This is a genomic window from Priestia sp. VA7 (assembly GCF_055710015.1).
In genome coordinates this window covers 346,030-461,372 of the sequence record NZ_JBVQPN010000001.1, presented here as the reverse complement: position 1 = coordinate 461,372, position 115,343 = coordinate 346,030, and the positions used below count along the sequence as shown (strand labels likewise).

Genomic DNA, 115,343 nt, shown 5'->3' with positions numbered 1-115,343 from the left:
TCTCCTGCTCCGCATGCAGCTAAAACGCCTGCTGTTAAAAGACCAATTGCCGTTACCGATAACCACTTCTTCAATTTCATCTTCGTTCCCCCTAGTTTATTCCTTACATTATTTTTTAAAAATTAATAATATTATGAAATAAGTTTTTTGCTATTGCAAGTAAATGTCGAAATTTAAATATATATTCATATAAATGTATTTTAACACAACATTATAAATATGCAATATCTTTTTTAAATATAAGTTTCACTATTTGAAAATACCTTTTCTCAACATTTTCCACTCGTTAGAAAGTCTGCATAAAGATAGGTAAAAAAACGCATAAAAAAAGAAGCCGTTCAAAACGGCTTCTCTCTTACACTTCTTCACAGTGCTGTTCGAATGCTTCTTGCAGCTTCATCACAACTGACATTGGCTCGTGGCCTTCAATTTCGTGACGCTCTACCATTGTGATAATTTTTCCGTCTTTTAATAAGGCGAAAGATGGAGATGAAGGCGGATAACCTTCGAAGTATTCGCGTGCACGTGCAGTTGCTTCTTTATCTTGCCCAGCAAATACTGTAACCAAGTTTGTTGGACGTTTATCATAATGTACAGCGTGCGCTGCAGCAGGTCTTGCAATACCTCCTGCACAACCGCAAACTGAATTCACCATTACAAGCGTTGTACCAGGCTGTTTAAACGTTTCATCTACCGCTTCAGCCGTCGTTAATTCTGTATAACCAGCAGCTGTAATTTCTTTACGGGCTTGACGAACAACGTCGTTCATAAACAAGTTAAAATCGATATTCATTTTCATACCTCCCTTTTGCTATCTATTCTTTATCATAGCAAACGAAAACTAAAAAGGCGATTGCTTTGACTCATTTTTTGTTGGTAATCAAGATTAAACAAGAAAAAAAATGGTGATACTATTTTTACAGCTAGAAAACCATACTCTTAACTCCCTAGTGTAGAAGGATCCGCATAAAATGCAGGATCCTTTTTTACATTTCTTTCATCGCCTGCTGATAGATTTTAATCAAGTGTTCGAGAGCTTCAGCCATTGTGGCATCTCCCGTCATCATTTGTTTTTCAACACCCCCTAGTTTTTGCTTAACTAAAGGATGTTCATAAAATGATTCTTGTAAATATTCATTAACACTTGCTTGTAACCATGCCTTCATTTGCTTTTGCCTTACTGTATAAAACAGATCATTTTTATTCATCCATTCCTTATAGTCACAAATTATCTTCCACAAGTCTTGAAATGATGCTTCTTCATAAGCAGAAGTTGTGATGACCTGTGGGTTCCATCCTCCAGAATGACCGTGAAGGAAGCCGATGATGCTTTCGTATTCTTTTGCAGTCACTTCTGCTTTTAGCCGGTTATCCCCGTCTGCTTTATTTACACAAATTAAATTAACCCATTCAAGCAGCCCTTTTTTAATTCCTTGCAAATCATCTCCTGCTCCGGTTAAAGCAAGCAAAACAAAGAAGTCTACCATCTCTTTTACAATCATTTCACCTTGGCCAACACCCATCGTTTCGACAAATATGATGTTATACCCAGCCGCTTCACAAAGAAAAATGGCTTCTCTCGTTTTAAGATGAACACCTCCAAGCGTTCCTTGAGAAGGTGAAGGACGGACAAAAGCATTCTCTTGTTTGGTAAGAAGCTCCATTCTCGTTTTATCTCCTAAAATACTTCCTCCAGACAAGGTACTGCTTGGATCAACTGCCAAAACTGCAACGGAATGGCCATTTTTGCATAGGTACGACCCAAATTTGTCAATCAGCGTACTTTTTCCCGCTCCGGGTACGCCTGTAAAACCAATGCGCACTGAATGCCCCGTATGAGGATAGATTTCTTTAATCAGCTGTTGTGCTATTACTTTATGCTTCGGCGCTTTACTTTCAATTAAAGTAATAGCTTGAGCTAACGCTGTTCTTTTTCCTTCAAGCAGCCCTTGTTTATAATCTTGTACCGTTTTTAATTTCACCAATTGTCTTCACCAACTATTCTTCTAACCGTTTCTTTATTTCATATAAAACGGAAACGGCCGCTTTTGGGATTACTGTTCCAGGTCCAAAGATTGCAGAAGCGCCGTGTTCTAAAAGAAATGAGTAGTCTTGTTTAGGAATAACGCCTCCGACAATAACAACGATATCGTCGCGCTCTAATTTCTTTAACTCATCAACAAGCTGCGGCAGTAACGTTTTATGCCCGGCTGCCAAAGAGCTTATGCCAATCACATGTACGTCGTTTTCTACAGCTTGCCTTGCTGTTTCTTGAGGCGTTTGAAATAAAGGACCGATATCAACATCAAATCCAAGGTCAGCAAAGGCTGTTGAAATAACTTTCGATCCTCTGTCGTGACCGTCTTGCCCCATTTTTGCGACTAAAATTCTTGGGCGTCTTCCTTCTTCCTCTAAAAATTCAGCCGTGAGCTTTCGAACTTCTTCGATTTGATCTCGATGCACAAACTCCCCACTGTATACCCCGCTGACTGACTTAGAAGTAGCCTGGTGTCTTCCAGCCACTTTCTCAATAGCTTCTGAAATTTCACCTAGTGTAGCTCTAGCTCTCGCAGCTTCAACCGCAAAAGCAAGGAGATTCCCTTCACCTGTTTTGGCACAATTGGTAAGTCGATTAAGCGCTTCGATTACCGCTTGTTCGTCACGTTCACTGCGTATTTTCTTTAACTTTTCCAGCTGCTTCATTCGAACTGCTGTGTTATCAATATCAAGAATATCAAGCGGTTCTTCTTGCTCCGGCTGAAACTGATTCACACCTACAATAATTTCTGCCTGCGAGTCTATTCTTGCTTGTCTGCGCGCAGCGGCTTCTTCTATCTTCATTTTAGGTACGCCTGCTTCTATTGCTTTTGTCATTCCGCCGAGCTTCTCTATTTCCTCAAGGTGCTTCCACGCTTTTATCATTAATTCATTCGTTAATGATTCCACATAATAAGAGCCTCCCCAAGGATCAATAACGGAACAAATCTCCGTTTCATTTTGTAAATAAAGCTGCGTATTTCGGGCAATTCTAGCTGAAAAATCAGTTGGAAGAGCAATCGCTTCATCCAGTGCGTTTGTATGAAGCGACTGCGTATGTCCTGATACTGCAGCCAAAGCTTCGACGCATGTTCTAATAACATTATTAAATGGATCCTGCTCCGTTAAGCTCCAGCCGGACGTTTGAGAATGCGTTCTAAGAGCTAAAGATTTAGGATTATCCGGCTCAAACTGCTTCATTAGTTTTGCCCATAGCAGCCTCCCTGCTCTCATTTTCGCTACTTCCATAAAATAGTTCATTCCAATTGCCCAGAAAAAGGATAGCCTCGGAGCAAATGCGTCAATTGTAATTCCCGCTTTCAAGCCGGTTCGTACATATTCAAGTCCATCTGCAAGCGTATAAGCAAGCTCTAAGTCTGCTGGAGCACCTGCTTCTTGCATATGATAGCCTGATATACTGATACTGTTAAATTTCGGCATGTACTCCGCTGTATATTTAAAAATATCCGCAATGATTCGCATTGACATCTCAGGAGGATAAATATACGTATTGCGCACCATATATTCTTTTAAAATATCATTTTGAATCGTTCCAGCCAGCTTTTCTTTTTTTACGCCTTGTTCTTCAGCTGTTACGATGTAGAAAGCTAAAATAGGAAGCACCGCCCCGTTCATTGTCATCGACACAGACATTTGATCAAGCGGAATCCCTTCAAACAGCTGCTTCATATCTATCATTGAATCAATTGCCACACCTGCTTTCCCTACATCTCCAACAACTCTTGGATGATCAGAGTCGTAGCCGCGGTGGGTAGCAAGATCAAAAGCAACAGACAGCCCTTTTTGTCCAGCAGCTAGGTTTCGGCGGTAAAAGGCATTGCTTTCCTCCGCCGTTGAGTATCCTGCATACTGCCTAATAGTCCAAGGCCGATTCACATACATCGTTGCATACGGTCCTCTCACAAACGGTGGGACACCAGGTGCAAAGTGAATAAAATCGAGGCTATCTCTGTCTTTTTTTGTATATACTGATTTTAATTCAATTTGTTCATTTGTTTGAAAAGCAGTGAATGAACTTTGAGTCACGTCATCTTCCCTTTGCTGCTTTGAAAATGATAATGGAATATTAGAAAAAGAAGGCTTTTTATACATGAACTTCTACCTCCAAAGCACATAATAACTTCTTAACGCATTGAATAACATTCGTCTTAGGATGTATGACGCTCATTACACCTTTTTGCTGCCACTGCGTTTTGCGTGATACATGTTCTTCCCCTACTACGTACACATAAACGGAATCTTCCTCAAAATAAGTCATCGCTTTTGTTAAGAGCTTTTCCACGAGTTCATCACTTCCACAGATCACATATGCTTCGTGCTTTTGTTCATTCATCCAATCTGCTATCTCGACATAGGAATCTATGTTTTTAATTGTTTCACACGCAAAGCCTGCACTTTCAAATAAAGATCGGGCAATCTCAGCTTTTTTACGGCTGTTAGGATCGGTGAGCTCCATAATGCCAATGCTCATTCCCTTTGTATAAACCCGTATTTTTTCAAACTTCTCTGCTGCTCTCCACTTAGTGAGCGGCACAACACTGTCAGGCTGTGTCTGCTTCGCCATTTGTTTTAGCATCCACCCTGCTGTTACCCCTTTAGATGCTAGCTTTGTATAATCCTCTAGGGAAAGATTTGATGAAAATTCCGAAGCGTTCTGATCACTGTATTTATCCATTTTTATTTCTTCTTTTCTAAACGGCGTGCTTTGTATCTCTTGAGATACATCCTGTTGCTTAGGAGCATAGTGTGTGACTCCGATCAAGCGCTCAATTCGGCACTCTATATTCTCTTGTCTTTTTACTTTCATTTGTTCAACTTCATCTTGAATTCGCCCTTGTTTTAAAGCTTCTTCCATTCCGCCGTGGTCTTCAATGTTGCCAAATAACTCCCAAGCTTTTGTCATTAATTCATGTGTGTAGGCTTCAACGTACCAAGAGCCTCCGGCAGGATCCGTTACTTTTGATATATGTGTTTCGTGCTGCAAAATTAAGTGAGTGTTACGGGCAAGGCGATGAGCGAACTGAGAAGATGAAGACGTGACAGAATCATATGGCTCAATATGCAGACTATCCGCTCCTCCTACAATAGAAGCAAATGCTTGAACCGTGTTCCTTAATGCATTTGTATACATGTCTTCTTTAGACTGTGTAAGATGTGACGTTTCTGTATGGATAAACGGCACTGAAACGGCCGTGTCATCAAAAGCACGAACCACATTTGCCCAAAGCATGCGAAAAGCACGAAGTTTTGATATTTCCATAAATAAATGTGAGCTAACTGAAAAAGAAAAGGTCATATGAGGTAAAACTTGATGTAAGGACAAACCGCGTTTTATGCATTCATCAATATACTGCACACCTGTAGCAAGCATGTAAGCTAGTTCTTGAACAGCGTTTGCACCGCTGTTATGGTAAGGAATGCTTGATACAATGATCGTTTTGAGCTCTGGAACATTACTGTGAGCCAAACGCGTTGCGTAAGCTAAATGATCGTATAAATCTCGAGTAGAAAGTGGAACTCTTCCATATTCAGCAAGGGTGCCGAGCGGATCCATTCCAACCGTTCCTTTTAGCTGTCTCATATTAAAGTTATGATCAACACAGTATGCTTTTAGAAACGAAAGAAGCGGAACGGATGTACATCCCGTATTTAAAAATAAAGGCACCGCTTCAAGAGCTACATGCTGAAACAAATGAGCAACATCCTCTAAGGTAGAAATTGTAGTGCCTGAGGCTACTTCAGCTTCAGTTGCTTCATCAGCGTCTTTCCCTTGCCTCATTGCTTCACTGCATGTAAAAGCGGCCGTATTTTGTCCATTTCTCAAACTGTGTAAAAGAAGTTTATTGCTTTCTTTAATAGAAGGTAAGTCGATTTTTTGGGTGATTTCCCATTCCCCTAGTATGTATGATTCTTTACCGGCTCCTCTTAAACAATCTATTCCCGCCGGACTCTGCTGTAAGTAGTCTAAATGTGCCGTATCACTTTCGAAATAAAGCGGTTTCAAAAAGATATTTTCCAACGTTTCTTTTGAAGAGATCGCGGTATTTTTGCTAACTTCCTGTGCCCAATCTTCTTTAGGTGTACGTGTAAATTCATGAAATGATAATGTATTTGTTTTCATTTCCATGCCCCTTTACAGTTAATAGCTGCCTGCTAAACCGAGATGATTACACTTTGAAGTTTGATGATTCTTCTTTTATTTTAATACATCTTTTACAAATTGTTCAATCATTGCTTCAAAATAAAAAGAGGCCGAGACATAATTAACCTACGTTTACCATCACCATAAAAAAATCCGAACGAGTTGGATTCTCTTTCAAGAATCTCAATTCATCGTTCGGATCTTCCTTCAGCTAAAATATTTTTGTGCCAGCCTCTGTTTTAATAGACGGACGTATTCTCTTTAGAAGTAGATTCTAAAATCTCTTTAACTCTTGCCAAGAATCTGCCGCACACCAAGCCGTCTAACACGCGGTGATCAAGTGATAAACATAAGTTAACCATATCTCGAACAGCAATCATGTTATCAATAATAACCGGACGTTTTACAATAGATTCTACTTGTAAAATAGCCGCTTGCGGGTAATTAATAATCCCCATTGATTGAACGGAACCAAATGATCCTGTGTTGTTAACAGTAAACGTTCCGCCCTGCATGTCTTCAGACTTCAATGAACCCGTACGAACTTTTTGCGCGAGCTCTGTAATTTCACGCGCAATACCTTTGATTGTCTTTTCATCGGCTTGTTTAATAACCGGCACAAATAAAGCATCGTCTGTTGCAACAGCAATGGATACATTAATGTCCTTTTTCTGAACAATACGGTCTCCTGCCCACATTGAATTCATTTGAGGGAATTCTTTTAAAGCTTGAGCCACTGCTTTTACGAAGAACGCAAAATACGTTAAGTTAAAACCTTCTTTTTGTTTGAACTCCGTCTTTAATGCATCACGATAAGAAACTAAGTTCGTTACATCAACTTCAACCATTGTCCATGCATGCGGAATTTCGTGCTTGCTGCGAAGCATATTTGCTGCAATAGCTTTACGCACGCCTGTAACAGGGATTTCTTGATCTCCTGCTGCAGACACAACCGGCGCGGGCTGCTGCGTTTTTGGAGCAGCTGCTGCTACAGGTGCTTCTGGCTGAACTGTTGATGCAGGTGTTTCTTTCACTTCAGCAGCTCCGCCTTTTTCAATAACAGCTAAAATATCTTTTCTCGTAATGCGGCCGCCCGCCCCTGTTCCTGTCACGGTATCTAAATTAATATTATGCTCTTGTGATAGACGCATAACAGCTGGAGAGTATCGACTTTTATTGGATTGACTGTCCGCTGTTTTTGACGCTGATTCTTCTACAGTCTTATCAGATGTTTTCTGTTCTTTTTGAGGTACAGTTCCTTCTACTTCAATTAAACAAATCACTTCTCCTACAGGCAAAGTATCATCTTCACCTGCAATTAACTCTTTAATTGTTCCACTAAAAGAAGAAGGCACTTCAGCATTTACTTTATCCGTCATGACTTCAGCTAACGGGTCGTACTTATTTACGTGATCTCCAACAGAAACGAGCCATTTGCTAATTGTACCTTCTGTTACACTTTCACCGAGCTGCGGCATCGTAATTTTTTCAATAGCCAATTGATACAACTCCTTTTAAAATTGAGCTAATTCTCTCATTGCTTTTTCTACTTTATCGGGATTCACCATAAAATATTTTTCCATTGTTGGTGCATACGGCATAGCTGGAACATCAGGGCCAGCAAGGCGCTGAATTGGCGCATCTAAATCGAATAAGCAGTGTTCAGCAATAATAGCTGCTACTTCGCTCATGATGCTGCCTTCTTTGTTGTCTTCCGTTAAAAGCAGTACTTTACCTGTTTTAGATGCTGCTTCAATAATAGCTTCTTTATCAAGCGGATAGACCGTTCTTAAATCTAAGATGTGTGCTGAAATACCGTCTGCTTCCAGTTTTTCAGCAGCTTGAAGAGCAAAGTGTACACAAAGACCATATGTAATAACCGTGATGTCGTCTCCTTCTCTCTTTACATCTGCTTTGCCAATCGGAAGTATATAATCATTTTCAGGGACTTCTCCTTTAATCAAACGGTACGCACGCTTATGCTCAAAGAAAAGAACTGGATCATCATCACGAATAGCTGCTTTTAATAATCCCTTTACGTCATAAGGCGTAGAAGGCATCACAATCTTTAACCCTGGCGTATTGGCAAATAGGGCTTCAACAGATTGAGAATGATAAAGAGCACCGTGAACTCCACCGCCGTAAGGAGCTCGAATTGTAATTGGACAACTCCAATCATTATTAGAACGATAGCGAATTTTCGCTGCTTCTGACACAATTTGATTGACTGCAGGCATAATAAAATCAGCAAATTGCATTTCAGCAATCGGACGCATGCCGTACATTGCCGCTCCGATTCCTACGCCTGCAATAGCAGACTCTGCAAGAGGTGTGTCAATGACTCTTTCTTCCCCGAACTGTTCATATAGTCCGTTGGTCGCTTTAAATACGCCGCCTTTTTTCCCTACGTCTTCTCCTAATACAAACACGCGGGAATCTCTTTCCATTTCTTCACGAATGGCCATTGTTACTGCATCAATATATGAAATAACGGGCATATGTTCTCCTCCTTACTCACCGTACACGTATTTTAAAGCCGATTCCGCTTCTGCATAAGGAGCGTTTTCAGCATAATCTGTTGCATCATTAACGATGTTCATAATATCATCAAGCATTTGTTTTTCTCGTTCATCGGTTAACACGTTAACCTCTTTTAAATAAGTCGCAAAATACGCCAGCGGATCGCTCTTTTTAGCTTCAGACAATTCTTCTGCTCCGCGATATGCACGATCATCGTCATCACTTGAATGGGCAGTCAAACGCTCTGAAACAGTTTCAATAAGAGTAGGCCCTTCTCCTCTGGATGCACGATCTCTTGCTTCTTTTACCACTCGGTATACTTCAAGGACATCGTTTCCATCAATTGTGTAGCCTGGCATACCATACCCAATTGCACGATCAGATACTTTTGCGCATCCTAGCTGCTTTTCAACCGGAACAGAAATCGCATACTTGTTATTTTCACACATAAAGATAACAGGAAGCTTATGAACACCTGCAAAGTTCGCGCCTTCGTGGAAATCTCCTTGGTTAGAAGATCCTTCTCCAAACGTCACAAACGTTACTAAGTCTTTTTTCTCCAATCGTCCTGCTAAAGCGATTCCTACAGCATGAGGCACCTGTGTTGTAACTGGAGAAGATCCTGTTACAATTCGCTTTTCCTTATGGCCAAAGTGACCTGGCATTTGACGACCTCCTGAGTTTGGATCTTCTGCTTTAGCAAACCCAGAAAGCATTAAATCGCGCGCAGTCATTCCAAATGCTAGCACAACACCCAAATCGCGGTAATAAGGTAATATGTAATCATTCTCTCTATTTAAGGCAAAAGCTGCGCCAACTTGAGCGGCTTCCTGACCTTGACATGAAATAACAAAAGGCACCTTCCCTGCACGATTTAATAGCCACATACGCTCATCAATTTTTCGTGCAAGCAGCATAGTGCGGTACATTTCAAGTACTTGTTCATCAGTTAATCCTAATGATTCATGACGGTTTTTTGTCATGTTTAAACCTCCTTTAATCATCAAAAATGAATCGCTTTTCCATCTACAGCTAATGAAGCTTCTCCCATCGCTTCTGAAAGGCTAGGGTGAGGATGAATGGTATGAGCAATTTCCCATGGTGTAGCATCCAATACCTTTGCAAGACCTGCTTCAGAGATCATATCCGTCACGTGAGGTCCAATCATATGCACACCAAGGACATCATTTGTGTCGGCATCAGCAATAATTTTAACAAATCCCTCTGCCTCTCCATATACAAGAGCTTTTCCAACGGCCTTAAACGGAAACTTTCCAACCTTCAGCTGAAACCCTTGCTGTTTTGCTTCTTGTTCTGTTAATCCTACACTTGCTGCCTCCGGGCTGCTGTATACGCATTTAGAGATTGTTGTGTAATCAATCTTCAAAGGCTTTTCACCATGTAAATGCTCCACAGCTACAATTCCTTCGTGAGAAGCTACATGTGCAAGCTGCAGTCCGCCAATCACATCTCCAATTGCGTAGATATGAGATTCTTTCGTTTGATAAAAATCATTTGTGGCAATCACACCGTTTTCTACTACAATATCGGTATTCTCGAGACCAATTCCTTCGACATTCGCTTGACGCCCTACAGATACAAGCAGCTTTTCTGCTTCATATTCTTGCATATCGTCTCCTACTTGAGCTGAAATTTTCACCTGACCATCAATAGACAGTGTATCAGCCATTACTTTAGCAGAAGTAATAATGTTAACTCCTTTTGCTTTTAAAAGCTTCGTCATTTCACGGGAGATATCTTGATCTTCTGTTGGTAAAATTCGATCGCTGTATTCCACAACCGTTACATCAACATCAAAATCTGTGAGCATTGACGCCCATTCAATTCCAATGACGCCGCCTCCCACAATAATAATAGAAGCAGGAAGTGTTTCCATCTTTAATGCTTCATCTGAAGTGATTACTTTCTCTCCGTCAATCGTTAGACCAGGTAATGTTCTAGGACGAGACCCGGTTGCGACAATTACATTCTTTGGAATAAGCATTTCGTTTTCTTCACCGCTTTTTAATTCGACGGAGATAGTTCCTGGCATAGGAGAAAAAATAGAAGGTCCTAAAATACGTCCAATTCCTTCATATACGTCAATTTTACCTTTTTTCATTAGCTGTTTAACACCATTATGTAACTGTGAAACAATTTCTGACTTTCGTTCTTGTACACGTGCATAGTTCAATAGTACATTGGACGTTTCTACGCCAAATTCACTGCTTTTCTTAGCCGTTTGGTAGACTTCTGCACTTCTTAGTAAAGCTTTGCTTGGGATACACCCTGCGTGCAGGCATGTGCCGCCTAACTTATTTTTTTCTACAACCGCTACCGATAGACCTAACTGAGAGGCACGAATAGCTGCTACGTACCCTCCGGTTCCACCGCCGAGAATGACCAAATCATATTCTTTTGCCACACTGCTTCACACCTTTCTGCAAACGCTATTAAGCGCCTTTATATTCCTTCACTTCTTCTTCACCTGTAAGCACTCGGAGAGCCCCTTCAGCTAACGCTTGAAGCTCATTTTCTCCAGGATAAACAATGACATCTGCAATCCACTTTACATGATTAATAATCAGCTCAACAAACGCTTTTGAATAAGCAATGCCTCCTGTTAAAATAATGGCATCTACTTTTCCATGCAATACCGTACTGGCAGCTCCAATTTCCTTCGAAATTTGATAAGCCATTGCTTCATAGATAAGCTTAGCTTTTTCGTTTCCATTTTTCACTAGCGCTTCGACTTTCTGCACGTCAGATGTGCCCAAATAACCGACAAGCCCGCCTTTTCCTACAAGCATTTTCATAATCTCCTCGCGGTAATACTGACCTGAAAAGCAAAGACGAACTAATTCACCAACCGGTACACCACCAGCGCGCTCTGGACTAAAAGGACCGTCACCGTGCAGGCCATTGTTCACATCAATTACTTTTCCGCGTTGATGAACTCCGACTGTAATGCCTCCACCCATATGGGTAACAATAACGTTCATTTGTTCATATGTGCTATTCATTTCTTTAGCCACTTTTCGAGCAACCGATTTTTGATTCAGCGCGTGAAAGATGCTTTTCCTTTCCATAAAAGGAGTTCCTGAGATACGAGCGATGTCACTTAGCTCATCTACCACCACTGGATCAACAATGTATGCTGGAATATTTAATCCAGACGCAATCTCAAATGCTAAAATCCCGCCTAAATTTGAAGCATGATGGCCGGCATAACCGTCTTTTAAATCTTTGAGCATGGCTTGATTTACTTCGTATGTGCCGCCTTCAATCGGGCGTAAAAGCCCTCCTCTTCCACATACTGCACTTAATTTAGATAAATTAATCCCTTCTTCATCAAGTGCCTCTAAAATCGAGTTTTTACGGAACTCATACTGTGCATATATCGTCTCAAACTGATTCATTTGCTGTGAATCGTAGCGGATTGTTCGATCAAAAATTGGTTTATCGTTGTGAAACACGCCAATTTTTGTGGACGTTGAACCCGGATTTATTATCAGCATTCGATATTCGTGCATATCCAACAAATGTCCTCCTACCTTATCATTCTCATAAACGAAGGCTAGGTCGAAAGGATTTCATTTATTCCTTTTGCCTAGCCTTCAGCTCAAACATTAGCGCGTATGACGTCTACTTAAAATATGCTGTCCATTTTGTAAAAATTGACTGCGTGAACGACGCAGCTTTTCAATTCTTTCTTCAGCTAAGCGATCTGCTGCTAGATAGGTTGGAATGCCATCTCGCTTTGAGATTTCAACTACCTTTTCAATATTATCATAAATACCTTCAACTTTTTTCAGCGCACGCTCACGGTTATATCCAACTAGCTCATCAGCTACGTTAATAACGCCTCCTGCATTAATAACATAGTCCGGTGCATATACAATGCCTAATTCATGGATTAAATCACCATGACGCGTTTCTTTCAATTGATTATTAGCTGCCCCTGCAATAACTTTTGCTTTTATTTGAGGGATCGTTTCATCGTTAATCGTTGCTCCGAGTGCACAAGGAGCATAGATATCACATTCTACACCATAAATATCATTCGGGTCTACTGCTTGCGCATCAAATTCTTCTACCGCACGCTGAACAGCTTCTTTATTAATATCCGTTACAATAAGTTTCGCTCCTTCTTCGTGAAGGTGGCGGCATAAATTATATGCTACGTTTCCTACGCCTTGGACAGCTACTACTTTTCCTTCAAGCATATCTGTTCCAAATGCTTCTTTTGCTGCTGCTTTAATTCCTCGGTATACGCCGTAGGCTGTGACTGGTGATGGATTGCCTGATGAACCAAAAGCAGGAGATACACCCGTTACATAATCCGTTTCCTCATATACAATATCCATATCCTCTACCGTTGTGCCCACATCTTCTGCTGTAATATATCGACCATTTAACCCTTGAATAAAGCGACCAAATGCACGGAACATCGCTTCATTTTTGTCTTTGCGAGGATCTCCGATAATAACCGTTTTCCCTCCTCCTAAATTCAAGCCTGCTGCTGCATTTTTATAAGTCATTCCGCGTGATAGACGAAGCGCGTCTTCAATTGCAGCCGCTTCTGATTCATATGTCCACATTCTCGTACCGCCTAGAGCTGGTCCAATTGTTGTATCGTGAATGGCAATAATGGCTTTTAAGCCTGAATCTTTATCTTGGCAAAATAATAACTGCTCGTAATCGTATGTTTCCATATAGTCAAAAATTTTCATTGTTAGTGCCTCCTAAGAATTCTGTTGAGCGACGCTGATAGCAAGCGCCAGTGAGTATAATTTACTTTCTGATGAATCTGCTCTGGATGTTAAGACGACCGGAGCTTTTGCTCCTGCTAGAATAGCTCCAACTTTTGCTTTAGCAAAATAAATGAGGGATTTATATAAGACGTTCCCTGTTTCAATTGCTGGAACGAGTAATATATCTGCTTGACCGGCAACTTCACTTTGAATGCCTTTTTGCTTGGCTGCTTCTATGTTAATGGCATTGTCAAGTGCTAAAGGTCCATCAATAACGCAGCCTTTAATTTGTCCTCTGCGGTTCATCTGTGTAAGAAGTGCAGCCTCTACTGTTGCAGGCATCAAAGGGTTCACAACTTCAACCGCTGCAATAGGAGCTACCTTTGGCATCTCGATCCCAATCGAGTGGGCAACGTTCACCGCATTTTGAATGATTTGAACTTTCTCTTCCAGAGACGGCGTAATATTCATAGCTGCATCTGTTACAAGAATCGGACGATCATAGTGAGGAACGTCAAATACAGCTACATGTGATAAAACATTTCCCGTACGCAAACCATGCTCTTTATTTAACACAGCTTTTAAAATAAGCGATGTGGATAAATTCCCTTTCATTACGATATGAGCTTGACCTTGCTGAACTGAACGCACAGCCAATTGAGCCGCTTCTAAAACGGACTCCGTATGTACGACCATCACAGCCTTATGAGTGAGTAAGGATGGGCGGTACTGCCTGAATAATTCATTAATTGTCGTTTCGTTGCCAAACAAAATAAATTCAGAAACTTCCCTTGACACAGCTTCATACACTGCCTCAATTGTTTCTAAGTCTTCAGCTGCAGCAATGGCAACAGTCAAAGAAGACTGCTTAGCAACCCGAGATAAGATGGTAGCAAGAGTCATGGAATGTTCGACCTCTCCTTTTTCATTCTTTCTTTTGCTCCGTTTTAAAGAGCATACTGCGCGTTTATGCAGTCACCTAAAATACATGCAAGATTTGTGCCATCCACTGCATATATTACATAATATAGCTGCTTATATCCGTTCTTACGCACAAAAAAAATTTTTTATTGATTCTAACGACAAATAGAAAAAAAGAATACCTCTCTATTTATATGCAATAAATTGCACACCATGCATTTTATTGCATGCTGTTATTTGCAAGATTGTATTTTTCCAACTTATAATACAAAGAACGCAGGGAAATATTGAGCTGTTTTGCTGTTTTCGTTCGGTTATACTCGTTTGCAAGCAGCACTTTTTGAATAAGTTCCGCTTCGTAATTTTCCATCATGTGCGCTAAAGTCTTCCCATCGAACATTACCTCTTCATTCACCTGATTTTTTTCTTTTTTGCCCTTGCCTTCAAGTGAAGGGAGATGAACAGAATCAATCATTGTTTCTGTATAGTGCATATAAATAATCGCTCTACCTAATATATTTTCAAGCTCTCTAACGTTTCCTGGCCAGTCGTATGATCTTAATGAATGTAAAGCCCGCTCTGTTACTCCTTCAACATGCCGGCCGTAATCTTGATTAATTTTTGTAATTAAGTGTGTAACAAGCGCACCAATATCCTCTTTTCTCTTCCGAAGAGGAGGTATGTGAATCGGAATTTTGTTTAGCCGATAATACAAGTCCTGTCTGATGCTTCCATCAGCCATTCCTTTTTCTAAATTCACATTCGTAGCTGCAATAACGCGAACATTCACCGGAATAGGAGTCGTTCCTCCAACGCGAATAAGCTCTTTTTCTTGAAGCACCCGAAGCAGCTTAGCCTGCATATGAGCTGAGAGCTCCCCGATTTCATCTAAAAAGATGCTACCGTTATTGGCTTCTTCAAAAACGCCGCGCTTCCCGCCTCTTTTTGCCCCGGAAAAAGCTCCTTCTTCGTACCCAAAAAGTTCGCTTTCAAGCAAGGACTCAGAAAGCGCAGCACAGTTAATCCGGACAAATTTATTAAACTTTCGGCTGCTCGCATTATGAATCGCATGTGCGAACAGCTCTTTACCCGTCCCAGATTCACCTCTAAGCAAAACAGTAGCTGGTGTTTTGGCAGCAAGTCTAGCCTGCTCAATCGCTAACTGAAACTCCTCAGATTGACCAATGATATCAGCAAATGAATATTTCGCTTCAAGCGTTCTGATAATTTGACGCGCTCTTTTGAGTTCATTTGTAAGCTCTTGAATTTCAGACATATCATGAATAACACCAACGCTGCCTTTTAATTTTCCATCAACAATAACGGGGGCAACATTGACAACCACGTCTCTTTTACTCGGACCGAGCCTCATTCTTACACCTCGGACAGGACGCCTTGTTTGCAGTACCTTCATGTGCATACTGTCTCCTTCAGAGATATCGGCAGTCGCGGGCTGACCAATAATATCCGTCTTTTTTAAACCCGTAATTCTTGTATAAGCAGGATTAATTAAAATTCCTCTTCCTTCTTCATCGACAACCGAAATAGCTTCTTCAGAAGATTGAATAATAGCTTGAAGCATAGTTTGTACTTCTTTTAAGTTCGTAACTTCTTCTGCCAATCCGACAACGTCCGTAATATCTTTAAAAATCGAAAAGGCCCCAAACAGCTCTCCATTCTCGTCGAGTATTGGTATTCTAGTCGTAATTACCTTCCGTCCGCTATCTAACACAAATTCACTATTTTGATCAATCGTTTTTGTATGAAGAACATCAACAAGTTTACTATTTGGAATGACTTCATGAAGATGCTTACCAATTACATCTCTGTGTGAAAAGTTCGTCAAACGCTCGGCACTTTGATTAAATAGCGTAATATATCCATTCCTATCAATCACGACCATCGCATCATGAGCTGCGTTAAAAATAAGATCATATTTATACGATTCTTGCTTTAACCTCTGAATTAACTCTTCTTTTTCCTCCATCAGATTTGCCATAATTTCAGCAACCAATCCCGGCACTACCAGTGCATCAGCGGGTTTGCTTCTTTGCAATTGTTGAAAGACGCCTTGTTTACCTGTTGTTTCAACAATGACATCGAGCTGCTTTGTCATATAAGGCTCCCAATTCATTCCTGTTGAAATATCTTGTTCTTGCGCATGCAAAACAGCCGGCGCGTTAGCTCGTACGTCTACTACACCAATCACTTTCATAAATTCTGTTTCCAACAAGATTTTCAGAATAGCTAATCCGCCTTTTCCTCCTCCAACGATCAACACATTTTGCATATTTTTTCACCTTTTCTACTTAATATGTACATATCCCGTGCAAAATATTGCATATACCTATCATATAAAAAAAGAAACGCTCTTGACAATTTATTTAGTTCTTTTATGATTCAAGTATAACGGTTTCACAATGTAAACGCATTCATTTTAAAAAAAGAGAAGCGAAAGGAGCATTTATGGTTCGAATTATCGCACTGCTAATCTTACTTATTCCCGGTATACTCGCTGGCTATGGCATTAAACTTATGAGAGATATGATTTTTGGCATCCTGCAATCCCCGTTCCCTTCTTTATTTTTGCAATTTTCAGTCGGCCTTCTATTATTTTTAATCGGCCTTGGATTTGTTGCTGGCTTTATTCTGCACAGAGACCGCAAGCGAAACAAAGTTCAAAACAGATTTCAAAAAGATAAAAAAACATCGCATTAATGCGATGTTTTTTTACGAAAAGCGTCCTCCAAATTGCTTCACCATTTTTTCTGGATAATCAGTAATAACGGATTCACATCCATATTTTCGAAGCTGCTCAGCTACTTTTACATCATTTACTGTGTAAGGTCGCACTGGAATTTGACAATCTTTTGAAGCCGCTACATTTACTTCATTAACGGTACGCTGATTAGGGTGAAGAGCTTTTGCGCCAAGATGCTGCGCATATACCCAAGGCTCATACATCGGATAAGAATATAAAATAGCTGTTTCAATCGTAGAATCCAGAGAACCAATTCGGGCTAAGCTGTTATGATTAAAAGATGAAATCATCGTTCGATCCTTCATCTTGTATAAATAAATTAAATCCAAGACTTTCATTTCCAAGTATGGATAGTCAAATATATTGTTTTTCAACTCAATATTTACGCTAATTCCTTCACTTGAAGCCCACTCCATTACTTCATTTAACGTGGGGATTTTACATACTCCATACTTTTTTTTGAACTTATAGCTCGCATCTAATTTTTTTAAATCTTGATACGTAAAATCTTTTACATACCCTTTTCCATTCGTCGTTCGATCTACTTTTTCATCATGAATTACAGCAAGTTCTCCATCCTTTGTCATATGCACATCAAGTTCAATTCCGTGTGCTCCAACTCTCGCTGCTTCTTTGAAGGAAATCATCGTATTTTCAGGAAACGTTCCAGCTGCGCCGCGATGACCTATTACAAACATACTTGCTCAACTCCTCTATTATCACTTATTATTAACTTTAGCATTACTTAATAGTGAAAGCACGAATTTACTGTTTATACTTTTTTACTTTCATTACTTTATATGCAAAAGGAGGTTGTTGTGTATGAGACCACTGCAAATTTCACCGGATACAGCCGTAAAATTAGCGGAACAATTAAATATCCCCCTCGAGCAATTAATGCATATGCCTCAGCATATTTTGCTGCAGAAACTTGCTGAATTAAATGCGAGCGAAGATAAAAAAGGATCTGAATAACAGATCCTTTTTTCTTTTGAATTTTCATTTCCAAAAATAGTATTACCTTCTCATTTCATTCCCCATAACATATATTAGAATATTTAATAATATAAATGTATTTTTAAAAATGCTTTTAAATAAGTAATTTAATACTTTTTTGTGTATATTTAATTATTTTTTGATTTTTCCATATAATTTCATTGACGAAATTATTGTTTTTCCACTAAAATAAAAAGACATTATATTTATTCCAGTACTTATATTCTGATTTTTTTATTAATTCAAACAAAAGAATTAAATAGTATGAGAAAAATTTAGGGGGACTTCATTATGCAAGCAGCTGTACAACACGAAAATCAGCAGCCAAATGGGTCTAGGAAAAAACACCCTCCTGGACTGTACTTATTATTCGCTACTGAGGCATGGGAAAGATTTAGTTATTATGGAATGAGAGCCATTCTGGTTCTTTATTTAACTGCTACCGCTGCTCAAGGTGGACTAGGGGTAGATAAAGCAACTGCACTGAGCTTATATGGAACATTCACTAGTGCTGTTTACATTACGCCGATGATTGGCGGATATTTAACAGACCGCTTCCTCGGAAGAAGGCTAGCCATCACTATCGGTGGTGTGATTATGGCACTCGGGAATTTTTCCCTCTTCATTCATCAAAGTGTAGCCGCTTTGTATATCGGACTTGCTTTATTAATTATCGGAAACGGATTTTTCAAACCAAATATCTCCACATTGGTCGGAGATCTCTATGAAGAAAATGATCCTCGCCGTGACGGTGCTTTTACCATTTTTTATATGGGTATTAACTTTGGTGCATTTTTCGCACCGTTAGTTGTTGGATTAATGAGTTACAAATACGGATTTTTAACAGCAGCTATCGGAATGGTTGTTGGACAAATTTTATTTAACCTACTGGCTAACCGCTACTTAGGTGATATCGGGAAAGAGCCTACAGGAAAAGTTCACGCAGCGGCATCTCAAACATCAACTGCTCCGCTGTCAGCACGAGAAAAGAAAAGAACGGTTGCTATCGTTATTCTAGCCTTCGTTGTTATTGCTTTCTGGACAGCTTTTGAACAGGCCGGAAGTTCTTTAACGCTATATGCTCAAGATCAAATTAATCGTCAAATAGGTAGTTTCACGGTTCCAACAGAGTGGTTCCAATCATTGAATCCGCTGTTTATCATGATTTTAGCACCAATTATGTCACTAGTTTGGTACAAGCTCGGAAATTCAAAACGCGGTGATTTCAACACGCCAACAAAAATGGGTATGGGACTTGTGACAGTGGGATTAGGATTCTTAATTTTAATTCCAGCCGTTATGTATACTGGTAATGACCCAGCTTTAAAAGTAAATATCCTGTTCATGATTTTCACTTACTTCCTGCACACGCTAGCTGAGCTTATGATTTCGCCAGTAGGGCTGTCTATGGTAAGTAGACTGGCTCCATTAAAGCTTGCTTCTCTTTTAATGGGCGTATGGATGGCAAGCTCTGCTGTCGCTAATAAGCTAGCGGGTGTTCTTGCATCTTATACCCAGTCTTTAGGTTATTTCGATATCTTCAGCTTAATCGGAGCTGTAACAATTGTACTTGGAATTATTGTTCTGTTCCTTTCAAAACCGATTGCTAAATTAATGGATTAAAAAAAGCAGCCTTTTCTGAAGGCTGCTTTTTTATAATTTACTTATCTATATCCCATTTAAAATATAGAGATGAATTTTTCAATGCATCTTCTAAATCTTCTTTCAAACACAAAATCCTCATAACAATTAAATAAATTATTTCAATAAAATACTCCATTATAGATATGAAGAAAAACAAGATGCACGTTCCATTAACCTCAATATTTTCACCTCTTAAAACAAAATAAAAAGACCAATGAATGAGTAAAATTCATCGGCCCTGCAGTAAAAAGTTTATTGGTTTTCAGTTTACTATCTAGTGTAAATCCCAAAAATTTATCGGCATGTACTCTGTATTACAAAAGGTATCAGCTCACTCAAAACCCCGTAATTCCAGCAGTCCTATCCCTTTCAACTCGCTTTATGTTCAAGGCGTAATTTATCCGCAACCATGGCGATAAATTCACTGTTTGTTGGCTTCGCTTTTGACATGCTGACAGTATATCCGAATAATGAAGAAATGGAATCAATGTTTCCTCGGCTCCATGCTACTTCAATGGCATGACGAATGGCGCGCTCAACGCGGCTTGCCGTTGTATTATATTTTTTTGCAATATCAGGATACAGTACTTTTGTAATCGACCCAAGCAGCTCAATATCCTTATATACCATTGAAATGGCTTCTCTCAAATACAAATAGCCTTTGATATGAGCCGGTACACCAATTTCGTGAATGATGCTCGTAATGCTTGCATCTAAATTTGCTGGTTTGCTGTCGCGATGTGAACGCATGGAAGAAGATGAACGTTGCATAAATGAAGATGTTTGTCCGCTAACTTGACGAATATGATTCACTAAGTTTTCCATATCAAACGGCTTTAGAATAAAATAAGCAGCTCCTAAATCAACCGCTTTTTTCGTTACGTCTTCTTGCCCAAATGCTGTTAGCATAATGACATTTGGATAATTTTCTTTTTTCATTTCTTTTAACTGACCTAAAACTGCTAATCCATCTAGATGCGGCATAATAATGTCTAATACAAGAACATCCGGATCTTTATCTTTTAAAATGGATAAACACTCTTGTCCATTGTAAGCTACTCCGATTACTTCCATGTCTTCTTGCTCTGAAATATAATCTTCAAGCAAACCAATTAGTTCCCGATTATCATCAACCAAGCATACTTTAATTTTTTTCAATGCAGCTTCCTCCTCAGTCCTTTATGTTATACGTCGTTTCCTACGTGTCTCTATTCTTTATTCTAAAGGACAAATTCGACAATGCAACATTATTTCCTTTATTTTTTTAGAAAAAAGTCTTTTAAATGGAATTTATTCGATTTTCTCTTATTTTCTTTGTTTTTCGACGTTTTTCTCTTACATTTACGACAATAATTTTTATCAAAAAAAGCGAACTAATGACAACATTAGCTCGCTTTTTTTCGATTATTTTTATAAATATCGATTCCTGCTTCGTTAAGCATCCATTCAATATGGACACCGTAACCCGAGGTAGGATCATTTACAAAAACATGGGTAACCGCTCCAACGACTTTACCGTTTTGAATAATCGGGCTCCCGCTCATTCCTTGAACAATTCCACCTGTTTTCTTTAGCAATTTAGGATCTGTAATTTTAATAACCATTCCTTTAGTAGCCGGAAACTTTTGAGGTATAGTACTCATAATTTCAATATCAAATTCTTCCACTTGATCATCATCTACTACCGTTAGAATTTTAGCCGGTCCTTCTTTTACTTGATGAGATAGGGCAATTGGCATTGCTTTATCCATTATTCCGTTTTCCATCGTTGAAGACAATTTTCCAAAAATACCAAAAGGACTATTTCGTGTAATATTTCCAATGATTTGTCTATCTTCAGAAAACCTTGCTAGCTTTTCGCCGGGAACGCCGTTAGAACCTTTTTCAATTGATGTAACGGTCGAACGGACAATTTGTCCATCTTCTACTACGATTGGCTTTTTTGTATCCATATCTGAAATAACATGACCTAAAGCGCCGTATTTTTTAGATTTTGGATCATAAAAAGTCATTGTGCCAATTCCTGCAGCTGAATCACGGATATATAAACCGATTCTGTAAGCATAATCTTGCTTATCTTTTAACGGATATAGCTTAGTGTCAAACTGCTTTTTTTCTCTTAAAATATGCAGATTTAATGGTTCACCCGTTTTTCCTGCCTGCTGAATAAACGGTGTAATATCACTCATTTTTTCAATGGTTTTACCATTAATCTTCGTAATCATATCTCCAACTTGAATACCCGCAATTTCGCCAGGAGATCTTTTACCTTTTGCTGTATCTACTTGATGATAGCCTACAACAAGAACACCTTTTGAATTTAATTTCACACCGATTGATTGTCCACCTGGAATGACTTTAAAATCAGATAATACCTGCACGTCTACACGCTTTACAGGAATACCGGCCAAATGAAGCATCAACTCTTCTTTGCCTACTTGTTTGCCTGCTACGGTCAGCTTCGCCTTGTTACTTGTTACATCGTAAACAGGTGATGAAGCTTCTACGCTAAGCGGTAATGTCGTATTAATTTTTTCTTTTTGCTGTTCAAATAAGACGATTTGTTTTGGAATGTGTATATATTGTTGCACAACTGGAATAAATCCTACAAAAATGAACGAAACAAGGAGAATCGCACCAATTATATGTCTGTATCGATTTTGCATGTTTTCACTCTCCTCGCTTCCTCGCCTAAATGGCTACACATTTAATTTAGCCTTCTTAGAGCGCATTTATAACAGAAGTTCAGAGAAAAATGAAAAGAAGTGCAAGGAAACATTTTCAGTTCCTCCATTTTGTATAAAAAAACACCTTTAACACATACTGTTACGTGTTAAAAGGTGTTTTTTTAAATGGTGTGCTTCATCTTATCCGCTAAATCTAAAAGCTCTTTGGCATGTTCCTTCGTTAAGCTTGTAATTTCAGCTCCTGCAATCATTCGACCAATTTCTTTTACTTTTTCATCAACAGTTAACGGAAGAACAGACGTCGTTGTACGATCACCTTTTATCTCTTTAGCAATAAAGAGATGAGTATCTGCCATCGCAGCTACCTGAGGCAGATGAGATATACAGAGAACTTGTGAATCAACAGAAATAGCATGTATTTTTTCACCGATCGATTGAGCTACTCTTCCACTTACGCCTGTATCAACTTCATCAAAGATAATGGACGTCACGCCTTGATGCTTAGAGAAGATGCTTTTTAACGCCAGCATAATTCTTGACAGTTCTCCTCCTGATGCTACTTTTGCAAGAGGCTTTAAAGGTTCACCAGGATTAGTAGAAATATAAAATTCTACGTTGTCAATGCCGTCTTTGGTGAATTTTATTCTTTCTCCATTTACTTCCACGTCATTTTTACCTGCATTTACAACAGAGAATTTAATTTGAAATACGGTCTTAGCCATATACAGTTCTTGAAGCTCATGATGGATACTGTCCGTTAACTCCTGAGCAAGTTTTTTTCGAATAGCTGAAACGTTATTAGCTTCTACTAATAAATCCTGTGCTACACTGTTTAACTCTTCTTTGATCTTGCTCACATGCGTATCTCGATTTTCAATACGATCAATTTCATCTTCAATTTGCGCTGCATATTCTAGAATTTCATCTACACTTTGACCGTATTTACGCTTTAAGTGATTAATTTCATTTAAACGCGCTTCAATAAAGTCTAAGCGTTTGGGATCAAATTCTAATAAATCAAGCTGCTGACGAATTTTATAAGATGCGTCTTCTAGCTGATAGAAGCTCGATGAAATGATCTCAGAAATTTCGGCATAGTTTTTTTCCAGTGACGAAATATCCTCCGTATGATTCATTGCTACACCGACCCAATCTAAACCTTGGTGTTCACCGTGCAGGGCATTGTACGCATCGTTTAGCGACGTATAGATCTTTTCAAAGTTAGAAATCTTCAAACGCTCTTCATTTAGTTCCTCGTCTTCGTTCAGCTGCAAATTTGCCGCTTTGATTTCATCTAATTGAAATTGAATAAGATCGAGGCGATGTGCCATCTGCTGTTCATTTTCAGTTAATTGATCAAGCTGCTTTTTTAGCGATGTATACCTAGAAAATACCTCTCGATACTCCGTCAAAGCCTCTTCTACTTTTTCTCCTCCATATTGATCAAGAAGAGTTAAGTGACGATCTTGATTCATTAAATCTTGGTGCTCGTGCTGTCCATGTATATCAATTAACGTCTGTCCAACTTCACGTAGGATAGCTAACGTTACGAGCTTACCGTTGATGCGGCAAATACTTTTCCCATTTGTAGTGATATCTCGGCGAAGCACAATCATTCCATCTTCCACTTCCAAACCGACTTGTTTGGCTTTTTCGTGACTCGGATGCTGTTCTTCATCAAATAAGAAAAGTCCTTCAATTTCGGCTCTGTCTGTTCCGTGGCGTACAAACTCCGAAGAGCCTCTTCCACCTACTAACAATGAAATGGCATCAATAATAATCGATTTCCCCGCTCCTGTTTCGCCTGTTAAAACCGTTAAGCCTTTTTCAAATGAAACAGAAAGTTCATCAATAATCGCAAAGTTTTTAATGGATAATTCAGCTAACAACCTGCTTCACTCACCTTTATAACATTTCTAAGAATCGGTCTGATATAATTTGCGTATCTTCAGGAGTACGGCAAATAATCAAACATGTATCGTCTCCACAAATTGTTCCTAATATTTCATCCCAATCCAAATGATCAATTAACGCGCCAATCGCATTTGCATTTCCCGGTAATGTTTTCATCACCAACATATGCCCCGCTGAATCAATTTTTACAAATGCGTCCATAAGAGAGCGCTTTAACTTTTGTAAGGGATTAAAACGCTGATCTGCAGGCAAGCTGTATTTGTATCGACCGTCCATCAAAGGCACTTTGACTAAGTGCAGTTCTTTAATATCACGAGAGATTGTTGCCTGTGTTACATTAAAACCTTGGTTTTTTAAAATATCTACCAATTCATCCTGTGTTTCAATATCATTATTCGTGATAATATCACGAATTTTAATATGTCTTTGCCCTTTATTCATGTTGGCACCTCACATTAATATGTAATCTTCTTTTTGTTTTGTTGTTTATAAGTCTTTCACTAATTAAGTATCATAATGTGTTCAACTTGATTATGCACCTTTTGTATAAAGAGTCATAATCAAATCGCCAATGCTAAGTCTTTGCTTAACATTGGCCATTATTACTTTTTCTCTTTTAACGTCTTATGTGCTTCTTCGACTACTTCGCTCACAGTAAGCGGAGCTTGATTTTCACCAAGTTCACGCTCGCCTTTCCAGCGCAAGTGGAGAAGAAATTCGATATTTCCATCTCCTCCCGTTATCGGTGAATACGACATGTTATATACATCGTATCCTTGACGAAGGGAGAAATCCACCATGCCTTGAAGAACTTCTTCATGCACTTTTGAATCACGCACGATTCCTTTTTTCCCAACTTGCTCTCTTCCAGCCTCAAACTGTGGCTTAACGAGCGCAACAACATCGCTGTGTGGAACAAGAAGTGTTTTTAACACAGGAAGAATGAGTCTTAAGGAAATAAATGATACATCAATAGAAGCGAATTCAGGCAAGCCTCTTGATAAATCAGCTGGCGTCACATAACGGAAATTGGTTCGTTCCATTACTTCTACTCGTTCATCTTGACGAAGCTTCCAAGCTAGCTGATTATAGCCTACGTCTAGCGCATAGGACATCTTCGCTCCATTTTGAAGCGCACAATCGGTAAAGCCTCCAGTAGAAGAACCAATATCAATCATGATTTTATCCGCTACATGGACATTAAATTCTTTAATCGCTTTTTCAAGCTTAAAGCCGCCTCTGCTGACGTAAGGCATCACTGCACCTTTAATTGTCAGCGGCGTATCGCGTTCAATTTTCTCTCCCGGCTTATCCAAACGGACTTCATTCGCATAAACGAGTCCTGCCATCACTGTACGCTTTGCTTTTTCTCTTGTTTCAATCAAACCTCGTTCTACTAATAATACATCTACTCGTTCTTTTTTTGTCACTTAACTTCAAGCCTCTTTTGTGTTGGTGTTACGAGTTTTTTAACTCGATTTATAATCTCTTCTTTGGTTAAGCCAATTTCTTCTAAAAGTTTTGTTACGCTGCCGTGCTCGATAAAGCGATCTGGAATCCCCATACGTTCAACGCGCGTATCATAATAGCCGTGCTCTGATGCAAACTCTAACACCGCGCTTCCAAAACCGCCTTGAAGTACCGCTTCTTCTACCGTAATCACAGGCTTACTAGTTTGGAAAATCTCATGAAGCATTTTTTCATCCAACGGTTTAATAAAACGAGCATTTACCACTTTGACGCTGATTCCTTGCTTCTCAAGTTCTGCTGCTGCATCCATCGCCATTGAAATCGTTGTACCAAACGTTAAAATGGTTGTATCTGAACCTTCTTTTAATACGTCCCATGTACCGATCGGAATGTTTTTCAATTCCGAATCTAGTTCAACACCTAATCCGTTTCCTCTAGCATAGCGCATAGCAATCGGACCTTCTTCATAAGTCAAAGCAGTGTGAACCATGTGCTGGCCTTCATTCTCGTCTTTTGGCATCATAATAACAAGGTTAGGCAAATGACGTAAGAATGCAATATCAAACACGCCTTGATGCGTTTCACCATCAGCACCTACTAGCCCAGCGCGATCAATCCCAATAAATACATTTAGCTTCTGACGGCAAATATCATGAACCACTTGATCGTATGCACGCTGTAAAAACGTAGAATAAATAGCTAAAAAGGGCTTCATATTTTGAGTTGCAAGACCCGCTGCCATTGTTGTTGCATGCTGCTCTGCAATCCCAACATCAAACATGCGATGCGGAAACTCTTTTTGAAATGCTTCGAGTTTTGAACCCACAGGCATTGCTGGCGTTACAGCTACAATGCGATCATCTTCCCTAGCCATCTTCAATACCGTATCACTTACTAGTTTACTCCAAGCAATCGGAACATTTTTGTCTTTAATAAAGTCACCGGATTCAATTTTGTAAGGGCCTGTACCATGCCATGCTCCGCTTTTATCGCTTTCCGCCGGCAAGTAGCCTTTCCCTTTTTTCGTAATAACGTGAATCAGCACCGGACCTTTTGTTTTCTTTGCATATTGTAACGTTTCCAATAAATCATCATAGCTATGGCCATCAACTGGGCCTAAATACGTAAAGCCAAGGTCTTCAAAGAACATGCCTGACACGACCATATACTTTAGACCATCTTTTACACGTTCTGCCGTTGCCGCAAGCTTACCGCCTACTGCAGGCACTTTTTTCAGCAAGACTTCAAGCTCATCTTTTACCCAGTTGTATTTGCCTGCCGTGCGCAACCGTCCTAGAATACTGTGTACAGCCCCCACGTTAGGAGCGATAGACATTTCATTGTCATTTAAAATAACGGTCATATCCGTTTGCTCGTGCCCGATGTGGTTAAGCGCTTCAAGAGCCATACCACCTGTTAAAGCTCCGTCACCAATGATGGGAACAATATGAGCTTTTGTTTTTTGCAAATCTCTTGCAGCAGCCATTCCCATTGCGGCTGAAAGAGATGTAGAACTATGTCCCGTTTCCCATACATCATGTTCACTTTCGTCACGCTTTGGAAAACCGCATAATCCTTTATATTGACGGATTGTATCAAACTCTCCCGCTCGTCCTGTTAAAATTTTATGGACATACGACTGATGCCCCACGTCCCATAAAAATTTATCTTTTGGGCTGTCGAACACTTTATGGAGTGCAAGCGTTAACTCAACAACCCCCAAATTCGGCCCTATATGACCACCAGTTGCAGAAAGCTTTGTAATTAAAAAACGACGAATCTCTTCACTTAGTTCTTCTAATTGTGTTACTGACATTTTCTTTAAAAACTCAGGATTTTTTATCGTTGTAAGATCCAAGGTGGATCACTCACTTTCGTACTTGTTATAAAGTTACCTTAATACATTGTCTATTGTTTTATACGTATAGTCAATTTTTAGTATTTCCTTATTACTTACAATACCTTTGATATTCTATCAGTAAACCAGTGATATTCAAAGGAAAACAGTGAAAAAATAGCCGCTAACACAAATGTGATAACGGCCACCAAGATATTGTATATGTCTTTCAAACCTATGCACTACGCTTTTATACAGTAGTAAAATCATTATAGCATAGCCCCTATTGGGACTCAATCTTATTTTACTGTATCACTCAAAAAACCTGACAGAGATCGTCATTAACTATCACGTTTTGCTATATATAAACAAATTTCTTCTAGTAATCCGTGCTTAATTTGAGCTTGACGTAACGAGAGAAGTGCTTGTTCAACATGATACTGTAACTTTTCTTTGGCCGCTTCCATACCTAACACAGAAGGATATGTCGTTTTTTCATTTTCTGTATCACTGCCAATTGGCTTTCCTAATTTTTCTTCAGACCCTTCCACATCCAAGATATCATCTTGAATTTGAAACGCTAACCCTACATGCTTACTGAATTCTTCTAATAATTCTTGCTGTAGAGGCGTAGCTTTTGCAAGAATAGCTCCTGCTTTTACACAAAAACCTAGCAGCTTCCCCGTTTTGTGAAGGTGAATATATTCCAGCTCATCTAGCGTGAGCTGCTTTTTTTCGCCTTCCATATCCGCAACCTGTCCGCTGATCATACCTTCTGTTCCGCTTGCTTTTACCAGTTCTGTAATGAGCTGAAGCTTCATATGTGATGTAATCTCGGGATGTGCCGCTTCAGAAATGAGCTGAAAACTATTTGTTAAAAGAGCATCTCCAGCTAATATAGCCGTTGCTTCGCCGTACACCTTGTGATTCGTTGGTTTACCTCTTCTTAAGTCGTCATCATCCATGCTAGGTAAATCATCGTGAATGAGAGAATATGTATGAATCATTTCCACTGCACATGCTGTTTCTAATCCCATGCTCTCGTCTTTTCCAAACGCATGTAGCGTTGCAAACAACAGCACTGGGCGAAGTCGCTTTCCTCCTGCCGTAAGCGAGTAAAGCATGGATTCCTTTAAGTTAACCGGAGCATGTAATGCTTTTACCACTTCAGGCAAGCGTGTTTCTACTCGATCTTTTGTAAAAGAAATATACTCTTTTAAATTCATTTCATTCACCATCACTCTTCCTCCTGCACCGAGAATGGCTCAAGCGTTCCGTCTTCACGTAAAATAGTTTCCATTTGCTTTTCAATATGCTGAAGACGATCGTGACAGAATTTTGAAAGAGTCATTCCTTCTTGGAATTGTTGAATTGCTTCTTCTAAAGGCACGTCGCCTTCTTCTAGCTTGTTTACGATGGTTTCTAACTGCTCCATCGCCTCTTCAAACGTATACTCTTTATTTGTCGCCATTTTTCATCGCTCCTCTATTTTCGAAACTTCACACTGCAACTGTCCATCGGTCAAACGAACGTTTACCACATCGCCTTTGGATACTTGTTTGGTTGATTTAATTAACTCTTTTTCTTTATCGTATACTAAGCTGTAGCCTCTTTCCATTGTTTTTAATGGACTAAGCGTATGTAATTTTGACGTTGCCGTTGCAAATAAAAGCTGTTTTTGCTTTAGCAGCTGCTGCATCTCTTTTGTCAGCATTTTCGTCAGCTGCTGTTGACGCTCCGCCGCTTTCGTTAACTGATGCTCGGGGTGATTGCGCAACAAAGCGGCTGTTAGCTGCTCGTAGTTCGTCCGTTTATGTTCAATGTACCTTCTACCTTCACGATAAAAACGCTCCATCAACTGATCTAACTGCTGCTCTTTTTGCTCGACCAACTTTTGAGGATAACGAAAAGCATATGATTTCTGGGATCGTTCAAGCCTGCGGCTACTAGACTGAAGCATTTCTTTCATTGAACGAAGAAGACGGATGTTTCGCTGAGTCAATCTTTCTGTAATTTCACTGATATGAGGCACAGCTAATTCCGCAGCACCTGTTGGAGTAGGAGCGCGAAGATCTGCTACAAAATCTGCAATTGTAAAATCGGTTTCATGTCCAACCGCTGAAATAACAGGAATAGTAGAAGTGAAAATTGCACGAGCAACGCTTTCTTCGTTAAAAGCCCAAAGCTCTTCAATTGACCCACCACCGCGGCCAACAATTAATACGTCTGCTTCTTTACGACGGTTTGCTTCTTCAATTGCCTTAATGATAGACGGTGCCGCATTCACTCCTTGAACAAGAGCGGGCATAACAATAATGTTCGCATTATATCTGCGCTTTAATGTCGTAATAATATCACGTACGGCTGCTCCAGTTGGAGATGTAATAACACCTATTGTTGTTGGATACTTGGGCAGTTTTCGTTTCCTAGCAGGATCAAATAAGCCTTCTTTTTCCAGCTTTTTTTTCAGCTGTTCGTAGGCTAAGTATAAATTCCCAACGCCGTCAGGCTGCATTTCTTTTACGTACATTTGATAATTTCCGCTTGGTTCATAAACCGAAATTTCAGCTCGAATGAGTACATTCATTCCTTCTTCAGGCTGAAAATTAAGCAGCCGGTTATGCCCAGCAAACATAACGGCTGCGATACGAGCATTTTGATCTTTCAAGGTGAAATACATATGTCCCCGACTATGACGTTTAAAGTTGGAAATTTCTCCTTTAATCCATACATCTTGCATGTGAGGGTCTACATCAAACTTGCGCTTAATGTATCGTGTAAGAGCCGTAACGGTTAGATAACGCACTTCACTCATCGTTTTGCCTCCTTTGCAGTCACCCTCTCCCCTTTATATAAAGGAGAGAAGCATTTTGGTCACTTGATTTGGCAAGATGAACCTTTATTTAGATAAAGTTGTTAACACTTTAGACAATACGCCATTGATAAACTTGCTTGATTGATCATCGCCGAACGTTTTCGCTAATTCAATCGCTTCATTTAACGTAACGCTCGTAGGAATTTCTTCTTCATACTTCATTTCGTATACGGCAATACGTAGGATAACGCGGTCTACAGTAGCTACACGATCTAACGTCCATTTTTCTAAATGATTGCGTAAAAGTTCATCAATTTCTTGCTGATGTTCAGCCACACCTAGCACGAGACTTTCTAAAAATTGATCAGACTTTTCATTTTGTACAACATTTCCGATTGCCTCCATTGGCTCGGTCTGCCCTAAATCATGCTGAAATAGTGCTTGTAATGCTTTTTGGCGTGCTGTATGTCTTTTCATTATTTTTGCTCCTTTATTTATCTTCTTCAACTAGTATACCTAGATAATAGCATAGTTTATGATACGATACTTCATTGTTCTTAGACGAAGTTTGTAGAACACGAAAAAGACCGTCTTTATGACGAGACAGTCTTTTTCACTTTACCATAGCTTGTGCTGAAAAGGAACAAGTAATCATACGTTATTCCATTTTAGCAACAGCCGTTAGGTAAACGTTTGTTTTATTCAACTTCTTCAATATCAGTTTTTTGCGTATCAAACTGAATCCCTACGATATGAATGTTTACTTCATCGAGATCAATAGCTGTCATATTTTTAAGGGCTTGACGAATGTTATCTTGTACTTGTTGCGCTACGTTTGGAATAGACACTCCAAACTTCATCATACAAAATACGTCTACTTTTATCCCGTTTTCTGTTAAGTCCACTTTTACACCTTTACCGTGGTTTTTCTTTCCTAGTTTCTCCACAACGCCAGCTGCAAAATTTCCTCTCATTGCAGAAACGCCTTCTACTTCAGAAGCAGCAATACCCGCAATGACTTCAATAACCTCAGGAGCAATTTCTACTTTGCCAAGAGAATTTGGGTGTTCTTCCATTTCTAATACATGATTTTCATTCATGTACAGCACCTCCTATAGTTTATATTATACTAAGAATTCATTACGTCATATAGCTCAAGAAACTTCGTGTTGAATTCACCGCTAACAAATTTTTCATGATTTAATAGTTTTTGGTGAAAAGGAATAGTGGTTGCAACGCCGTCGATAACAAATTCATCTAACGCCCGCTTCATTCGTTCAATAGCTTCCTCACGAGTTGGCGCATGAACAATCAATTTAGCCACCATTGAATCATAGTAAGGCGGGATTGCATAGCCCGGGTATGCAGCAGAGTCTACGCGCACTCCGTAGCCACCTGGCGGCAAGTACATTTGAATCGTACCTGGTGATGGCATAAAGTTTTTCTCTGGGTTTTCCGCGTTGATTCGGCACTCAATTGCCCATCCGTTAAATGTCACTTCTTCTTGCGTAAACGGTAAAGTTTCACCATTTGCCACTTTGATTTGTTCTTTAATTAAGTCAACTCCTGTCACCATCTCTGTAACAGGGTGTTCTACTTGGATACGCGTATTCATTTCCATGAAGTAAAATTTGTTTTCACGGTAATCATAAATGAATTCCACTGTTCCGGCTCCTGTGTAATTAACGGCTTGAGCAGCTTTAACAGCAGCGTCGCCCATTAATTCACGCGTTTTTTCGTCTAACGCTGGAGAAGGCGTTTCTTCAATTAACTTTTGAAGACGGCGTTGAATCGAGCAATCACGCTCTCCTAAATGTACAGTATTCCCATGAGAATCAGCCAACACTTGGATCTCAACGTGACGGAAATCCTCAATGAACTTTTCAATGTACACACCAGGGTTACCGAAAGCTGTAGCAGCTTCTTGCTGTGTAATTGTAATACCTTTAATAAGCTCTTGTTCATTTTTCGCAACGCGGATTCCTTTTCCTCCGCCTCCTGCCGTTGCTTTAATAATAACAGGATAGCCAATATCATTAGCGATTGACATACCGTCTTCCACTGACTCTACAATTCCAGTTGAACCAGGAACAATTGGAACACCCGCTTCACGCATCGTTTCTCTCGCTACGTCTTTTGTTCCCATTTTGTTAATGGCTTCAGGACTTGGTCCTACAAATGTAACGTTACACTCTCTGCATAGCTCTGCAAAATCAGCGTTTTCAGCTAAAAAGCCGTATCCAGGGTGAATAGCGTCACAGCCCGTTAGCATCGCAACACTCATAATGTTTGTAAAGTTTAAATAGCTGTCTTTAGATGACGTTGGTCCAATACAATACGCTTCGTCTGCTAATTGTACATGCAAAGAATCGCGATCAGCTTGAGAATGAACAGCTACTGATTCTACACCTAACTCTTTACACGCTCGAATAATTCGAACCGCAATTTCTCCTCGATTCGCAATTAATAGCTTTTTAATCATATTTACCGCTCCTTATTCAGGCTTTACTAAGAAAAGAGGTTGACCGTATTCTACAAGTTGTCCACTTTCAACTAATACGTCAACGATTTCACCTTTAACTTCTGCTTCGATTTCATTAAATAATTTCATTGCTTCTACGATACATACAACCGAATCTTTTTGTACTTTATCTCCAGGAGTCACGTATACATCTGATTCTGGCGATGATGACGCATAGAAAGTCCCTACCATCGGAGATGTAATTTTATGTAAGGTTTCATCAACCGCTGGGGCCGCTTGTTCTTCTTTTGGTTGAGCAGACTGTGCTGCTGGGGCTGGCGCTGGAGCCGCTGCTGCCTGCGGTGCAGGTGCTGCCACTTGTTCAGGTGCCGAAACCACTACTTGCTGCGCTTGTTTGGAAACAATTGCGTCTTTTTTCTTCATCTTGATTTTGGAGCCTTCGTGCTCATAGGTGAACTCCTCGATTGATGATTGATCAACTAGTTTAATGATCTCACGGATCTCTTGAATTTTTAACATATTGAACACTCCTACCTCATGAAAATAGAATTCTCTACAATGTTAATAATACGACAGATGGCTACAGCCATTCAATTCGTTTGGCAAACATTAAAAAGAAGTTCCACTTACTCTATAATAACTTTTTAGCGTTATCGTTTTATAAATGGAAACATAGCTTTACAGATGACAACACTTATGAAAACGTTTGTCACCTAGTACTAATATAAGATTATGAAACCTATTATAACCGAAGTAAAAAAAGAAAGCCATGTTAAAATTTTTACCGTCTCGCTTAGATTTTAGTCATTTCATAAAAAAAGAAGTGTAAACAACCCCAATTTACGGCTGTTTCACACTTCTTTTATTCCCTTTATTTAGTTGGTTGAAACTCTACCGCTACTTCTTTTGGACCCATTTCTTTTTTGACTAGCTGAATGATTTGATTTGCTTTTGTTTTTGAGTGTTTTTCTGTCTTAACCGTAATTTGTACTTGCTTTCCGTCTGCTCTTACTAGCGCGTCACTGTATCCTTTTGCTTTAATTAATGTTTCCAGCGTGGCTTCTTTTTCCCCAAGCTTTGATAATTCATCAATTTTATCCATCGCCTTGCTTACTTCCGCAGGCGTCACATTTTTTGATGCAGCTACTTCTTGATACTCTTCTTTTAATTGACTTCTTTCATCATTTAATTCCAAACGAAGAGCCGTAAATAGCTCGTCGCTATCTGTGCTTGATACAACCGCTGATTCTTTTGCATTTTTAGCCGTTTCCTTCTTTACATTTCCTGCTGAACCTTCAGTTTTTGAATCTTCTTTTGTTCCTGATTTCTCATCTGTCTGTTGTTTTGTATCTTCTGCAGGAGCCTTGTCATCAGCCTGCTTTTCGCTCTGTTTTTCATTGTCTACTAGCGCAACATTACTCTGAGGATTTTCTGGCGTTGTCATATAATACACCGATAACACAACAACTAAACTTAACATTGTTAATAACCAAACCGTTTGCTTTTTTAATAACATATTCATTTCCCCCTCATCCTTTTTTCGCTAATACTGCTACTCTATGACTTGGTATATCGAGCGCTCTTGTCACGGCTTCAATAATAGATTTCTTTACCTCGATATTATCAGCTCCTTTAGCGACAACTAACACGCCTCTTACTTTTGGCTTTTCGGTTTTAACTACAACAGGCTTTTCTTGTTCTCCACTTCTTACAATGACCAGCTGTTCGTCTGTTGAGGAATCTTCAACTTTACGAGTCCCTCCTTCACGGTCTGTTTCGTTGGTCGTTTGCGATTTTGTGACGCTGTTTTTTTCATATATTTTGGATTCTGTTGCATCTAGGTTCACAATTACTTTTACCTTACTTACGCCTCTAACTTGATCCAAAATATCTTTCAATTCTTCCTCATACCGCTCTTCATAGCCTGTCATTGTTGTTGTCTTTTTAGAGCTAAAAGCGGGAACATCCTGTGATACCGGTGGTGCGCTGGTTTCTTTGCTTGCACTCTTTAGTAATCCGCCTGAATTCATAGATGTTGTGAGTGAGTTGCTAAATACCATAAAGATAACGCCTGCAGCTAGTAAAATGCCTATATACATTAACTTTGAAGGTTTCTTCGTAGTTGATGACTGTTTAAGTGAAAAGAACCGCTGAAAAAATGATGGGTCACCTTTTTCTGGCTTTTGACTCATTTCGTGTCTCCCTCCTCCATATTCACAACAACTTGGCCTTGTTTTACATCCCATTTTGCTGCTAAATAGTTGGATAATTTCTTGGATTCTGTTGGTTTGTTTGTTTCGATCGGTGTGGAGGTATCAATAGAAATAACTTTCACAGCTGAAACAACCTCGGAATCATCCGATGCTTTTTTACTTACGGCAACTGAAATGGATTTAATATTATCAGCGGTAGGTTCGTCGTTCGGCTTTTTTGTTTCAATGTGAATTCGATCAATTGCTACACCATACTGATCCATCAACTCCTCTTTTACATCTGCCTCCATTTGGACAGCCATTTGTTCTAAAATATATGCACGTTGTGAAGCTTGTATTTCTTTTTTCTGATTTTCTATTGAATTTTCTACCTGCTGATCGGATCGAATAGATGATAAGCTAAGTGATTTCAGCATTTGATTAACATCCACTTTGAAAATTTGAAAAACGGGTGTAATAATAATCAACATTAAAAGAAGTCCAACCACCAGCTTTGTATATTTTTGAAAACTAGAATTGGGCAATAGTAAATTAATAATGGTAGCTAATAAGATAAAAAGAACGATATTAGTAATCCACGTCGTTAAGGCCTGCAATTTCTTCACCTCACCATCATTGTGACGTTGCTCGCTGTAATGATGACCGTTAAACATAAGAAAAACATAAGCGAGACAACCGCAAGCGCCGCAAAAATATAGATGACGCTTTTACTGATAATGCTCAAGCAGGAAATAACCGGTCCTCCTCCAATGGGTTGAAGAAGAGCTGCTGCTAGCTTATAGATAAAAGCAAGCGTTAACACTTTAATAGCCGGAAACGCGACGATTAACAGTAAGACTGCTACTCCAGCAATCCCTACTGAATTCTTTAATAGAAGCGAGGCACTGATGACTGTATCAGCCGCATCTGTGAACACACGCCCTACAACAGGTATAAAGTTCCCTGTGACAAACTTTGCCGTTCGAATTGTAATACCGTCGGCAACAGCTGAGGTAGCCCCTTGAACGGACAGCACTCCTAAAAAAACAGTTAGGAATATTCCGAGCACGCCAATGCTTATATTTCTCAACAGCTGCGCAAGCTGTGTAACCTTATGTTCATCTGAAATCGTACTCACAATGCTAAGCAGTGCTGAAAGAAAAAGCAGCGGCATCACTACGTATTGAATAAGCAAACCGCTTGTGTTCATTAAAAACAAAATCATCGGATGAAAAAAGGCTGCCGATACAACTCCTCCTGATGATGCCATTAAGGCAAGCAGCAGCGGCACCAGAGCTAAAATGAATTTGGTCATGGTCTCAATCGCTCCCGTTGCATAAGAGATAGCAATTTGAAAACTATTAAGAGCAATGATGATCAAAACCATATATACAAGCGCATACGCTACTTTACTTACGGTTTGCTGATTAAACGCACTTTGGAGCGTTTGTAAAAACACGCTAAAAACCGTTAGCATAATGAGTGTACCGAGGAGCTTTCCATTCGCTAATACTTCATGAAATAAAAACTTTACAAGACCTCCTAGCCATTCTTTAAGAGAGAACTCTTTTTCTCCTTTTAAAAAATCGACTAAACTTCCCTTCTGACTCTCCGGTAAAAAGCCGCCGTATTGGGTAATAATATCGTCCCAAAACTGTTTGACTTCATCGATACCGAGCTTATCAATTTGTTCATTGACAAGTTCTTGCTGCTTCGGGGGTTCGGAAGCTTGTACATTTTCTGGAAAGAAAAAAAAGAGGAACAAAAGAAGAGCGAGTATATTCACTTTAAACGTCCACCGCTTCATTTCGTCACCTCATATTAAGTAAAATTAATTGGGCAGCATTGAAATAATCGTTTCAATAATGACCGTTAAAATAGGAATTGCCATGGAGAGAATCAGCACTTTTCCACCTAATTCAATTTTAGAAGCAATGGCACCTTGCCCTGCATCTTTCGTAATTTGAGCACCAAATTCGGCGATATAGGCGATACCAATAATTTTCAAAATGGTTTCCACATAAATCATGTTAACGTGGGCATTAATCGACAGCCGCTCGACCATCTTAATAATTTCGTAGATTTGATCAATTAAAAACAGAAAGATCACGGATCCCACGAATACAACAAGTAAAAAAGCAATAGGTGATTTATGTTCTTTTAAAATAAGAGCCAAAAACGTAGCTACTAACCCTAAGCCCACAATTTGAAGCATTTCAATGGCAACTCACCCCTCTACCCTTGAAATAAAAAAACCGATTTGATTTTTTGAAATAAGTCCTCTACAATCGAAGCAACCATAAATAAAATATAAATAAAACCGATGAGGGTAACCCAGTTCGCGTAATCTTTTTTTCCCATCTGTTCGAGTACGGTGACTAAAAAAGCTACGACGATACCAATCCCAGCAATCTGAAAAATGGTGTTCATATCAATTCCCACATTCAATCCTCCTCTATCGCTACATCAATAGAATGACCAGTAGCAACCCAGATAGAAAGCCTAAACTTTTAACCATTTTTTCATAGCGATTCTGCTTATCAACTGCATCTTGTTCTTCGCGTTCAAGATGATTCAGCGTCAGTAAGATATGCTTTTGCTGCGAATAACGATCATGCTGACCAAGCGTTTCACCAAATTGTTTTAAGATTTCTAGTTCTCCCGTTTTAAGTGCGGTTTGTTTCCAAAATTGGTCCAACGTCTTTTCCCAAGCTTCCTTGACACTTTCAGTACCTTCTTTTAATTTCATAGAAAACTCATTAAATAAAGAAGCCAAAGGATTAGGAAGCTGTAGAGATAACAAATGAGCAACTTCTTGAAGAGGCCGATTGCTGTACATAATTTCTGCTTCTAACGACCTCAGAGCCGTTTTTAATTGCCTGAGCTGCCTAGGTCTTGCACTAAGCTGCTTTGCAAACTCAAATCCTGTGTAAGTGGAAGCAAATAATATAAAGATGGCACCAAACAGTTTCATACACCATCACCCTTTACTATTTTCAATAAGCGACTTTTCAGCGGACGTTTTCATGGAATTATAGTGCTCATCGTAGATAGCCTCAAGTGTTCCAGGACCTCGGCTGTTCGATAGCACAACATACCTTTTGAATACGTGAAGTTTCATTAAAGCTTGCAAAGTGGGACGCTTCATTAAATCGTCAATGTCATAGCCATGAACAGTCATAATGACACGAACGCCAGCATTAACCGCTTCAAGTACGGCCTTACAATCTTCTTCACTTCCCACTTCATCCACGATCAGCACATCGGGGCTCATGGAGCGAATCATCATCATCATGCCTTCAGCTTTCGGACAGCTGTCTAATAAATCCATTCTAGATCCGAATGTATGCTGAGGAACCCCTTTAACAGCCCCAGCAATTTCTGATCGTTCATCTACAATTCCGACTTTAAACGGAGGAATTTTAGAGCGCTCTATGCCAGTACTTATTACTCTGGCTAAATCGCGAATCATGGTTGTTTTTCCTGTTTGAGGAGGTCCTATAATGACCGTACTTTGCCAATAGCGATTGTATAAAAAAGGAATAAGCTGATTCGAAATACCAATCTTTTGTTTAGCAATCCGGATATTAAAGGATGATACATCTCGAATCACACGAACCTGTCCATTTTCCGTTACAACTTTTCCCGCTAGCCCAACCCGGTGCCCGCCTTCAATGGTGACATATCCTTTTTTCAATTCTTCTTCAATCATATAAATCGAAAACTGGCTTAATTTATTTAAGATAAATAAAGCATCTTCTGCACTTGGAAGATACGATTCGAAATATGGCTGATTGTTGATTGTAAATTCGACAGGTCTTCCTATGCGCACTCGAATTTCTTCTAGTAGATGAGAATGGTTTGTGACATAAAATTCAACAGTCTTTTTTAAATTAGGCGGAAAGATTGCAAGTATTTCGTTTAACATATTCATCCCCTCATATTTGAACTCACTTCAATGTATTATAAGCTTGACCATTTTATGCCTACCTTTTATTTAAAAACACCGATTAAAATGAAGAGCACTCCTACTACAATCATGATTAATTTCCCAAAAGATAATTGATCGGCTACGGACACTAAACCTATGGTAAAAGAACTCACCATTACAATCGGACCAACAAGCGCTAACATTCCATTAATCATTAACGCTTTTTTCACATCATTGTTTGTGACAATTAAAATAGCGGCAATAAACTCAATAAATGAAGAAATAAATCGAAGGCACGCCATCGTTAATACCGTACCGTTTAAATGATCCAACCACTGCTTCATAAGCTCCTCCTATACCTCTGCTTTGTTTAGTACAACCTATGCAAAATAAGGAAGAGTTAGCACAAAAAAACATACAAAAAAGGCAGAGAATGATTCTCTGCCTTTTTTGTATGTTTGCAGCTTGCTTACACGATCCAATTACGCGCGTGATACGTAGCTGCTGTCTGTTGTGTTGATAATTAATACGTCGCCTTCGTTTACGAAGAACGGAACGTTTACTGTTAAGCCAGTTTCCACAGTTGCCGGTTTTGTACCGCCAGAAGCTGTGTCACCTTTAATACCAGGTTCAGTTTCTGTTACTTTAAGCTCAACTGTGTTTGGAAGTTCAACACCTAATGTCTCACCTTGGTACATCATAATTGCTACTTCCATATTTTCTTTTAAGAATTTTAGCTCATATTCAATTGCACTTGCCGGAAGCTCTAATTGCTCATAAGACTGGTTGTCCATGAATACGTGCTGATCGCCGCTTGCATATAGATATTGCATTTTACGGTTATCAATTTGGGCTTTCCCTACTTTTTCACCTGCACGGAACGTTTTTTCTTGCACAGCTCCTGTACGAAGGTTACGTAGTTTTGAGCGAACGAATGCAGCGCCTTTACCAGGCTTTACGTGTTGGAAATCCATTACACGCCAAATACCTCCGTCTACTTCTACTGTCAAACCTGTACGAAAATCATTTACTGAAATCATGAAGAAATCCTCCTACATTTTATAAAATAATGAACTCTTTTGATGAGTGCGATAATGCCTCATTACCTTCTGCTGTGACGATCGTATCATCTTCAATACGCACGCCCCCTAAGTCTGGTATGTAAATACCTGGTTCAACGGTTACAATCATACCTGGCTGCAGTACATCTGTAGATTTCACAGAAAGTGATGGGCCTTCATGTACTTCTAACCCTACGCCGTGACCGGTCGAATGTCCAAAATACTGGCCGTATCCGTGTTCTGTAATATAATCACGTGTTAGCGCATCTGCTTCTTTACCCGTCATACCTGCTTTGATGCCGCTCATTCCGTTAAGCTGCGCTTGCAGTACGACATTATAAATTTCTTTTAGCTTATCACTTACTTCACCGACGGCAAATGTTCGTGTGATATCTGAACAGTAACCATTATAGTATGCGCCAAAATCAAGCGTTACAAGTTCGCCTTTTTCAATGACTTTGTCAGAAGCAACACCATGGGGTAAAGCCCCGCGATGCCCTGAAGCAACAATTGTATCAAAAGATGAAGATGTTGCGCCTTGTTTTCTCATAAAGAACTCCAGTTCATTAGATACTTGAAGCTCTGTTAAACCAGGACGAACAAAGGTTAAAATATGTTCATATGCTGCATCTGCTATTTTTGCAGCTTCCTTTAATATCTTAATCTCTGAGTCACTCTTTATCAAGCGTAAGTTTTCGATTGCGTGCGAGATTGGAACAAGTTCCGCGCCGATATGCTTATCAAATAATTGATGCTGTCCATATGTAACATAATTCTGTTCAAAACCAAGCTTTTTAATTCCAAATTGTTTCACTACATTCGCTACTTCTTCTACAATAGGACCCTTGTGTTGAACGATATCAAAACCTTCTGTTTGACTAGTTGCTTGGTCAACATAACGAAAATCTGTTACAAATGCCGCTTTGTCTTCAGAAATAATAACGACACCAGCAGATCCTGTGAAATTGGTCATATAGCGCCTGTTATATTCACTTGTAATTACAACACCGTCCACATTCAACTTTGAAAACTGTTCGCGTAGTTTTTCGATTTTCATTTTATTTCCCCCTTAATTGTAAAAGTGCCTGCAGGGCAAGCTCATATCCATATAAACCTAACCCGACAATTTGACCATGTGTAACAGGTGCCGTCACCGAATGGTGGCGAAACTCTTCACGCTTATGTACGTTCGAAATATGCACTTCAATAACAGGAACAGATATACTAGCAATCGCATCTCGAATGGCATAACTGTAGTGAGTAAAAGCACCAGGATTGATCATAATCCCATCAAATTTCTCATCCGCTTCATGAATCCAGTCGATAATTACACCTTCGTGATTAGACTGTACGCACTCAACTTCTACCCCATGGTCTCTGCCTGCTCGCTGAAGTTTCTCTTCAAGATTTTGAAGATTATCTGTCCCATATACCGCTGGTTCGCGTACGCCTAAACGATTTAAATTAGGACCGTTTATTACTAAAATCTTATTCATCTTAATTCAACACTCTCCCCTACTACGAACCCTTTATGCAGCTCACTCATGTGAATTTGCACTTTATTTTTCTTTTTAAATCATTATATAGAATATATTAGCATACGTTGGAACATTCACACTACTTATTCGCCGTTTGAAAATCTGTAGATTCATCTTTTGTTTGAAGCTCTGCAGCTTCAAAAGAAATGGAATATCCGATGAATACACCATATAAAATATAAATACAGAGGGATGAAATAATCGTGTTAGCTGGAAGCTCTCCAATTGTTTTTAAGTTAGGAAAGAGCGGATTCAAAACAACGAATACAATTGCCCACCATAATAAGCCGTAAGCAAAACCTATCCAAATTGTTTTAAACTTCTTTAATAGGACGTAGTATAACAACCCGACAACAATAGATAATACCCCTATAAGAAAAATACTGACGATAACACCTATTCCTTTGTCCTTCCAATCACCTAATGCCCAAGGATCTAAAAGCATATTTGGATTGATAACACTAAAGCTGAACAGATAATTTAAATAGCCAATAAAGCTCCAGAAAATCCCTCCAAAAAAGGAAATAAAGATGGCTTTAAATAAAAAAGACATTTCCTGTTTATGCGTAGGGTGGTTATCCTGTTTTTTTTCATGCTGTTCTTTAGGTTCTGACATATTAATCACCTCTTGATGTAGTATGAACTTTTTTCTCATTTCCTACTGACTCATTTCTAAGTTTTTACGTTTATTACTCTTCCTATACGCAAGAAGAGAGCCTGATATCAAAGAGACATTTTAAAACTACTTCGCACAGAGTTTCATAAACAAATTTTATAAGTGAAAGGAAAAAAATTCATAACAAGGGTGTGGAGATGAAAAATATTGGCTAAACTAGATAACATGCATCCGCCTAGAGGTTTATTTGATTTTGCTGTAGAATATAAAATACTAAGAAGTCTAGTCTAGTTAAGTTAGGTTGGTGCCTGAAATGTCTAAATTACAAAAACCTGCGTATGGTGGTCAAGCCGTTATAGAAGGCGTCATGTTCGGCGGCAAACGTATGATGGTGACGGCTATTCGCCGCAAAGATCAATCTATTGATTATTTTCATTCAAAAAGAAAATCAAATTCCGTACTCACTGCTTTTAAAAAAATTCCTTTTTTACGAGGAATTGCTGCTATTGTTGAAGCCAGTGCAAACGGTACGCAGCACTTGAACTTTTCCTCTGAACGCTATGACGTGAATCCAGAAGATGATGCTCAAGTAGCAGAAGAACAACAAAAAGAGAAAAAAGAATCAAAACTATCTTTAATATTTGGCGTTGCAACTATTGGTGTAATATCCTTTCTTTTCGGGAAAGTACTATTTACATTGATTCCTGTGTTTTTAGCACAATTGACACGTCCTGTTTTCACTTCAAGTGTAGCTCAGGTTTTTATTGAAGGAGTATTTAAACTATTATTGCTCCTTGGCTATATTTATGTGATTTCACAAACGCCACTTATTAAACGGGTGTTTCAATATCATGGAGCAGAACACAAGGTCATTAATGCATATGAAAACAATGCTGAACTTACGGTAGAAGCCGTGCAAGCACAATCTCGACTTCATTATCGCTGCGGAAGTAGCTTTATCCTCTTTACCGTAGTTGTAGGAATGTTTGTCTACCTACTCGTTCCAACGGATCCTCTTTGGTTACGAATTGTGGATCGCCTTGCATTAATCCCAGTTGTCCTTGGTTTATCATTTGAAGTGTTACAGTTAACCAATAAAGTTCGTCATGTCCCTCTTCTTCGCTTTTTAGGTTATCCCGGTTTATGGCTTCAGCTTTTAACAACCAAAGAACCAAAAGATGATCAAGTTGAAGTTGCGATTGCTTCATTTAAAGAACTTTTACGCGTTGAAAATGAACGTTCTTCTACCACTGACGAACAAGTTGTCTAATCCACACCGTTTTGCTTTCTTTTTTTACTATTTTAGGAGGTGAACAAAATGAGACGTCCATTCGTGAAACCACTTGTATATGGTCTAATCGGGTTAGGAGTCATTGGCTTTGCATTTACGTTGATTACAGATCCAGCTGTTTTATTACGTCAAGCAGGTTATATTTTTCTGTTTATCATTTTGTTTTACTTAGTTTATCGGTTTATTCTCCGCCCTTCTCAGACAAAAGGTCAAGATAGAGGCTATGTGCGCGCAGTAAAACAATCAAAACTGCGTCAAAAAGAAAAAGAGCGAGGAAGCAACAAAGTTGATATGCATACGTACCGAAGCTCAAACAAGCGCCCGGTATCCAAATCAACGAAACCGCTAAAGAAAAAGAAAAACAACTCACACTTGACCGTCATCGAAGGTAAAAAAGGAAAAAAGAAAAATAGAGCATTCTTTTAAAAAAACAAGGAGAAAAGCCTCCTTGTTTTTTTAATAGCACCATTTTTTCAAAAATGCCCTTGTACGCTTTTTTCCAAACGCAATCAGCTCTTCCTTCCGTTCTTCTGTGAGGGTAAATTCTGTCGCAAAAACTTGATTAACAGGTAAAAAGATAATATTTTTTTCGTGACGTTTTGAAATATGTCTTGCATCGTGCGCATCTTTCATCGTCTCAAAAAGCGCGCTGAATAAACCAACGGCATTTTTAATTTTATTCCGTTCCCTTTCTTCGTCCTTCGGGCTCAGCTTCACACCAATTACCGGTCGCTTCTTAAGACTTTTATCATCATCAAACAGAAAAATTGGAAAGTTGCTTAACACGCCCCCGTCGACTATTAAACTGCTTGGGGTAGATTTTAATTTAACCGGCTCAAAAAAATATGGAATGCTGCAGCTCATTCGAACGGCTCTTGCTACAGAAAAGCGATTCGGGTCGATTTGATATTTAGGCAAATCATCCGGAAGAACAAGCATCGTACTGTTGGTCAAATCTGACGCAATAATACGTAGCGACTGATCAGGCAAATCAGCAAATGTACGAATTCCTCTGCTCCGCAATTTCTCAGCAATCCACTTTTCAAGCCTTTCTCCTTTATACAATCCCATTTTCCAATATAAAAACAACCACTTTGTCAAGCTTGATGGTAAAAAAGACATTCTTTGATCTAAAAAAGACGATAACTCAATTTCATTCATCATTTCAACAATTTCTTCACTTGTATAACCGGCTGCTACAAATGCACAAATAATGGAACCCGCACTCGTTCCGGCTAACCGCCGAAAGATCAAGCCTTTTTCTTCTAGAGCTTGTAACGCGCCAATCAGTGCAAGCCCTTTAATACCGCCACCTGAAAACACTCCGTCGACGTACACAGCCTCTCCTCCAAACTACCCACTCTACATTTGTAGTCGACTCAGCAATAAGTTATGATAAAAAGAAAAAAAGCAGTGACGCTATTGGCCGCTGCTTTTTTCTTATAATTTCTGCTCTTCTTCATTTTGTTTTTGTACATTGCGAAGATCTTGAATACGGTTATGATTTTCTTCAAAGTATTGAACCAAATCTCCAATTCGATCAATGGAATTCCAGCTTAAATGATGTTCAATTCCTTCTACGTCATCATAAATATTTTTCTCATCTACGCCAATGATGCGCAGCAGCTGCTCTAAAAGCTCGTGGCGATAAACAAGACGTTTTCCAATCTTCTGCCCCTTAGCTGTTAAAACAAGGCCTCGATATTTTTCATAAATTAAGTACTCATCTTTGTCTAGCTTTTGAACCATCTTCGTTACAGATGAGGGGTGAACCGCCAATGCATCAGCAATATCAGACACTCGAGCGTATCCTTTATCTTCAATTAGCATATATATTTGTTCAATATAATCTTCCATACTCGGTGTAGGCATGAAATCTCCCCCAATTAATATTATGTATTGCTAATAATAAGTCATAAATGTCTGTTTCTTATAGTGATATCGTGTTCATGTTTGATAATCTATGTGAAAAAAACGTGTAAATAAAGCGATGTCATAAGATAAAACTGGATAAAAGACATTCAATTAAAATCATACTACAATGCTTATTCAAATACAAGAACCGTTCGATCCCGCTTCTTATTTATGCCCCATTTTTATACATAATAAAAGCTGACTCGTTTGAGTCAGCTTTTACTAGTCAATCATGTTCAAAATTAAAGGCCGCATTTCAGCTGTGCACCACAGTTTGTACATGTGTTGCATCCGCCCATTTCTTCTACCGTTCCTTGACGGCAAACCGGACACGTATTACCTACTTCAGAACCGATTGTTACATCAGTTGAACGAATTTCATTAATTGTATCAACTAACACAACGTGCGGTTTCGTTTCTTCTTTTGGCGCTTCAATTTCTTCATCAAACGTATTTTCTTCTGCTTTTAGCGTTAAGACTTGTGCATCACGGCTGCCGTCTACATACACCGTACCGCCTTTTGCTCCGCCTTTATACAGACGCTCGTACACTTTTTGAACTTGCTCTACTGTGTAACCGCGAGGAGCGTTTACTGTTTTACTAATTGAACTGTCAATCCAGCGCTGAATCACACATTGCACATCCGCGTGAGCTTGTGGGGCAAGTTCCATAGCTGAAATGAACCATTCAGGAAGGTTGTTTGGATCTGCTTCTGGATGCTGATCTAAATACTCTTGAACGATATCAGCTTTTACTTCAATAAATTTACCTAAACGGCCGCTTCGGAAGTATGAGAATGAGAAATAAGGTTCAAGACCCGTTGATACTCCAACCATTGTTCCAGTACTGCCTGTTGGCGCTACTGTTAATAAATGAGAGTTTCGGATACCGTTCTCTTTAATGTTTTCACGAATATCTTCAGGCATTTTTTTCATGAAGCCTGTATTTGTGAATGCTTCACGTAAAGAAGCCGTTTCAGCATCTGTTTCGCCCACTAAGAACGGGAAGCTTCCTTTTTCTTTTCCAAGCTCTACAGACGCGCGGTAAGCCGTCGTTGCAATTGTTTCAAACACTTTATCTACTAACTCATTGCCTTTGTCAGAGCCGTACTCTGTTTCACAATAAATAAGAAGATCGTGAAGACCCATTACACCAAGGCCAACGCGGCGTTCGCCCAGCGCTTGCTTTTGGTTTTCTTCTAAGAAATAAGGAGTTGCATCAATAACGTTATCTTGCATTCTAACGCCTGTTTCAACCGTTTGACGTAACTTTTCAAAGTTAACAGTTTTCGTTTCTTTATCTGCCATTTGCGCTAGGTTAACAGCAGCTAAGTTGCAGACAGAGAATGGTGCAAGTGGTTGTTCACCACATGGATTTGTTGCAACAACGTGCTGACCATATGCTTGAGCATTTGTCATATCATTAGCATTGTCAAAGAAGAAAATGCCTGGTTCAGCTGAGTACGTTGCACAAATATTAATTAAGTTCCATAGCTCTTTTGCACGGATAGTACGATACGTACGAACTTTATTTCCTTGTTTTGCCCATTCGCGCACATCGCCTACTTCGTGCCAGTTTTCATTGTAGTTAGCCATTTCTTCTTTTGAATAGCTTTCTACGTCTGGGAAGCGAAGTTCGTATTCTCCGTCGTTTTCAACAGCATCCATAAAATCTTTTGTTAAGCATACAGAAATGTTTGCTCCTGTTAAAAACTCTGAGTTATGAACGCTGTACGTTCCGCCTGTTTGCAGCTTTTCTTCTGCATCTTTGATGATTTTTTCACTGAACCCACCAAGACCAGGAATTTGTTTATAGTTAATGATTCCTTGGTACATCGCTTCTTCAGACTCTGTTAGCGGCGTGAACTTCAATTTATCTTGCGCATGTTTTTTAATCATTTCGTCATTTGTGTTTTCAATTAAGAAACGTAAAATGCGAGGGTTTTGCATTTTAGAAATAATAAATTCTACAATGTCAGGATGCCAGTCGGCAAGCATGATCATTTGGGCCCCCAATTTGTTACTCTTCGTTAAGAAGGGTACGGTCATTTCTGCCGTACTCTTACACTTTCATGTAAGATCAGACTATATCATCAAAGAAGAAAATTCCTTTGTCTCGTGCCCCATAGCGACGTTGCCGTTTGCTATGGTTTACTCCTTCCTTTGCTTCCATCATAACATCTACTTTATTCACTAAAGTTTTATTACATTAGAACTTTTAGGAAGTTTCAATAGTCGTTGAACCTTTATCTTCGTTTCCAAAGACACTTGGCTGCTGATTGCCCAATCTTTCCTCTTTTCTAACCATCACGCTCATCGTTGCCGATCACGTTGTGGTGAAGAAAGCTCTAAGGGTGTTCCAGCAATTCACGAGATTACGTCGCCGGTTTGTTAACGACGTGACCCACCTTGCTCAACAAGATGCGTCAGTTTAGCAATATCATCTAACCATGAAACCGAACCAGATGATTTGCCGTTTACACCGCGAGCCAGCGTGTTGCGGGGGCGAAGAGTTGAACCATTCGTTCCAACACCGCCTCCACGGCTCATGATTTCCATTACTTGTTTGCGGTGTTCTGAAATACCTTCACGTGAATCTTTTACATAAGGCATTACATAACAGTTGAAGTACGTTACGTCCGTATCAGCACCTGCACCGTAAAGAACGCGGCCAGCTGGTACAAAGTTTAGCTGAACAAGCTCTTGATAGAACTTTTCAAACCACTCTTTGCGCTTTTCTTCTGTTTTTTCCACAGAAGCTAAACCTGTTGCATTACGTTTTGCAATTTGCTCGTAGAAGACTTCTAGAGGTTTTTCAATGACATCTAAAGAACGAGTGATTAATCCGTTTTCTGCTTCTTCAGGCGATAAAGCTCCTCTAAACTCATCTTCTACCTTGACAACAGCGTTTTTTTGCTCAAAATTAATGCTTTCCACATAGCCAAGTCCTCGTGCTGGAAATTTTGGATCTTCCTTTACAGTTAGAACAACAAAATCTCCTTCTGATAACGTTAATTTTTCCGTATCTTTAAACGCATAGCGGTCTAACATTACCAATCTTGAAACACCTTTATGAGTCAACTTCATATCCGGTGTAATCGGATGTACTTGCGGAAAGCGTTCAATATCTGAATTGAGCTTTTCAACATTCATATTCACTTTTTGATTTAACAAAACAGTCATTCTCACAACTCCTTACCTATCGAACATCTATAAATTTATTAACTCTATTTCCTTTTAAAGGAAATAGAGTTTTTCAATCAACTATCAATAACTTACCACACGGCTTGGACGAATTCAATATATAGTATTTGGCACTTCTCCAAACATCTACATATAGAAGGGTGTCAAGTGAAATATTTTTTTTTTCGTAAAAAAAGTGTTTGACTTTTCTTCCCTATGTATTCTATTAGCCAAGCATTGTTTCTAAAAATTCCAATAAAAAGTGCAACTTATAAGAAGTTGCACTTTTATCTATTTCCCATGGGCATCCGTTTAGCGCTTAAAGTTCCATTCATCCGATCCGTACTTTGTACGCGCTAGTTCTTCTACATATGCTTCCTCTTCTTCAGACAGTGTATACGGTTCTAAATCGATATCAAGAGCAGAAGCAAACCCTTTATAAAACGCTTCTTTTGCTTCTTCAATAGAGATTTTGCGGCCCGCAATTGCATTAATGGCTACCGCTTTAGAACGAAATGCGCGCTGCATTCTTTCTTTCACGCGATCATTTGGATAATTAAACACGCTGAATAATTTATCTTCATCAATCTCTAATAGAATAGAGCCGTGCTGTAGAATAACTCCTTTTTGTCTAGTTTGGGCACTTCCAGCAATCTTGCGGCCCTCTACAACTAGTTCATACCAAGAAGGAGCATCAAAGCACACGGACGAACGAGGGTTTTTTAAGCTATTTTTTTCTTCTTCTGAACGAGGAATAGCAAAATAAGCCTCGAGCCCTAACGAACGAAATCCTTCCAGTAAACCTTCAGAGATTACGCGATATGCTTCTGTAACTGTCTTGGGCATGTTAGGATACTCTTCAGATACAATTACGCTGTAAGTAAGCTCTTCATCGTGAAGCACGCCCCTGCCGCCCGTTGGACGTCTTACAAAGCCTAGTCCTAATTCTTTTACTTTATCAAAGTTAATTTCTTTTTCAGCTTTTTGAAAATAACCGATTGACAGCGTTGGAGGGTTCCATCCATAAAAACGAATCGTAGGTGGAATTTCTCCTTTACTATGCCATTCTAATAACGCTTCATCTAACGCCATATTGTAATAAGGCGAACGGTTGTTGGAATCAATAAATCTCCACTTTGCTTTCATCTACCTCATCCTCAGCTATATGTAATATAAAAAATAAATCCGTTTTTTAGTCTACCAAAAGATTGAGCTAAGGAAAAGCAAAGAGCAACATAAAACTGTGAATTCAAATGTGGTAGTTTTTTCATTTTCGGGAAGAAATCCGCTAGATTCAAGGCAAAATCGCTTTACTTCTAATTTCATTCACTTATATAATAAGAGTATGGATTTTGTCGAAGAAAGGAAGAATCAGCATGTCAGCAATTACAGCAGTACTCATTTTACTTGGAGTAATCATCATATACTCTGTCGTTATGTTCTTTGTCCAACGTCGCATTATGAAAACGTTAACTGAAGAAGAATTCCGCAGCGGCTACCGCAAGGCACAGCTAGTTGATATTCGTGAACCGAATGAATTCGAAAACGGACATATTTTAGGCGCACGAAATATTCCTCTTTCACAGTTCCGTATGCGCATTAAAGAATTTCGTCCAGATCAGCCTGTCTACATCTATTGTCAAAGCGGAATGCGCACAGGACGCGCAGCACAAATGCTTCGTCGCCACGGTGTTCAAGAAATCTATGATTTAAAAGGCGGCTTCAAAATGTGGAACGGTAAAGTGAAAAAGAAAAAATAATGGTATGTATATAGAAAAACCTCGCCTTTGGGCGAGGTTTTTTGTTAGACGTTTTGAACAGCCTGTTCTTTCTGATAGCGAAGAACTGGCTTTCTCGCTGCCAGCGTTTCATCAAGGCGCTTCACAACCGTTGTATGCGGAGCTTCCTGTACGACTTCAGGCGTTTCTTCTGCTTCTTTTGCAATTTGAATCATCGCATCGATAAACGCATCTAGCGTTTCTTTCGACTCCGTTTCCGTTGGTTCGATCATCATGCACTCTTCTACGATAAGCGGGAAGTAGATAGTCGGCGGATGATAGCCAAAATCAAGCAGTCGTTTCGCAATATCCAAGGTGCGCACGCCAAGCTTTTTCTGACGTTTTCCAGATAAAACAAATTCGTGCTTACAGTGACGGTCAAACGGAAGCTCATAGTGTTCTGCTAAACGACGCATCATATAGTTGGCATTTAGCACAGCGTTTTCCGTCACCGCTTTTAAGCCGTCTGGACCCATTGAACGAATATACGTATAAGCGCGAACGTTAATACCGAAGTTGCCGTAAAACGGCTTTACACGTCCAATTGACTGAGGACGGTTATAGTCAAAGTAATAGCCTTGTTCTGTTTTCACAAGCACTGGTTTAGGCAAATACGGAATTAAATCTGCTTTTACCCCTACCGGACCAGAGCCAGGACCGCCTCCTCCATGAGGGCCTGTAAACGTTTTATGAAGATTTAAATGAACAACGTCAAACCCCATATCTCCAGGACGGGCTTTACTTAATACTGCGTTTAAATTTGCACCATCATAATAAAGCTTTCCACCTGCTGCGTGAACAATTTCAGCCATTTCTAAAATATCTTCTTCAAATAATCCCAGCGTATTTGGGTTTGTTAACATTAAAGCGGCTGTATCTTCTCCTACTACGCGGCGTAAATCCTCTAAGTCCACTAAACCATGTTCGTTTGATTTTACCGTTACCGTTTCAAATCCCGCAACTGTTGCCGAAGCCGGGTTCGTTCCGTGAGCTGAGTCTGGAACAATGACTTTTGTTCGCTGCGTCTCACCATTTGCTTCATGATAGGCACGAATCATCATAAGCCCGGTCCACTCGCCGTGAGCACCTGCTGCTGGCTGAAGTGTTACTTCATCCATTCCTGTAATTTCTGTTAAATGCTCTTGTAAATCATATAAAAGTTCGAGAGCACCTTGAACCGTTTGCTCATCTTGAAGCGGATGAATATGCGCAAACCCAGCAATGCGTGCTGCTTGTTCATTCACTTTTGGATTATATTTCATCGTACATGAACCAAGCGGATAAAACCCTGAGTCTACCCCGTGATTTCGTTTTGAAAGCGCGGTGTAATGACGCATAATATCGAGTTCTGATACTTCAGGAAGCTCAGGAGCTTTGGTACGCACATACGCTTTCCCAAGCAGTTCTTCAGCATTTACTTGCGGCACATCTAACTCTGGCAATGAATAGCCGATTCGCCCTTCTTTACTGCTTTCAAAAATAAGTGATTGATTTTGATTAAGCATGAAGATCCCCCAATTCATTTACAAGTTGGTCAATTTCCTCTTTTGTACGGAGCTCTGTAAAAGCAAGCAGCATGTGATTTTCAAGCGCTTGGTTATCACGGCTAAGATCATAACCGCCAATTATTTTTGATGCTAATAAATGATTGTTTGCTTCTGTTACCGAAACCGGAAGCTTCACGACTAATTCGTTAAAAAACGGTCCTTCAAATGCTACATTTACCCCTTTTACCTTTAACGCTTCATATGCATAATGCGTTTTTGATAAGTTTTGCAGCGCCATTTCTTTTACCCCTTGCTTGCCTAAAGCTGTCATTGCAACTGATGCTGCTAAAGCATTTAACGCTTGATTTGAACAAATGTTAGACGTCGCTTTATCGCGGCGTATATGCTGTTCACGCGCTTGAAGGGTTAAAACAAACCCTCGCTTACCGTTTTCATCGACCGTTTGCCCTACTAATCGTCCTGGGATTTTTCGCATAAGCTTAGACGTAGTTGCAAAGTATCCACAGTGCGGGCCTCCAAATTGACTTGGAATACCAAATGGCTGTGCATCTCCAATGACAATATCAGCTCCGAATTCTCCAGGAGGCGTAAGTAAACCTAATGATAAAGGATTGCTTGAAACCACAAACATGCATTTTTCTTGATGGGTAATTTCTTCAATTTCTTTTAACGGCTCGATTTGTCCGTAGAAATTTGGATATTGGACAATAACAGCTGCCACGTCACTCCCCATCTCTTTTTCTAATGCAATCATATCTGTTACGCCGTCTGCTGAAGGGATTTCTACCACTTCAATGTATTGACCCTTCGCATACGTTTTTAACACATCTTTTGACTCAGGGTGAACAGCCGCAGAGACAAGTACTTTTTTCTTTTTTGTTTGACCCGCACTGAGCATAGCGGCTTCTGCTAAAGCAGTTCCTCCGTCATACATAGAAGAATTAGCCACGTCCATCCCCGTTAACTCACAAATCATTGTTTGAAATTCAAAGATGGCCTGAAGTTCTCCTTGAGAAATTTCCGGTTGATACGGAGTATAGGCCGTATAAAATTCCGAACGAGAAATAACATGATCAACAATAACCGGCATGTAATGATCGTAAACTCCTGCTCCTAAAAAAGAAGCATAGTCTTTTAAATGAGCATTTTTAGCAGCCATACTATTTAATTCTTTTAACAGCTGAGGCTCTGAAGCCGCTTTTTTTATATTGTATTCTCCTTGAAAACGAACGCGCTGCGGAATATCTGAAAATAAATCATCAACAGATGAAACACCAATTGCTGCTAACATTTGCTGCTGATCTTGTTCTGTCATTGGTAAATAGCGATGTAACATGTTAAATTCCTCCCCAAAGCTTACTTTGAACGTTTATAAAAAGGTGTTGAAACCACTTTTGCTTTTAAGCGTTTTTTCCGAACCTGCACTTCCACTTCTTGACCAAGCTCTGTATACTCTGCTGACAATAGTGCTAGACCGATGTTTTTCTTTAATGTCGGTGACTGTGTACCTGTTGTCACAAATCCAATTTGTTCTTCATCTGCAAATACTTCGTAACCGTGTCTTGGTATACCTTTATCAATCATTTCAATTCCTACCAGCTTACGAGGTGCCCCGCTTTCACGCTGTTCTTTTAACACTTCTTTTCCAATAAAGCTGTCTTTGTTCGTTTTTACTGCAAATCCAATTCGAGCTTCAATGGGCGTAATATCTTTTGAAAGCTCTTGACCATATAAAGCCAAAGTGGCTTCAAAACGAAGCGTATCGCGAGCGCCTAATCCGCAAGGCAACACACCTTCATCACTGCCAGCTTCTAAAATAGCCGTCCACAAGTGAGAGGCGTCAGCTGAAGAACAATAAATTTCAAAGCCATCTTCTCCGGTGTACCCAGTACGTGAAACGAGAGCTTTTACATTCGCTACTTCTACATCATCAGCAAATGTAAACGGCTTTAATAAAGATAAATTTTCGTTCGTTAACGTTTGTAAAACTTTTTCTGCTACAGGACCTTGTAAAGCTAGCTGCGCAGTTTCATCAGATTGATTAACGAGCGTTACATCTCCTTGTTTGTGAGATACCAGCCACTCATAGTCTTTTTGAATATTAGCAGCGTTTACGACTAGCAAATACTCTTGATCTGCTTTTTTATAAATCAGCAAATCATCTACCGTGCCTCCGTCTTCATAACACATAGCCGTATACTGCGCTTTTCCATCTACGAGGGCAGAAACGTCATTTGTCATCGTGTGCTGAAGAAAGGCTAAGCTATCAGCTCCTGTTACAAGAATTTCTCCCATATGAGAGACATCAAAAAGGCCTGCCTTTGTACGTACAGCTTCATGCTCTTCTTTAATAGAAGAAAATTGAACGGGAAGAGCCCATCCTCCAAAATCAATTGTTTTGGCACCATATTTTTGATAGGTATCATAAAGCGGCGTTCTGTGTAATTCTGTTGTCATTTTTATGTCCTCCTCTTTTTCACGTGAAACTTTTCATAACGGGGAGTTTTCAAATAGTGTGGGGATCACTATGTATCCAAACAAAAAAGGACAGAAAACCCCCTACTGTATTTAGTAGGAAGTCTCTGTCCTTTTCACCTGAAAGTTTACCTATAAACGAATAGGTTTGCCTCGTGGGTGGTCTATAAACGTATAGACACTCTCCAGAGCTGCGTCAAACAAGAGTCTTTTTGCCTGAGAGATTCACAATTTTATTGCTTGCTCCTTCGGCGCTACATTCAAGTAGTCTCTCCCCGTGTCGTCATTCGCTTCTATAAAATTGGTAAAGTTGGGCATACTACTGAAAGATGTATCTATCTTTATTCACACAATCATTTGTAAAGTGCTAATCTATTTTCTTTTTAAAATTTTCTAAATATATTTTTATCCTACCTGATTCTTATCATTTGTTCAATAAAAATTTTTTACAAAGGAGCATTTTTATCATGAAAGTGAAATTAAACATCGATGAAACATGGGAAGCAGCCTTCTCAACTAAATTGGAGCAAGACGGACCCTGGTCTGCATGGGATTTGTATAAACTTGCCTATGAAATAGAAGACCAAACGCTTATCTCAGAATTTGAAGGACTACAAAGCCCAAAACATCTAGCCGATTTAACGCCGCTTCCTCATCAGCTCGAGGTAGCCAAACAAGTAGTTGAAACAATGAATGGAAAAGCCATTTTAGCAGATGAAGTAGGACTGGGCAAAACGATTGAAGCAGGGTTAATTTTGAAGGAATATATGATTCGCGGACTTGTTAAAAAAGTTCTCATTTTAGTTCCAGCTTCGCTTGTTTCCCAGTGGGCTATGGAATTGAACCAAAAATTTTATATTCCCGCAGTCCCTCAAAGAAAATCATATGTGTGGGATCAGTGTGACATCGTTGTGTCTTCAATTGATACAGCAAAACGTTCTCCTCATCGAGAAATTGTGCTAGAACAAGACTACGACCTCATCATCATTGATGAAGCTCATAAACTTAAAAACAACAAAACAAAAAACTATGAATTTGTGCAAAGTCTAAAAAAGAAATTTTGTCTGTTGCTAACCGCAACACCGATTCAAAATCGAATTGAAGAAATTTTTAACTTAGTCTCTCTTTTAAAGCCTGGTCATCTCGGCAATAAAGACTATTTCGAAGAATTATTTTCCGCTAAAAAACGCTCTTTGCAAAACGATGAACACTTAAAAGAGCTTGTTAACAAAGTTATGATTCGAAATCGCCGCCACGATACGGGTATCGAATGGACGAAGCGAATTGTTCAAACCATTCCTGTTGAATTCTCGCCGAAAGAACGGGAGCTATACGATGCGATTACATCTTTTAAAGGAAACGGACTCCACCCTTCAAGCGCTTTTTCAATTTTAACCCTGCAGCGAGAGGCCTGCAGCAGCCGTGAAGCGGTGTATATGACATTAAAAAACATGCTGGAACGTCAGGAAGATCCAAACAGCGCATTAACGGAACATATGATTACTCCGTTAATGGAACTACTTCAGCAAGTGCCGCAAAATGCAAAAGCAGAAAAAGTTCTGGAGCTCGTTCAAAAAATTGATGACAAAGTCATTATTTTCACTGAGTACAGAGCAACTCAACTGTATTTACAGTGGTATTTAAAACAGCACGGAATTACCTCTGTACCGTTTAGAGGAGGATTTAAGCGAGGTAAAAAAGACTGGATGAAGCAGCTTTTTGAAAGCCACGCGCAAGTATTTATTGCCACTGAAGCGGGCGGAGAAGGAATCAATCTTCAGTTTTGTCATCATATTATTAACTATGATCTGCCGTGGAATCCAATGCGTCTAGAACAGCGAATTGGAAGGGTCCATCGTTTAGGTCAAAAACATGATGTTCACATTTACAATTTAGCCATTCAACATACGGTCGAAGAACATATTTTAAAATTATTATACGAAAAAATAAATCTTTTTGAACGAGTTGTTGGAGAGTTAGATGATATTTTAACAAAGCTTGATTTAAAAAATATCGAAGAGCATATTCAAGATATTTTATTTCATTCACGGAGTGAAGGAGAAATAAAAATCAAAATGGAGAACTTGACGTCTATTATTCAATACGAAGACAGCGAGGAGGATCAGCATGCAGCAAACTGATATTCATCAATTTTTAAAGCGTTACTTTCTAGCTAATAATTGTTCTATTATCACAGAAACGCCATCTTATCTAACGGTTCAATTAACGATCGAACTTGACAAAGAGTTGATGAATCGTCCATTTTATTGGCATTATGTTGAAAAGACAGGCGGAGAAGCAAATCCTGCTTCACTCACTTTCATTACAGACCCAGCGTTTGAAGATGATTCTGTTCAAGGAGAACGAATTCATTTTGGTTCACCTAGGCTGCATCAAATTTTCGCTTCTACTCAAAAGCTAGGCGGATTTATTCATCTGTATGAACAAGTTGCATCAGCACAGCCAACAAATCAGCCTTTACACCCTTGGCTTGCGTTAAATATTAAAGTCTCGTACAAATGCGATCGTAAAAAAGATGAGCTCTTGTCGCTTGGCATTAATTTAATCAATGGACAAATTATTGAATCCTTTCATGAATTAATCATTCATCAAAATTTATCATCTAAAATCTCAGACTATTGCTTTACTCTTTCACCTTTTATTAGGCCGAAAAGTGCGATTGCACGACTCACATCATACGTGACTGACTATGTTAAAGCTCAGCCGACTGAATGGGCAGAAAAAGCGCAGGAAAGATGGTATGAAGACTTAGCGCTTCTTGATCATTTTTACGAAACAGCAGAAGAGCTGCCAGAAATATATGTGACCGAAAAAACAGCGCTTCAAGAGCTGTACGAACCGACTATATTATTTAAGTTTATAAACGGTGGCTTATTTTACATATCGCCCGAAACGATGTCTCGTCAATTTAATAAAACACAAGCCGGTTAAAAAAAGATGAGCATATGCTATGCTCATCTTTCTTTTTTCTTTCGGTACCACAGCATAAACGACAGCGGAATCATTCCAAACCATCTGTTTGCAAAAGGTGCTCGCTCTTCTTTTTTTTGAATCTTTTTCGTTTTCCTCTCTTCTTTTGGCTGATCCATATATTGCACAAATTGCTGAGTCATATATTTTACATAATCATTCGTTTTCATATAATCATCTCCTCAGCACTATTATATCCGTAGAGAAAGAGACTTAATCCGTCCACTTCACAATGTGTTGATCCTTTTTTTGAATATATGCGGTTTCTGTCAATGCTCTTCCTTGCAGTGTTTGACACTTTATTTTTAGGATAATCATCTGTTCATCTTCACTTACTACTTCGTATGAAACCGTACCCGTTTCTAATATGAGGGGTGTAGATGGAGATTTACTATGTTCTTTTATTTCTTTTTTCACATGTACAACCGCGTTTTCTAAAAGATGCTGCAGACGATTTTTCTGCTCTACTTCTTGATAAAATGAACTTTTCGTCACAAAATAAGTGGTTTGCTGAGCTACTAACAGAAGAAAAAGCGCACAAAATGCCAAAACAACCGGGAGAACAAACCCTTGCTCATTATGTTTCATAAGCAAGCATCAAAAACGTCGTAATGGTTTCTTCTCTACCTTTGTTAACACCGTCTGTTAAACGAATCAACAGCCTTTCTTTTTGCTGTTCATACATAATATTCTTAATATGCTGCAGCACAACTTCATGACCGCTTTCATCCACTCGTCTTCTTATCTTGTCTTCATATCGTTCATACGTGATGACCTGATTATTTTCCATTTTTAACGTAAGAGTAGTCGCATGAATTCTCACTTCTTTTGCTTCTCGATATTCCATAGCAAGTTGATTCACAAAAATTTCCCACTCCATTTCATTCATACTAAAGTCTGGATTATATGTTTGCTTAGCTAGCGGAATAATAATGGGGAAAAATGAAACAATGAGCAAAAAAAGAGTAAAACTGACTAACATCTCTACAAGCGTAAAGCCTTTTTCACTTTTCACTTCAACATCACATCACACTTCTTTTTCATTTTATCAGCGGAATCTGTCCATTCTACACAAAGCTTTTGAGCACTTTCTCCGTTCCATTTCAAATAAAATGCAACGTTTTCCTTTACGATTTTTTCTCGCCGTTTATATCCTGTTTCATATTTATATTTCAATAGCTCTTCGTGCAAGATAGCATCGGCTTGATACGAAACATATTGCTTCTTTTCTGCTTCCTTCATCTGAACATACAAAGGAATAATTGTACCGGTTAGGAGTAAAAGCATGCTAAATGACACAAGCATTTCTAACAAGGTGTAGCCCTGCTGGCCCTTACATCTTGTCCACATAAAAACGTCCTCTACCTATTTGAAAAGTAACTTTGTATTTAAATTTTTGGCTGCTGATAAAAATGGTCTTTGCTTGAGAAATATTGCCGTTTTTGTTGTATTGTATCGTGGAATTACCGCTTCCAAACGTGATATGAATGGTGGAGTCATAGGCACGCTTATAAAGAACGGCACGAGAATCAGAAACAATATATTCTGTTCCCTTTGGTGCGAAGTTAATTTTAATTGGAGATTCGCGGTTCATGGCTGTCTGCTGCACATAAAACGTGTCACTTTGCAGCTGTCGCAAGAATAATGTGATTTTGTAATATTCCACAAGCGGCCGAATGGTTACGATAATGGAAAACATCATCACTTGCACAATAAATAAAACCATCAGCATCTCAATGAGGGTAAATCCTTTTTGCTTAAGAAGAACCACTAGCCGTAACCTTTCCGGTACCGTCAATTTGAATAGCTTGACCATTTGGACACACGGTGCCTTCTTTTAAGTAGCCTCCTGCTTCAAGCTCTTCTAGACTTGGTTTTTCGCCGTTTTCAAGTTCATATACTTGTACCTCAGCCTCTACGGTTTTGACAAGAGCTGAGCAGCCTTTGTTGTTAATAACCGTATTATGCTTTAATACATTTGGAATCATAATGAGCAAAAGCACGGTAATAACGAGCATAACAATGAGCATTTCAATAAGGGTAAATCCTTTATTACCTTTTAGAATCATATTCTTTCCCCTTTCTACAAGCTCGACATCACTTCTAACATCGGAAGCATAACGGACATATACATAAGCAGAATGACAATTCCGATGAATAAGAATGTAAGCGGCTGTACATATTTTAAAATACGAAAAATAAACTGTTCCATTCTTTCCATCATAAATAGACTGTAATCATACAGTTCTTGAGAAAGCTCACCGTTCTGCTGACCATGCACAATAACATGAGCCAAGTCTTTTTCATAATGAGATTTACCTGAAACGATATGATCTAATCGCATTCCTGAGGAAAGTTGATCTGTAAAAGCAAAAGCTTCCACTTGAAAAAACGGATGATGCTCTTGCTTTTGAAAAAGAGCAAAGCATTCATAAATAGATAAACCACCATTTAGTAAATTGCTCATATGAACAGAAAAAAAGTACGAGTTAAATAGCCGTGTGAACGTTCGGATAACGGGAACTCTCATAAAAAGCTGCATTTGAACTACTGGAGGCAATTTTTTAATGTACATCACATAAAACAAATACAGGATGATTGGCATACTGATGACTGCAGGCAACACAAAAGGAAAGAAAGACATCGCCTGCATAAATAAGAGGATAAACGAAGACTGCTTGTTTCCAAAGGATAAGTACAGAGCTTCAAACTGTGGAAGTAAAACCGTACTTAAAACAAATAAAATGGAAAGAATAAACAGCAGTAGCAATACGGGATATTGAACAAGCTTTTGAAATTTTTTACGATGCCTTACTTTTTCTTCAATCATTGAGCTACTTTCTTTTAAAGCAAATTGAAGGTTTCCATGCTGCTCCGCAAAATATAAATAGCTTAAAATATCACGGTGAAACTGAAGTTTAACAAAAGCATCGTGCAAAGATTCTCCTCGTTTTAACTGCTCAAGACATTTTTCAATATCCGTTTTTTCTTTATTAGATACTTGAAACGTCAAAAACGAAAGAGCTTGAGAAAGAGTGTAGCCTTTTTCTAAGAGCTTAGAGACCTGCTTAAGAATTTTCGCTTGTTGAGCAAGAGACCACCTTTTTTGTCTATTTGTCTTTACCCCCATCCGTCTAGCGAATGCGGATATAAATAGCCTAGCGCGATTCCTTTTAGAATAACATCTCGGAGCGTCTTATAATCATAATCCGCATTTTCTCCTTTCACTTCTCTCATTACTGCGCTAAGCTCCTTGCCATAAAGCAATTCGTATATGCTGGACTGACGATGTTTTCTCATTTTTTTACAAGCGGGGTGGCATTTTCCGGAACACAGCGGACAGCGAATTTCTACAAGGCGCTGTGCAGCTACTGCTACAAGGGTCTGTTCCATTTCTTGAAAGCTAACGCCAAATTCAAGCAGCCTGTACAAAGATCCTTTTGTATCTTTAGTATGCATCGTTGTCAAAACCAAGTGTCCGGTAAGCGCTGCTCTCACAGCAATTTGGGCAGTCTCACTGTCTCTTATTTCTCCCACCATGATAATGTCTGGGTCATGGCGCAATATAGCTTTTAAACCAGTCGTGTACGTAATCCCTGCCCGTTCATTTACCTGTACTTGAAGGACGGTTTCGCTCGGTTTTTCAATAGGATCTTCTAATGTAATAACATTTCGATTAAAAAGGTGCTTTACTTCGTGTAAAAGAGTATATAGAGTAGTGGTTTTACCTGATCCTGTAGGACCGGTAAAAATAATTAATCCATGAGAGAATTTCAAGAGAGAAATAAGCTTTTTAGTATGTTCAGGAAAAAGAGATAAATGTTTGAGAGATGTAGATTGTTGATGAGGCAAAAGCCGAATAACAAGACTTTCATCATGAGAAGTAGGAAGAGTTGATAAACGCAAATTTACTTGATAGTGATCAATGGAAGTGGTCAATGCACCATTTTGAGGTTTTCTGCGCTCGCCAATATCCATTCCCCCTAAAAATTTAAAATGCGAAATGAGCCGTTCAGACATTTCCTTTGAAATAACCCTCTTTAAAATAAGCTCTTGGTCAATTCGCAGCTGAATCACAGCATCTTTCTTTCGGGGCACAATATGCACATCAGAACTTTGGCACTCATATGCATCTCGTATAACGTAAGTAGCAAACTGTTCAATTTCGGTCAAACGATCATCACTCCTTTATTTGTAATCAAGATGATTGGTAAAACATCTAGAAACAGTAATTTCGACCTTTTTCGAGATTTTCCTCCTTCTTTTTTCATTTTTTATAATTTTTTAGTATACGCTTCTTTTCTTCGCTCAGTCCTTGTACACGATGTACAACTTCTGTACATCTCTAAACGACTACATAAAAAAAGACAACGTGATGTAAAACTCGACGCTGTCGTTTTATTCATTATTTACTGAATTGAGCTTCTTCATCATGTACGCTTACACAACTAGAGAAGCAAGACTTGTTTTTTTCTTGACTAAATTTTTAAGAGCAGATTCGTTATAGCCTACTACAAGCTTTTTACCATCTGTTAAAATTGGTCGGCGAAGCAAACGAGGATGTTCAATTAATAGATTGACCACTTCTGATAGCGTCATGCTATCCACATCAACATTTAACTTTTTATATTCTTGACTTCTTTTAGCAAGAAGTTCATCCATCCCTTCTGTTGTCATAGAAAGAAGTTCAAGCATTTCTTTATGAGTAGGTGTTTCTCTAAATAAATGACGCTCTTTAAAATTTACATCTTCCTTCACTAGCCACTTTTTCGTTTTACGACAAGATGTACAGCTCGGGTACGTATAAAATTTAATTTCTTCCATATGAAACCCTCCCGTTTTTTTAGTTATAGATTGTTTATATACATTGTACACGTTTTGTATAACTTTTGTATATTATTTTGCACATGTTTTGTATAACTTTTTTTCTTCTGTCGTATTTCAAGGAAAAGATAGCGTTTTCAGGAAAGAAAGGATGTATTATAATGGAAAAGTATCGATATAGTTTCATAAGTGCTTTCTAGTGCTTACACAGCGATGACATTCATCATGACACTAACTAAGTTTGATAAAGGAGGAAATGGACGTGGAACGAATGTACCGTGTAATGGGGTTCTGGACAGCAATTTTCACTGTAATGTTTTACCTCGGTCACATGCATAAGACTTCTTTACTCTTTTTAGCTCAAACAGGCTTTTTTGTAATTCTTAGTTATTTAAAGCTGTCTGAAAGAATGTACATTTACGTTTTCGGAGCATATTTGACCGTCTTTTTTGTGGGGTTCACGTACTGGTCAACTTTTATGATGACACCAGGACAGTAAAGAGAAAAGCGATGGGCTTCCATCGCTTTTTGTATTCTTAAAAACCATTTAGGAAAGGATTTTGATCCATTTCGTGTCCCACAGTTGTTTCAGGTCCGTGACCGCTTAGTACAAGCGTATCTTCTGGAAGGGACAGCAATTTCAATTCGATGCTTTCTAACAGCTGAGCTTGATTGCCTCCAGGTAAATCTGTGCGTCCAATGCCGCCTGCAAAAAGCGCGTCACCAGATACTACAAAGTTACCCGGTTTAAAATAATATGAAACGCTGCCCGGAGAATGGCCAGGCGTTTCGTACACCTCAAATTGGAATGAGCCAATTGTTAAATTGCCTTCGATTGAAATAATATCAGTTGCATCTGGAGCCGTAATTTCTCCTAAATCAAAAAATTTCGAACCGTTTAAATCACTATTATGAAGCCATTCTTTTTCATTTTTATGTACATAAAGCGGGATAGAGTAGTGATTCATCACTTCATCTACTCCTCCAATGTGATCAAAATGAGCGTGTGTCAACAAAATAGCCAACGGTTTATACGTTTGTTTTTCTAGAAATTCAACGAGCTGTTTCCCCTGAGCTCCCGGGTCAAAAACTAAACACTCTTTTTTTTCGTTAGCAACGACATAACAATTCGTTTGAATAGGTCCTAGCGGTATACGATGATAGTTCATAATGTATCCTCCTTGTAAAATTTATTTCCGTTATATGCATTATCATACACACATCATCTTATAAATGAAAGTAAGGACCTTTCTAAGCTAATAAGACGAAAGAAAGATTGGTTTTCATCTCGACAAACGGTTAGAAAAGTTTTACAATTGAAGGGATAAGCTAATGATAGCGCTTTAATTTTAAGTTGCCTAAAGGAGGTTTCTTCGAGTGGGTCTTATGATTATTTTTGCACTAACAACATTGCTAGGCGTATTTGCAGCTATTTCATCTTTTAGAAATAAAAACATATTAGGCATTGGTTTTTCGGTACTAACATTCGGTGTGTTCGGATGGTTTACCGTGATGACCATTATACATCACGGTTATCCGGCGGTACATCATTAAAAAAGCCACGCAAAGCATATGCTTTGCGTGGCTTTTCAAATAGATAGATATTCCATTGTTGCAACTAAAATAGCTTTAGTCGGATTATATACGCGCGATATTTGAGATAGAGGCAGCGGATTAATTCCTTTCCCCAGTTCTAAAGTGAACCCTAGCTTTTTCTTTTCTAAAATAAACCAATCCTTAAATCCAGCGTGACTATCAATCGTTTTGACTGCTTTATAACCGCTTACCCTTTCAAAATAATTGGCTATTTCCTCCGCTTCCTTCGGCTCTTCATTCATATACCCCCAGTAAAATTCTTCTCCTTGGGTATGTAAAGCTATCACACAATCAAAATCATGACGCTCAACGAGTTTTACCATTGCCTGCGCTTCAGGTTCAGACAGAGATTCATAGCCTGGAAAGTCCCGATAATGTGGAGCTTTAGGTTCTTTGCGCTTTTTTTCAATTTCCCAATAAGCCGGAAACTGATTGTTTAAGTCTACCCCTCGGATATTTGCTTTCCAGCTTTGAAAATCAGGAAAATCTCTTCCTATTTTAGAAAGAAAAGACGCATAAGGTTCACTTACAGCAGGACCTTTTAAGACCAAATCTACTCCGTCTGGATTAACAATCGGAACCGCAGAAAGCGTAATTTGATTAAAAAGAGCTCTTGCTTCCTGCCCGTTCAACGCCTTGTCGTAATGAAGAGCAGCTAAATAATCTTCAACAAACTGTAGAAGAACATTTGTCGTAATCCATTCATTGGCATGAAAAGACGCATTAATATGAACCTTTCTTTCTCCGTTTCCAATTAAAATATGAGGAATCGGCTTTCCAAGCACGCTGCACCCTATCCATTCAAGAGAACCATAGGGGTAGTACGTCAAAAGTGTTTGGATATCTTGTATTGTTCGCATGTAATCGTAGGGCTTTTGAATATCTACAATTTGCATAATCTTCACTCCTTTACACTATGTATATGTAAAGATTGAAAAGATGCATGATAAAAAAGCGCTTTGACTAAATGTCAAAGCGCTTTTTTATCTCAGTTAGATTCTTGCTTATTATTCAAAATAAGATTTAACTAACCAAGCTCCTCCAATAATTCCCGCATCGTTTCCTAAAGTAGCGATTGCTAGTTCAGCACCTTGCGCTACGCGAGGAAATGCAAAACGTTTGAAATAATCTCTTACCGGTGCAAGTAATACCTCGCCTGCACGAGACACACCGCCGCCTAGAACGATCTTCTCAGGATTTAATGCATTAGCAGAGTTTGCTAGTGCTAGACCTAAATGAAAAGCAACTTTATCTACAACATGCATAGCTAACTCGTCTTTTGAACGAGCTGCATCAAATACATCTTTAGATGTAACTTGTCCATTTTGTTCTAACACTTTGCGAAGCTCACTTGGTTTGTCCGTTTCCGTTAATTCTTCCATTGTTAAACGTACAATTCCAGTTGCTGAAGCAATTGTTTCTAAACAGCCGGTTTTGCCGCAGTTACACGGTGCCCCGCCTTCAGGAATAGAAGTAATGTGCCCGATCTCACCAGCGGCTCCATTTACGCCTTGTACAATTTCACCGTTTGCAATGACGCCACCGCCAACGCCTGTGCCAAGCGTAACGCACAGTAAATCTTTTGCTCCGTCTCCAGCACCCTTCCACATTTCTCCAATCGCTGCAATGTTTGCATCATTGTCTACTACAACAGGAAGAGAAGTTTCTACTTCCAAGATATCTTTGATAGGGAATTTTTCCCAACCTAAATTGACAGCTACTTCAATCGAACCGTTTGCAAAGTTAACAGGCCCTGGTGCACCAATACCAATTCCTACTAACCTTGATTTTACTTCTCCAAGATCGTTTAACTTTTTATCAATTGCTTTTGCAATATCCGTTGGAATTTTACGGCCTTGCTCGCTCACATCCGTATTAATTTCCCACTTGTGAATGATTTCTCCATAATGATTAATAAAGGCCATTTTTATTGTTGTACCGCCTAAATCAACTCCAACTAACCATTTGTCATCCATGTTCATTCATCCTTTTTCTCTTTTTGTTGTTTTAACTCTCGACGAAGCAAAAGAATTGCCATTTGGTAATCACGTACATCAATCAAGTTAGACTGATATAACTCTTTTACTTCCGCTTCCATCAGCTCTAAATCAGCAATACGATCGCCCACGTATATAAAAATGCCGAAGGACTTTAATAATTGTTGTACATCATATAACGTATTCATTCTGTCACCTTTATCCTATTTTTTAGGTGATATGATTCATTTATTTTGAGATAACTCAACAGTCATTCAGTCATAAACAGCGGCCGTATTTAACGCCCACTGCTAGGTCTACATATTAATATTCTAGTAAACGTTCTCACAATAGTAAAGTATAAAATATTAAATTCGTCATTCAACAGTTTTAATTTCCTATCTCTTGCTTCAGCTTTTCGTATTTTTCATTTTGCGGTTCAAGCGCAATTGCTTTATCGATATTTTGTGTGGCCGCTGGAATATCATTCAGTTTCATATTCACCAGAGCTAAATTGTAATACGCCTCATGAAAAGTTGAATCATACTTTACAGCTTGATTCAATTGCTGTTTAGCTTCTTTATAATTTTCAAGATAAAATTCTGCGTTAGCACTGACGAAATAAACGTTACTATTTCCTGTTCCTTTTTCAACAAAAAGCTTAATGGCATCTTTTGCTTCTTCATACTGCTTCTGCTGAAGATACGTGGCCGCTACGCTAAGTGCATAGGGCTCATCTTGATAAACAGAACGCTCATGATATCCATAAAAAAGCAGACTTCCTACTAATAAAAGCGTGCAAATGAAAGCCGGAATCTGAACATACAGCTTTTTTTGTTTCGGTAAACTGACGATGCTCGCAGCTAAAAATCCGCCAACCAAACCGCCAATATGCCCTGCATTATCGACGTTCGGCGCAACAAATCCAAAAATCAAGTTAATCACAATGATGACAATGAAACTCGATCCCATTGTTCGAAAAAAGAAGCGTGGATTTGTTCTTGCTAAAAACAGTAAAGCTCCAAAGCAACCGAAAATGGCCCCTGAGGCTCCTGCGGAAATGGACGTATTCCATATAAAACTTCCTAGAGATCCTGCAAACCCGGCAAATATATAAATAAAGACAAAACGCCCGCTGCCATATATCCTCTCTACAAGCGTTCCTAAATAATACAGGGCTACACTATTCATAAGCAAATGCAGAAGTCCTATATGCAAAATTATAGGTGTAAAAAAACGCCACCATTCGCCTTCCATAATTAAGGGGTTGTATTTAGCTCCGTATTGAATCAGAGTGAGCGTATTTTGTGTACTGCTCTTCCATTCCAGAAATAAAAACATTAAGATTTGCAGCGCTAAAAATATATATGTAAAAATAGGCTTCCCGTATCCAGCTATTTGCTGTTCTTCGCTTTGCTTTTTCTGTACAAAAAGCACAATTTTATGTTTCCACTGCTCTATTCGCTGTGCTTCTTCTTCGGAAGAGAAATTGTCTGCGCTTTCTAATATAAGACCCAGCCGTTCGAATAGAGGTTCATAAGCGCTTGCTTTCTCTGCCGTTAATTGTTCAACGTAACTATTCACCTTAGAGGGACTTGGCGTACTTTCTAAGGACTGCTCTGTATAAAAAGGATCAAAATCAGCAAAGTAAATCGTGTTAAGAGTAAGCGTTGATTTACCTCTTTGCTTTCGCAAATTCTCAGCTCTTTGTAATGCATACAATACATCTTTTTGCTGCTCAACGGCTGATTTAAAATTCCGGCGGACTATGCGGACAATTGACTTATCTTTGCGATGCGAAGATTGAAACCATAGCTCTGAAGCATCAGCTTTCATCGAAATCAACTCATATGAAGAATGGCCAAGCAATTGCTGTGCCAGCTGCAAATAATAAAAATCTTGCCTAGACAAATAGTCACCTCCTCATACTCTCTATATGTAAAGATGGCAGAAAGCCAGGAAAAAAGCAACGATTTTCCCTTTTTCTTTTTCTACAAAAAAACACCTTACAGGTCTGTAAGGTGTTTTTTTATGTATCTTTCGCTCTTAGCGGAAGACCTGCTTCATTAAACGATCCCGAACAAACGGCAAATTAAAAAATGAACGAACAGCTAGACTGCGGATAAATGAATTTCCAAACAGCGAATTTAAAACACGGTATCTCATTTGATAGCCCAGCGTTCCAACAACTAAAAGCGTAAGTACTAATACAATATGTCTCATTTTCAAGCCTCCTTACGTTTACTTTGCTCCTATGATGAACATTTTATGCTCTTATATAGGTAAAAGCAGGATAAGGATTCCGCCTGTAAAAGAAGCAAGCAAAATAGCGGCAAGATTTACAACATCATTGTTAAAGAAAGTTATTCCTTTCTCTTTTATCGTTGGCTTACGGCAATGATCTTTCCGTTCCGTTTCAATACCGCAGCTTTGACAGTGAAAGCGAACTTGCACACTTGCTCCAAGAAGAGTGTCTATAGCGTTTCCAATAAAACCAAAGCACCCGACTAGCAATATACTACTTAGCGATACGGATGGAAAAGCAAAATAACAAGCGGCAGCAATAAGAAAAGCTCCGGCTGCTCCGGCTGCTGTACCTAAAAGTGAAACGGCTCCTGAGGTACCCGCTTCTACTCTCTTTAACGTCCAAAGGTAAAACGGCGGCTTTTTACTAAGAGACCCTATTTCAGATGCCCACGTATCCGCATTAGCAGCTGAGATGCTGATCATAAACATCCACATGTAAACAGGAAAAGCTGTTGCAGCATATAACAAACCGCAAGCAGCAGCTACACCTCCATTAGCAAGGACTTGAATATAATCTCGCCTGTCGTGCTTCTCTAACTTTTCTTCTAATGCACGTTTTTTTTCTTTTTTGTACTTACTACACAACGTAGAAGTGCTAAAAAATAAGAGTAAGAGTAAAAAACCTTGAAGCGAAAAACCGATATAAACGCTCGCTCCTACGATAAAAGACATGCAGGCTCCCGATACTGTCAGTGCTTTTGCTATGTAGCCTGCTCCTGCCATGAGTAATATTACAATTATCATGACAGCATCAAACGGATTCACAGCAAATAAGCTCCTTCTCTGTCAAAATATATTCAACGGGAATATCATGAGATTCATATGGGACCTCTGAAACGACTTGACAATCAAACGCAAGGCTTAGCTTCTGTCCGCTATAATCTGTTAGATAACGATCGTAATAGCCGCCTCCATAGCCGATACGATATCCATTTTTGCTATATACCACGCCAGGCACAAGGAGTAAATCAATTGAAGATTTTGAAACGGGAACAGTTTCTTCAACAATTGGCTCCGCTAACCCGTAGTACACTGTTTCAAGCTGTGAAAAATTCGTAATCTCGTAGAAAACCATTTGAGATGTTGTGGGGTTGCATTTTGGAACAGCTACTTTCTTTCCATCTTTCCAAGCACGTTCAATGATGGCTTTCGTATTAACTTCTTTATTTCTTGAAACCGTAGCTGCAATGACTCTAGCTTCTTTCCATAAACAAGTTTCATACAGTGCATTTGCTATGCTTGTTGAATGTACCTCGTGCTGCTCTTCAGAAATTAAATTAAGAACCCGCTTCATCTCTTTGCGCAGATGAGATTTCATTTTAATCCCCCCTATAAAAAAAACAGCAGGATTGTACTCCTACTGCTTACTTTGTTTCACGATGAAGTGTAACTTTTTTAAGTCTTGGGCTGTATTTTTTTAACTCAAGACGATCTGGGTTATTACGCTTGTTTTTAGTTGTAATGTAATTACGGTCACCAGTTTCAGTGCAAGCTAATGTAACGTTTACGCGCATCTATTTTCCCTCCAAACATTATAAACATAAATCAGACTTTAATATAATATCATTTTTCGAAAGGAAATGCCAGTCTGTTTTTTTGAAGAAAGTCATTTAATTTCATTTCTTCACTTTTTCTTTCCTCTTAGATCCCTGAGCCCCTTCTCTGCTACGCCTTATATATAGATGAAGTTTCTTGAAATAAGCGGAACTCTTTTTATGAGAGGCGTAATTCCTTTCTTTTAAATAAAAGCCATTATTTACACTCTTTGATACTCTTGTATTTTTTCTACAAAATATGCCGACAGCTTCTTGGCAGTCTGAGTGTTCAACGCCTCTGAATAAATATTTAATACAGGCAAGTGACCATCGGGCAAAATAAGCGTCCATTCATGGGGATCATGGTAAATCTTTAAGCCATCAATGACATACACTTGTTTACCAATTGCTTCTTCTAATAGTTTCTTCATCACTTGTTCTTGAATTTCTAGCGGACATGAAATGTACCGCCAGTTCATATAAGCGTGCGGGACATATTGAATCATTTCAGAAATTTTCCGCTGTTGCACCATAATTAATTCGATCAGCTGACATAAAGCGTACATGGCATCCAACTGAAATTGAACGGGCCCCAAAAGACTAAGCAAATCACGTTTTTTTGCTTTTGTCCTCATAAATGATTGATTGAGAGATTGAGCAAATGTTTCTAGTGTGGATGAATAGTGTATAGGAATAGGAACGAATGCTGCTTTTTTTGTCATGTATACGCTATAAATATAGAGCGACATAATTTCTGAGTCATTTACGCTGCAGCCTTTTTCATCATATAGAGCAAATGTTTCTCCATCTTCTTTAATCTGAATACAAAAAGACAGCTTATTTCGTTTAATTATTCGTTTGATTTCTTCTGTTTTCTCCCATTTGTTTAAAAATAAAACATGGACACGAAGACGCTTACATAATAGTTCGACAACTTTCTGTATAAACGGCGAACAAATCACGCCAATCCGCGTACTGTCTTCTAACAAAACATGCTGATTAATTGATTTTACTAAAGCATCACAATATTCTTCCCTGATATTTCTTATGCTTGTTTTTTTAAGTGAAACAGAAGTTGTTGTGTTTGCTTGTTTAGCTTGAAGGTACATCCGCTCAATCTTTTTTTCAATAAGCTGATTAACTAATTGCCCTTTCTTGTCATATATTTCTAAAAAGAGGCCGCTGTTTTTGCTATCCACACCAATATAAATACCAATGCTCGCTTGTGAAGTCATCATGTAATATCGAAATACCGGAAGAGCTTCTTTTTTAATATCATACACAGCTGAATGATTACTCCGTAAAAAAGAAAAGCATTCTTTGCGAAGTTGAATGGCTTCTCCTTCATCATCGCTTGCTAGACAGAACGCCCCTTGGTGTTTGCATACAAGTAATAACGCATTGTACAGTCTTTCTCGATCAACAGATGAATGTACATACAGGCGACCGTTTTTGAAGATAGAAACATCTGGTTTTACAGAAAGTTGAGGTAGTACTTGATTTTCAGCTACTGTATCTTGGACATACGTAGTCATTGCTTGAACATTTACATAGGGACCTATCGTAGCATTGTATAAAAACGATTCTGCCCCCACCGTTACGTTTTGAAGCAAAATTGTTTTATCGATTGCAGCATGTGCTTCTATGATACTATTGGTTCCGATAATCGTGTAAGGACCAATTGAAGCACCTTTTCTAATCACCACATTTTCTCCTACGTAAACCGGATCGTAAATAGTCACCCCTTCTTCTATAAGGGCGTCATCTGAGACAACACTTTCCTGTCTATTGCCAAACCACTTCCTCCACAAATCATAGTGTGCTTGACGATAATGGTGGATTTGCCCAATATCAATCCAATAATCTTCCGTTACAAAACTGCACACAGTATGATTATATTCCAAAAGAAGCGGGATAATGTCAAAGCTAAAATCTGTAGGACCATAAGAATTCACGTAATCAAGAACGGATTTTTTGATCACATACACTCCCGTATTAATCAATCGGCTATTGGCCTGTTCGTAGGTCGGTTTCTCTACAAATTCCGTGACTCGATGCCCTTCATCTATCGTCACCACTCCATAACCCCGCACGTCGTTTACTTCTTTTGTAACAATGGTCATTTCGCTTTTTTGTTCATAATGAAAATGAATAACGTCTTGAAGATTAATTTCTGTTAAGGCATCTCCACTAATAATAATACATTCTTCCTCAATAAAGGCCTCTGCTCGCTTAATTCCGCCCGCTGTTCCAAGAGGCTCTTTTTCGATAAAATAAGTAAGCGTCACTCCCCACTGAGAGCCATCCCCGAAGTATTCAATAATTTGTTCATGCCTATACTGCAGCGTAATCCCAATCTCTGTAATTCCATGTTTCTTAAGCAGTTCAATGCTATATTCCATCACAGGTTTATCGTAAAGCGGCAGCATAGGCTTTGGAATCGTATAGGTCAAGGGCTGCAGTCTTGTTCCTTTACCGCCAGCAAGTATAATGGCTTTCAATTTTTTGCCTCCCTTCTTTTTTTATCCTGGCAAATCTGATGTTGAAACAGCTTACTTGTATCAATAGCGATTTTTTCCCAGCTAAACATAGTTGTTGCTTTTCTATACCCATTTTCGCTGATTTTTGCAGCCGTTTTTTCATTTTTTAACAAAAATTCAATACAGTTGATTAATTCGAGCGTATCTCCTCGGGCAAACGTCAGGCCCGTGTCGAAATGTGAAACAATATCGCTTAGACCTCCTGTATCGGCAACGATAGTTGGCTTCTTGGCTACCATCCCCTCTAAAGCCACAATTCCAAAAGGTTCATATAAACTTGGAAAAACAACCATTTTGCAAGCTTGAAGAAGCTGATTTCGTTCGTTATCGGTAATGTATCCAATAAAATACACGTATTTGTCTAGTTGCTTTTCACTTACCTGTGTTCGAAACTCATGAAGTAAAGGCCCTTTTCCTGCTACAACGAATTGAACATCTATTTGTTTTTTCTTAAATAGTTCCGCTGCTTCAATAAATAGCTGAAATCCTTTTTCATATACAATTCGTCCAATTGAAAAAATAATAGGGGCCTTTCTAAAATTATATTTCTTTTGTAAACTTTCTTTTAACCGCTCATTTACTGCGTCGACTACCAGCTGCTTGTCAATTCCATTTGGAAATATAGCAATTTTATCTTGCTCTACGTGAAATAAAGTGATTAATTCCTTCTTCATATAGTCGCTGCAGACAATGATTGAGCTTGATTGTCGAATCAGCTCCTCTTCTTGCAAGTGAATTTTTTGCTGCATGTCATTATGAATACCATTATTGCGCCCATGTTCTGTCGCATGAATGGTCGTAATTAGCGGTCTATCCGTTTTATCTGCTAAACATTTTGCAGCGGAGGCAACAAGCCAGTCATGAGCATGAATAACGTCAAAAGACAGCTTGTAGCCTAACTGCAGTCCTCTAAGAGCCATAGCCACGTTCAAACTGTTTACCCATGTCAAAAAATCCGGATGATGAGGCTGCAGGCTTTTAACTCGGTAAACGTGAACACCGTATAAACGCTCATATTCCGGCAGCCCCTCTACATACGTTGTTAATACACTAACGTGATGGCCCGCCTTTGCTAACGCTCTGGATAAATCAAATACATGTCGTGCAAGTCCTCCGATAACTAGAGGAGGGAATTCCCATGCAAGCATTAAAATGGAGAGACCGCCTTTATATTGATTTACTGATAAAGCCGCCGGCTCTATCTCTTTTGCAGGGTATAAAAAAGAACTTCCTGAAAGAAAACTGTTTTCGCTATCCATCCTTGGATTCTCTTCGTGACAAAGAAAATCAAATAGTTTTACTTGCCTTTCGTATTCATTTTTGACTTTTTCAAAATTATAAAGCCAATCGCTGCTACTTAAAAGGAGCCACTGTCGGTAGATAGCATTCACCACGCTAGGATGTTTAGAATCGATAACATCTAGCATCGCCTCTGACTTCTGTACGGTTGAAATAAACAATTGATTGTTCTCACTGACAAATTCGGCGCTTTTTGTTGCACCGTAGAGTGCAAGAGTTTCGTTTTGATGAAACTCTATATCCCTCGCGTAATCTAAAGGATATTGAAATATACCGCTTGCTGCTTGCATTCGCTGAAAGCCAAGCGTGTCCTTAGCCTTCAAATCTAAAAAAACGCTCGCTTTATTGATTGTTCCTTCCTCAACTTGTTTTCCTTGCTTAGGATATGGAAACAAGATAATGCCAGCAGGCGACTTTTTTAGTTCATCTGTTGATGACTTCACAAAGGTATAGCACATTTCATGAGATTTTAGGAGCATATCTACTTGATGAGTATACTCTCCTTGCTGTATAAAAAAACCGACGGGCTTTTTTTCAAAAAACTGTTGAAAAACACGTATTGCTTCTGTAGTTTGGAGATTTAATGTTTGTTCGGTTTTAAGGGTGGAAACGAACGCGTTCGTTACGGTAGTAGGAATACACTCCATCATGTCATGCTGAAAAAAATATTTGCAGGCTGAGAACAAGCTCCCGTTCCACTTTTTTAAAAAGGTGAGTGCTCTCTGATGCTGCCGGCTTGAAAACTGGTGTAAATATTGAGCGTAACGAGTATTAAACTCCTCGTCGTTTAATGTGTTCAAAAACACACAAGACATCACAACTGTTGCACCTATCAACTTCTTAGACTCAATTTGATCTAAAAAAGGGATGAACTCATTCGTTACTTGTTCAAACAGCAGATACTCATTCTCTGTTTGAAGTACATGTAGCAACGGACAATGCATATAAGTTAAAAGAATACAGTCATCACTATTCATATTGCTTCTTCACCTGCTCCAAGTCATTTGAATATAAGGAATATGTGCTAAATTCATTTTGAACACCCTGGTGAACTTTTACAGGTTCGTACATCCAGCCTAACGAAGTTACATTCACTTGTTCATATTTTTCTTTCATCAAATAAACTGGATTCGAACGAAGAAGGGAAAAAAAACTTCCTTCTTTATCTTGAATACCAATATCTATTACATACGTGCGCTCACTTTCCAAGCTGTTCATAAACATGAAGTCTTGCTTAGAAGTAAGACCCTTCATATAATAGCGGTTTGATTCATGGCCGTTAAAATGAAGACCTGTTATATCATACGTACACATAGCTAGGTTCAATTCTTCCCACCTTGTCGAAAACATACTTTCTACCATCTCTCGAATATGCTCAGAAAACGACCAGTGAACATAAATACGAGATGAGTCAAGCTGAGTAGCTATACACACATTTAAGTTTTGAATAAGGTTAGCAGCCACTGTTTTATCACTTCGTTTCTTAGAATGTTTTTTCTACATATAAATGCCGTATAAACTTATTAACATCTTACCATTCAGAAAAAGTTGCCACAATAAACGCAATTTGTCGATTTGTGTTAAAAATTCAGGTTAACATAGTAATTATAATTTACTAACAAAAAAACCTCTTCGCTTATTAGAAGAGGTTTTTCTACTATTCGTTTAAGTCGTAGCGTTTGCCCTTTACAAGGTAAAATACGCTTTCTGCTACGTTAGTGGTATGATCAGCCATACGCTCTAAATAGCGGGCTACAAATAAAAGCTGCGTAATTTGGTTCATAGCCTCCTGCTTTTCTTTAGCAAGACTTAAAAGTTCTTTTATTGTTATTCCGTAGAGCTCATCCACTTGATCGTCCATTTCCGCTACTTTTTTAGCCAGCACAAGATCTTCCTCGTGATAAGCTTTTAACGAAAGGCTCAACATTTCAATCGAAATATCGTGCATTTTCTTTACGTGTTCTAACGGCTTAATTAATTCTTCGTTTCCAATTCGTATAGCTGATTTTGCTACGTTAACCGCAAAATCTGCCATACGCTCAACATCCGAAGCAATTTTAATTGCCACAATGATACGTCTTAAATCGATAGCCACCGGCTGCTGCTTTGCGATCAGTAAGATAGCTAGGTCATTAATTTCTTCTTCTAAGTCATCCACGTATGAATCGCCGTCGATAATTTCTAGCGCCAGCTCAACGTTGCTTGTTTGCAACGCTTCAATTGATTTTGATAGCGCCTCATGCGTTAAGCGCCCTATTTCTAATAATTTTTCACGTAATATCTTTAAATCACCATGAAACTTTTCGCGTACAACCACTCATCCCATCTCCTTGTATGTCTTAACCAAAACGACCTGTAATATAATCTTCTGTGCGTTTATCAGATGGCATTGAGAAGATTTTATCTGTTTCTGCGTACTCTACCACTTCTCCATTTAAGAAAAATGCTGTTTTATCTGAAATACGTGCCGCTTGCTGCATATTATGGGTAACAATAATAATGCTGAAGTCTTTCTTTAATTCTTGTACTAACTCTTCTACTTTTAATGTTGAAATTGGATCAAGCGCAGAGGTAGGCTCATCCATTAAAATAACGTCAGGTTCAATTGCCAAGCATCGCGCAATACAGATACGCTGCTGTTGTCCACCTGACAACCCATTTGCATTTTGATTCAAACGATCTTTAACTTCGTCCCAAATAGCTGCTCCTCGTAAACTTTTTTCAACAATTTCATCTAGTTTTTTCTTGTTGCGAACACCATGAATTCTTGGACCGTACGCAATATTATCATAAATAGATTTCGGGAACGGATTTGGCTTTTGGAAAACCATTCCTACTTGCGTGCGCAGCTCTTCCACGTGGTACGATTTATCAAAAATATTTTTCCCTCTATACTCAATCTCACCTGATGTACGGACAATTGGAGTCATTTCTACCATACGATTTAACGTTTTAATATATGTTGATTTTCCGCAGCCTGATGGACCGATGATCGCGGTAACTTCGTTAGCATGAATGTCTAAATCAATATTTTTTAAGGCATGTGTGTTGCCATACCATAAATTTAAACCTTTTGTTTTATATACAATTTCTTTTGTTTGCGGAGTATTTACTTTTTCTTTGTTAGTCAATTCCATTGTTATTGCCATTGGATAATCCTCCTTCATCGTCTTCAACCGTTTTGAGCACAATAAAAGTCTCTCTATGTCTATTTAATGTCTATTGTTTACTATCACTGTAAATAAATACGAGAAGCAGAAACGCTTCCCCTTATTTTGATCATTTCTATTAACCCTTACACTTACAGAATAATAGCCGACTATTAATTGTGTTTTAACTCAATGTAAAGCTTTTGTAAACAAAGGTCTATCTGCGTGTTTTTTAGGTAAAAAACTAGTTCTTACGACCCTTAAATTCAATAAAAAACCATATATGTAAAGATTTCTAACAAAAAGAAGAGGTAGAGACATTACTAAATTAATTCAATCTAAAGATGGATGGATTGGATAAATAATCCAGTATGAATTACTTCCGATACCGCTGTTGATTTTCGTTCCACGGGCGGCCGGTGAGTCTCCTCGTCGCTTCGCTTTTCCTGCAGAAGTCTTCACCTTGCCCTCCAATCAACCGCTAAAAGCACCTACATACACGAAATCTACTTTCATCCTATAAATAAAAGATCCGAACAAAGTTGATTCTTAATCAACTTTGTTCGGATCTTACTTCAACTAATATGCTTTTGTCCCAGCCTCTTTAATTGGCGTCGTTTGCAATGACAGCCTGTTGGTTCTCTTCTTGATCTTTTACTTCTTGTTCACCTTTTTTCTTTAAATCAAAATACGTATCGAGCGCAGAACGAGCAAGCTCTTTTGTAATGGTATTTGGTGCACTTGGCACAAATGCCGATGGTACCACCACAGCTACTGCAATTTCAGGATTATTTGCCGGAGCAAAGGCCACAAAGTTTGAATTATTAACTTTAATAGGGTCCCCTCCCCTAGGGTTTTTCTCATAGGCTTGTGCCGTTCCTGATTTACCAGCAGGATTATAGTTCGCTGTATGGAAAGCTGCATACCCTGTACCGCCTTGTTCTTGCGTAACGCGCTTAAAACCACTTTGAACATCTTTAATGTATTCTTCTTTCATCGTAATACGATTTAACACATCAGGTTCAAATGAATGCTGCGTACCGCCAATTTCATCGGTTTTAATCGTTGGTTTTCGGATTTCTTTTACTAGCTGCGGCTTAATACGATACCCTCCATTAGCTATTGCAGAAGTATATTGAACAAGCTGCAGCGGCGTGTACGTATCATACTGACCAATTCCTAAATCAAGCGCCGTACCTGGAACATCGCTTCCACCTTGGACACCTGTTGATTCGTTATCAAGGTCTATGCCTGTTGATACGCCTAAGCCGAACTGACTGTAGTAAGAACGCAGTTCGCTGAATGTATCAGGTTTAATCGGTAAAGTCATGTTTTTATGATACTGTAACCCAGCCATAGCCATTACCGTTTTAAACATAAATACGTTGGATGAATATTTTAACGCAGATGAATACGTTAAGGGTCCTAACCCTTCGGCCTCAGCTGATTTTTTAACCGGTGTTCCTTTAATTTTTAACGGTTCATCAACGAACACTGTGTTTGGCTTAATAGCTCCTGAATCTAAGCCGGCTAAAACCGTTGCTCCTTTTACAACAGAGCCCATTGTATAAGATGTTGAAATATTTCCTAATGCAAAATCTTCTATTTTAGGCGCTCCAGTCTTCTTATCAATGGTGTATTTTTTACCTGCCATTGTTAAAATTTCTCCTGTGTGAGGATCCATCATAATAACAAAAGCACGGTCTAAAAATTGCGTTCCTTTCATTTGCTTTTTGGCTAAAAGCTGGTCCGTAATTTGCTTTTCTACCGCTTTTTGAAGCTCCATATCAATAGTTAAAACCAAATCACTGCCGCGTTCACCTTTAGACACTTGAATTGTATCAAGGAGATTTCCTTTTTTATCTGTTACATATTGGACTTTTTCTTTTTGACCGCTGAGCTGAGCTTCGTATTGCTTCTCTAAATAGCTCGTCCCAACTTGGTCATTTCGGCTATAGCCTCTTGACAAGTAATACTGTACTTTATCTTTAGGCAGTCCTTCGTTGGCAGATGATACATTTCCAAGCAAAGTACGAAGAGTACTGTTTTCTGGGTATGAGCGATCCCAATACGTTGTTGTATCAACACCTGGAAGTTCATCTAAGTGTTCACTTACAACGGCATACTCTTCATTTGTCACACCGCTCTTAACAATTTGCGGGGTGTTAGAGTAACCTGCCTCCATTTGGCGCTTAATAGCGAGAACTTCTAAATCACTCTTTAGACTTTCTAAATCTTTTCTAGAGATGCGGTCTAACTGACGTTGATACAGTTCGTCATCAGTCATTTCACCATCTTGAACTTTTTTGCGATCAGCTTGCGTAATTTTCTGTTCCGCTTCTTTAGGGTGAATCATAATCCAATAATCCTTCATATCGCGTTCTGTAATTTTTACCACATTTTTAGCATCTTTATTCTTTTTATTTTCCGGAATATCAATCACATTTGTGGTGTAAGGAACATCGATCATAGTGGCTAACTTTTTAGCGATGCGCAGCCTTTCTTCAGCTGTATTTCCTTGAAAACGAGTATATGTAATCGTATTTAAAGAGGTATTATCTACAATTACGCGGTTATAACGATCGTACATTTTCCCTCGAGGAACAGGCGTACTGACCGTAACGTCCTGTGTTTTTTCCACTTCTCGTTCGTAATTCTCACCGTATACAATTTGAACAAGTCCCAACCGCAAAATTAATACGGAAAATAGGGCAAATACGGTCAAGAAAAGTAAGTTCACACGAAAAGGCACGTGACTTTTTCTTCTTTTTTTCTTTTTCATACCAACACCTACACTTTATAAAACATATATACCATAACACCATAAAATCAGCCATTTAGCAAATAAATAGACACCTGGCAGGTGCCTATTTACACAACGTATTTATTCTAAAAGAAAAGCGAAGCATTTTCCATAGTACAAATGAAGGAGCTGACAACACTCTAAGCTGGAGACTCTCCGTCTCCTTCATTTAATACCGGAGGAGTAACAGTCGTTTCTTTTTTGTGCAGAGGCTGTGAGATATGTCTCACACAAAAATAAATGATCGTATGCCCTGCTCCAACAATAGCTAATAAAATGGGAATACTTTTTGCTTCATCAAAAAATAGTACAGCTATTAAAAATAAAGATATAGAAACGACGCGCCCGATATTCAGAAATACTTCTCTGACAACAATGTATTCAATTCTTTTTGAAACAACGTCTTTTGCTCGTCCAATCACATCGTACGTTAGAGAAATGAATGGAACCAATAAAATAGGATAGGCAATGGCAATACAAACAGCATATATAATTAACTTTGGATACGATAAGTTAAAGATAAGCAAAAAGACTGCTCCATAGAGAAGGAGGCCCCCTGTGAAGATAAACCGAAGGCGATTTTTTTGCTTAATAAACCTTGAGGCAACATAGTATCCCACAAATGCAACCGCTGAATTTACCAGTCCATATGTTCCTAAAGCTAATTCACTTCCCGTCGTAATAAATACCATGACGGATACAACAAAAATGAACGTACCTTCACGCAACCCTTGAAAGAAATGAGCCTGCAATATTCGATTCCAGTCTTTATTGACTTTTCGTTCAGCCCATACCTCTTTAAATTTGTATACTCCTTCCGCTGCGCGTCTTGTAATAAAAAAACTAAGCACAACGGCACCTATAAACAATAGCAGCGATACACCAAACACAATTTTATACCCGAGTGATTCATACAAAGCGGAAATAACAAAGCCCGCTCCTAAAGGACCAATCATCCCTGCAAAAGAGTTTAAGATCCCTAAAAATCCGTTAAAAAAGTCTCTTGTATCCGGTTCTGTAATTTCAAAAGTTAGCACATTAAAAGCTAGCCAATAAAAGCCGTATCCTATACCCAGCAGCCCACCAAGCAATACTAAATACTCGGCTGCGTTAGCTCCACTGACTAATACAGCGATATAAAAAACAGCTAAAAAAGATACACCTAACCTTAAAACCACAACCCGGTCAATTCGTTTGGCCCATTTACCTGCTAAAATAAACGTAAGCGGCTGAAGCACCACTACCGCTAAATTATAAATAGCGAGATCCGAAAATTCGCCTGATTGTTTCCACAGATAAATGTTAACAAACGAATTGGAAATTGAAATAGCCAAGGCATAAAGACCGCCTATAATTAAAAGCAAAAGTAAATCTTTACTAACTTCTACATCTCCAACTACTTTTTTTAATAAAGGCATATCAAAAAACTCCTTTTCTCTTCTACACCTAGTGTGTGAAAAAGAAAAGGAGATATGTAAAAGAATTGGAAAACAAAAAAGCCAGTAAAGGTAATAATTACTTTACTGGCTCTTAAATACGTCTTTAGCTTATTTTGCAGCGTCGTAACGCTTAGCAACTTCGTCCCATTTTACAACATTAAAGAATGCTGAAATGTAATCTGGACGGCGGTTTTGGTAATTTAAGTAGTAAGCGTGCTCCCAAACGTCTAGACCAAGAATTGGCGTTTTACCTTCCATTAATGGGCTATCTTGGTTTGGTGTGCTTGTTACTTCTAATTCGCCGTTGTTTACAACTAACCAAGCCCAGCCAGAACCGAAGCGAGTTTTAGCTGCATTTGCAAATTCTTCTTTAAATTGATCAAAGCTGCCGAATTTGCTAGCGATAGCGTCTGCTAATTCACCAGTTGGAGCACCGCCGCCGTTAGGGCAAAGGATTGTCCAAAATAATGAGTGGTTCGCATGACCGCCACCGTTATTGCGTACTGCTGTACGGATATCTTCAGGAACAGCATCTAAGTTTGAAATTAACTCTTCAATACTTTTGCTTTCTAAATCCGCTTTGCCTTCAACAGCAGCGTTTAGATTTGTAACATATGTGTTGTGATGTTTTGTGTGATGAATATTCATTGTTTCTTTGTCGATATGTGGTTCCAGTGCATCGTATGCATAAGGTAGTTCTGGTAATTTGTAAGCCATGAATAATTCCTCCTTCAAAATATGTAAGCATTTTGGCGCGAAAGCACCATATACGTTTAGATTAGCAAATTTACCCTACTGTTTCAAATAAAAAGTTCCTAATCCATGATTTATATTTACCTAATTCCCATTCGCTATTCTTTTAAACATAAAAAAAGCTTCTTTTTCTCAAAAGAAGCTTTGAATAGACAATAGTATGGCGGAGGAAGAGGGATTCGAACCCCCGCGGGCTTTAACACCCCTGTCGGTTTTCAAGACCGATCCCTTCAGCCGGACTTGGGTATTCCTCCAACCTTATAAATGGTGGACCCTGCAGGACTCGAACCTGCGACCGGACGGTTATGAGCCGTCTGCTCTAACCAGCTGAGCTAAGGGTCCACATGGCTCCACAGGTAGGACTCGAACCTACGACCGATCGGTTAACAGCCGATAGCTCTACCACTGAGCTACTGTGGAACAATATGAATTATGTAAGTCACAAACGTAAATTGGAAAATAGCGGCGGAGGGGATCGAACCCCCGACCTCACGGGTATGAACCGTACGCTCTAGCCAGCTGAGCTACACCGCCATGGCTCCACAGGTAGGACTCGAACCTACGACCGATCGGTTAACAGCCGATAGCTCTACCACTGAGCTACTGTGGAACAATATAACATTTACTAGCGACATTAAAAATTTAACATGTTTCTAGTCTAAAGTCAATATATTATTTTAAAACAGCGTATAAAAAATAGGCAATCATCAGCAGTTGAATAAATCCTTTTGAAATAGCGCCACTAAAAAAGCCAATAACCGAACCTACTCCAATTTTTACTGCGTTGCTAATTGTGGTCCGATGAACAATCAGTTCTCCTACAATCGCTCCGATAAACGGCCCTAAAATAATTCCAAATCCCGGAATGACAAACGGACCTACAAGCAGCCCAACTGTACTTCCCCAAACACCTGCTTTAGTGCCTCCGAATTTTTTCACACCAATAATATTAGCTATATAGTCTGCTAAAAAAAGTGCGACAACTAACAATCCTTGTATCACCCAAAATAACCAGCTATAGGAGCTAAAATCATAAAATAAACCGTATATAACAAATCCTAGAGCTACAAATAGCACGCTCGGGATGATGGGATAAACCAACCCAACAAACGATACAACAAAGCTAACGATAATTAATGCCCAACATAAAATAGCCATGCCCGCACCTATCCTTTTTATTATTACTATTTATCATACAATAACCACTCCTATAAAGAAAGACCTTGCACGACGAGTACTTCCTTTATTTTACTTTCGAATACCTCTTCAAATAATAATTTTCGAGTGTACCTCTGCAATATTAACAGCACGGTCCTCAAGGTGCCCGTAATATCAAAAAAAAACAATGACGGCAAAACCTGTACATATACGCATAAAATGTGCTTGTAACATAACGCTCCACCGCATCATCGTAATTGGTAACGGTTTCTAAAATCTATTGTAAACCTTAAATTTTCGCTATAAAATAAGGTATAATAAGAATCTTCAATAAGAGGAGGCTTTACAATGAGCATGCTGAAAAAGATGGCATGGAGTTTTATTTCCTTCAAAAAAATAAGGTCGCTTCGCTTTGAGCATACGAATAAAACAATTGGCTTTGTGCTGTTTCTAACATTTATTTCTTTGCTGCCTACATTTTTCTTTATGACTTTGACGATTGTAAACGGCTATCATATCGCTACTACAGATCTTCCGAAATCTGTTTCTTCTTTTTCTATTTCAAACTCACAGCTTACGTCAAGTCAACCTTTCACAAAAAAAGTAAACGGTACCGCTTTTATCTTAAACCCCTCACAGTCTATTGAACGATTTCATTCCCCTGCTCATGCCATTGGTTTTTTAAAGGATGGAATTTACATCACGACTAATTCACAAACACAAACGTATTCATATGAGTTGCTAAACTGGCATCATAAAGATAAAAATGAACTGTTAAACTTGCTGCACGAACAAAAATTTTCTTTATACATACTTGTCCCTATCGCTATGCTTTTACTGTACGTATTAACATCTGGACTAAACTTCCTTTCTATTACCTGCCTTGCTTATCTTGGAAAGCTGATTGCACTCATTGCTAAAAAGCAGCTTCCTTTCAAGCAGCTATGGGCACTGAGCGCTTATAGTACGGTAGCCTTCACGCTGCTTTATACGCTTTTTGAAGCTTTTTCTTTGTCTCTAGCACTACATAGCTCTCTTTACTGGATAGGAACATTCTTCATTTACTTGTTGCTCGTCACAAGGGTTCCTATAAGAAGAAAGGTAAAACCTAATAAAGATGCTGGGACAAACGTATTTTAGTTGAAGGAGAATCCAAACGAGGAATCTAGATTCTTGATAGAGAATCCACCTCTTTTGGATTTTTTTATTGATATGGTGAACGCAGGTTTCATGTATGCGGCTGCTTCTAGCTGGTGATTGGAGTGATTTAGTTAAGTCTCAGCCTCTTTATTTCGGTACAACTTTTTTTCTTCCCATTGCACAAGGAAGAATTTTCAACTGATACAAAACCCACAAACCTCCTGCTGTGAGCAGAATAAAGCTATAAACAAACATCAGCCTTTCAGCATGCATCCACACTTCAAAAACAACAGGTCCCAACGCTACTCCTAAAAATCTCACCGTTCCATAAATGGATACAATAAACCCTCTTTCTTCGTCTGAAGCCGCTGAAGTAATCATCATATTAATACACGGAAGAACAAATCCTAAGCCGCCAAAGGCGACTGTCAAACAAAACATCAGAACAGGAAGCGTATAAATAATCGTTAATACTCCAAACATCAGGAATAAAAGAGTTATTCCTACTATCATTAATTTTTTCATGAACTCTACATCTGTTTTGATGCGTTGACCGGTCCAATAAGAAACGAGCGTCATCGCACCAAGAGGAAATAAAAAAGCGGTTCCTTTAAAAAAACCGTCTATATGATACGTTTCCTCTATTAGAAAAGATAAATAATATAAAATACCAAATAATAAAAACAACCCCAATCCCCCGACAAAGAATAAAGGAAAAAGCGATTTTCTTTTATTATAGACAATCCCATTGGCTCTCTTTAAATATTCTTGAACAGATACTGAATCCGAACCTGTTTTCCCTTCTCTCACATACAGTACTATACCTACTAAAGCAGCACCTGCAGCTAAAGGATAGACAAAAAACGCGGCATACCATACAGCGAGTGCTACCGATGCTCCAATTATCGGCGCAACCACTTTTCCAACTCCGTTATACACTTCTAAAATCCCGAGGACTTTTGCTCTTTTTTCCCCTGTAAATACATCTCCAGTTAATGCCATTGCCAACGTTGTAGTACCTGCAGCTCCAATCCCTTGAATGACTCTGCCTGCCATCAACACAGCAAAGCTTCCAGAAGAGAATGAAGCACTAATAGCAGCGATGACACTACCTATTATCATCATGACGAGTGAATATATGATTAACTTTTTACGCCCATACCGGTCTGATAAAATCCCTACGGCAGGGATACACAATGCAGCTGGAATCGAAAATGCACTCAGTATCAAACTGGTTTGAACTCCGCTTAAGTGAAGTGACTTTTGAATGCTTGGCAGCAGAGGAATGAGCATGGAATTTCCCAGCACCATGATTAAAGGCAATAAGCCTAATGAAACAATCATTAATTTTTCTTTCAATTTTCGTTCTCCAATCATATTTAAGTAAGACAAGCATAGGCTTTACACATAAGCAAAAGAATGAAGGAGGAGCATAATGAAAAAGCTATGTGCATTAGCCGCTTTCGCTTTTATCGGATATATTTGTCACTACGACATTAAATACGGGACCATTCCCACTGCTACTGAAGCAGTTCAAGTCAGCAAAGCGCAGCCTGCAGAAACAAAAGCCGCCAGCTCTTCTTCCACCTATACAAAAATAAAAATTAAGCCAGGCGATACAGTTTTGTCCATCATTGAGGAGCTTACAAAAAAATCGATACCGGTTTCTATGAACCAAATGATTACAGACTTCAAAAAGTTAAATAACGGTACAGCGCCTGAGGATATTCAAATTGGAAAAACGTATAAGTTCCCTATTTACAAGTAATGACAGCATTCTTCTTGTCAAGATGGGATAGTCATTGTTAAAATAGCTAAGGTAGCACTTTCTACTAGTTATTTTGTTCATAAAGAGTTATTCTATTAATGAATTCAAATTCTTGATTTCATTTTGAAGGAGAGATTATCACGTGAGTGAAATTATACATCGTACAAAAACACGCCCGGTTAAAGTTGGAGATTTAACAATCGGAGGCAGCAACGAGTTAGTTATTCAAAGTATGACAACCACTAAGACACATGATGTTGAAGCAACGGTTGCAGAAATTAAACGTTTAGAAGAAGCAGGATGCCAAGTTGTTCGTGTTGCTTGTCCAGACGAGCGCGCAGCAGATGCAATCCCTGAAATTAAAAAACGCATTAACATTCCATTAGTTGTGGATATTCATTTTGACTACCGCTTAGCATTAAAAGCAATTGAAGGCGGAGCGGATAAAATCCGTATCAACCCTGGTAATATCGGTCGCCGTGAAAAAGTGGAAGCTGTTGTAAATGCTGCAAAAGCTAAAAATATTCCAATTCGCATTGGAGTTAACGCTGGTTCACTTGAAAAACGTATTTTAGATAAATACGGCTATCCGACAGCAGATGGCATGGTAGAAAGTGCACTTCATCACATTAAAATTTTAGAAGACCTTGATTTCCATGACATCATCGTTTCAATGAAAGCATCGGATGTTAACTTGGCAATTGAAGCTTATGAAAAAGCTGCTCAAGCATTTGACTACCCTCTTCACTTAGGAATTACAGAATCGGGTACATTATTTGCGGGAACTGTAAAAAGTGCAGCAGGTCTTGGCGCTATTTTATCTAAAGGAATCGGAAATACATTACGTATTTCTTTAAGTGCGGATCCTGTAGAAGAAGTAAAAGTTGCGCGCGAATTGCTAAAATCATTCGGTTTAGCTTCCAATGCCGCAACGCTTATTTCTTGCCCAACTTGCGGACGTATTGAAATTGATTTAATTAGCATTGCTAATGAAGTTGAAGAGTATATTTCAACTGTAAAAGCACCGATTAAAGTAGCGGTACTTGGCTGCGCTGTAAATGGTCCTGGTGAAGCTCGTGAAGCTGATATCGGGATTGCGGGAGCGCGCGGTGAAGGTCTACTATTCCGCAAAGGCGAAATCGTACGCAAAGTTCCTGAAGAAACAATGGTTGAGGAACTAAAAAAAGAAATTGATAAAATTGCTGCTGAATATCACGCAAAGCAAGAAGCTGAAAAAGCTGCAGCTAAATCATAACTAAAAAAAGCGAGGCGCATATGCGCCTCGCTTTTTTTTTATGAAAAGAACGGTAATATAAACGTACCGACAATAATCGATACAACTCCGATCCCTATTGCCCATGCTCCTAGCGTAAGTGCTCCTTTTCTGCGTGCGATAAACCCTAGAATAATCCCAGCGGCACCAAGAATAATTGGTAAAAAGAATAGTGAAAGAATCGAAAGCACGAATGCGAAACGACCGTATCCCGTTCCTTCTCCTCGCCCAGCGACTTCATGATTGCGATTGCGATCAATATCTATAACTTCACGCTCTGCATGAGGCTCTCCTACTCGGTAAGGAACGCCCACTTCAGCTGCAGTTTCTTCCATGAAATCAGCTTCATATACATCTTTTCTACGCCTTTGTTCTTCATTCTCCATGCTTAATCCCTCGCTTTCGTAAATAAGGAGCATTTATAGTATCTGAATGCGAGAAAAAATTATAAGTGTCAATCTTATACAGCCGCTCACTCTCTTACAAGAAATAGGTATAGACGCAATATCACCAGGCTATGCAGTGATCATTACGCTTTGCCAAAGGCGTATAAAAAGTATTACTGTTTCTCTTTGGGCTTTATGTTACACTAGACAAGAATAGTCAAGCACCTAAGTAGAATAAACGTATTAAAGGAGTGCACGTAGTTGACGAAAAAGTTTGGAATTGACATTGATGGAACTGTTACTTCTCCTGAAACTTTTGTTCCTCATTTAAATAAAGCCTTTAACTTAAATTTAACACTTGAAGACATTACAGAATATGATTTCAGCCCTTTTGTAAATGTATCACCTGCAGAACTCGGGAAATGGTTTAAAGCAAATGAACGCTCTATTTACGAAACCTCTCCACTTGCAGACGATGCAAAAGCTGTTTTGCAAAAATGGCATCAAAAGCACGAATTATTCTTTATTAGTGCAAGGCACGATAAGCTATTGGACGTCACGGAAGAATGGTTTCAAAAAAATGAACTATCGTTTCATCACATTGAGTTAGTCGGTTCTCATTTTAAAGTTGAGACAGCAAAACGATATGATGTTGATATCTTTTTTGAAGACAAACATGATAATGCTTGTGAAATCAGTGAAGAATGCAATATCCCCGTTATCTTATTTGATACTCCTTATAATCGCTTACCTGTTCCAAAAGGAGTGGTTCGCGTATACAATTGGCTAGAAGCAGATCAGTGGGTAGCCAGCTGGTTAAAAGAACAGCAAAAATAAAAAAGAGAGGTGCATAACGCCCTCTCTTTTTTATTGATTACATTCTATACATTGACCGTAAATTTCAAATTTATGGCCTGTAATATTGTACCCTCGCAAATCCTCGTCTACATACTCCATCGGACAAGCTTCAATTTCTTTTGTTTTTCCACAATCTAAACAAATGAAGTGGTGATGATGATAGGCGGTCGCACATTTAAATCGAAAGTGCTTTTCGCTCGAAAGCTCCGTCATTTCAAGTACGCCTAACTCCACAAACAATGATAAATTACGGTAAATTGTATCAAAACTCAGACCGGGATAATCAGGCTTCATATATTCCAATACATCTTTTGCCGTTAAGTACTTATTTGATTTTGAAAACAAGGCAAGCATTTCTTCACGCTTTCCTGTATGTTTATATCCTTGATCTTTTAATAAATGAATGGCTTCAGTTAAATTCATTTTTGTTTCCCCTTCCGTCCTTTATTAATCATAATAGATATGATTAAAATAACAACAGCAATGACAACAATTGTACCGCCTGGTGCTAAATCCAAGTAGTACGCTGAAAATAATCCGCCTAAAACAGATATTTCACCAAAAATCACCGAAAGCAGAATCGTTTGTTTAAAGCCTCTAGCTAAGCGAATGCTTGCTGCTACAGGAAGAGTCATAAGAGATGACACTAATAAGATACCGACGATACGCATCGATACAGCAATGACAAGAGCAACCATCACAATAAATAAAAAGTGCATCCACTTCGATTTAATCCCAGAAGCAGAAGCGTGCTCTTCGTCAAAAGATAAAATAAACAATTCTTTATATAAGAAAAAAACAATAGCTATAACAAATACGGCTATGACAATAACTGTCCAAAGATCCGAACGACTCACCGCACTTACGCTTCCAAACAAATAGTTCATTAAATCATTATTAAAACCGTCCGCTAGCGAGATACAAATTGCACTAATACCAATTCCGCCCGATAAAATAATCGGAATGGCCAGCTCTTGATAATGTTTGTAGACGCTTCGAAGTTTTTCAATAAAAAGAGCGCCTGTAACGGAAGATACCATCCCTAAATAGACGGGGTTCACTCCTTGCATAAACCCTATTTTCTGACTAAGAAGCAAGCTCGCAGAAATCCCCGCTAGCGTCACGTGACTTAACGCGTCTGCAATTAAAGAAAGACGTCTTACTACGATGAACGTGCCCAATAAAGGAGCTAAGACGCCAATAATCATACCGGTTAAAAATGCATTTCGTAAAAACTCAAATTGAAATAAACTGCTTATCATACGTGCTGCCCTCCATGATGATGATCATGGGTTAACACATGAACATTATGACCATAAAACATAGATACGTCATGTTCACAAAGCTGTTCGAATTCTTTGGCATTCCCATGAAAGTGTAGAAATTTATTTAAACAAGCAACGTGGGTTACTTTTTCTGAGACAGTGCCAATATCGTGAGTAACAAGCACAAGCGTAATTCCTTTTTCTTTATTTAACTTTTCAAGAAGCTCATAAAAAGTGTACACATTTTGTGCATCCACTCCGACTGTTGGCTCATCTAAAATTAACAGCTCGGGTTCGCTGACAAGCGCGCGCGCAATAAAAATTCGCTGCTGCTGGCCACCAGATAGTTCTCCTATGTTTCGATTTAAAAATTCGCTCATCCCCACTGCTTCTACCGCTTCTTTCACTTTTTGTTTATGAGAAGCATTCATAAAGCGAAACAAACCTAATTTTGAAGTAAGACCCGTGGAAACCACTTCAAAAACGGTAGCAGGAAAGCCGCTGTTGAAACTATTGGCTTTTTGCGATACATATCCAATTTTACTTCGTTCTTTAAACCTTCTCTGATCTTTTCCAAATAAACGAATTGCACCTTGAGATGGTTTTTGCAAACCAAGCAAACATTTGATTAGCGTTGATTTCCCAGACCCATTTGGCCCAACGAGACCCAAAAAAGCTCCTTTTGGAATTGAAAAACTTATATCTTCTAATACATTCACTCCATCATATTGAAATGATAAATGATCGATTTCAATGATATCAGGTGTATTCATATGCGCCTCACCATTCTTTTTTTATATTTCTCCATACAAAAGAGGGCACGGTTTCTATCGTATACTCCGTTACCCATTTACTTTCTCAGAATCATTACGATTTAGTCATTAATGTAGTATACAGGATTGTCTTTTATTTGTAAACTAAGCCGTTTCACTCCTTCGCTTTCTTGCCTCCGTAAGTTCATCCGGCTCGAAATGTTGTTTTATTACACAATATAGTCACATCTTTCTTTTTTATTCATAAACTGTATATGACGAGGAGGTAATCATATGAAAATTGTACAGCAGATTGTCAATAAGAAAGTAAACAACATTACCCCGAAAGAGCTTTTAAAGTATAGCAAACAATACAACATCCCCATTACAGATCAGCAGGCACACACACTTGTATCCGTCATTAGACAGCAGCCCGTAAATATTTATAACCTTGAAGAGCGCCGAAATTTAATCAAACAAATTGCTCAAGTAACAGATCGTGAAACTGCCAGACGAGTGAACGAATTATTTCAGCAGTTAATGTAAAAGAAGAGGTCATGTCTATAGACATGACCTCTTCTTTTACATATGAAATTACATAAGCTTTTGTTTTAGCTCTGAATCAAAGCTTTGTGCACGAATCATATCAATTTCCAACTGATATGGCGCTTTTTTATTTTTCTTATCTTCTCCTACATAAGGAGTTTCTAGAATTTTAGGAACTTCTTTAAACGCTGGGTGATGAACAATATAATTCAGTGCACCAAATCCGATTTCACCAAATCCAATGTTTTCATGGCGGTCTTTTCGAGCACCGCGTACATTTTTACTATCATTGATGTGAAGCACTTTAATTCGCTGTATTCCTACGGTTTTGTCAAATTCATTTAATACACCATCAAAGTCTTGAACGATATCATAACCAGCGTCATGAACGTGACATGTGTCAAAACAAACAGAGAGCTTTTCATTGTGCGTCACGCCATCAATAATCTGGGCAATTTCTTCAAATCTTCTTCCACACTCTGTTCCTTTTCCAGCCATTGTCTCAAGCGCAATTTGAACTTCTTGATCAGCTGTCAACACTTCGTTTAGACCTTTGATAATTTGTTGAATACCGGCATCTGCTCCAGCGCCGACATGAGCTCCTGGGTGAAGAACAATTTGCTTTGCGCCAAGAGCATGGGTGCGCTGAATTTCAGACGTTAAGAAATCTACTCCAAGCTCAAATGTTTCGGGCTTTGTTGTATTTCCTAGATTAATGATATAGGGAGCATGTACAACAATATCTGTCATTCCATACTCTTTCATATGCAAAAGACCAGCTTCAATATTAAGCTCTTCAATCTTTTTGCGACGAGTATTTTGTGGAGCGCCTGTATAGATCATAAACGTATTTGCTCCGTAAGAAGCTGCCTCTTCACTTGCTCCTAAAAGCATCTTTTTGCCGCTCATTGATACATGAGAACCAATTTTCAACATTCCTTTTTACACCTCTAACCTATTGCGATTAACGATTGTTGCGTCTTTCACTACGCTTTTTCTTTTGCACATACTTTGTAATTTCACGAGCACGTTTTTTCTTGTAGCCAGGCTTTACTTTCTTCGGCTTTTGAATAAAGCGATGTGCCTCTTCTCCCACTTCATCCGCTTTCTTCACACGCTTTTTACGGCGGTTACGGTCATCGATGGAAACCCATTCTTGCTTTTGAAGATCTTTGTTTACAAACTCGATTCCCATTTTCTCTAGCTTATTTACTGCATCTTCATCTTCCACATCGAAGATTGTAGCAGCAATTCCAGAATGACCGGCACGAGCTGTACGTCCTACGCGGTGAATGTAGAAATCTAGATCTGAAGGAAGCTCAAAGTTAATGACGTGTGAAATTCCTTCAATATCAATACCGCGAGCTGCTAAATCTGTCGCTACTACGTATTGAAATTCTAAATTATTAATTTGCTTCATCATTTTCTTACGGTCACGAGGAGATAAGTCTCCGTGAATTCTTCCTACTTTTAATCCTTTAGACAGTAGGTCATCTGCTACTTCGTCCGCCATTTTCTTTGTATTTGTAAAGACGATAGCTAAATAAGGATTATAAGAAATAAGCATATCATGCAGTAGCTTAAACTTGTTACGATGACGCAGTGGAACTAATACATGCTCTAATTTAGCTGCTGCTGCTTGCTTCGGCGAAACATGCGTAAATTTTGGATTTTCCATATATTTTTTTAAGAATGGCTTTAATTTTTCAGGAATAGTTGCTGAAAAAACAAGCATCTGTAATTTTTCAGGCATATTGCTTGCCAAACGGTCCACATCTTCTAAAAATCCCATATCAAGCATTAAATCAGCTTCGTCTACTACTAACGCCTTTGTTGTATACACAACTAACGCTTTTTCATTTACTAAATCAAACAAACGAGCCGGTGTTCCTACAACAACTTGAGGCTGCTTCTTTAATTTATCGATTGTACGCTGCTTATCTGTACCTCCGATAAAACATTTTGCTGAAATTTCTTCTCCTTCAGCACTGTGTTTTGTTAGCTTTAATACTTCTTGATAAATTTGAGAAGCAAGCTCACGAGTTGGAGCGGTGATTACAACTTGTACTTCTTCTTTTTTAGGGTCTACCTTTTCAAGTAAAGGTAATAAATAAGCGTGTGTTTTGCCGGTCCCTGTTTGCGACTGACCAATTACACTTTCCCCTTTTAAAACAGAAGGAATTAAGCGCTCCTGAATCTCTGTAGGCTGATAAAAACCTAATTGTTTAATTGCTTCTATTAAAAATGGTTGAAACTCAAAACGTTCAAAGTTTGTTTTTTCCATAATAGTCTCCTTTTTTACATTCACGTTCATCTTTTAAGGCACAATATATGATTATAATCGATTTTTCCTTCTGTGACTACTTCTCATTCATATTACTAAAACTTATTACCTGTTTCAAAAACATTTTATCGCGAGTTGCATACGATAGTAAAAGAAAATCTACTTTACTAAAGGAGGTGCGTCCTTTGCTACAGCGAAGACCACCATTTCCACCCGGTATGCAAAGAAGAATGATGCCAGGAATGCCACCACAAAACGGCTTTGGGCAACAACCTGGTAACTTTGGCCAATTTAATCCATTACAGCAGTTTCGTAACTTTGCCCAGCAAACAAATGCTCAACAATCATTTTACCCGAATCAGCAAGGCCTGAACCGTGGAGGAGGTAACTTCTTAACTCGCCTATTCCGAAGAGGCGGAAATAGAAACATACCATTTCAACAGGCGGCTGCAGCTGCTCCTCGAGGTTCTTTGTTTTCTGGCCTTTCAGGAGCCCAAGGTGCTGCAGGAGCGACTAACTCTTCTTCCCTGCTTGGAGGTTTGCAAGGATTAGCGAACCCTGCTAACTTGAGCTCCATGATGGGAAATGTTCAGCGAGTACTAAAAGCAGCGGAAACGATGGGACCTATGATTCAACAATACGGACCTCTTGTCAAAAATGCTCCTTCTCTGTGGAAAATCTATCAGGCCTTGCGCTCAAGTGATAACACAGATGAAGTACTCGAAGCAGAAGGAACAGAGGTTTCTGAAACTGATGAAAGTAAAGATAGTAAGGTTTTATCAGCAGGCGCAGAAAGCACGGATTCATCCGATGATGAGCTGGATTTCTTTGAAGAAGAAATTGAACATTCATCCAGAGATCGGGTGTCTAAACCAAAACTTTATATTTGATAAATCTGCTGATTCCTTAAGGAAATACAGTGAGCAAAAAAAGAATATCTTTGTATTCTTCCTTCCTCTTTTATATAATAGAAGCGAGTTGAATTGCTCGTCAGGATTATGATGAGGAGGAAAGTGAAATGAAAGTTATTAAAATTGCACCGCGCGGCTATTGTTATGGTGTAGTAGACGCAATGGTCATTGCACGAAACGCCGCTTTAGATAAATCATTGCCCCGACCAATCTATATCTTAGGGATGATTGTTCATAATAAACACGTTACAGATGCGTTTGAAGAGGACGGCATTATCACACTGGACGGTGCTAATCGCCTGGAAATCTTAGACCAAATAAATGAAGGAACCGTTATTTTTACTGCGCACGGAGTATCTCCAGAAGTAAAAGAACGAGCAAAAGAAAAAGGGTTAACAACAATCGATGCTACATGTCCGGATGTTACAAAAACCCATGACCTTATTCGCCAAAAAGAAAAAGAAGGTTATGACGTTATTTATATCGGAAAACGAAATCATCCTGAGCCAGAAGGTGCACTTGGTATCGCGCCAGATATCGTTCATTTAATTGAAAAAGCAGAAGACGTAGCCCATTTAAATATTCAACGTGAGAAAATCATTGTAACAAACCAGACAACAATGAGTCAGTGGGACGTTGCAGAAGTAATGGAAAAGGTAAAAGAAAAATATCCCCACGCTGAAGTTCACAAGGAAATTTGTTTAGCTACACAAGTTCGCCAAGAAGCTGTAGCCGAGCAAGCAGGTGAAGCAGATGTTACAATTGTTGTAGGAGATCCTAAAAGTAACAATTCAAACCGTTTAGCTCAAGTATCAATGGAGATTGCCGGCACTGAGGCATATCGTATCGGTGACATCTCAGAGCTGCAGGTTGAATGGTTGATGAATGCGAAAACGGTAGCTGTTACGGCAGGCGCATCTACCCCTACTCCAATTACAAAAGAGGTCATCAATTTTCTAGATCAGTTCGATCCAGAAGATGAAACAACGTGGACACGTGAAAAAAGCGTGCCTCTTTCAAAGATTTTACCAAAAGTTCGAACAAAAAAATCGTCTTAATAGACACAAAAGAAGGTGTTGACATTTGTCAACACCTTCTTTCTTTGTTACATAAACGTAAATGGGTTTGTGTCTACTTTTGAATCAAATACTTCACAATCAAAATTTTTCGCATCAAAAAGACTTGTTAATACACGCGTTACACCTTGTCTCATGACTTTTTCAACATGATGACCAGGATCTACAACGTTTAATCCCATTGCCATTGCATCATGAGCAACGTGGAAATACAAATCGCCTGTTACATAGGCATCTGCTCCGCTAAATTTTGCGTTTGTAATATATTTGTTTCCATCTCCGCCAAGAACAGCTACTTTTTTCACCGCGGCATCCATAGACCCTACTACTCTAACACCATCCACGTCCAATGCTTGTTTAACATGAGCGGCAAACTGTTTTAACGTCATCTCTTCTTTTAACTTACCAATTCGTCCAAGTCCAAGCGTCTCGCCCGTTTGTTCCACTGGATAAATGTCATAGGCTACTTCTTCGTAAGGATGAGCACTGAGCATGGCACGAATAATTTTATTTTGCTGACCCGCTTCAAAAATAGTTTCAACTTTTGTTTCATTTACACGTTCTAACTCTCCTTTCAAGCCAATGTATGGATTGGCTTCTGAAGAAGGTTTAAACGTGCCTTCCCCTTCAGTTGAAAACGTACAGTCGCTGTAAAGACCCACATGTCCAGCTCCGGCATCACAAATAGCTGTGCGCACTGCTTCAGTATGATTTGAAGGAACAAATACAGCAAGCTTTTTCAGCTGAATAGACGTTGTTGGAACCAGCACTTTTGTCTCTTGTAGCCCCAATGCTTCGGCCAACAAGTCATTTACTCCGCCTTTAGCTATATCTAAGTTTGTATGAGCAGCATATACAGCAATATCATGTTTGATGCATTTCTCTAAAATACGCCCTTCAGGACGATCTGTAACCACTTGTTTTAGAGGTCTAAAAATAGGAGGATGATGAGCAATAATCAAATCCACTTGTTTTTCAACCGCTTCGTCTACGACCGTTTCAAGAACATCTAATGTTACCATTACTTTTTTTACAGGCTTGTTTAACGTTCCAATCTGTAAACCAATTTTATCTCCTTCAACCGCTAAATGCTTGGGAGAAAATGATTCAAATGCTTCAATTACTTGAAATCCGTTAGGGATTTTACTCATTTTAACGCCTCCTCAATTAATGAGATGTCTTGGGTAAGTTTTTGAAGTTTTGCTTTACTTTCCTCGGACTGAGCCTGCTCCATTTGGCTGACAATTTGTTTAAGATGATTTAGTTCATGCGTCCACTTTGTCATAAAAGCAGAAGAGCGCTTTTCTTTTAAAATAGGGCCCATTAACACACCGGCTTCCACTTCACCGTTATAAGGAGCTAAGGCGTTTCCAGGTTCAGCGACGATGACTTCATACATACGACCGTCTTCTTCGATGATTTTTTCATCAATGATTTCCCAGTTGTGTTCAATCAGCCAGCTGCGAATATGATGTGAACCAATATTCGGCTGAAGTACAAGCCTTTTTACTCCTTCTAACTTTGCTTTTCCTTCTTCTAAAATCATCGTAATAAGCGTTCCGCCCATTCCGCAGATTGTAATACAGTCTACTTCATTCGGTGATATTACTTCTAGGCCGTTTCCTTTTCGAACGTCAATAACGTCCGTTAAGCTTGTTTTTTCCACCTGCTGAATAGCAGATTGAAGAGGCCCTTCTGTAATTTCTCCTGCTACGGCACCGCTAATATATCCATTTAAATAAGCAAAACACGGCAAGTATGCATGATCTGAGCCAATGTCTGCTATCTTTGCTCCCAAAGGAATCGACTTTACTACTTCTTCAAGTCTTGTTGATAAGTTTAATTCATTCATTTTGTCACCTATTCTCTATGTGATTACTGTTCATTATTTTAACATAGATAGCTGCATGATTCCTATTTCTCTTCATGTTTTCCTTCTAGCTGAATGCTTATAAAAAATCACAAAAAAAAAGCCTGCTTTATAAATGAGCGGCTTTCCAGAAAATCATGTTTCTGAACTCTATTTAATTTCTGATACCCATTTAGCCATTTCCTTCGCTTTTTCCGGAGGAACCAGCCCGGCCGGCATGTTTCCTTTACCGTTTACAACAATATCTGCAATTTCGTCTTGAGAAACTTTTTTCCCAATTCCTTTTAAGGAAGGACCTACTCCACCTTGATACTGATCACCGTGACAACCGATACAAGTTTTTTGATAAATTTCTTCTGGTTTAGCTGAAGCCTGCTGTTCCGCGCCACCGCCTTCTTTTTCAGCCGCGATTTCTTTTGCATTATTCAATCCGTTGAACGAAAGCGTTAACATTAAAGCAATCCCAATTACCGCAATTAGTAAAAATGGTATTAGCGGATTTCGCTTCACTCACTATACCCCCTTTATGTATTCCCATCCCTAGAAATAACAAAATAGTATAAGCACTTTTATTTTACTTGAAAATGCTCATAAGTGAAAGGGTTTTATTTACATAATTAACTAATTTCTTATTGCGTATCTTAACAGCCAATTTGTCTTGCAATAACCGAGCGCTGAATTTCTGAAGTTCCTTCTCCAATTTCTAAAAGCTTGGCATCCCGTAAATATCGCTCCACGTGATACTCCTTCATGTAGCCGTATCCTCCATGAATCTGAACAGCTTGGCTGGCTACTTCCATACAAATTTCAGAAGCATACAGTTTACACATAGCAGCTTCTTTCGTAAATGGCTTTCCTTGGTCTTTTAACCACGCTGCTTTATACACCATATTTCTTGCTAACTCAATTTTCATCGCCATATCAGCTAATTTAAACTGAATCGCTTGAAACGATGAAATAGCTTTTCCAAATTGCTTTCTTTCCTGCGCATATGACAGTGCTTTTTCATAAGCCGCTTGAGCGATTCCAACGGCCATTGCGCCAATTCCAATTCTCCCCCCGTCAAGCGTCATTAGAAATTGTTTAAAGCCTTCTCCTCTTACACCGAGTAAATTCTCTTCAGGCACTTCAACATCCTCTAAAACAAGTTCAGTTGTATTTGAAGCATGTAGACCCATTTTCTCGTAATTGTCTATTACAGTAAAGCCTCGAGCTTCTGTAGGCACGATAATAGCTGAAATTTCTTTTTTACCTTCTGTACGATTTGTAACAGCTGTTAAAGCTAAAAACTTTGCATAGCTGGCATTCGTAATATAGCATTTACTTCCATTAATCCTAAATGTTCCATCCTTCAACACTGCTTCTGTCTCCGTTCCACCCGCGTCACTTCCTGCGTTCGGTTCGGTTAAACCAAACGCTCCAAAAGATTCCCCAGAGCATAAAGCAGGTAGGTACTGTTCTTTTTGCTCCTTTGTTCCAAATAAATAAATAGGTGCGCCCCCGAGCGATACATGAGCTGAGTATGTAATTCCTGTAGAGCCACAAGCTTTACTTAATTCCTCTACGACGATAGCAAAACTAACCGTATCTGCTCCTCCGCCTCCATACTCTTCAGGAAAAGGAAGACCCATTACCCCAAGCTCACCTAACTTTTTAAAAACATCAAGCGGAAATTGCTTACTTCGATCGCGCTCTAATGCATTCGGTGCTACTTCCGCCTCTGAAAACTCTCTCAGCGTCCGTTGAATCATCTTTTGTTCATTGGTTAATTCAAAATTCATTTTTATTCCCCCTAAAAAAAATGTATACGCTTACATTATTTAATTATAATTCATTTTTGTAAATTTTCTCAACTTTTAAAACGTTTTAATTTTTTCATGTTATAATAGAGAAGTATCAATCAAAGCAAGAATAAAATGATAGCGATTCCATTTTTCGGATATTTAAAAGGAATTTGAACAGCTTATGCTCTGTAACAAAAGAATATAAAGGAGCATTTGCAAAACGAAGGACAATTCAGTAAAATATATGCAAGAAGAAAAGTTGGTAAAAAAATCAATATACTTCTTCAAAATGCGTTTTTATGAAATTTATTCCACAAAAAAATAGATAGCCCCTTTCCTCTAGGAAAGAAGCTATCTCATAAGCGTTATTTACGCTTTTATCTATTCTAAGAAATCTTTTAAACGTTTGCTTCGGCTAGGGTGACGAAGCTTACGAAGCGCTTTAGCTTCAATTTGACGAATACGCTCACGCGTTACGCCAAATACTTTTCCTACTTCTTCAAGGGTACGCGTACGTCCATCGTCCAGACCAAAGCGGAGTCTAAGAACATTTTCTTCGCGATCTGTTAACGTATCAAGGACGTCTTCTAACTGCTCTTTTAATAATTCATATGCAGCATGTTCAGAAGGTGATGTTGCATCCTGGTCTTCAATGAAGTCACCTAAATGCGAATCATCTTCCTCACCAATTGGTGTTTCAAGGGAAACCGGTTCTTGAGCAATTTTTAAGATTTCACGAACTTTTTCAGGTGTTAAGTCCATATCTTCTGCAATTTCTTCAGGAGATGGTTCGCGACCTAAATCTTGTAGAAGCTGACGTTGAACACGAATTAGCTTGTTAATCGTTTCAACCATATGAACGGGAATACGAATCGTTCTTGCTTGGTCAGCAATTGCACGAGTAATAGCTTGACGAATCCACCATGTCGCATACGTACTGAATTTATAACCTTTGCGATAATCAAATTTTTCTACCGCTTTAATAAGACCCATGTTTCCTTCTTGAATTAAATCAAGAAACAGCATACCGCGCCCGACATAGCGTTTAGCGATACTTACAACAAGACGTAAGTTTGCTTCAGCAAGACGACGTTTCGCTTCTTCATCGCCTTCTTCAATACGTTTTGCTAAATTGATTTCTTCCTCTGCCGACAATAGGTCAACGCGTCCGATTTCTTTTAAGTACATACGAACTGGATCATTAATTTTTACACCAGGAGGTACACTTAAATCATTTAAATCAAACTCTTCTTCTTTTGACAGTTCTTGAATATCGGGATCGGCATCGTCATCATTTGCTTCAGATTCACTCATTACTTCAACACCTTGTTCTCCAAGGTATTCATAATATTCATCCATTTGATCGGATTCAATTTCGAAGTTTGCCATACGCTCTGCAATTTCTTCGTATGTGAGCACACCACGTTTTTTTCCGATTTCGGTCAATTGATCTTTTACTTGTTCAATTGTTAAATCTGAATCAAGTTGTTTTGATTGAGCTGATTTTTCAGCCATCAGATCCCCTCCTTCCAAAATTTTAAGGAAAACCTTCTAAAAGTGGGACTAATACGCAATATCGTTTATTTTAACGTTTTTTTTAACTGTAAAATTTCCATTGCTATTGTCGCAGCTTTTAAATAATCTTTTTGACGCTCTGCTTCTTGCTTTTCTGCTTCTTTTTTTTCTATCGCTACCCTTTGTGGGTAAATCAATATCGTTTGGATATAATCATTTAAAGCTTGCTCCGACAATTCATCATTGATTGACATCATCGCCAATTCTGAAGCTAGACTAGACAACGAAGACTCGGGCAACCGTTCGATAAATCCGCTCGGATTAGGCTCGTGTCCTTCCTCGTAATAAGCATACAAATATAGAACAAGCGCACGATGTTCCTCAACATTGAACTGACCTTGAAGTCGGTCTTGAATTCTAAATGCTACATCCTTATCTTTCAACATATGAGCGATCAAAAAACGTTCTGCATTTTGATAAGCCGGTAATAAGCTTCTCTTTACGACTGGTTGTCTATTTATATTATTTCGATTTGGAGAATCATTATCCTTTTTCTTTTTTTCAGTTCGATACACTTGATACTGCTGTTCTTTAAGCGCATCTAATGAAATGGAAAACTCTTGTGCCAATTGGCGTAAATAATGATCTCGCTCTACAGCTTTCGTAAGGAGGCTTATTTCTTTCAAAACGTCTTCAATGTATTGCATACGTTCAGATTCATTTTGTAGATTTCGTTTTCGGCGGAGATACCTCATTTGAAATGCCATAAAGGTCAAGCTGCTATTAATAACATCATTTTGAAACTTCTCTGCCCCATATTCTTTAATATAATCATCCGGGTCATAACCATCCGGCATCACAGCAATCTTAACGGTACAACCTACATTTGTTAAGATAGCAGTTGCTTTGTGCGCTGCTTCAATTCCGGCAGAATCTGCATCGTAGCAAATGATAACGGACTCTACATTTCGGCGAATAATCTTGGCTTGTTCTACTGTTAAGGCAGTTCCCATTGTTGCAATTGCATTCGGGCACCCAGCTTTAACAGCCGAAATAACATCTGCAAATCCTTCAAATAAAATAACCTGCTGATTTTTGCGTATATGTTTTTTAGCGCGGTGAAAGTTGTAGAGTGTGCGACTTTTGTTAAAAATAGAAGTTTCGGGACTGTTTAAATATTTAGGCTGCCCTTTTATCTCTTTTAGCAGGCGACCTGAAAATGCAATTGTTTTTCCTTGCAAGTCAGCAATAGGAAACATAATTCGATCACGAAAACGATCAAAGTACGTTTCATCTTGGTTGCGTTTAATGATTAAACCTGCATGTTCCATCTCTTGCGGATTAAACCCACGTTTTGTTAAGAACTTACTTACAAATTCCCACGAATCTAAAGCAAAACCTATCTCAAATTTATCGATAATTTCTCGTGAAAACCCTCGATTTATTAAATAATCATAAGCATCTTGGCCTTCTTTTGTATTTACCAATAAATGATGGTAAAATTTCTTTAAAAGCTCGTGTGCTTCAATCATTTTATTGCTAGGCTTTTGATTATCTTCTTCATGAGGATGTATCTCATGTTCGAAAGGAATATCTCCTTTTTCAGCAAGCTGCTGAGCTGCTTCTGTGAAGGATAGTCCTTCTAATTCCATTATGAATGAAAATGAATTCCCCCCTGCACCACATCCAAAGCAATGATAAATTTGTTTATCAGGCGATACTGAAAAAGACGGTGTGCTTTCCCCATGAAACGGACAGAGTCCAAAATAATTGCGCCCTTGTTTTTTTAGTTGTACATAATCGCTTATGACGTCGACAATATCTACTGAATGCCGAATACGGTCGATTACTTCATCAGGAATTCGATTTGCCATAGTAACAGCTCCGTATTTCATATAATATTCTTCACTAAGTGCTAAATTCCTGCAAGTTTCGACAACATTTTTTCAAAAGCTTGAATGAAATGCTGGCGATCTTCTTCACTAAATGCCTTTGGGCCTTTAGTATGACGGCCTGACCGTCGCTCTTTTGCAGAAACATAACGAAAGAAAAGCACCGTATTCATTTCGTCGTCATTATAGTACTTTCCACGAGGAGACAGTGCGTAAACCCCTCGACTTACTAACATGCTTGCTAAGCCAGTATCTTGAGTTACCACAATATCCTGCTTGACTGCGTGATTTAAAATATATAAATCTGCGGCTTCCTTTTCTGCATCCACATAGACCCATTTTCCTGGTGTAGGATTTGTTTGCATGTGAGCATAGGAAGCAACAAACACAAGATCGATGTCATATGTATGTGTAAGTTCAACGATTTCTGCTTTAACAGGGCATGCATCAGCATCGACAAAAACTTTACTTTTTCTTTTGCTATAACTCTGTATTCTACATCCCTCCAGAGATTCCTTCTAACAATTTGTTATTTCCTGTAGATGGCATTTGTCGAATACTTTTTTCGATTTTGACTTGACTTTTATATAAATAGTTTATTCGTTCTTAACAAAGTCTAAACCTAAAACTATTCTTTTTTATCACAATTTTTTATTATAATATAAACAACCTATATTTTCTATACTAAAGTCACTTGTTTTTAAAAGTTCTGTCATATTCATCTTTGGGATATTTTCTTAGGCTTACAGCATACAAACATAAGAAAGCAATCTCCTTTATGTTACGCACAGAGGAGATCTATCGTTTATTTCTTTTTGATGGTATTAAGAATGATACCAGCTGTTTCTTCTACGGCTCTGTTAGATACGTCCACCACTTCACAGCCAATCTTATCTACAATCCCTTGGAAAAATTCAAGTTCTTCTTTAATACGACCAATATTAGCATAAATTGCTTTATCGTTTAGCCCAAGAGACTTTAAACGTTCTTTACGAATATCGTTTAACTTTTCAGGACTAATAGTAAGTCCTATACATTTCTCAGGTGATACGTGAAACAGCTCTTCTGGTGGATCTACCTCAGGTACAATCGGAACATTGGCTACTTTCAAACGCTTGTGTGCTAAAAATTGAGAAAGAGGTGTTTTAGATGTTCTTGATACACCGATTAATACAATATCCGCTCTAAGAATGCCTCTCGGGTCACGACCATCATCATATTTCACTGCAAATTCAATTGCTTCTACTTTCTTAAAATAATCTTCGTCTAATTTTCTAGCCATTCCAGGCTCATAGCGAGGAGAAAGTTGATAAGAAGATTGAATTTTATCAATTAAAGGTCCAATAATATCAAATACCTCTACCCCGTTCTTGGACGCTTCTTGAATTAAAAATTCTCTCATTTCGGGCTTTACTAGCGTAAAGCCAATAATAGCATTGTTCATCTTCGCTACTGAAACCACTTCTGAAAGTGTTGCGATGTCCTCTACGTAAGGCACTCTTTTAATTACAAAGTCCGTCATATTGAACTGACTTGATGCAGCCTTTACAACTAGTTCAGCTGTCTCACCTACAGAATCCGAAATGACATAAAGACATGGGTTGTTCATATTTTGTGCATCCCCTTTTTAATCCTTTTTCACTTATAATACTTCATCATTTGCTAATGCTACTAGTAATTTTGTAATATTTGTTTTGGTAATGCGTCCCACCACTTCAAAATTGCCGTCTCCCTCTTTAATAACGGGCATAGCATCAATCTGTTTTTCAATTAAGATCTTAGCAATATCAATTAACAAATCTTCGCGATAGCAATATGTAATGTTGGGCATTCTCGTCATAATAATATGAACAGGAATAGATGTGAGCTCTTGCTTTCCGATACTCGCGCGCAATAAATCTTTACGCGACAGTACTCCCACTAGCTGGGATTTCTCATCCACTACAAAAAGGGTCCCCACGTCTTCTAGAAACATTGTACAAATAGCATCATATACCGACACATTTTCGTTCACAACCACCGGGATAGACTGATATTCTTGCACCTGTATTTTTTTTATTTTATCTGTAAGAAGCTGTGCTCCTGTTTTACCTGTGTAAAAGTAACCTACGCGCGGTCGCGCTTCTAAATAACCAGCCATTGTTAAAATAGCCAAGTCCGGTCTTAGTGTTGCCCGCGTAAGGCTAAGCTGATCTGCAATATGCTCGCCTGTAATAGGGCCTTCGTCTTTGACAATTTGCAAAATTTGTTCTTGTCGTTTGTTCAGTTCGATTGTACTCACCACCTAATCATTAAATGTGACATACTATTTATAAAACATTATATACTTTTTAAGCAAAAGTAAAAGCTATAACTGATTAATTTTAGCATTTTATCTTTTTAGAATGCCGTTTATTTTACCACGGCTTCTCAAAAAAAGCAGGCATTACGCTTACAATAAGCGAAGCTACCCCTTCGCTCCACAGTAAAAAGGGTGTCCCCTACACACTACGAGGCACCCTAGCGACAGCAATTCCTTGCATATCACTGATTATCTTTTCTATTTCTCATCAGACAGCGATTGTTTTAAAGACTCCATCTGATTCAAAAACCGCTTTGTTTTTAAAAACAATCCTGAATATTCTTCGTAATATTGATCAATTACGAACTTTAATTGTTTTTTTGTTTCGGGCTTAACAGAAATAGAACCTAATCGCTTTAAATCAATGTAATAAAATAGCCTTAATAGTTTAACCGTCATCGAACTAATTTTCAAATGATAAGGATCTTTTTCTAAGCATCGATGACAAATAAACCCGCCTTCTCGAATGGAAAAATGAAATGTTCCTTCACCTCGATGGCAGACTGCACATTCATTTAATGTAGGATGAAGACCTAGAACGTTTAACATTTTCATTTCATAAATAAATGTTAAGATCTCTGCATCATACTCTTCGTTCATATAATGAATGGTTTGGTGCAGCAGTTCAAATAGAAATGGATTTGGTTTATTGTTCTCAGTAGCTTTATCCGTTAATTCAAGAATATAAGAAGCATACGCTGTTGTGAAGATATCTTCGCGTATGCTTCTCATAGATGAGATAACTTCTCCTTGATGGAGAGTGCCCATTCCTGAACCTGCTTGTATAAAAAAGTATCCATACGTAAATAATTGTGTGACGGAAGCTAAGCGACTACTGGGCTTTTTTGCCCCTCTTGCCATGAGACCCACTTTTCCGAGTTCACGTGAATAAATGGTGACAATTTTATTTGATTCACCGTAATCATTCGTTCGAATGACAATTCCTTCACACTTTTTAAACAATCATCATCACCGCCATCTTACAGAAGGCTAAGACAAGGGAGAATTGAGACTTTCGCTGTTGTCCTCATATGTTTCGGGTCTTTCTTTCACTTCATTTTCAAGTTCCTTAAAAATGAGATAAGTATCAATGCTACCTGTTTGTGAAAAAATGTTCCAAGTAAAATTCAACATAGAACTCCCACCTTTCTAACCATAAAGATCAGATACATATTTCAATTCCTTATGTTTAGAATAGCCTTCCGACGTAAAATCATGTAACACAATTTTTTACAAATTACCTTCTTTTATGAAGGGATATAAATCGACGCAAACAAGAACACAAATGATTAATATTCGTCTTCTCTAAATCCAAAGTCACGGAGATGCGACGCTCGGTTTCGCCAATCTTTTTGAACTTTTACCCATAGTTCTAAAAATACTTTTGAACCTAAGAGGGCTTCAATGTCTGCTCTTGCTTTTCTTCCTACCTCTTTTAACATCTTTCCTTGCTTTCCAATTACGATGCCTTTTTGTGAATCTCTTTCAACGATAATTGTAGCGCCCACGTAAACAGCACCATTATCTCGTCTTTGCATAGAATCCATCACAACGGCAATAGAATGAGGTATTTCTTCCCTCGTTGCATGCAGTACTTTTTCACGAATTAATTCCGTAATAATAAAGCGCTCTGGGTGATCAGTTACTTGATCTGCCGGATAATATTGCGGACCTTCCGGCAATCGCTGCTTAATTTGATCAAGCAAACGCCCCACGTTATTTCCTTGTAAAGCTGAAATTGGCACAATTTCAGCAAAAGGATATAAGTCTTTATAATTCGTGATAATTGAAAACAATTCGTCTGGGTGAATTTCATCAATTTTATTAATCACAAGGAAAACAGGCGTTTTTGTGTCCTTTAAACGCTCGATAATAAATTCATCGCCTCGACCTAAGCCTTCTGTTGCGTTAATCATAAATAAAATTAAATCTACTTCTTTAAGCGTATTTTGCGCTACCTTCATCATAAAGTCGCCTAATTTATGCTTTGGTTTATGAATTCCTGGTGTATCAATAAACACAATCTGCGCCTGATCTTCCGTGTACACACCCTGAATTTTATTTCTAGTTGTTTGCGGTTTGTCACTCATAATCGCAATCTTTTGACCAATTACTCGGTTCAAAAAAGTTGATTTCCCTACGTTTGGTCTTCCAATAATTGAAACAAAACCTGACTTAAATTCATTATTACTCATGTAAATCCTCCGATGAAAATGCTCCTGGAAGTAATTCTTCCACAGTTAATTCTTGTATGTCATTTTTTAAATTAGTTAATATAACTTTCATTTCTTTTGGACAAAGCTCAGAGATTACTTGTCTGCATGCTCCACACGGAGAAACAGGACGATCAGTATCAGCTACTACAGCAAGTGCTGCATACTCTTTATCTCCTTCTGAATAGGCTTTAAATAAAGCCGTACGCTCAGCACAATTGCACATGCTATAAGCTGCATTTTCAATATTGCAGCCGCGATAAACCTTTCCATCTTTCGTCAATAAAGCTGCACCAACTTTAAATTTTGAATACGGTACATAAGCCATTTCGCGAGCTTTTTTCGCCTCATCAATCAGTCCGGTCTTATCCATTTATCCGCTCTCCTTTTTGCGCTTCTACATGTCTTTTAACTTGTCCTTTTTTATTATACCACGGGGGTGTAAAGAACCAAAAAGAATCCTTCTTAAAACAAATACTTTAAGAAAATAATTCCTCCTATAAGGACAGCAAAACACGCATAGACCAACACCGCGGCTGCGGCTGCATCTTTTGCGTGTTTTGCTAGTATGTGATATTCAGGAGAAACTAGATCGACAACTTTTTCAACTGCTGTATTCATTAACTCCAAGCTGAACATGCCTGCAATCAGAAGCAGCACAACCGTCCATTCACCAGCTGTAATTGACAGCACGGCGCCTAAGAGAAGGACGATGAAAGAAGCTGCTACGTGAATTTGCATATTTCTCTGTGTTTTACAAACATAGAGAAACCCTTCTATTGCATAACCAAAGCTACTGACAACTTTAGCTATCCCTTTTTTATCGCGAGAGTCCATATTGTTCTAAAATATCTTTTTGACGTGTAAACATCTCTTTTTCATCTTCTGATGTTTCATGGTCATATCCAAGCAAGTGCAAGAAACCGTGAACCGTTAAGAATCCTAGCTCCCTCATAAACGAGTGATTGTATTCTTCTGCTTGCTCATGAGCTTTTGGAATCGAAATGACAATGTCCCCTAGGACTCTTGGCATCTCATCTCCGATAATTTGCATTTCATCTTCGCCCATTTCTTCTAGCGCAAACGATATTACATCCGTTGGCTGATTTTTATGGCGGTATTGATGATTGATTTCTTGAATTCGATCATTATCCACAAATGTAACGGATACTTCTGCATCCTCTTGCAGATTTTCATATATAGCAGCTGCTTCAAGCAGCTGCTCAAGCTCTTTTTGCTGTTCTTCACTTACTTCGTTTGTTTCATCAATAAAATCAATAACTAAACTCATACCTTCACCTTCTCTTTTTTTATCTCTGGATATTCGATTCGGGAATGAAAAATCCCATTTAAAGTTTCACATAGTGCTTGGCGAATTAACTCTAGCTCTTTAAGCGTTACGTTACACTCGCTAAGCTGCTCATCCTGCAAGCGATCTTTAATAATATTTCGCACCAAGTTCTCAATTTTTTCCGGAGTCGGATTGGACATTGACCTTACGGCTGCTTCTACACTATCAGCTATGCAAATAACCGCTGCTTCTTTCGACTGAGGCTTTGGTCCAGGATAGCGATATTCTTTTTCATCAATTTTTTCTTCTGTTTGTTCAAGTGCCTTATGATAAAAAAACTTGAGCAGAGTCGTTCCGTGATGCTGCTCTGCAATATCTACAATCTCTTTTGGAAACTTGTGATTTCGCAAAATGGTAGCTCCATCTGTAGCATGTGCGATTATAATATTTTTACTAGTCTTAGGACTTAGTTTATCATGCGGATTAGTAATATTCATTTGATTTTCAATAAAATACTGCGGTCGCTTCGTTTTACCAATATCGTGGTAATAAGCCCCGACTCTCGCTAATAAACCGTTAGCTCCTATCGTTTCGCACGCCGCTTCAGATAAGTTTGCCACCATTACGCTGTGATGGTATGTTCCGGGTGTTTCGGTTAAGATTTTGCGTAATAGCGGATGATTAGGACTCGATAATTCAATCAGCTTCATTGTAGATAAAATGCCAAATCCACTTTCAAAAAACGGAAGCAAACCTATAGTTAAAACGGAAGCAATAACACCAGATGCAATTGACATCATGCTGTAATAGCCAAGCTCTACAGTGCCGATTTGGCCATTTTTAATGAAAATAATAGCAAAGCTGATAATTACGTTTACCATAGCCACAAATAGACCTGCCTGCAAAATCCGTGAACGTCTGTGCTGCCTGCTTAAAAATAAAACAGCAGCAATATTGCTAATTAAAAAGTAGATCCCAATGTTCATATTAAACGAGGTTGTCAATTCACCATTAAAAATAATGCTTCCACAAATAGCAAATACAACGCTTGATAAAATAGCAATACGTTCATCCATTAAAATTCGAATCAGCAAACCTCCCACCGCAACAGGAGCTAAGAAACCAATTTCTGATAAATCAATTTGCTGAAACAAGCTTAAGATTTTCATGAGGCCAATCGTAATGGTTGCTACCAATACATACAACAGCAAGGGCTGATACGTCTTGGTGTGAAATTCACGCAAATAGTAAATGAGGCCCGCTATCATCATTACAATCAGCAAAGCTAACCCTGCAAAAGGCTGAATAGAGTCTTTATTATTCAACAATCCCGCGAGCTGGAGCTGACGATATATATCAGGATTAATAAGCTGATTTTCTTCTACAATAATCTGGCCTTGTTTGATTCGGACAGGCTCCACTTTTTCCACAGCTGCTTGACGGTTTTCAGCTGTTTTTTGTGGATCATAAATCACATTTGGAATGATAGCGAATTTAGCAATTGCATTCATTGAATCCTTTAGAGAATTGCTGACATTGGTGTAAACAAGCTGACTTTCTACTTGATCTTTTTTCTCTTCTACATCGCTAATCTTCACTTGATCTTTCATCACATGATGAACGGCCGTGACTACAGCATCTTTCGCAATCGATAAATCACTGTTAGAAGACTGAAGCAGCTGCTTAATGGTATCTTTTGGCAAGTTTTTTTGAATGTCTTCAGGAAGCTTGTCCTCTAGCATTTTTTGTTTGGTTTTTAATACGGCATCGATACTGTCATCTTCATGATCTTCTTTTTCATATTCTGTATTAACTTCCATCATCGCATCAAAAATAGATGCAACAAGATCGACTTGGTTCTGTGCGTATTCTGTTTTTTGTGTATACACATCTTCAACGGCTTGTTCTGCCTCTGCCCGTTTTTTCTCTGTGCTTTCTTTATCTTCAATGGTAACGGGTGAGTAAATGGTTTGCGGGGAAATAGATAGTAATCTGAGATCTAATTCCTGCGGCTTTACATTGCTATACATAGACGCAAACATCATTACACCTAACAAGGCATATAACCCAATTTGAATTAACCGTAATCGCTCGATCTGTGCCATTGTTTGCTTGATTATCCGAAACGTTGACACAAACGTACCCCCTTTTACAAAAAATAGACCCTATTAAGAAAGGGTCTTTTGGTCAGCTTGTTCGTACGCTTGAATGATGCGTCCCACAAGTGGATGGCGCACAACATCTGACTGTTCTAGATGAACAAATGAAATACCTTTAACATTGGTCAGGATTTTCGAGACAGCCGCTAGACCAGACTGAGCTCCTTTTGGTAAATCAATTTGTGAAATATCTCCTGTAATCACCATTTTAGACCCAAATCCTAGTCGTGTTAAAAACATCTTCATTTGCGCCATCGTGGTGTTTTGCGCTTCGTCTAAGATAACAAACGCATCATCTAGTGTACGACCTCGCATATAAGCAAGGGGTGCTATTTCAATAACTCCGCGTTCGATTAGGCGTTGCGTATGTTCTGTTCCTAATACATCATGTAATGCATCGTACAGAGGCCGCAAGTACGGATCTACTTTTTCTTTCAAATCTCCTGGCAAGAAGCCAAGACTTTCACCTGCTTCAACAGCAGGACGTGTTAAAATAATACGCTGTACGTGACCATTTTTAAGAGCATTAACGGCCATGACAACGGCTAAATACGTTTTACCGGTACCAGCAGGCCCAATTCCAAATACCAAATCATTTTTCTTAATAGACGAAATGTATTGACTTTGTCCTAATGTCTTAACACGAATAGTCTTACCTTTTACATTTTTACCAATCTCTTCTTCATATACATCTTCAAAAAACTCAAGAGAATTTTTCTTAGCTAATTGAATCGCATACACAACATCTCGTTCAGATATGGAAATATTTTTTCGGATAATGTTCAGTAACTTTTTAAGCATTTCTTCCACTAGCTGAACATTTTCTGTACTTCCGGAGACTACAACAGTCTCACCTCTTGAAATGATAGAGACCTGCATTTCTTCTTCAATTCGCTTTAAATTCGAATCTTGTACGCCAAATAATGAAATGGCTTCGTTTGAATCATCAAGTTGTACGTTAATTGTTACTAGCTGTTCTGACATTCATCAATCTCCTTGAATAATTGGTTGAGTGTTCGCAATATTTTCTATAACTTGGTAATGTATTGATAATCTAACTTTACCATTGTCCTGTTCTTGGTGCAAAACTTTTTCACCTTTTATTTTAGCATCCTCACCTAAAGTTGATAGTAATTTTTTTCGACCAATTTCCAAAGCTTTTTCCACCGCCTCTTGTTTAGAATAGACGCGCTGCGAGTTTTGTTCTTCTCGTACAGCAACTTTCTCATACGACAGAGGTAATTTCCATTTAAAAAAATAGAGTGGATGCTCCACTTTTTCTGTCACCTTTGAGGCGTATTTTTCTTTGTTAAAAGCCCAAAGAGGCATTTTAAAAGCTTGAAAATCTAAATAGTGCTTCGTATATCCATTACCCGTTAATACCTGAAAATCAGTTTTTAAAGGCACTTCCACCTCAGACTTATACCATGTTTCACCGTAGACTTTCCCTTTAGCAGCTACTACCTTTTTATTTTTTTCGTTTCCAATAATACCGGAAACTAGGACCTCGCCTTCATTGACAAAATCATTAACCTTGACTAAAGGTTGTCCTTTTTCGACAAACAAATTCGTAATAATGGCTTTCTTTTTAGCAATCAAATGTTGGTAAGGTGTTTTTTGCTGAGGCTTGGGCTCATTTTTTTCAACCACTTGGAAGTGATAAGAAGTGCCGCGCACTTCTACTCCCACCCAGGTAATATTGTTCATATTATCCGTTAAATAGCGCTGAATTTTTTCAGGACTTTCTAACAGAAATTGAAACTCTCCTCTTTTTACACCTATTTTGGCAAGCTGCTTAGTCATTTGATGTTCTGTTTGTGGTTCTGCACCGCTAATTTCCACTTTCCACACCATGTTGGAAAGCAAACCAAGAATAATAAAAAAAGAAAGAAAACCTAAAGCAAATCCACTATTTTTGATCACTCGTTTTGTTAAAAAAGGAAAACCTCTGCCTCTTATAAAATAAATTTTACAATCTGCGTTGCGAATTAGTATACGAATTTTCTTTACATCTTTCAATAATATCGTTGCTGTTGCTAGTTGACCGTCAACTTTATGGACATTCGAAATCATAATCTGTTGTCTCACACAATTATTTAAAAAACGTTCAATTCCTTTTCCAACAATTCGAATACGTACGGTACCAATAACAAAGTTTGTCCATCCATTCTTCATTTTTTTCCTCCTTGTGTTATTGTTCTAAATAAAGAACTTGATTGATTTTACCTTCTAAAACCAGTTCTTCTGGCAGTATTACTTTAATGACCAGTCCTTCACCTCGAATTAACATTTGTCCCTGTTTTAGTAACACGCGTATTTCAGTATCAGAAAAGGCTAATAAACCTTTATGGTTTTCAATATAAATGTGTATTTGTCCAACTAACGTAATACGGGGAAGATCCATTAATACATCAGCGGGTAGTTCCATTGTTTTTGTCATCCATCTTTTCATTTGGTGTCTCCACTTTTTGCTCATAAAAAGAACCCCCTTTCATCTCATGTTTATGAGAAAGGAGGTTAATGTATCACATCTATTTATCGTTTATATTTACGTTGTTTCGATTTTGGAGGCCCTAGAATTTCGGACCATACCACTCCTTGAACAGCTTCTTTACGAGAAATGGGCTTGAAAACGTTTTTCTCACCCGTGATTTTTGGTTTGTCAACTGTGATTTTCTTTTGAATAGACGGTTCATGATACGAACGATTTTTTAGCTCTTCCAATTTTTCTTGCAAAGGATTTGTTTCTGCTGAAAGAACAGTTTCCGGCTCCCTACGAGCTGTTTTTGGCTCTTCTTTGACAGGTCGATATCTAGGTCTTTCCCGCCTTGAAGGATTGTTTACAGGAGGCATAGGAGCTCTTTTAGAACGCTGCTGTTCTTCCTCTTTTGACTGAGCCATAAAACGCTGCACAACGTTAAAAATAATCCCTCCAACGATGACAAAAATGAAAGCATTATTAATAATTAGTTTAATAAGCGTTTCAACGATATTCATTAGGAGAAAACCTCCTTGTTAAGCTGATTCATTATTTCTCATCGTCTTCTTTAGACATTTTTCCAATTGAATCACGCATATCCGTATCAGCAGTCAAGTTTTGAATATTCATATAATCCATGACGCCAATATTGCCAGAGCGCAGTGCTTCTGCCATCGCTAACGGTACTTCTGCTTCTGCCTCTACTACTTTTGCACGCATTTCCTCTACTTTTGCACGCATTTCTTGTTCTTGAGCAACGGCCATAGCACGACGTTCTTCGGCTTTTGCTTGTGCAATATTTTTATCTGCTTCCGCTTGGTCTGTTTGAAGAACTGCCCCAATATTTTTCCCAATATCGATGTCAGCAATATCAATGGATAAGATTTCAAACGCTGTTCCTGAATCCAGTCCTTTTCCTAACACCGTTTGAGAAATCATATCGGGATTTTCCAATACTTTTTTGTGATCTTTTTGCGAACCGATTGTAGAAACAATCCCCTCGCCAACACGGGCAATAATCGTTTCTTCTCCGGCTCCCCCTACTAGTCGATCAATGTTTGCACGAACGGTAATTCGAGCTTTTGCTTTGACTTCGATTCCATCCATAGCCACCCCTGCAATAAAAGGTGTTTCAATAACTTTTGGATTAACGCTCATTTGTACAGCTTCTAGCACATCACGGCCCGCTAAGTCGATAGCTGCTCCGCGCTCAAATGTTAACTCAATATTTGCTCGGTGCGCTGCAATCAACGCATTTACCACACGGTCAACGTTACCGCCTGCTAAATAGTGGCTTTCTAATTGATTAATGGTAATACCTAAACCTGCTTTACTTGCTTTAATTAACGGGTTCACAACGCGAGATGGTATCACTCGACGAAGTCTCATTCCGACCAGTGTGAAAATACTAATACGAACGCCTGCTGCTAATGCTGAAATCCATAGCATAATCGGTACAAAAGTGAAAAAAACAGCTAAAGCAATAATTGCTAGACCAATAACTACAAAAAACAATACGCTACCTACTTCCATTAATTAAGGTCCTCCTTTTTCAAAGGCTCTGTAAGCTTCCGCACCACAACCCTTGATCCCTCTACTTTTATAATATTTACTAACACATCTTTGTCTAAATATCCGCCTTCAGTGACTACATCCACATACTCTTCATCGATGAGCACGGTACCTGAAGGACGAAGCGGTGTTGTTGTTTTACCTTGTTTTCCTATTAATTCATAACGATTTTGATTCGACACGTAGCCAGATTCAGTATTAAGTGAATCATTAAGCACCATTTTTTTGAAAGGTGTAAGCTTTCTTTTAAAAAATTTCATCATCACAAACGCACCTCCCAGTGCCACCACTATTGCAATTACAAGAGAAATTCCCATTTCGATATTATTATCTGTTGACATAAAAAAACTTAAAATGATAGCTCCAAGCCCTAGCAGTCCTAAAACTCCGCCTGGTACTACAATCTCTAACAGAAGCAGTATAATTCCTGCTATAAATAAAACTAGGGCTTCCATTCCTGCTAATCCTGCTACCATATGACCATAGAAAAATAAAAGAAGTGAAGCTATTCCAATAGAGCCCGCAATACCAAATGAAGGCGTAAACAATTCAATTACAATTCCTAAAGCACCAATGGATAATAAAATGGGAACAACAAGCGGATGGGTAAGAAAACGAGCAATTTGTTCACTTACACTCATTTTTGCATACGTCAGTTTAGCATCTTCATAGCCAAGTACGCTCAGGAGATCATCTAAATTTTTTACAGTTCCTTCTGAATAACCAACTTGCTCGGCTTGCTTCGGAGTGAGCGTCAGCAATTCGTTTCCTTTTAAGTTGAGCTCAGGTATTACCATCTTTGTGTTTGCCATCGCTTCTGCATATTTAGGGTTTCGGTTATTTTGTTCTGCTGCGCTCTTCATAGCCGATAACCAATAAGACTGAGCTTTTTTTCCTGCTGCATTTCCCTGTTGGTCAATCACAGCTGCCGATCCCATTGTAGAACCGGGTGTCATATAAATTTGATCGGCGTTAAGTGCAATATACGCTCCGGCTGATAATGCTTTTTTATCGACAAAAGCAGCGGTAGGAATAGGTGTTGAGGTTAAGCTTTTAGCTACTTCAGAAGCTGCATCTACAGCTCCTCCAGGAGTATCTATGTCTAATATAAT

The 115,343-nt window shown here is 38.7% G+C and carries 120 protein-coding genes, 5 tRNA genes, 2 pseudogenes and 1 riboswitch (2 of these 128 only partly in view); of the genes and pseudogenes, 17 read left to right on the top strand and 110 right to left on the bottom strand.

The genetic code is table 11. The features are described from left to right. The 13 genes from AC0C45_RS02445 to AC0C45_RS02385 all read right to left on the bottom strand — a co-directional run. Nucleotides 1–74, bottom strand: partial view of a transporter substrate-binding domain-containing protein gene (locus AC0C45_RS02445; RefSeq protein ID WP_026106695.1) — the start only. Its footprint begins 730 nt before the window's first position; 74 of the gene's 804 nt are visible here — the first part of the coding sequence; its start codon is at nt 72–74; its stop codon lies off the left edge, out of view. Nucleotides 75–355: 281 nt separating this feature from the next. Further along, nucleotides 356–793 carry a BrxA/BrxB family bacilliredoxin gene (locus AC0C45_RS02440; protein ID WP_013084970.1) on the bottom strand — a complete coding sequence of 146 codons (438 nt, stop codon included), beginning with the start codon at nt 791–793 and terminating at the stop codon, nt 356–358. Nucleotides 794–986: 193 nt separating this feature from the next. Then, entirely contained in the window at nt 987–1,982 is a 996-nt protein-coding gene (gene meaB / locus AC0C45_RS02435) for a methylmalonyl Co-A mutase-associated GTPase MeaB (protein ID WP_257061278.1), read from the bottom strand. Nucleotides 1,983–1,998: 16 nt separating this feature from the next. After that, nucleotides 1,999–4,149: a methylmalonyl-CoA mutase gene (gene scpA / locus AC0C45_RS02430; RefSeq protein ID WP_472927893.1), complete on the bottom strand. Its 2,151-nt coding sequence runs from the start codon at nt 4,147–4,149 to the stop codon at nt 1,999–2,001. Then, nucleotides 4,142–6,178, bottom strand: coding sequence for a methylmalonyl-CoA mutase family protein (locus AC0C45_RS02425; protein ID WP_047932150.1), 2,037 nt, complete (start codon nt 6,176–6,178; stop codon nt 4,142–4,144). The genes scpA and AC0C45_RS02425 overlap by 8 nt, the downstream gene beginning before the upstream one ends. A 260-nt stretch (nt 6,179–6,438) precedes the next feature. After that, nucleotides 6,439–7,698: a dihydrolipoamide acetyltransferase family protein gene (locus tag AC0C45_RS02420; RefSeq protein ID WP_013059120.1), complete on the bottom strand. Its 1,260-nt coding sequence runs from the start codon at nt 7,696–7,698 to the stop codon at nt 6,439–6,441. Between the two features lie 15 nt (nt 7,699–7,713). Then, nucleotides 7,714–8,697, bottom strand: coding sequence for an alpha-ketoacid dehydrogenase subunit beta (locus tag AC0C45_RS02415; RefSeq protein WP_047932151.1), 984 nt, complete (start codon nt 8,695–8,697; stop codon nt 7,714–7,716). Between the two features lie 12 nt (nt 8,698–8,709). Beyond that, nucleotides 8,710–9,702, bottom strand: coding sequence for a thiamine pyrophosphate-dependent dehydrogenase E1 component subunit alpha (locus AC0C45_RS02410; RefSeq protein WP_013084976.1), 993 nt, complete (start codon nt 9,700–9,702; stop codon nt 8,710–8,712). A 20-nt stretch (nt 9,703–9,722) separates the two neighbouring features. Beyond that, nucleotides 9,723–11,144, bottom strand: a complete 1,422-nt coding sequence (gene lpdA / locus AC0C45_RS02405; protein ID WP_034648963.1) for a dihydrolipoyl dehydrogenase — start codon at nt 11,142–11,144, stop codon at nt 9,723–9,725. Between the two features lie 28 nt (nt 11,145–11,172). After that, complete coding sequence (gene buk / locus AC0C45_RS02400) at nt 11,173–12,252, bottom strand: butyrate kinase (protein WP_370511583.1); 1,080 nt, start codon at nt 12,250–12,252, stop codon at nt 11,173–11,175. A 96-nt stretch (nt 12,253–12,348) separates the two neighbouring features. Then, the gene (gene bcd, locus AC0C45_RS02395; RefSeq protein WP_047932152.1) at nt 12,349–13,452 is read right to left on the bottom strand and encodes a branched-chain amino acid dehydrogenase; all 1,104 of its coding nucleotides are present in this window, start codon (nt 13,450–13,452) and stop codon (nt 12,349–12,351) included. A 12-nt stretch (nt 13,453–13,464) separates the two neighbouring features. Then, nucleotides 13,465–14,376: a phosphate butyryltransferase gene (gene yqiS / locus AC0C45_RS02390; protein ID WP_034648961.1), complete on the bottom strand. Its 912-nt coding sequence runs from the start codon at nt 14,374–14,376 to the stop codon at nt 13,465–13,467. Nucleotides 14,377–14,614: 238 nt separating this feature from the next. Next, nucleotides 14,615–16,684 (bottom strand): sigma-54 interaction domain-containing protein, encoded by a 2,070-nt coding sequence (locus AC0C45_RS02385; RefSeq protein WP_034648960.1) that lies wholly within the window; start codon nt 16,682–16,684, stop codon nt 14,615–14,617. Nucleotides 16,685–16,860: 176 nt separating this feature from the next. Here AC0C45_RS02385 and AC0C45_RS02380 point away from each other — a divergent pair, with 176 nt between their 5' ends. Further along, nucleotides 16,861–17,112 carry a DUF2627 domain-containing protein gene (locus AC0C45_RS02380; RefSeq protein WP_013059128.1) on the top strand — a complete coding sequence of 84 codons (252 nt, stop codon included), beginning with the start codon at nt 16,861–16,863 and terminating at the stop codon, nt 17,110–17,112. Nucleotides 17,113–17,124: 12 nt separating this feature from the next. Here the strand turns inward: AC0C45_RS02380 and AC0C45_RS02375 are convergent, their stop codons facing one another. Then, the gene (locus AC0C45_RS02375) at nt 17,125–17,853 is read right to left on the bottom strand and encodes a glycerophosphodiester phosphodiesterase (protein ID WP_028410665.1); all 729 of its coding nucleotides are present in this window, start codon (nt 17,851–17,853) and stop codon (nt 17,125–17,127) included. Between the two features lie 124 nt (nt 17,854–17,977). On the opposite strand from AC0C45_RS02375, the gene AC0C45_RS02370 reads away from it, so the two are divergent. Both AC0C45_RS02370 and AC0C45_RS02365 read left to right on the top strand, forming a co-directional pair. Further along, entirely contained in the window at nt 17,978–18,130 is a 153-nt protein-coding gene (locus tag AC0C45_RS02370) for a YycC family protein (protein WP_013059130.1), read from the top strand. Nucleotides 18,131–18,442: 312 nt separating this feature from the next. Beyond that, nucleotides 18,443–19,774, top strand: a complete 1,332-nt coding sequence (locus AC0C45_RS02365; RefSeq protein WP_237892948.1) for a peptide MFS transporter — start codon at nt 18,443–18,445, stop codon at nt 19,772–19,774. Between the two features lie 390 nt (nt 19,775–20,164). Here the strand turns inward: AC0C45_RS02365 and spo0A are convergent, their stop codons facing one another. The 26 genes from spo0A to AC0C45_RS02235 form a co-directional block, all read right to left on the bottom strand. Further along, nucleotides 20,165–20,953 (bottom strand): sporulation transcription factor Spo0A, encoded by a 789-nt coding sequence (gene spo0A / locus AC0C45_RS02360; protein WP_013084985.1) that lies wholly within the window; start codon nt 20,951–20,953, stop codon nt 20,165–20,167. A gap of 227 nt (nt 20,954–21,180) precedes the next feature. After that, a complete protein-coding gene (spoIVB, locus tag AC0C45_RS02355; RefSeq protein WP_016765539.1) occupies nt 21,181–22,461 on the bottom strand; it encodes a SpoIVB peptidase in 1,281 nt (426 codons plus the stop codon). Between the two features lie 182 nt (nt 22,462–22,643). Continuing rightward, nucleotides 22,644–24,371 carry a DNA repair protein RecN gene (gene recN / locus AC0C45_RS02350; RefSeq protein WP_028410663.1) on the bottom strand — a complete coding sequence of 576 codons (1,728 nt, stop codon included), beginning with the start codon at nt 24,369–24,371 and terminating at the stop codon, nt 22,644–22,646. Between the two features lie 16 nt (nt 24,372–24,387). Then, nucleotides 24,388–24,837 (bottom strand): transcriptional regulator AhrC/ArgR, encoded by a 450-nt coding sequence (gene ahrC, locus AC0C45_RS02345; protein ID WP_013059136.1) that lies wholly within the window; start codon nt 24,835–24,837, stop codon nt 24,388–24,390. Between the two features lie 161 nt (nt 24,838–24,998). Next, a complete protein-coding gene (locus AC0C45_RS02340) occupies nt 24,999–25,826 on the bottom strand; it encodes a TlyA family RNA methyltransferase (protein WP_013084988.1) in 828 nt (275 codons plus the stop codon). Next, nucleotides 25,823–27,724, bottom strand: coding sequence for a 1-deoxy-D-xylulose-5-phosphate synthase (gene dxs, locus AC0C45_RS02335; protein WP_013059138.1), 1,902 nt, complete (start codon nt 27,722–27,724; stop codon nt 25,823–25,825). The genes AC0C45_RS02340 and dxs overlap by 4 nt, the downstream gene beginning before the upstream one ends. Nucleotides 27,725–28,044: 320 nt before the next feature. Further along, entirely contained in the window at nt 28,045–28,941 is an 897-nt protein-coding gene (locus AC0C45_RS02330; RefSeq protein WP_237892950.1) for a polyprenyl synthetase family protein, read from the bottom strand. After that, the gene (locus AC0C45_RS02325) at nt 28,941–29,174 is read right to left on the bottom strand and encodes an exodeoxyribonuclease VII small subunit (RefSeq protein ID WP_013059140.1); all 234 of its coding nucleotides are present in this window, start codon (nt 29,172–29,174) and stop codon (nt 28,941–28,943) included. Before AC0C45_RS02325 ends, AC0C45_RS02330 begins: the two co-directional genes overlap by 1 nt. Before the next feature lie 3 nt (nt 29,175–29,177). Beyond that, a complete protein-coding gene (xseA, locus tag AC0C45_RS02320; RefSeq protein WP_016765542.1) occupies nt 29,178–30,518 on the bottom strand; it encodes an exodeoxyribonuclease VII large subunit in 1,341 nt (446 codons plus the stop codon). An 84-nt stretch (nt 30,519–30,602) separates the two neighbouring features. After that, a complete protein-coding gene (nusB, locus tag AC0C45_RS02315; RefSeq protein WP_237892951.1) occupies nt 30,603–30,995 on the bottom strand; it encodes a transcription antitermination factor NusB in 393 nt (130 codons plus the stop codon). Nucleotides 30,996–31,216: 221 nt separating this feature from the next. Beyond that, a complete protein-coding gene (locus tag AC0C45_RS02310; RefSeq protein ID WP_013059143.1) occupies nt 31,217–31,618 on the bottom strand; it encodes an Asp23/Gls24 family envelope stress response protein in 402 nt (133 codons plus the stop codon). 29 nt (nt 31,619–31,647) lie between these two features. Then, nucleotides 31,648–33,000 (bottom strand): acetyl-CoA carboxylase biotin carboxylase subunit, encoded by a 1,353-nt coding sequence (accC, locus tag AC0C45_RS02305; protein WP_013084993.1) that lies wholly within the window; start codon nt 32,998–33,000, stop codon nt 31,648–31,650. 12 nt (nt 33,001–33,012) lie between these two features. Beyond that, a complete protein-coding gene (gene accB / locus AC0C45_RS02300) occupies nt 33,013–33,519 on the bottom strand; it encodes an acetyl-CoA carboxylase biotin carboxyl carrier protein (RefSeq protein ID WP_047932621.1) in 507 nt (168 codons plus the stop codon). Between the two features lie 352 nt (nt 33,520–33,871). Beyond that, nucleotides 33,872–34,522: a SpoIIIAH-like family protein gene (locus AC0C45_RS02295; RefSeq protein ID WP_272801048.1), complete on the bottom strand. Its 651-nt coding sequence runs from the start codon at nt 34,520–34,522 to the stop codon at nt 33,872–33,874. A 7-nt stretch (nt 34,523–34,529) separates the two neighbouring features. After that, on the bottom strand, nt 34,530–35,192 hold the full coding sequence (spoIIIAG, locus tag AC0C45_RS02290) for a stage III sporulation protein AG (RefSeq protein WP_013084996.1): 663 nt from the start codon (nt 35,190–35,192) through the stop codon (nt 34,530–34,532). Further along, nucleotides 35,189–35,809, bottom strand: coding sequence for a stage III sporulation protein AF (gene spoIIIAF, locus AC0C45_RS02285; RefSeq protein ID WP_013059148.1), 621 nt, complete (start codon nt 35,807–35,809; stop codon nt 35,189–35,191). Before spoIIIAF ends, spoIIIAG begins: the two co-directional genes overlap by 4 nt. A 5-nt stretch (nt 35,810–35,814) precedes the next feature. After that, nucleotides 35,815–36,999 (bottom strand): stage III sporulation protein AE, encoded by a 1,185-nt coding sequence (spoIIIAE, locus tag AC0C45_RS02280; protein ID WP_013059149.1) that lies wholly within the window; start codon nt 36,997–36,999, stop codon nt 35,815–35,817. Nucleotides 37,000–37,023: 24 nt separating this feature from the next. Further along, nucleotides 37,024–37,407 carry a stage III sporulation protein AD gene (gene spoIIIAD / locus AC0C45_RS02275; protein WP_013059150.1) on the bottom strand — a complete coding sequence of 128 codons (384 nt, stop codon included), beginning with the start codon at nt 37,405–37,407 and terminating at the stop codon, nt 37,024–37,026. A 20-nt stretch (nt 37,408–37,427) separates the two neighbouring features. Beyond that, nucleotides 37,428–37,634 (bottom strand): stage III sporulation protein AC, encoded by a 207-nt coding sequence (gene spoIIIAC / locus AC0C45_RS02270; RefSeq protein WP_013059151.1) that lies wholly within the window; start codon nt 37,632–37,634, stop codon nt 37,428–37,430. A gap of 19 nt (nt 37,635–37,653) precedes the next feature. After that, nucleotides 37,654–38,166, bottom strand: coding sequence for a stage III sporulation protein SpoIIIAB (gene spoIIIAB / locus AC0C45_RS02265; protein ID WP_013059152.1), 513 nt, complete (start codon nt 38,164–38,166; stop codon nt 37,654–37,656). Between the two features lie 6 nt (nt 38,167–38,172). Next, complete coding sequence (gene spoIIIAA / locus AC0C45_RS02260) at nt 38,173–39,120, bottom strand: stage III sporulation protein AA (protein WP_034648949.1); 948 nt, start codon at nt 39,118–39,120, stop codon at nt 38,173–38,175. A gap of 65 nt (nt 39,121–39,185) precedes the next feature. Next, nucleotides 39,186–39,467, bottom strand: a complete 282-nt coding sequence (locus tag AC0C45_RS02255; protein WP_013059154.1) for a YqhV family protein — start codon at nt 39,465–39,467, stop codon at nt 39,186–39,188. Between the two features lie 138 nt (nt 39,468–39,605). Then, nucleotides 39,606–40,163, bottom strand: a complete 558-nt coding sequence (gene efp, locus AC0C45_RS02250; protein ID WP_013059155.1) for an elongation factor P — start codon at nt 40,161–40,163, stop codon at nt 39,606–39,608. Nucleotides 40,164–40,182: 19 nt separating this feature from the next. Beyond that, nucleotides 40,183–41,241, bottom strand: coding sequence for a M24 family metallopeptidase (locus tag AC0C45_RS02245; RefSeq protein WP_047932624.1), 1,059 nt, complete (start codon nt 41,239–41,241; stop codon nt 40,183–40,185). Nucleotide 41,242: 1 nt separating this feature from the next. Continuing rightward, the gene (aroQ, locus tag AC0C45_RS02240) at nt 41,243–41,680 is read right to left on the bottom strand and encodes a type II 3-dehydroquinate dehydratase (protein WP_013059157.1); all 438 of its coding nucleotides are present in this window, start codon (nt 41,678–41,680) and stop codon (nt 41,243–41,245) included. A 121-nt stretch (nt 41,681–41,801) separates the two neighbouring features. After that, nucleotides 41,802–42,338 (bottom strand): YqhR family membrane protein, encoded by a 537-nt coding sequence (locus AC0C45_RS02235; protein WP_016765547.1) that lies wholly within the window; start codon nt 42,336–42,338, stop codon nt 41,802–41,804. A 313-nt stretch (nt 42,339–42,651) separates the two neighbouring features. Here AC0C45_RS02235 and AC0C45_RS02230 point away from each other — a divergent pair, with 313 nt between their 5' ends. Together AC0C45_RS02230 and AC0C45_RS02225 are read left to right on the top strand one after the other, a co-directional pair. Continuing rightward, complete coding sequence (locus AC0C45_RS02230) at nt 42,652–43,608, top strand: DUF1385 domain-containing protein (RefSeq protein WP_034648944.1); 957 nt, start codon at nt 42,652–42,654, stop codon at nt 43,606–43,608. Nucleotides 43,609–43,656: 48 nt separating this feature from the next. Next, entirely contained in the window at nt 43,657–44,055 is a 399-nt protein-coding gene (locus AC0C45_RS02225) for an SA1362 family protein (protein WP_013059160.1), read from the top strand. A gap of 30 nt (nt 44,056–44,085) precedes the next feature. Here the strand turns inward: AC0C45_RS02225 and AC0C45_RS02220 are convergent, their stop codons facing one another. The 5 genes and pseudogenes from AC0C45_RS02220 to AC0C45_RS02200 all read right to left on the bottom strand — a co-directional run bounded on the left by AC0C45_RS02220 (nt 44,086) and on the right by AC0C45_RS02200 (nt 49,871). Then, nucleotides 44,086–44,967, bottom strand: coding sequence for a patatin-like phospholipase family protein (locus AC0C45_RS02220; RefSeq protein WP_016765549.1), 882 nt, complete (start codon nt 44,965–44,967; stop codon nt 44,086–44,088). A 102-nt stretch (nt 44,968–45,069) separates the two neighbouring features. Then, nucleotides 45,070–45,501, bottom strand: a complete 432-nt coding sequence (mntR, locus tag AC0C45_RS02215; protein ID WP_034648943.1) for a transcriptional regulator MntR — start codon at nt 45,499–45,501, stop codon at nt 45,070–45,072. Nucleotides 45,502–45,785: 284 nt separating this feature from the next. Further along, nucleotides 45,786–47,564: pseudogene (locus tag AC0C45_RS02210) on the bottom strand (vitamin B12-dependent ribonucleotide reductase); the annotation flags it as partial. A gap of 372 nt (nt 47,565–47,936) precedes the next feature. After that, nucleotides 47,937–48,725: pseudogene (locus tag AC0C45_RS02205) on the bottom strand (ribonucleotide reductase N-terminal alpha domain-containing protein); the annotation flags it as partial. Nucleotides 48,726–49,037: 312 nt separating this feature from the next. Continuing rightward, the gene (locus tag AC0C45_RS02200) at nt 49,038–49,871 is read right to left on the bottom strand and encodes a lipoate--protein ligase family protein (protein ID WP_013085005.1); all 834 of its coding nucleotides are present in this window, start codon (nt 49,869–49,871) and stop codon (nt 49,038–49,040) included. Nucleotides 49,872–50,101: 230 nt separating this feature from the next. Between AC0C45_RS02200 and AC0C45_RS02195 the strand changes: the two genes are divergently transcribed. Then, nucleotides 50,102–50,485: a rhodanese-like domain-containing protein gene (locus AC0C45_RS02195; RefSeq protein WP_013085006.1), complete on the top strand. Its 384-nt coding sequence runs from the start codon at nt 50,102–50,104 to the stop codon at nt 50,483–50,485. Between the two features lie 44 nt (nt 50,486–50,529). On the opposite strand, the gene gcvPB is transcribed toward AC0C45_RS02195, so the two are convergent. Genes gcvPB through gcvT form a run of 3 tightly spaced genes read right to left on the bottom strand, consistent with a single transcriptional unit; the run spans nt 50,530 to nt 54,468 of the window. After that, nucleotides 50,530–52,008 (bottom strand): aminomethyl-transferring glycine dehydrogenase subunit GcvPB, encoded by a 1,479-nt coding sequence (gene gcvPB / locus AC0C45_RS02190; protein ID WP_257061270.1) that lies wholly within the window; start codon nt 52,006–52,008, stop codon nt 50,530–50,532. Beyond that, nucleotides 52,001–53,347, bottom strand: coding sequence for an aminomethyl-transferring glycine dehydrogenase subunit GcvPA (gene gcvPA, locus AC0C45_RS02185; protein WP_047932626.1), 1,347 nt, complete (start codon nt 53,345–53,347; stop codon nt 52,001–52,003). Before gcvPA ends, gcvPB begins: the two co-directional genes overlap by 8 nt. Nucleotides 53,348–53,367: 20 nt before the next feature. Continuing rightward, on the bottom strand, nt 53,368–54,468 hold the full coding sequence (gene gcvT, locus AC0C45_RS02180; protein WP_013085009.1) for a glycine cleavage system aminomethyltransferase GcvT: 1,101 nt from the start codon (nt 54,466–54,468) through the stop codon (nt 53,368–53,370). 212 nt (nt 54,469–54,680) lie between these two features. After that, nucleotides 54,681–54,773: riboswitch (glycine riboswitch) on the bottom strand. A 180-nt stretch (nt 54,774–54,953) separates the two neighbouring features. Between gcvT and AC0C45_RS02175 the strand changes: the two genes are divergently transcribed. Both AC0C45_RS02175 and AC0C45_RS02170 read left to right on the top strand, forming a co-directional pair. Further along, the gene (locus tag AC0C45_RS02175; RefSeq protein WP_013085010.1) at nt 54,954–56,627 is read left to right on the top strand and encodes a DEAD/DEAH box helicase; all 1,674 of its coding nucleotides are present in this window, start codon (nt 54,954–54,956) and stop codon (nt 56,625–56,627) included. After that, nucleotides 56,614–57,438 carry a YqhG family protein gene (locus AC0C45_RS02170; RefSeq protein WP_016765555.1) on the top strand — a complete coding sequence of 275 codons (825 nt, stop codon included), beginning with the start codon at nt 56,614–56,616 and terminating at the stop codon, nt 57,436–57,438. The genes AC0C45_RS02175 and AC0C45_RS02170 overlap by 14 nt, the downstream gene beginning before the upstream one ends. Nucleotides 57,439–57,461: 23 nt before the next feature. Here the strand turns inward: AC0C45_RS02170 and AC0C45_RS02165 are convergent, their stop codons facing one another. The 9 genes from AC0C45_RS02165 to AC0C45_RS02125 all read right to left on the bottom strand — a co-directional run bounded on the left by AC0C45_RS02165 (nt 57,462) and on the right by AC0C45_RS02125 (nt 62,301). After that, entirely contained in the window at nt 57,462–57,647 is a 186-nt protein-coding gene (locus tag AC0C45_RS02165; RefSeq protein WP_013059170.1) for a YqzE family protein, read from the bottom strand. Nucleotides 57,648–57,690: 43 nt separating this feature from the next. Continuing rightward, a complete protein-coding gene (gene comGG / locus AC0C45_RS02160; RefSeq protein ID WP_016765556.1) occupies nt 57,691–58,065 on the bottom strand; it encodes a competence type IV pilus minor pilin ComGG in 375 nt (124 codons plus the stop codon). Beyond that, nucleotides 58,055–58,492, bottom strand: a complete 438-nt coding sequence (gene comGF, locus AC0C45_RS02155; RefSeq protein ID WP_016765557.1) for a competence type IV pilus minor pilin ComGF — start codon at nt 58,490–58,492, stop codon at nt 58,055–58,057. The genes comGG and comGF overlap by 11 nt, the downstream gene beginning before the upstream one ends. Continuing rightward, the gene (locus tag AC0C45_RS02150; protein WP_016765558.1) at nt 58,489–58,827 is read right to left on the bottom strand and encodes a type II secretion system protein; all 339 of its coding nucleotides are present in this window, start codon (nt 58,825–58,827) and stop codon (nt 58,489–58,491) included. Before AC0C45_RS02150 ends, comGF begins: the two co-directional genes overlap by 4 nt. Then, entirely contained in the window at nt 58,811–59,248 is a 438-nt protein-coding gene (gene comGD / locus AC0C45_RS02145) for a competence type IV pilus minor pilin ComGD (RefSeq protein ID WP_016765559.1), read from the bottom strand. The genes AC0C45_RS02150 and comGD overlap by 17 nt, the downstream gene beginning before the upstream one ends. Further along, nucleotides 59,235–59,546: a competence type IV pilus major pilin ComGC gene (gene comGC, locus AC0C45_RS02140; RefSeq protein ID WP_016765560.1), complete on the bottom strand. Its 312-nt coding sequence runs from the start codon at nt 59,544–59,546 to the stop codon at nt 59,235–59,237. Before comGC ends, comGD begins: the two co-directional genes overlap by 14 nt. 14 nt (nt 59,547–59,560) lie before the next feature. Then, nucleotides 59,561–60,607, bottom strand: coding sequence for a competence type IV pilus assembly protein ComGB (comGB, locus tag AC0C45_RS02135; protein ID WP_016765561.1), 1,047 nt, complete (start codon nt 60,605–60,607; stop codon nt 59,561–59,563). Beyond that, nucleotides 60,598–61,650 carry a competence type IV pilus ATPase ComGA gene (gene comGA, locus AC0C45_RS02130; protein ID WP_472927892.1) on the bottom strand — a complete coding sequence of 351 codons (1,053 nt, stop codon included), beginning with the start codon at nt 61,648–61,650 and terminating at the stop codon, nt 60,598–60,600. The genes comGB and comGA overlap by 10 nt, the downstream gene beginning before the upstream one ends. A 267-nt stretch (nt 61,651–61,917) precedes the next feature. Further along, nucleotides 61,918–62,301: a Spx/MgsR family RNA polymerase-binding regulatory protein gene (locus tag AC0C45_RS02125; RefSeq protein WP_013059178.1), complete on the bottom strand. Its 384-nt coding sequence runs from the start codon at nt 62,299–62,301 to the stop codon at nt 61,918–61,920. A gap of 262 nt (nt 62,302–62,563) precedes the next feature. Here AC0C45_RS02125 and AC0C45_RS02120 point away from each other — a divergent pair, with 262 nt between their 5' ends. Next, on the top strand, nt 62,564–62,800 hold the full coding sequence (locus tag AC0C45_RS02120; RefSeq protein WP_013059179.1) for a DUF2626 domain-containing protein: 237 nt from the start codon (nt 62,564–62,566) through the stop codon (nt 62,798–62,800). A gap of 37 nt (nt 62,801–62,837) precedes the next feature. Here the strand turns inward: AC0C45_RS02120 and AC0C45_RS02115 are convergent, their stop codons facing one another. Further along, on the bottom strand, nt 62,838–63,470 hold the full coding sequence (locus AC0C45_RS02115) for an MBL fold metallo-hydrolase (RefSeq protein ID WP_472927891.1): 633 nt from the start codon (nt 63,468–63,470) through the stop codon (nt 62,838–62,840). 208 nt (nt 63,471–63,678) lie between these two features. On the opposite strand from AC0C45_RS02115, the gene AC0C45_RS02110 reads away from it, so the two are divergent. Further along, nucleotides 63,679–63,855, top strand: a complete 177-nt coding sequence (locus AC0C45_RS02110; protein WP_013059181.1) for a DUF2759 domain-containing protein — start codon at nt 63,679–63,681, stop codon at nt 63,853–63,855. A gap of 35 nt (nt 63,856–63,890) precedes the next feature. Here AC0C45_RS02110 and AC0C45_RS02105 read toward each other — a convergent pair whose 3' ends face one another. The 23 genes from AC0C45_RS02105 to AC0C45_RS01995 form a co-directional block, all read right to left on the bottom strand. Then, nucleotides 63,891–64,793 (bottom strand): M14 family metallopeptidase, encoded by a 903-nt coding sequence (locus AC0C45_RS02105; RefSeq protein ID WP_237892956.1) that lies wholly within the window; start codon nt 64,791–64,793, stop codon nt 63,891–63,893. A 111-nt stretch (nt 64,794–64,904) separates the two neighbouring features. Then, nucleotides 64,905–65,873 carry an ROK family glucokinase gene (locus AC0C45_RS02100; protein ID WP_016765565.1) on the bottom strand — a complete coding sequence of 323 codons (969 nt, stop codon included), beginning with the start codon at nt 65,871–65,873 and terminating at the stop codon, nt 64,905–64,907. 2 nt (nt 65,874–65,875) lie between these two features. Next, entirely contained in the window at nt 65,876–66,082 is a 207-nt protein-coding gene (locus tag AC0C45_RS02095) for a YqgQ family protein (RefSeq protein WP_013059184.1), read from the bottom strand. Nucleotides 66,083–66,263: 181 nt separating this feature from the next. Next, nucleotides 66,264–67,784, bottom strand: coding sequence for a rhomboid family protein (locus AC0C45_RS02090; protein ID WP_047932639.1), 1,521 nt, complete (start codon nt 67,782–67,784; stop codon nt 66,264–66,266). Between the two features lie 135 nt (nt 67,785–67,919). After that, on the bottom strand, nt 67,920–68,096 hold the full coding sequence (locus AC0C45_RS02085) for a hypothetical protein (RefSeq protein ID WP_013059186.1): 177 nt from the start codon (nt 68,094–68,096) through the stop codon (nt 67,920–67,922). Nucleotides 68,097–68,147: 51 nt separating this feature from the next. Then, nucleotides 68,148–68,945 (bottom strand): DUF92 domain-containing protein, encoded by a 798-nt coding sequence (locus AC0C45_RS02080; RefSeq protein ID WP_016765568.1) that lies wholly within the window; start codon nt 68,943–68,945, stop codon nt 68,148–68,150. Next, nucleotides 68,932–69,498: a 5-formyltetrahydrofolate cyclo-ligase gene (locus tag AC0C45_RS02075; RefSeq protein ID WP_047932640.1), complete on the bottom strand. Its 567-nt coding sequence runs from the start codon at nt 69,496–69,498 to the stop codon at nt 68,932–68,934. Before AC0C45_RS02075 ends, AC0C45_RS02080 begins: the two co-directional genes overlap by 14 nt. Nucleotides 69,499–69,544: 46 nt before the next feature. After that, nucleotides 69,545–69,694: a 50S ribosomal protein L33 gene (rpmG, locus tag AC0C45_RS02070; RefSeq protein ID WP_013059189.1), complete on the bottom strand. Its 150-nt coding sequence runs from the start codon at nt 69,692–69,694 to the stop codon at nt 69,545–69,547. A 242-nt stretch (nt 69,695–69,936) separates the two neighbouring features. Continuing rightward, nucleotides 69,937–72,216, bottom strand: coding sequence for a sugar phosphate nucleotidyltransferase (locus AC0C45_RS02065; protein WP_280168721.1), 2,280 nt, complete (start codon nt 72,214–72,216; stop codon nt 69,937–69,939). Next, the gene (locus tag AC0C45_RS02060) at nt 72,213–74,531 is read right to left on the bottom strand and encodes a glycosyltransferase (protein WP_472927890.1); all 2,319 of its coding nucleotides are present in this window, start codon (nt 74,529–74,531) and stop codon (nt 72,213–72,215) included. The genes AC0C45_RS02065 and AC0C45_RS02060 overlap by 4 nt, the downstream gene beginning before the upstream one ends. Further along, the gene (locus AC0C45_RS02055; RefSeq protein WP_047932643.1) at nt 74,524–75,018 is read right to left on the bottom strand and encodes a DUF4912 domain-containing protein; all 495 of its coding nucleotides are present in this window, start codon (nt 75,016–75,018) and stop codon (nt 74,524–74,526) included. The genes AC0C45_RS02060 and AC0C45_RS02055 overlap by 8 nt, the downstream gene beginning before the upstream one ends. A gap of 193 nt (nt 75,019–75,211) precedes the next feature. Next, complete coding sequence (phoU, locus tag AC0C45_RS02050; protein WP_013059193.1) at nt 75,212–75,871, bottom strand: phosphate signaling complex protein PhoU; 660 nt, start codon at nt 75,869–75,871, stop codon at nt 75,212–75,214. Nucleotides 75,872–75,893: 22 nt separating this feature from the next. Next, nucleotides 75,894–76,691 (bottom strand): phosphate ABC transporter ATP-binding protein PstB, encoded by a 798-nt coding sequence (gene pstB / locus AC0C45_RS02045; RefSeq protein ID WP_370506071.1) that lies wholly within the window; start codon nt 76,689–76,691, stop codon nt 75,894–75,896. 345 nt (nt 76,692–77,036) lie between these two features. Beyond that, nucleotides 77,037–77,165, bottom strand: coding sequence for a hypothetical protein (locus AC0C45_RS02040; RefSeq protein WP_016765572.1), 129 nt, complete (start codon nt 77,163–77,165; stop codon nt 77,037–77,039). Nucleotides 77,166–77,307: 142 nt separating this feature from the next. Next, nucleotides 77,308–79,485 carry a peptidoglycan D,D-transpeptidase FtsI family protein gene (locus AC0C45_RS02035; RefSeq protein WP_257061261.1) on the bottom strand — a complete coding sequence of 726 codons (2,178 nt, stop codon included), beginning with the start codon at nt 79,483–79,485 and terminating at the stop codon, nt 77,308–77,310. A gap of 161 nt (nt 79,486–79,646) precedes the next feature. After that, complete coding sequence (locus AC0C45_RS02030; RefSeq protein ID WP_013059197.1) at nt 79,647–80,924, bottom strand: MFS transporter; 1,278 nt, start codon at nt 80,922–80,924, stop codon at nt 79,647–79,649. Nucleotides 80,925–81,053: 129 nt separating this feature from the next. Further along, the gene (gene sodA, locus AC0C45_RS02025; RefSeq protein ID WP_013059198.1) at nt 81,054–81,662 is read right to left on the bottom strand and encodes a superoxide dismutase SodA; all 609 of its coding nucleotides are present in this window, start codon (nt 81,660–81,662) and stop codon (nt 81,054–81,056) included. Between the two features lie 197 nt (nt 81,663–81,859). After that, nucleotides 81,860–81,952, bottom strand: a tRNA-Ser gene (locus tag AC0C45_RS02020). An 11-nt stretch (nt 81,953–81,963) separates the two neighbouring features. Then, nucleotides 81,964–82,040: transfer RNA gene (locus AC0C45_RS02015), tRNA-Ile, on the bottom strand. Between the two features lie 3 nt (nt 82,041–82,043). Beyond that, nucleotides 82,044–82,118 (bottom strand) — tRNA-Asn (locus AC0C45_RS02010). Nucleotides 82,119–82,158: 40 nt separating this feature from the next. Then, nucleotides 82,159–82,232: transfer RNA gene (locus AC0C45_RS02005), tRNA-Met, on the bottom strand. A gap of 1 nt (nt 82,233) precedes the next feature. Then, nucleotides 82,234–82,308, bottom strand: a tRNA-Asn gene (locus AC0C45_RS02000). A 62-nt stretch (nt 82,309–82,370) separates the two neighbouring features. Further along, nucleotides 82,371–82,856, bottom strand: coding sequence for a DUF456 domain-containing protein (locus AC0C45_RS01995; protein ID WP_237892960.1), 486 nt, complete (start codon nt 82,854–82,856; stop codon nt 82,371–82,373). A gap of 348 nt (nt 82,857–83,204) precedes the next feature. Between AC0C45_RS01995 and AC0C45_RS01990 the strand changes: the two genes are divergently transcribed. Then, nucleotides 83,205–83,996, top strand: coding sequence for a DUF1189 domain-containing protein (locus tag AC0C45_RS01990; RefSeq protein WP_034648900.1), 792 nt, complete (start codon nt 83,205–83,207; stop codon nt 83,994–83,996). A gap of 147 nt (nt 83,997–84,143) precedes the next feature. Here the strand turns inward: AC0C45_RS01990 and AC0C45_RS01985 are convergent, their stop codons facing one another. Next, on the bottom strand, nt 84,144–85,355 hold the full coding sequence (locus AC0C45_RS01985) for an MFS transporter (RefSeq protein WP_472927889.1): 1,212 nt from the start codon (nt 85,353–85,355) through the stop codon (nt 84,144–84,146). Nucleotides 85,356–85,431: 76 nt separating this feature from the next. Between AC0C45_RS01985 and AC0C45_RS01980 the strand changes: the two genes are divergently transcribed. Together AC0C45_RS01980 and ispG are read left to right on the top strand one after the other, a co-directional pair. Next, nucleotides 85,432–85,764, top strand: coding sequence for a hypothetical protein (locus AC0C45_RS01980; RefSeq protein WP_034648895.1), 333 nt, complete (start codon nt 85,432–85,434; stop codon nt 85,762–85,764). Between the two features lie 151 nt (nt 85,765–85,915). Then, nucleotides 85,916–87,019 (top strand): flavodoxin-dependent (E)-4-hydroxy-3-methylbut-2-enyl-diphosphate synthase, encoded by a 1,104-nt coding sequence (ispG, locus tag AC0C45_RS01975; RefSeq protein ID WP_201763664.1) that lies wholly within the window; start codon nt 85,916–85,918, stop codon nt 87,017–87,019. Between the two features lie 38 nt (nt 87,020–87,057). Here ispG and AC0C45_RS01970 read toward each other — a convergent pair whose 3' ends face one another. Then, nucleotides 87,058–87,423 (bottom strand): DUF4190 domain-containing protein, encoded by a 366-nt coding sequence (locus tag AC0C45_RS01970; RefSeq protein WP_472927888.1) that lies wholly within the window; start codon nt 87,421–87,423, stop codon nt 87,058–87,060. A 261-nt stretch (nt 87,424–87,684) separates the two neighbouring features. Between AC0C45_RS01970 and AC0C45_RS01965 the strand changes: the two genes are divergently transcribed. Next, nucleotides 87,685–88,260: a 5' nucleotidase, NT5C type gene (locus AC0C45_RS01965; RefSeq protein WP_013085038.1), complete on the top strand. Its 576-nt coding sequence runs from the start codon at nt 87,685–87,687 to the stop codon at nt 88,258–88,260. Between the two features lie 30 nt (nt 88,261–88,290). Here AC0C45_RS01965 and AC0C45_RS01960 read toward each other — a convergent pair whose 3' ends face one another. From AC0C45_RS01960 to AC0C45_RS01950, 3 genes are read right to left on the bottom strand one after another with little or no spacing between them, the layout of a single operon-like run. Continuing rightward, nucleotides 88,291–88,704 carry a Fur family transcriptional regulator gene (locus AC0C45_RS01960; protein WP_047932606.1) on the bottom strand — a complete coding sequence of 138 codons (414 nt, stop codon included), beginning with the start codon at nt 88,702–88,704 and terminating at the stop codon, nt 88,291–88,293. Further along, the gene (locus tag AC0C45_RS01955; protein ID WP_047932605.1) at nt 88,701–89,543 is read right to left on the bottom strand and encodes a metal ABC transporter permease; all 843 of its coding nucleotides are present in this window, start codon (nt 89,541–89,543) and stop codon (nt 88,701–88,703) included. The genes AC0C45_RS01960 and AC0C45_RS01955 overlap by 4 nt, the downstream gene beginning before the upstream one ends. Beyond that, nucleotides 89,540–90,319 (bottom strand): metal ABC transporter ATP-binding protein, encoded by a 780-nt coding sequence (locus AC0C45_RS01950; RefSeq protein ID WP_013059209.1) that lies wholly within the window; start codon nt 90,317–90,319, stop codon nt 89,540–89,542. Before AC0C45_RS01950 ends, AC0C45_RS01955 begins: the two co-directional genes overlap by 4 nt. Nucleotides 90,320–90,592: 273 nt before the next feature. Between AC0C45_RS01950 and AC0C45_RS01945 the strand changes: the two genes are divergently transcribed. After that, a complete protein-coding gene (locus AC0C45_RS01945; RefSeq protein ID WP_013059210.1) occupies nt 90,593–90,844 on the top strand; it encodes a DUF2624 domain-containing protein in 252 nt (83 codons plus the stop codon). Between the two features lie 48 nt (nt 90,845–90,892). On the opposite strand, the gene AC0C45_RS01940 is transcribed toward AC0C45_RS01945, so the two are convergent. Together AC0C45_RS01940 and AC0C45_RS01935 are read right to left on the bottom strand one after the other, a co-directional pair. After that, complete coding sequence (locus tag AC0C45_RS01940) at nt 90,893–91,780, bottom strand: deoxyribonuclease IV (protein ID WP_171776611.1); 888 nt, start codon at nt 91,778–91,780, stop codon at nt 90,893–90,895. Nucleotides 91,781–91,808: 28 nt separating this feature from the next. After that, nucleotides 91,809–93,128: a DEAD/DEAH box helicase gene (locus AC0C45_RS01935; RefSeq protein WP_013059212.1), complete on the bottom strand. Its 1,320-nt coding sequence runs from the start codon at nt 93,126–93,128 to the stop codon at nt 91,809–91,811. Nucleotides 93,129–93,313: 185 nt separating this feature from the next. Here AC0C45_RS01935 and AC0C45_RS01930 point away from each other — a divergent pair, with 185 nt between their 5' ends. Both AC0C45_RS01930 and AC0C45_RS01925 read left to right on the top strand, forming a co-directional pair. Continuing rightward, complete coding sequence (locus AC0C45_RS01930; protein WP_328252747.1) at nt 93,314–94,018, top strand: YqfQ family protein; 705 nt, start codon at nt 93,314–93,316, stop codon at nt 94,016–94,018. Between the two features lie 128 nt (nt 94,019–94,146). Further along, nucleotides 94,147–95,097: a 4-hydroxy-3-methylbut-2-enyl diphosphate reductase gene (locus AC0C45_RS01925; RefSeq protein WP_016765582.1), complete on the top strand. Its 951-nt coding sequence runs from the start codon at nt 94,147–94,149 to the stop codon at nt 95,095–95,097. A 47-nt stretch (nt 95,098–95,144) separates the two neighbouring features. Here the strand turns inward: AC0C45_RS01925 and AC0C45_RS01920 are convergent, their stop codons facing one another. From AC0C45_RS01920 to AC0C45_RS01815, 22 genes are all read right to left on the bottom strand, one after another. Continuing rightward, nucleotides 95,145–96,266: a Nif3-like dinuclear metal center hexameric protein gene (locus AC0C45_RS01920; RefSeq protein WP_171776609.1), complete on the bottom strand. Its 1,122-nt coding sequence runs from the start codon at nt 96,264–96,266 to the stop codon at nt 95,145–95,147. Beyond that, nucleotides 96,263–96,967, bottom strand: coding sequence for a tRNA (adenine(22)-N(1))-methyltransferase (locus AC0C45_RS01915; protein WP_128819619.1), 705 nt, complete (start codon nt 96,965–96,967; stop codon nt 96,263–96,265). The genes AC0C45_RS01920 and AC0C45_RS01915 overlap by 4 nt, the downstream gene beginning before the upstream one ends. A 168-nt stretch (nt 96,968–97,135) precedes the next feature. After that, a complete protein-coding gene (gene cccA, locus AC0C45_RS01910; protein ID WP_013085044.1) occupies nt 97,136–97,495 on the bottom strand; it encodes a cytochrome c550 in 360 nt (119 codons plus the stop codon). A 131-nt stretch (nt 97,496–97,626) separates the two neighbouring features. Next, nucleotides 97,627–98,766: an acyl-CoA dehydrogenase family protein gene (locus AC0C45_RS01905; RefSeq protein WP_016765585.1), complete on the bottom strand. Its 1,140-nt coding sequence runs from the start codon at nt 98,764–98,766 to the stop codon at nt 97,627–97,629. A 384-nt stretch (nt 98,767–99,150) separates the two neighbouring features. Beyond that, nucleotides 99,151–100,284 carry an RNA polymerase sigma factor RpoD gene (gene rpoD, locus AC0C45_RS01900; protein ID WP_013059219.1) on the bottom strand — a complete coding sequence of 378 codons (1,134 nt, stop codon included), beginning with the start codon at nt 100,282–100,284 and terminating at the stop codon, nt 99,151–99,153. Between the two features lie 65 nt (nt 100,285–100,349). Beyond that, nucleotides 100,350–102,158: a DNA primase gene (dnaG, locus tag AC0C45_RS01895; RefSeq protein WP_047932595.1), complete on the bottom strand. Its 1,809-nt coding sequence runs from the start codon at nt 102,156–102,158 to the stop codon at nt 100,350–100,352. A gap of 41 nt (nt 102,159–102,199) precedes the next feature. After that, the gene (locus AC0C45_RS01890; protein WP_026106699.1) at nt 102,200–102,670 is read right to left on the bottom strand and encodes a YaiI/YqxD family protein; all 471 of its coding nucleotides are present in this window, start codon (nt 102,668–102,670) and stop codon (nt 102,200–102,202) included. Nucleotides 102,671–102,981: 311 nt separating this feature from the next. Next, nucleotides 102,982–103,785 carry a pyruvate, water dikinase regulatory protein gene (locus AC0C45_RS01885; protein WP_013059222.1) on the bottom strand — a complete coding sequence of 268 codons (804 nt, stop codon included), beginning with the start codon at nt 103,783–103,785 and terminating at the stop codon, nt 102,982–102,984. 33 nt (nt 103,786–103,818) lie between these two features. Next, entirely contained in the window at nt 103,819–104,457 is a 639-nt protein-coding gene (locus tag AC0C45_RS01880) for a helix-turn-helix transcriptional regulator (protein ID WP_025750542.1), read from the bottom strand. 258 nt (nt 104,458–104,715) lie between these two features. Then, the gene (recO, locus tag AC0C45_RS01875; RefSeq protein WP_047932593.1) at nt 104,716–105,480 is read right to left on the bottom strand and encodes a DNA repair protein RecO; all 765 of its coding nucleotides are present in this window, start codon (nt 105,478–105,480) and stop codon (nt 104,716–104,718) included. A 27-nt stretch (nt 105,481–105,507) separates the two neighbouring features. Beyond that, the gene (locus AC0C45_RS01870; protein ID WP_014458193.1) at nt 105,508–105,651 is read right to left on the bottom strand and encodes a YqzL family protein; all 144 of its coding nucleotides are present in this window, start codon (nt 105,649–105,651) and stop codon (nt 105,508–105,510) included. Nucleotides 105,652–105,806: 155 nt separating this feature from the next. Then, the gene (era, locus tag AC0C45_RS01865) at nt 105,807–106,712 is read right to left on the bottom strand and encodes a GTPase Era (protein ID WP_016765588.1); all 906 of its coding nucleotides are present in this window, start codon (nt 106,710–106,712) and stop codon (nt 105,807–105,809) included. Then, complete coding sequence (locus AC0C45_RS01860) at nt 106,705–107,103, bottom strand: cytidine deaminase (RefSeq protein WP_013059226.1); 399 nt, start codon at nt 107,101–107,103, stop codon at nt 106,705–106,707. Before AC0C45_RS01860 ends, era begins: the two co-directional genes overlap by 8 nt. A gap of 92 nt (nt 107,104–107,195) precedes the next feature. Then, on the bottom strand, nt 107,196–107,567 hold the full coding sequence (locus AC0C45_RS01855; RefSeq protein ID WP_016765589.1) for a diacylglycerol kinase family protein: 372 nt from the start codon (nt 107,565–107,567) through the stop codon (nt 107,196–107,198). Then, nucleotides 107,551–108,021, bottom strand: a complete 471-nt coding sequence (gene ybeY / locus AC0C45_RS01850; protein WP_014458190.1) for an rRNA maturation RNase YbeY — start codon at nt 108,019–108,021, stop codon at nt 107,551–107,553. The genes AC0C45_RS01855 and ybeY overlap by 17 nt, the downstream gene beginning before the upstream one ends. Continuing rightward, entirely contained in the window at nt 108,018–110,126 is a 2,109-nt protein-coding gene (locus tag AC0C45_RS01845) for an HD family phosphohydrolase (protein WP_047932612.1), read from the bottom strand. The genes ybeY and AC0C45_RS01845 overlap by 4 nt, the downstream gene beginning before the upstream one ends. Nucleotides 110,127–110,189: 63 nt before the next feature. Beyond that, nucleotides 110,190–111,164 (bottom strand): PhoH family protein, encoded by a 975-nt coding sequence (locus AC0C45_RS01840; protein ID WP_034648869.1) that lies wholly within the window; start codon nt 111,162–111,164, stop codon nt 110,190–110,192. A gap of 3 nt (nt 111,165–111,167) precedes the next feature. After that, nucleotides 111,168–112,355 carry a sporulation protein YqfD gene (yqfD, locus tag AC0C45_RS01835; RefSeq protein ID WP_016765592.1) on the bottom strand — a complete coding sequence of 396 codons (1,188 nt, stop codon included), beginning with the start codon at nt 112,353–112,355 and terminating at the stop codon, nt 111,168–111,170. Between the two features lie 16 nt (nt 112,356–112,371). Next, on the bottom strand, nt 112,372–112,656 hold the full coding sequence (yqfC, locus tag AC0C45_RS01830; protein ID WP_013059232.1) for a sporulation protein YqfC: 285 nt from the start codon (nt 112,654–112,656) through the stop codon (nt 112,372–112,374). Between the two features lie 59 nt (nt 112,657–112,715). Then, a complete protein-coding gene (locus AC0C45_RS01825) occupies nt 112,716–113,177 on the bottom strand; it encodes a hypothetical protein (protein ID WP_047932591.1) in 462 nt (153 codons plus the stop codon). Nucleotides 113,178–113,208: 31 nt separating this feature from the next. Next, nucleotides 113,209–114,192 carry a flotillin-like protein FloA gene (gene floA, locus AC0C45_RS01820; protein WP_013059234.1) on the bottom strand — a complete coding sequence of 328 codons (984 nt, stop codon included), beginning with the start codon at nt 114,190–114,192 and terminating at the stop codon, nt 113,209–113,211. Continuing rightward, nucleotides 114,192–115,343, bottom strand: the 3' portion of a protein-coding gene (locus tag AC0C45_RS01815; RefSeq protein ID WP_237892970.1) for an NfeD family protein. Its footprint extends 180 nt past the window's final position; 1,152 of the gene's 1,332 nt are visible here — the last part of the coding sequence; its start codon lies beyond the right edge, outside the window; its stop codon occupies nt 114,192–114,194. Before AC0C45_RS01815 ends, floA begins: the two co-directional genes overlap by 1 nt.

Excerpts from the sequence above, each read along its gene's own strand:
- AC0C45_RS02440 (WP_013084970.1), bottom strand. The coding sequence starts at position 793 with ATGAATATCGATTTTAACTTGTTTATGAACGACGTTGTTCGTCAAGCC.
- scpA (WP_472927893.1), bottom strand. The coding sequence starts at position 4,149 with ATGTATAAAAAGCCTTCTTTTTCTAATATTCCATTATCATTTTCAAAG.
- AC0C45_RS02425 (WP_047932150.1), bottom strand. The coding sequence starts at position 6,178 with ATGAAAACAAATACATTATCATTTCATGAATTTACACGTACACCTAAA.
- AC0C45_RS02415 (WP_047932151.1), bottom strand. The coding sequence starts at position 8,697 with ATGCCCGTTATTTCATATATTGATGCAGTAACAATGGCCATTCGTGAA.
- AC0C45_RS02410 (WP_013084976.1), bottom strand. The coding sequence starts at position 9,702 with ATGACAAAAAACCGTCATGAATCATTAGGATTAACTGATGAACAAGTA.
- buk (WP_370511583.1), bottom strand. The coding sequence starts at position 12,252 with ATGCACGAATATCGAATGCTGATAATAAATCCGGGTTCAACGTCCACA.
- bcd (WP_047932152.1), bottom strand. The coding sequence starts at position 13,452 with ATGAAAATTTTTGACTATATGGAAACATACGATTACGAGCAGTTATTA.
- yqiS (WP_034648961.1), bottom strand. The coding sequence starts at position 14,376 with ATGACTCTTGCTACCATCTTATCTCGGGTTGCTAAGCAGTCTTCTTTG.
- AC0C45_RS02385 (WP_034648960.1), bottom strand. The coding sequence starts at position 16,684 with ATGCAAAATGTGTTGATCGTTGGAGGAGGAAAAGGCGGATTAGCTATT.
- AC0C45_RS02380 (WP_013059128.1), top strand. The coding sequence starts at position 16,861 with ATGGTTCGAATTATCGCACTGCTAATCTTACTTATTCCCGGTATACTC.
- AC0C45_RS02375 (WP_028410665.1), bottom strand. The coding sequence starts at position 17,853 with ATGTTTGTAATAGGTCATCGCGGCGCAGCTGGAACGTTTCCTGAAAAT.
- AC0C45_RS02370 (WP_013059130.1), top strand. The coding sequence starts at position 17,978 with ATGAGACCACTGCAAATTTCACCGGATACAGCCGTAAAATTAGCGGAA.
- AC0C45_RS02365 (WP_237892948.1), top strand. The coding sequence starts at position 18,443 with ATGCAAGCAGCTGTACAACACGAAAATCAGCAGCCAAATGGGTCTAGG.
- spoIVB (WP_016765539.1), bottom strand. The coding sequence starts at position 22,461 with ATGCAAAATCGATACAGACATATAATTGGTGCGATTCTCCTTGTTTCG.
- ahrC (WP_013059136.1), bottom strand. The coding sequence starts at position 24,837 with ATGAATAAAGGGCAAAGACATATTAAAATTCGTGATATTATCACGAAT.
- AC0C45_RS02330 (WP_237892950.1), bottom strand. The coding sequence starts at position 28,941 with ATGGTGAATGAAATGAATTTAAAAGAGTATATTTCTTTTACAAAAGAT.
- AC0C45_RS02325 (WP_013059140.1), bottom strand. The coding sequence starts at position 29,174 with ATGGCGACAAATAAAGAGTATACGTTTGAAGAGGCGATGGAGCAGTTA.
- xseA (WP_016765542.1), bottom strand. The coding sequence starts at position 30,518 with ATGAGTGAAGTGCGTTATCTAACCGTTACGGCTCTTACACGATACATT.
- nusB (WP_237892951.1), bottom strand. The coding sequence starts at position 30,995 with ATGAAAAGACATACAGCACGCCAAAAAGCATTACAAGCACTATTTCAG.
- AC0C45_RS02310 (WP_013059143.1), bottom strand. The coding sequence starts at position 31,618 with ATGAATGAAAATCATGTATTAGAAATGGAAGAACACCCAAATTCTCTT.
- accC (WP_013084993.1), bottom strand. The coding sequence starts at position 33,000 with ATGATTAAAAAGCTATTAATTGCGAATCGAGGAGAAATTGCGGTTCGA.
- accB (WP_047932621.1), bottom strand. The coding sequence starts at position 33,519 with ATGTTAAAAATTCAAGAGATCCGTGAGATCATTAAACTAGTTGATCAA.
- AC0C45_RS02295 (WP_272801048.1), bottom strand. The coding sequence starts at position 34,522 with ATGAATATGTTATTAAAAAAGCAAACGGTTTGGTTATTAACAATGTTA.
- spoIIIAG (WP_013084996.1), bottom strand. The coding sequence starts at position 35,192 with ATGAGTCAAAAGCCAGAAAAAGGTGACCCATCATTTTTTCAGCGGTTC.
- spoIIIAE (WP_013059149.1), bottom strand. The coding sequence starts at position 36,999 with ATGAAGCGGTGGACGTTTAAAGTGAATATACTCGCTCTTCTTTTGTTC.
- spoIIIAD (WP_013059150.1), bottom strand. The coding sequence starts at position 37,407 with ATGCTTCAAATTGTGGGCTTAGGGTTAGTAGCTACGTTTTTGGCTCTT.
- spoIIIAB (WP_013059152.1), bottom strand. The coding sequence starts at position 38,166 with ATGAAACTGTTTGGTGCCATCTTTATATTATTTGCTTCCACTTACACA.
- spoIIIAA (WP_034648949.1), bottom strand. The coding sequence starts at position 39,120 with ATGTTAAACGAAATACTTGCAATCTTTCCGCCTAATTTAAAAAAGACT.
- AC0C45_RS02255 (WP_013059154.1), bottom strand. The coding sequence starts at position 39,467 with ATGAAGCAGTGGTTGGATCATTTAAACGGTACGGTATTAACGATGGCG.
- efp (WP_013059155.1), bottom strand. The coding sequence starts at position 40,163 with ATGATTTCAGTAAATGATTTTCGTACAGGTTTGACAGTAGAAGTAGAC.
- AC0C45_RS02245 (WP_047932624.1), bottom strand. The coding sequence starts at position 41,241 with ATGAAAATCGAAAAACTACGCGAACAGTTTTCAAAGTTGAATGTGGAC.
- aroQ (WP_013059157.1), bottom strand. The coding sequence starts at position 41,680 with ATGAATAAGATTTTAGTAATAAACGGTCCTAATTTAAATCGTTTAGGC.
- AC0C45_RS02235 (WP_016765547.1), bottom strand. The coding sequence starts at position 42,338 with ATGTCAGAACCTAAAGAACAGCATGAAAAAAAACAGGATAACCACCCT.
- AC0C45_RS02230 (WP_034648944.1), top strand. The coding sequence starts at position 42,652 with ATGTCTAAATTACAAAAACCTGCGTATGGTGGTCAAGCCGTTATAGAA.
- AC0C45_RS02225 (WP_013059160.1), top strand. The coding sequence starts at position 43,657 with ATGAGACGTCCATTCGTGAAACCACTTGTATATGGTCTAATCGGGTTA.
- mntR (WP_034648943.1), bottom strand. The coding sequence starts at position 45,501 with ATGCCTACACCGAGTATGGAAGATTATATTGAACAAATATATATGCTA.
- AC0C45_RS02200 (WP_013085005.1), bottom strand. The coding sequence starts at position 49,871 with ATGAAAGCAAAGTGGAGATTTATTGATTCCAACAACCGTTCGCCTTAT.
- AC0C45_RS02195 (WP_013085006.1), top strand. The coding sequence starts at position 50,102 with ATGTCAGCAATTACAGCAGTACTCATTTTACTTGGAGTAATCATCATA.
- gcvPB (WP_257061270.1), bottom strand. The coding sequence starts at position 52,008 with ATGCTTAATCAAAATCAATCACTTATTTTTGAAAGCAGTAAAGAAGGG.
- gcvPA (WP_047932626.1), bottom strand. The coding sequence starts at position 53,347 with ATGTTACATCGCTATTTACCAATGACAGAACAAGATCAGCAGCAAATG.
- gcvT (WP_013085009.1), bottom strand. The coding sequence starts at position 54,468 with ATGACAACAGAATTACACAGAACGCCGCTTTATGATACCTATCAAAAA.
- AC0C45_RS02175 (WP_013085010.1), top strand. The coding sequence starts at position 54,954 with ATGAAAGTGAAATTAAACATCGATGAAACATGGGAAGCAGCCTTCTCA.
- AC0C45_RS02170 (WP_016765555.1), top strand. The coding sequence starts at position 56,614 with ATGCAGCAAACTGATATTCATCAATTTTTAAAGCGTTACTTTCTAGCT.
- AC0C45_RS02165 (WP_013059170.1), bottom strand. The coding sequence starts at position 57,647 with ATGAAAACGAATGATTATGTAAAATATATGACTCAGCAATTTGTGCAA.
- comGG (WP_016765556.1), bottom strand. The coding sequence starts at position 58,065 with ATGAAACATAATGAGCAAGGGTTTGTTCTCCCGGTTGTTTTGGCATTT.
- AC0C45_RS02150 (WP_016765558.1), bottom strand. The coding sequence starts at position 58,827 with ATGTGGACAAGATGTAAGGGCCAGCAGGGCTACACCTTGTTAGAAATG.
- comGC (WP_016765560.1), bottom strand. The coding sequence starts at position 59,546 with ATGATTCTAAAAGGTAATAAAGGATTTACCCTTATTGAAATGCTCATT.
- comGB (WP_016765561.1), bottom strand. The coding sequence starts at position 60,607 with ATGGGGGTAAAGACAAATAGACAAAAAAGGTGGTCTCTTGCTCAACAA.
- AC0C45_RS02125 (WP_013059178.1), bottom strand. The coding sequence starts at position 62,301 with ATGGAAGAAATTAAATTTTATACGTACCCGAGCTGTACATCTTGTCGT.
- AC0C45_RS02115 (WP_472927891.1), bottom strand. The coding sequence starts at position 63,470 with ATGAACTATCATCGTATACCGCTAGGACCTATTCAAACGAATTGTTAT.
- AC0C45_RS02105 (WP_237892956.1), bottom strand. The coding sequence starts at position 64,793 with ATGCAAATTGTAGATATTCAAAAGCCCTACGATTACATGCGAACAATA.
- AC0C45_RS02100 (WP_016765565.1), bottom strand. The coding sequence starts at position 65,873 with ATGGATGACAAATGGTTAGTTGGAGTTGATTTAGGCGGTACAACAATA.
- AC0C45_RS02095 (WP_013059184.1), bottom strand. The coding sequence starts at position 66,082 with ATGAATACGTTATATGATGTACAACAATTATTAAAGTCCTTCGGCATT.
- AC0C45_RS02085 (WP_013059186.1), bottom strand. The coding sequence starts at position 68,096 with ATGAGACATATTGTATTAGTACTTACGCTTTTAGTTGTTGGAACGCTG.
- AC0C45_RS02075 (WP_047932640.1), bottom strand. The coding sequence starts at position 69,498 with ATGAAATCTCATCTGCGCAAAGAGATGAAGCGGGTTCTTAATTTAATT.
- rpmG (WP_013059189.1), bottom strand. The coding sequence starts at position 69,694 with ATGCGCGTAAACGTTACATTAGCTTGCACTGAAACTGGTGACCGTAAT.
- AC0C45_RS02060 (WP_472927890.1), bottom strand. The coding sequence starts at position 74,531 with ATGAATAGTGATGACTGTATTCTTTTAACTTATATGCATTGTCCGTTG.
- pstB (WP_370506071.1), bottom strand. The coding sequence starts at position 76,691 with ATGGAATTGACTAACAAAGAAAAAGTAAATACTCCGCAAACAAAAGAA.
- AC0C45_RS02035 (WP_257061261.1), bottom strand. The coding sequence starts at position 79,485 with ATGAAAAAGAAAAAAAGAAGAAAAAGTCACGTGCCTTTTCGTGTGAAC.
- AC0C45_RS02030 (WP_013059197.1), bottom strand. The coding sequence starts at position 80,924 with ATGCCTTTATTAAAAAAAGTAGTTGGAGATGTAGAAGTTAGTAAAGAT.
- sodA (WP_013059198.1), bottom strand. The coding sequence starts at position 81,662 with ATGGCTTACAAATTACCAGAACTACCTTATGCATACGATGCACTGGAA.
- AC0C45_RS01995 (WP_237892960.1), bottom strand. The coding sequence starts at position 82,856 with ATGGCTATTTTATGTTGGGCATTAATTATCGTTAGCTTTGTTGTATCG.
- AC0C45_RS01990 (WP_034648900.1), top strand. The coding sequence starts at position 83,205 with ATGAGCATGCTGAAAAAGATGGCATGGAGTTTTATTTCCTTCAAAAAA.
- AC0C45_RS01980 (WP_034648895.1), top strand. The coding sequence starts at position 85,432 with ATGAAAAAGCTATGTGCATTAGCCGCTTTCGCTTTTATCGGATATATT.
- AC0C45_RS01970 (WP_472927888.1), bottom strand. The coding sequence starts at position 87,423 with ATGGAGAATGAAGAACAAAGGCGTAGAAAAGATGTATATGAAGCTGAT.
- AC0C45_RS01960 (WP_047932606.1), bottom strand. The coding sequence starts at position 88,704 with ATGAATTTAACTGAAGCCATTCATTTATTAAAAGATCAAGGATATAAA.
- AC0C45_RS01955 (WP_047932605.1), bottom strand. The coding sequence starts at position 89,543 with ATGATAAGCAGTTTATTTCAATTTGAGTTTTTACGAAATGCATTTTTA.
- AC0C45_RS01950 (WP_013059209.1), bottom strand. The coding sequence starts at position 90,319 with ATGAATACACCTGATATCATTGAAATCGATCATTTATCATTTCAATAT.
- AC0C45_RS01945 (WP_013059210.1), top strand. The coding sequence starts at position 90,593 with ATGAAAATTGTACAGCAGATTGTCAATAAGAAAGTAAACAACATTACC.
- AC0C45_RS01940 (WP_171776611.1), bottom strand. The coding sequence starts at position 91,780 with ATGTTGAAAATTGGTTCTCATGTATCAATGAGCGGCAAAAAGATGCTT.
- AC0C45_RS01935 (WP_013059212.1), bottom strand. The coding sequence starts at position 93,128 with ATGGAAAAAACAAACTTTGAACGTTTTGAGTTTCAACCATTTTTAATA.
- AC0C45_RS01925 (WP_016765582.1), top strand. The coding sequence starts at position 94,147 with ATGAAAGTTATTAAAATTGCACCGCGCGGCTATTGTTATGGTGTAGTA.
- AC0C45_RS01920 (WP_171776609.1), bottom strand. The coding sequence starts at position 96,266 with ATGAGTAAAATCCCTAACGGATTTCAAGTAATTGAAGCATTTGAATCA.
- AC0C45_RS01915 (WP_128819619.1), bottom strand. The coding sequence starts at position 96,967 with ATGAATGAATTAAACTTATCAACAAGACTTGAAGAAGTAGTAAAGTCG.
- AC0C45_RS01905 (WP_016765585.1), bottom strand. The coding sequence starts at position 98,766 with ATGAATTTTGAATTAACCAATGAACAAAAGATGATTCAACGGACGCTG.
- rpoD (WP_013059219.1), bottom strand. The coding sequence starts at position 100,284 with ATGGCTGAAAAATCAGCTCAATCAAAACAACTTGATTCAGATTTAACA.
- dnaG (WP_047932595.1), bottom strand. The coding sequence starts at position 102,158 with ATGGCAAATCGAATTCCTGATGAAGTAATCGACCGTATTCGGCATTCA.
- AC0C45_RS01885 (WP_013059222.1), bottom strand. The coding sequence starts at position 103,785 with ATGAACAACCCATGTCTTTATGTCATTTCGGATTCTGTAGGTGAGACA.
- AC0C45_RS01870 (WP_014458193.1), bottom strand. The coding sequence starts at position 105,651 with ATGTTGAATTTTACTTGGAACATTTTTTCACAAACAGGTAGCATTGAT.
- era (WP_016765588.1), bottom strand. The coding sequence starts at position 106,712 with ATGAGTAATAATGAATTTAAGTCAGGTTTTGTTTCAATTATTGGAAGA.
- AC0C45_RS01860 (WP_013059226.1), bottom strand. The coding sequence starts at position 107,103 with ATGGATAAGACCGGACTGATTGATGAGGCGAAAAAAGCTCGCGAAATG.
- AC0C45_RS01855 (WP_016765589.1), bottom strand. The coding sequence starts at position 107,567 with ATGGACTCTCGCGATAAAAAAGGGATAGCTAAAGTTGTCAGTAGCTTT.
- ybeY (WP_014458190.1), bottom strand. The coding sequence starts at position 108,021 with ATGAGTTTAGTTATTGATTTTATTGATGAAACAAACGAAGTAAGTGAA.
- AC0C45_RS01845 (WP_047932612.1), bottom strand. The coding sequence starts at position 110,126 with ATGGCACAGATCGAGCGATTACGGTTAATTCAAATTGGGTTATATGCC.
- AC0C45_RS01840 (WP_034648869.1), bottom strand. The coding sequence starts at position 111,164 with ATGTCAGAACAGCTAGTAACAATTAACGTACAACTTGATGATTCAAAC.
- yqfD (WP_016765592.1), bottom strand. The coding sequence starts at position 112,355 with ATGAAGAATGGATGGACAAACTTTGTTATTGGTACCGTACGTATTCGA.
- yqfC (WP_013059232.1), bottom strand. The coding sequence starts at position 112,656 with ATGAGCAAAAAGTGGAGACACCAAATGAAAAGATGGATGACAAAAACA.
- AC0C45_RS01825 (WP_047932591.1), bottom strand. The coding sequence starts at position 113,177 with ATGAATATCGTTGAAACGCTTATTAAACTAATTATTAATAATGCTTTC.
- floA (WP_013059234.1), bottom strand. The coding sequence starts at position 114,192 with ATGGAAGTAGGTAGCGTATTGTTTTTTGTAGTTATTGGTCTAGCAATT.